The sequence below is a fragment of the Streptomyces sp. bgisy100 genome, from assembly GCF_057709105.1.
The window spans coordinates 1-111,075 of record NZ_JBYITE010000011.1 but is presented as its reverse complement, the minus strand read 5'-3'; the positions used below and the strand labels follow the sequence as shown (position 1 = coordinate 111,075).

Sequence of the window (111,075 nt, the reverse complement as noted above, 5' to 3'; positions counted from 1 at the left end):
CGTCGAACGGCCGTGAGGCGTGCTCCGGGTCGTCGTTGTTGGCTGAGGTCGCCTTGATCGCGTCGAAGCAGGCGACGGTGATGGGGGAGATCGGCGAGTCCGAGGCGCCCGCGATGCAGACGTCGACCCGGCCCTCCTCGATGGCGTGGAAGGCGTAGCCGATCGCGTCCAGGCCGGAGGTGCACCCGGTGGAGACCGTCTGCACCGGGCCGAACGCGCTGATCTGCTCGGCCACTTCCGAAGCGAGCGCGCTGGGCGAGAACGCCCGGTGCAGATGCGGCCCGGCCGGCCGGTGGTCCACGTCCCAGCGTTCGCCGGAGGCGCTGACCTTCACGTAGTCGTGCTCCAGGCGGGTGGTGCCGCCGACCGCGGTGCCCAGCGACACCCCGATCCGCCACGGGTTCTCCGCCTCCAGCTCCAGACCGGAGTCCCGCACCGCCTCCTCGGCGGCGACCATCGCGAACTGGACGTACCGGTCCGCGCGCGCCACCTCCTCCTCGTCCAGGCCGTGCGCGGCCGGGTCGAAGTCGCACTCGGCGGCGATCCGCGAGCGGAACCCCTCCGGGTTGAAGAGGGTGATGCCCCGGGTCGCCGTGCGGCCGGAGGACAGCAGGTCCCAGAAGGCCGGTACGCCCACCCCGCCGGGGGCGACGATGCCGACTCCGGTGACCGCGACACGCCGGGTCACGAGACGGACCCCGCGCGGTCCGGGGGCTCCGCCTGCGCGGTGGCCTCCGTTCCCTCGGTGTCGACGTGGCCGAGCTCCGGGCGCGGGGCGAGCGGGCAGAGATGGAAGACCATCCGGGCCTCGGTCCTCCCGACATTGCGGAACCGGTGCCGCATGTGCTGCGGGATCATCAGCCCCTGGTCGGGCCGGAGCGGATGCGGCTCCCCGTCGAGGTCCACCTCGAGCGTCCCCGCCACCACGTACACGAACTCCTCGGAGTACGGGTGGTAGTGCTCCCCGATGCGCTCGCCGGGCTGCACGATGGCCAGGCCCATGAAGCCGCTCGTGGCGCCTACCGCGGTGGGGGTGAGCATGGCGCGCAGGTCTCCGCCGCGCCGGCGGTTGGGCTGGGTCTCGGAGAGATCCACGATGCGGGGTGCGTGCGTGGTCATGATGCCTACCTCCAGGTGGCGTTGCGACGACGGGGATGTGCCGGGCCGTGCCGGACGGGACCGGCGGTGCCGCTCTCCGGTCAGGAGTCGGTGGCGCGGCGGTCGGTGAGGGGGGACATGTCGGCGTGCGCGAGGAAGCTCAGCAGTCCCCGGTGGTCCGTCAGGGAGTGGCCCTCCGGGAGGTCCAGCAGCCGGGTCAGCACCGCCGCCGTGCGCTTGCCGGTGACCCCCACCACCGGGACCGGCGCACGCTCCACCGGACCGCGCAGGTCGACCATCCGGACGACGATGTCGTCGCGCTGGAAGATGGTGCTGCCCACGATGGGGTTCTCCGGGTCGTTCGCCCCCTGCTCCTCCTGGAGGGCGAGCAGCCGGGCCACCGCCATGCCGCAGCCGGGCTTGACCGGGTAGAGCAGGGCGTGCCGCTCGACGTCGGCCGGCTCGGCGGGGCCGGAGGCCACCCGGTGCACGGCCGGCAGGGCGGCCCGGGTGAAGAAGACCCGCGCGGAATCCGGGTCGGCGAGGTCCCGGTCCTGTTCGAGGTAGGGGTTGATCGCCTCCTCGACGGCCCGGACCTCGGGCTGCTGCGCCACATGGCGCAGCGCCGCGATCAGGTCGCCCTGCACCTCGACGGCCCGGACGACCCGGTTGCCGTGCAGGAACAGCGACGTACGCCGCAGGCTCGTGGTGTCGTCCACCCGGGCCGCGGGGGAGCGGTAGCCGGACAGGATCTCGGCGACCTTGCTCTCACTGCCGGGTTTCACGGTGAAGGTGAGGGCGTGCCGGACCACCCCGTCGCCGATCCGCGGAGTGGACTGGAGCCTGCTCCGCGGCGATTCGGGGGTGTGCACTCCTATCCCGGGCGTCTCGCGCAGGATGCTGAACCGCAGGGAGCGCGTGTCGCGCACGCAGCTGTGCAGCGGCTGCACCATCTCGACGTGCGCCTCGCTGTTCACCCAGGCCAGGAACGGCGGGGCGCTCTCCCACTCGCTGGTGATGAGCCACTGCGAGGGGTTCTCGATGGACTGGCAGAGCTGGTCGCTGATGTGGCCCGGGACGGAGGCCACCCGGCTGCGAAGGTGCTCGTACGCCTCGAGAAAGCGCTGCTGGGCGCCCTCGTGGATGTCCAGCAGCAGAATCACCCGAAGTCGGGAGCCGTCGAAGGCGGACTGCGAGACCTTCTCCGACACCTTCTCTGACAGCGTTGTCATATTCCACATCCTTTTCGCGCCGGGTTTCAGCCCCTGAGGTTCTGCGGTCACGTGCCGTGGGAGGGATGCGGGTGTGCGACCGGGCGCTGCGCCTGGTGGTCGGTACCCGCCCCATGGCCGGGCGGTGTCCCGGGAGCGTCGTCGCACCCGGGGACGCCGGCGCGATGCGGCCGGTCTCGGTGCCCGCAATCGATCGTCAGCCGGTCCCACGGATGGCGCGAGATGTGTGAGCCATACGAGTGAAAGCCCGAACGGAGCTTCGCTCGTCGGGCATGGACAGATGTGTACCCCGTTCGGGCGCCATGGCTTGGTGCAGGTCGGCAGGAGCTGGTGCAGATGAAGAACGCGAAGATCGACGACCGGGTGCCCGTGCTCATCGTGGGCGGCTCCCTGGTGGGTCTGTCCGCCTCCCTGTTCCTTGGGCGGCTGGGCGTACCGCACCTGCTGGTCGAGAAGCATGCCGGAACCTCGCACCACCCCCGCGGACGCGGGAACAACGTCCGCACGATGGAGCTGTTCCGGACGGCCGGTGCGGAGCAGGCGATCCGTGACGCCGCCTCCGTCCTGGCCGGCAACCACGGAATTCTGCAGGCCGGATCGCTCACCGGCGACGACCAGGAGTGGCTGTTCAAGGAGATCGACCCGGGCGGCGCCCTGGCCCGCTTCAGCCCGAGCGGCTGGTGCCTGTGCAGCCAGAACGACCTGGAGCCGGTGCTCGTCCGGCACGCCGGGACGAACGGCGGCGAGCTGCGCTTCGGCACTGAACTCCGCTCCTTCGAGCAGGACGCGGACGGGGTGCGGGCGGTGCTGCGCAACCGGGAGACCGGCGAGGAGCGCACCGTCCACGCCGACTACCTCGTCGCCGCCGACGGGCCCCGCAGCCCCGCCAGGGAACACCTCGGCATCGGACAGACCGGCCACGGCGACCTGTTCCACAACGTGAGCATCACCTTCCGCGCGCCCCGGCTCGCCGACGTGGTGGGCGACCGCCTCTTCATCGCCTGCTACCTGACCAACCCCGAGGCCGACGGCGCCCTCCTCCCGGTCGACAACCGGGAGCACTGGGTCTTCCACGCGCCCTGGCATCCCGAGCACGGGGAGCCCCTGGAGGACTTCACCGACGAGCGGTGCGTGGCCCACATCCGCACCGCCACCGGCGTGCCCGACCTGGAGGTCGAGATCACCGGCAAGGCCCCCTGGCACGCCGCGGAACGGGTCGCCGAGCGCTACCACTCGGGGCGGGTGTTCCTCGCCGGGGACTCCGCCCACGAGATGTCCCCGACCGGCGCGTTCGGCTCGAACACCGGTATCCAGGACGCCCACAACCTCGCCTGGAAGCTCGCCGCCGTCCTCGGCGGCTGGGCCGGCCGCGGGCTGCTCGACACCTATGGCGAGGAGCGGCAGCCGGTGGCGCGCGCCACGAGCGCCCGCGCCTCGGCCCGCTCCGCCGAGCACAGCCACCCCGGCTACGCCGCCGCGCCCGGCGCGGGCGGCGGCCGGCAGAGCGGCGTGCTGACCGTGGCCCTGGGCTACCGCTACCCCCGGGGCGCCGTCCTCGGCGTCGACCCCGACCTGCCGGTCGTCCCCGACCGGATGCAGCTGACGGGCGATCCGGGCACCCGCGCCCCGCACCTGTGGCTGCAGCGCTTCGGTACGCGGCTCTCCACCCTGGACCTCTACGAGCGGTCGTTCGTGCTGCTGAGCGGCGTCGAGAGCACCGCGTGGCACTCCGCCGCCAAGCGGGTCGCCGACGAGCTGGGCGTGCCCCTGGAGTCGCACCGCATCGGCAGCACCCAGGCCGGCGACCTGGCCACCGAGGACGGCGCCGACTGGGCGGAGCCGCACGGCGTCACACCGGGCGGCGCGGTCCTCGTCCGGCCGGACGGCTTCGTCGCCTGGCGGGCGACGGGCCCGGTCCCGGAGCCGGACCGGACCCTGCGCGACGTCATGACGGAGCTGCTGCGGCGGGACTGATCCGCAGGGATCTCTCTGCGAGGACCCCTGATTCGGTCAATTCAGTGTCACGCCCTGGCGCTCCGCGAGGTGGGGCGGCGCCTCGATGTCCCCGGTGAGGGTTGGATCTGCCTGGAGATCGCCCCAGTGTGTGTGAAGGGGGAGCACACCGGCCCAGAGCCCGAGTGCGGCGTCAGGGGTGTCGCCGTCGTCCGGGGCACCGGAGCGGATCTTCACGGACGCCTCGTCGAGGGAGAGAGCGAGCAAGGAGGTGGCGGCGAGCTCCTTGCGGGTGGGCTGTCGGGCGTAGTCCCACTGGCCGGGGGCCGCCTGTTCGGTGAGACAACGCAGGCCCGCCCACTGTTCGTCGGGGTCGGTGACGAGGCGAGGTGTACCGAAGATCATGGCGCTGCGGTAGTTGACGCCGTGCTCGAAGACGGACCGGGCGAGGACGAGGCCGTCGATATGGGTCACGGTGACGCACACGGTCGCTGTCGGCGAGGCGGCCAGACTCCGGCCGGCCACTGAGCCGTGGAAATAAAGGGTGTTGTCATCGGAGCCGTAGACGGTCGGCACGACCATCGGGTTGCCGTCGACGGTCACCCCGAAGTGGCAGACGAAACCCGCCGCCAGGATGGCATCGAGGTCTGCCCGGTCGAGGCTCCCTTGCTCGCGAAGCCGATGGTGGCGGGTGCGGTCCGTCCGGGACAGGGGGCGACTGGGGTCGAGCCGGCTCATGGCAGGGCCTTCCGTCGGTGTGGGTGAAGTGTGGGGATGAGGTTGGTGAGGCGGCCGATACGGGGTCGCGGAGCAACGCACGTATGCAGAAAGCGCATTGATCGGCTCGGCGATGGGTTGTGGCGCGGCCCGGTGGTGCGGAGTCGCTTTCGGCGCCGCCGCGAAGGTGGTCGCCGATGGGTGTCGGTGAGCGCACCGCGTGCCGCAGCCTACAGATTCCATCGCTAAGTTAATAGAGATCAACGAAATCCGTTGTTTCTGGACTTCGCTGCAACTGATTCCATGCCCTTGTTATTGGCCGGATCGACGTCAGGTCGCCGAACTCTGCTGCCTTCGAGGTTCGTTCTGCGATGCTGGAGGCCGATCGAGAGGGGCCGCAGCGATGCAGTGGAAGATCCACGGGGAACGTCCGATCTACGAGAACAGGTGGGTGAACCTGTGGCTCACCGATGTGGAGACGCCGGACGGGAACCGCTGGGAGCACCACGTCGTCAAGCTCCGGCACCTGGCCGTGGCCGCTGTGGTCAACGAGCGGCATGAGGTTCTGATGATGTGGCGGCACCGCTTCATCACGAACGCCTGGGCGTGGGAGCTGCCCATGGGCCTGGTCGAGGAGGGTGAGACGCCGGCCGACGCGGCTGCCCGTGAGGTTCTGGAGGAGACGGGCTGGCGTCCCGGTCCCGTCAAACCGCTGATCTACGCCGAGCCGGCCAACGGCATCACCGACTCCCAGCACCACCTCTTCCGCGCCGACGGCGCGACGTACGAGGGTCCGCCGACCGAGAAGAACGAGTCGGACCGAATCGAGTGGATCCCGTTGGCCGACGTGCGGGGCATGATCGACCGCCGCGAGATCGTCAGCAGCGGCTCCCTCGTCGGGCTGCTCTACGTGCTCATGGACGAGGCGATCCGCTGATCTCCCCTGGCAGCACCTCCCGGAGCCGAGCCTCGAACGCCACCGCGGCCGGCTCCCGGCGGAAGGGCTCCAACTGCTCGTAGAACTCGCGGAGGTGGCCGGAGACTCGTGGTGAGCTGACGGCCGCCGCCAGGGCCAAGGCGCCGGTGGCCGTGTGGCACGCCTCGTCGAGCTTCCCGCGCTGGAGCTGGGTGCGGGCGAGCCAGAAGGCGTGGAAGGCGCGGCCCCGGTGGTTCGATCGGTGTTCGCGGCGCAGGGCGTCCGCGATCAGCGGTTCGGCGAGGGCGGCTTCGCCCAGGCGGCCGTGTGCGATTCCGGTGTCCACTATCAGCTTCGGCTCGTCGAAGTACGCCACCCACGCCGGATCCGGATCGCCGGTGCTGGTGCGGCCGAACTGGGCGTGGGCTTCCGAGATCGCGCTATGAGTGCCGCTTTGGTTCCCGAGGGTGGCGTGGGCGAAGGCTTCGCGCATCGCGAGCATGGCGAGTACGCGGGGCGTTGCCCCCGCGGCGGCTCGGGCTTGGTCCTGGGCCGCCGTGACGAGGGCGAGGGCGTCCCCGGGCTTGTCCTGGTAGGTCGCTTGGAGGCTCATGCAGGCGAGGACGTTGGCCATGAATTGGCGGTCTTCCATGGCCTTCGCCATTCCGAGGGCTTCGGTGAAGTAGGCGCGTGCCTGGTTGTACTGGCGGGCGTCGAAGTACGTCCACCCAGTGAGCCGGGCCAGCTCGGCCGCGATGCCGTGCAGGCCGTTTCGCATCGGCGTGTGACGTTGCTCCTTGAGGAGATCAACGACGTAGCGGAGCTGACCGACGACCGCTGGCCGTAAGGTCTCGCCCCCGTGCTCGTCGTCCCGGCGCCAGTAGTCCGCGATCGACGAGCGCAGTGCATCCAGTGTCGAGGGGCTGAGGTCCCGCTCGGCCGCCAGGGCGAGGATGCTGTCCACGTCGGCCCCCGGCAGACCTGCGGCCAACTGCTCTTCGACCCGTGCCGGTTTCTCGGTCGGTGCTCGTGGCGCAACGGTCAGGTTCTGCGGGGTTTCCCATGCGCGCCGGGCCAGCCCGAGCATGTGTCCGGGGATGCGCAGCCCGTCCGCGATCCGCTCGATCACGTCCATGTGCAGGAGTTGCCGACGCCCGGCGATCACCTCGCCGACGCGGCTGGGGGTGAGGTCGCAGCGTCGCGCGATCATCGACGGGTAGATGCCTGCTCGGGCCTTGACCAGCTGAAAGATGCGGCCGAAGTCCCTGACCTGGCATGCCTCGATCATCACCGGGGCCGTGAGCAGGCTGACCGGGAGTTCCTTCGAGCGGGGTGGCTCCGGCATCGGACACGCTCCGGCTAGGACTACGGATCGCTGCACATGGTCAACCGTGGGTGATGTTACCCAAGTTGGGTAATCCGCTTGGCCTTTCTGCTCGAGCATGCGGATCGCGATGCTCTTGACCATGGCGAACGGACAGGACGACGTACGGATGAGGCTGCGGGTCTCGCGCAACAGCGGCCGCACCTGGGGGCCTCTCACGGAGGTACGCGTGGGCGAAGACCCGGTGCCCCCGAACAACCCCGGCAGTTTGCCACCGTGTGCGTGCCCCCGGTGCGCGGAGCGGAACTCTCGCAGCTCCCTCCGGACCGTGTCGTGATGGCGTGCGCGCACTGGCGGCGGCTGCCTCTGGGCCTGGCACGGGAAGCACGGGAGCGGTCGGCCTCCGGGTGGGTCGACAGTGCCGTGCAGTGCCAGCTGTCCGCGCATGTGGGCGGCGAGCACTTCGGCTTCCTCGATGACGTGGAACACGGCACCGCACTGTGGCTCCGCTGGCGCGGGACGACCGAGGTGGCCTTGGTCGTGCTCTCGGACTGCCCGGTGGCCGGCCCGGGGCCCGACAAGGAGGGCTGCTGCCTGTTCGCCGACCACTCCGAACAGCACACCTGGCAGGACACCGTGGAGGAGATCCCGTGCACCAGCTGATCGCGAGTCCGCCCACCCTGACCCGGCGCCCGCGCCCTCCTCTCAACGAGAGCTGCGGGGACTGCGGCGGCAGCGGCTCCAACTCGTCCGGCAAGACCTGCGGCAGCTGCGACGGGCTCGGCGAGATCTACTGCCGCGCCGACCGTCAGGACTCACGCACGCCGACCCATTCCATGATCTGGAAGGAGGGTCACTGATGGCCCATGCTCTGATCGCATCCCCGTTCCTTGACGGCCATCTACTCCTCAAGCCCGGAGCGAGAGCCGGAGCCCGCATCCCCATCGACCACTTCGAGGGTCTGCGACAGGCCGCCGCGGAGGGCGAGTCGCTGCCCGTCTGGGCGGTGCAGACCGCCGCCGACACGTGGGGCATCGACCTGAGCGACCGGTCCGCACAGGGCACGGTGCTGGTGCGCGAGCGGTCTCCGTACGGCTACTGCCGGGCCTCCTGGGAGATCAACCTGGGCTGCAACTTCGGCTGCAAGCACTGCTACCTCGGCGAGCGCCCCTTCTCCGGCCTCGGTTGGGAGGGCAAGGTGCGACTGCTGGACATCATGCGCGAGGCCGGTGTCCTCTGGCTGCAGATCACCGGCGGTGAGCCCACCATGGACCCGGACTTCCAGGGCGCTTACCGGTACGCCTGGCAGGCCGGATGATGCTCACTGTCTCCACCAACGGCTCGCTGCTCTGGCGGCCGGACCTCCTCAAGCTCTTCCGCGACTGCCCGCCCTACCGCCTGGTCGTCAGCATGTATGGCGCGAGCGAGGAGTCCTTCGACACGCTCACCCAGCGCCGCGGGGCATGGAAGGCGTTCCGGCGCGGGATGGACGCCGCACGCAAGGAGGGCCTGCCGCTGCGCATCAACGTCGTGGTGACCGAGGGCAACGCCTCCGAAGCAGACGAGATGGCCGCCCTCGCCGAGGAGTGGAACGTCGAGAACCACGCGTACACGAACATGACGCCCACCATCTATGGCGGCGGTGAGCCGCTCCTTGCCCAGTCCGCCGCCCATCTGCGGCAGCGCAAGCCGTTCGCCGGCTGCAACGCGGGACACACCTTCTTTCACGCCGATCCCCACGCCAAGGTGTCGATCTGCAAGGTCGGCCGGGACGACCAGATCGACCTCATGGCCGAAGGCATCGATGGCCTCACCCGGCTTGGCGCCATCGCCGATCGACTCATGCTTCGCACCGGAGGGTGCGAGGGCTGCGCCCTGTCCGGCACCTGCCGGGTTTGCCGCCCCCTGGCCAAGCACTATCAGGAGGCGAAGGCGCCGCTGCACAGCTACTGCCAACACGGAGACAAGGAGAACGCATCATGACGCCGCCTGTACTGGTGACCCTTCTGCCTGGCCCGCCGGCCTCGGCGCGCCGCGCGGCGCCGCCCGTCGCCGCCCTCTCGGTGACCACTGTCCCGGACCTGGACGACGTCGTGGAGAGCGCGGAGTGCTCCTGCGACGCCGGTGACGACAACCCCCACTGACCGACAGATCCGGTCGGTTCCGTTCAGGCCCTGGCGCGTTCGCGTCGGGGCCTGACCCCTGACCGGCCGACCGTTAGGGTGCCGCTCATGTTCTTCCGCTGGGACTGGCTCCGGCCCGTACTGACCGCGCCGATCGTGCCGACCCTCGGCCCCGTCCATCCAGATGCCCTGACTGTCGACATCTTCGAGGACACCTTGCGAGCGGCCGTCACAAGGGACTTCCTGCCCTACGACAAGGACCGGCGGTGGAGCGACGAGAAGGACGAGACGGTCCTCCGCGGCGACGTGGTGCACCAGCCCAAGCACACCCTGATCCCCACCCTGAACCGGCGCGGACGCGGCACCGTCAAGGTCTTCGCCTACGGACACCGCGCCGGCGTCGTCGATGAAGCCGCTGAGCTGGCCGTGAAACTCACCGTCGTGCACGACGCGGTTGATGCCCGCGTCGTGCACCCGCTCGGCCCCGAGGCCGGATCCCCGCGCGGCACCCGCATCCAACTCCAGGACTTCACCGCCCGCCCATGCCAAGACCCTGACGGCCCGGTTCGCCCCGTCACCGACTGGCCGGCGGCCGTGCAGGAGACCTTCGCTCCGTTCGCCGAGGCAATGGCGGGCGATGGCTTGGCCTTCCTCCACGCCCAGATACAGCTCGGCCGGTGCGGCCCGGTCCTCGTCGCCGCTGTCGAGAACCGCGTGGTGGGCGCGATCGGTCCCATGGAAGTACGCCCCGACGCAATCGGATGCCCTCAGCTCCTGCCCCAATACTTCGCCGTCCTGCCCGAGGCCCGAGGCCACGGATTGGGCCGCTTCCTATGGCGGGCCGCGATGCACTGGGGGCAGTCCCACGGCGCCGCCTACCAACTCCTACAGACCGAAGTTGGCGGCGCCTCCGACAGACTGTGCCAGTCCGAAGGGCTGATCTCTCTAGGCTTCAGCCACACCACCCGGGCGTAGCCGCCGGATCTGGGCCCGCCGACAGCCGAATACCGCCGACGACGGATGGCTCAGGGCTTGGCTGCACTGACTGGGAACTGGCCTGCATAGTGCGGCAGACGTGCATGGTTGCCACGCCCCGGCCCCCGTCCTCCCTACATCCACATGTCTCCCGGCCCCAACCGGCAGGCGCTGGGCTGTTCAGTTCCCGGCCCGCCCCCGGCGTCCCCGCCCTCCTCGCGCGGCGTTCCGCGGCCATGAGAGGCTGGCCTTCCGGGCCCGACCCGGACGAGCCCCGGACCGGCTCCGCCTCCTGCGGCGGCCGGCCGCAGGAGCCGTCCGGACGTCCGCGTTCCCGGTGTTCCGGCGTGCCGTCCCTCCGCCGGTCTCCTCCCCTCCCGGCCGCTCCGGTCCGCCCGGTGGCCGTCTCCTCCGTCACGGCACCTCGTCCCCGCATCCGGGGGCGTTCCGAGGTGCGAACCCTCCCCCTCCGCACGGTTCCTTGCGGTGCCCCGCCGACGCGCGGGCGCGCCGTCCGTGACGTGCCGCCCCCGGGCGGCGGGAGAGGTGTGACCGATGACGGTGCCGAGCAGTCGTGTGCTGCGGCGGCGGGCGTTCGCCGCGGTGTCCCTGGGGGTGTTCGCCGTTCAGCTGGACGCGTTCGCGCTCAATCCGGCCCTGCCCCGGATCGGCCGGGACTTCGGCATCGGGGGCGACGGGCTGTCCTGGGTGGTCGGCGCGTATCTGCTGGCGGCCGGTGCGCTGATGCCCGCTGCGGGCGGACTGGCGGACCGGTTCGGCCGGCGGAGGATGCTGGTGGCCGGGCTGACGCTCTTCGCGGCCGCGTCGGCCGGGGGCGGGCTCGCCCCGTCCCCGGTGACGCTGATCGTGGCCCGGGTCTTGCAGGGCGCGGGCGCGGCGCTGCTGATGACGGCGGGCCTGGCGCTGCTGACCACCGTCCATCCGCCGCGGCTCCGGCCACGCGCCACGGGAGGTGCGCTGGGCATCGCGGGCATCGCCACGGCCTGCGGCCCGGCGGTCGGCGGGGCACTCACCGAAGCGCTGTCCTGGCGGGCGGTGTTCTGGGCGGCCGTCCTGCCCGCGGCTGCCGCGGCGCTGCTCGCCCGCGGCCTGCCGGACTCCGGACACCTGCCGGAGCCCCGCGCCCTGCCGGAGCCCCGGCACCTGCCGCAGTCCCGCGACCCCGGACCGTCCCGGGGCGCCCGCCGCCGGCCGTTGGACCGGCTGGGCCCGGTCGCCGGTACGGCCGCGGTGGCGGCGCTTGCTGGAGCCCTCGACCGCGGACGGGCCCGGGGCTGGGCGTCCTGGGAGGCCGCCGCCCTGCTGGCCGTGGCCGTCATCCTGTCGGTCGTCCTGGTGCGCCGGGAGCGCACCGCGGCCCACCCGTGGGTGGACCCCGCACTCTTCCGGAACCGGCCCTACCTGGTGCTCACCGTGGCGGGTGCCGCCGCCAACACCGCGACCTGCGCCTTCCTGTTCGTGGTGCCCCAGCTCCTGGAGGAGGTGCAGGGGCTGTCCCCGACGGCCGCCGGAGCGGCGTTCCTGGCCCCGTCCGCGGCCATGGCCCTCGCGGGCCCGGTCGCCGGGCGGATCCCTCCGGCGCGGGCCGTCGCGGCGATGGCGGCGTGCCTGGCCACCGCGGCCGCCGCGCTGGTCCTGCTGCGCCCGGCCGGTGCGCTGCCGGGCCTCCTCGCCGCCGCCACGGTCTGCGGCGCGGCACTCGGGGTCGCCAACGCGCTGACCCTGACGGCCACGCAGGCGCTCGTCCCGCCGGAACGGGCGGGAGCGGCCTCCGGGGTGACGAAGAGCGCCGTCACGCTGGCCGCCGGGCTCGGCCTGCCGTCCGGCCCGGCCACGGACCCGGTGGCCGCCGGGACGGCACCGGCCTGGGCGCTCCTCGGATGTCTGCTCTGCGCCGCCGCGCTCGTCCGGCCGGCGGTCAGAGCCAGCCGTTGCGCCGGAACCCGCGGTGCATGGCGAAGCAGGCGACCACGATGACCACCAGCGCCAGCGGATAGCCGAACGTCCAGTGCTTCTCGGGCATGTAGTCGAAGTTCATGCCGTAGACGCCGCACACCATGGTCGGCACCGCGATGATCGCGGCCCAGGAAGTGATCTTGCGCATGTCCTCGTTCTGCGCCACCGTCACCTGGGCCAGATGGGCCTGCAGGATCGAGTTGAGCAGGTCGTCGAAGGACGAGATCTGCTCGTTGACCCGGGCCAAGTGGTCGCTGACGTCCCGGAAGTAGGTCTGGATGTCCGGGTCGACCAGCGGCCCCGGCCGGGTGGACAGGCTCTCCAGCGGGCGCCCCAGCGGGGCCACCGCCCGCTTGATCTCCAGGAGTTCCCGCTTGAGCTGATAGATCCGCCCCGCGTCGGTTCCGCTGGTGCGCTCCGCGGAGAACACCTCGGTCTCCACCGTGTCGATGTCGTCCTGGACGGCGGCGGTCACCTCGAGGTAGTCGTCGACCACATGGTCGGCGATGGCGTGCAGCACCGCCGAGGGGCCCTTGGAGAGCTGGTCGGGCGCGGCCTCCAGCCCCTCGCGGAGCGGCCCGAGCGAGCCGTGGCGGCCGTGCCGGACGGTGATGACGAAGTCGGGTCCGGTGAACACCATGATCTCGCCGGTCTCCACCACCTCGCTGGTCGCGGTCAGCTCGGCGTGGTCGACATAACAGAGGGTCTTGAAGACGGCGAACAGCGTGTCGTCGTAGTGCACCACCTTGGGCCGCTGATGGGCGTGGACCGCGTCCTCGACGGCCAGCGGGTGCAGCCCGAACAGCTCGGCGATCCCGGCGAACTGCTCCTCGGTGGGTTCGTGCAGGCCCAGCCAGACGAAGCCGTTCCCTGCCTTGCGCACCCGCTCGACCGCCTCCTCGGCCGGGCAGTCGCCCACCTGCCGCACCCCGTCCAGGTACACCACACAGTTCACGACCGCACTGCCGAGCGGCGAGCGGACCGGGTGGCTCAGGTCCACCTTCCGCCGGGCTGCGGGAAGGCGCACGGCCTTCCGTAGGGTGCGGATCATCGACATGCGCTGTGCTCCTCGTGCTCCTCCGGCCGGGCAGGGCGTGGTCCGGCTCCGGCGGACCCTACCCACGAAGGCGGTCCCGGGGACAGCTCGGCCTCAAGGCCGGCCACCGTCCGCCGTCCCGCCGGAGTCCTCCGAATCCCACCCGGAGGCCTCTCCCGGCGTGGCCCTCGTCACCCGCGGAGCGGAGCGGTCCGCAAGGCCGCCGGTCATACGAAGCCGCCCGTCGTACGAACTACACTGCACGATCATGAATTTGGGGGATTCGCTGGCCACCGGTCAGCGCTCACTGGGAGATCCGTCCGTCAGTTACCCGCTGTGGCCGCCGTTGACCAGCGGCTGCCCGCGGACCGGCACCGACGAGGTCGCCCACCCGGTCGAGGTGGACTACGCCTACGGCCGGGTGCCGCGGAACCTCTTCGACCGCGCGGCCGCGAGTTGCGTCCCCGCGGGCGGCGGTCTGGAACGCTGGGCGCCGCTGCTGCCTCCGCTGGCCGCCCCCGGCCTCGCCGAGGGCGGCACTCCGCTGGTGGACCTGGGCGACGGCGTCTACATCAAGGACGAGTCGCGCAATCCCACCTGGAGCCACAAGGACCGGCTGAACCGCTGCACCGCGAGCGCCGCGGTCGGGAGCGGCGCCGAGGGCATCGTGGTGGCCTCCTCCGGCAACCACGGCGCGTCCGCGGCGGCCTACGCGGCCCGCGCCGGTCTGCGCTGTGTGGTGCTGTGCTCCGCGGACGCGCCCCCGGCGGTGCGCTCCTTCCTGCAGGCCTACGGCGCCGTCGTGCTGCCCGTGCCGACGGAGGCCCGCTGGCCGCTGCTGCGGCGGATCGTCGACCGGCTCGGCTACCACCCGGTCAGTAACCTGACACCGCAGTCCCACACCGGACACGCCTTCGGCCCCGAGGGCTACAAGACCGTCGCCTACGAGATCTTCACCGAACTCGGCGTACCGCAAGCCGTGTTCGTGCCGACCGGGTACGGCGAGCTGCTGTTCGGCATCTGGAAGGGCTTCGCGGAGCTGGTACGGCTCGGCCTGGCCGACCGGACCCCGCGGGTGTACAGCTGCGAGCCCGCCGCCGGGGGACCGCTGCACGCCGCCCTCCGCGCGGGCCGCCCCGCCCTCACCGTCCCGTCGGGCCCGACCGGCGCCTACGCGATCGACTGCACCGTCGGCGGCGTCCGCGGCACCGTGGCCGTCCGGGAGAGCGGCGGCGACGCGCTGCTGGTCGACGACGCGGCCCTGACCGCCGCCCAGGCCGAGCTGTCCCGGTCGGGGCTGTGGCCGGAGCTGTCCGCCGCGGCCGGTCTCGCCGGGCTGCGCGGCCTGGGCGACCGGAGCGGCCCGGTGGTGTGCGTCTCCACCTCCAGCGGATTCAAGGACCGCGGGGTGGGCGAGGCAGCTGCCGAGCCCGTCGGCCCGGACTGGGACGCGGTGGCGGCGCGGCTGCGGAAGGCCGGCCTGCCGGTGTGAGCCCGGCCCCGGGACGGGACCGCGGCGCGAGCGGTCCCGCCGCCGGGGTGGCGTCCTGCCGGGTGCCGGGTGCCGGGTGCCGGGTGCCGGGTGCCGGGTGCCGGATCCCGGGTCCCGGTCTTGGGCTGCGGGATGCGCTCGGCACGGCCGGGCGCTCGTGATGCCTCCGGGCCCTGCGGCAGGACGGCCCCCGCTCCGGCCACTATCGTCGGCTGTACGAGGCGAACGGCACCGCACCGGCCGCCACCGCGGGCCGCCGAGCGGACCGCGCCCACCGGCCGAGGTGACGGACATGACCATCCGAACGGACACCATCCGGAAGAGCGGCGCGCTCCACTGGGAGCCCAGTGAGCGCTGGGTGCGCGGTACCAAGGGCGGGACCACGGTCGTCGACAGCCGCCATCCCGTCCTGGTCTGGCAACCGGACCTTCCGGTGCCGTGCTACACCTTCCCCGGGAGCGAGGTCCGCACCGACCTGCTGCGCGACGCCCGGCGGCCCGACACCGGTGCCCACTGCGGGGCGACGGTCTTCTACGACCTCCACCTCGACGGCGCGGTGACCGCGAACGCCGCCTGGACCTTCCCCGGGGAGGATCTGGCCGGGCACATCTCCTTCGAGTGGTTCGGCCGCGAGGTCCTGGACCACTGGTACGAGGAGGACGAGGAGATCTTCGTCCACCCCCGGGACCCGCACGCCCGGGTCGACCCGCTGCCCAGCAGCCGCCACGTCCGGGTGGAGATCGACGGGGTCCCGGTCGCCGAGACCCGCAGGCCGGTGCTCCTCTTCGAGACCGGCCTCCCGGTCCGCTACTACATTCCGCGCGAGGACGTCCGCTTCGATCTGCTCACCCCCACCGACCACCGCACCCGCTGCCCGTACAAGGGCGTCGCGCGGTACTGGTCCTGGTCCCGCGGCGGCCCCGGGCTGACCGATGTGGCCTGGACCTATCCGGAGCCCGTGGTCGCCGCGGGAGCAGTCCGGGACCTGGTGTGCTTCTACAACGAGGCCGTGGACCTCGTCGTCGACGGGGAGCGGCTGGAACGCCCGGTCACCGTCTTCAGCGGCCGGCGCCCCTGAACCGGCCACCGCCCCGCCGGGACCCCGCCGGCCACCGTCCTCACGCCGCCTCCCGGAGCCGCCGGTCCGCCGAGGGCAGCAGCTGTTCCGTCCAGATCGTCTTCCCGGACGGGGTGTAACGGGTGCCCCAGCGGTGCACGAGCTGCGCGACGATGAAGAGCCCCCGGCCGCCCTCGTCGTCACTCGCGCTGCGGCGGAGGTTGGGCGAGCTGTGCCCGCCGTCCGAGACCTCGCAGATCAGGGTCCGGTCCCGGACGAGCCGCAGCCGGACCGGCCCGCCGGCGTGCCGGATGGCGTTGGTGACCAGCTCGCTCACGACCAGCTCCGTGGTGAACGCCAGCTCCTCCAGCCCCCACTCCGTGAGCTTGGCCGTCGTCCGGTCGCGCGCCTGCGCGACCGCCGCCGGGTCGGCGGGCAGCTCCCGCTCGGCGACCTGGCCGCTGCCCAGCGCGCGGGTGCGGACCAGGAGGAGGGCCGCGTCGTCCGCCGTCGGTCCGTCCGGGAGGAGCGTCTCCAGCGTCCGGTCGCACAGCGCGTCCAGTGAGCTCTCCCGTTCGGACAGCACCCCCTTGAGCCGGTTCAGCCCGTCGTCCACATCACGGCCGTACGTCCGGACCAGGCCGTCGGTGAACAGCGCGATGAGGCTGCCCTCGGGCAGTTCGGTCTCCAGGCTCTCGAAGGGCAGGCCGCCCAGGCCCAGCGGCGGCCCCGCCGGGACGTCCGGCAGGTGGAAGCCCCCGTCGCGGTCGACGACGGCGGGTGGCAGATGCCCCGCGCGGGCCATGGTGCACCGCCGGGACACCGGGTCGTAGACGGCGTACAGGCAGGTCACCCCGGTGTCCTCGGCGGGACCGGGGGAGCCGGGCGGCTGCGCCGCCGGTTCCTCGGTGGACTGGACGAAGAGGTCGTCCAGGCGGGCCAGCAGCTCGTCGGGGGCGAGGTCCAGCCGGGCCAGGGCCCGGGCCGTGGTCCGCAGACCGCCCATCGTGGCCGCCGCGTGCATGCCGCGGCCCACCACGTCACCGACGATCAGCCCGACCCGGGTCCCGGACAGCGGGATCACGTCGAACCAGTCGCCCCCCACCCCCATCAGGTCGTCGCTGGGCAGATAGCGGTAGGCCGCCTCGACCGCCGACTGCGGCGGCAGGTGCTGCGGCAGCAGATCGCGCTGCAGCGTGACGGCCGCGGTGTGCTCCCGGGTGTAGCGGCGGCCGTTGTCGATGCACACCGCGGTGCGGGCCACCAACTCGTCGGCGAGGATCAGCTCACCGCTGTCGAACGGGGCCGAACCCGCCCCGCGCCCCAGCGTGACCAGCCCCAGGGTGGTGCCGCGGGCGCGCATCGGCACGACGAGACAGGACGGCGTCCCCGCCGCCGCCCCCGCTTCCTCCGGACTTCCGGCGTCCTCCAGCGGCCCGGCCTCCTCCGCTCTCCCGGTCCCCTCTGCCTTCCCGGTCCCCTCCGCCGCGCCGGTCCGCGCCTCCGCCCCCGGCCCGTCCGCCGTCGCGGCCCCGCCTGTGGGACGAGCCCCCTCCACCGCCGCCTGCGCGCCGCCCGCGCCCTCCGCGCCGTTCTCCAGAACGGCCCGCCCCGAGGTGAGGCCGCGGGCCTGCGGGGACGCCGCGGGGTAGCTGACGGGACGCGCCGCCGGCTCCCCGGCCCCGACCTCCCCGTCACCGGTCACCCCGCTCCCGTCCCCGCCCGCCGCGTACCAGCCCCCTGCGCTCCCGCGCTCCCCGTCCGGCGGCGCCGACCGCTCGGCGACGCGGACCAGGGTCCGTACGGGCCCGTCCCCCGGGTGCGGCTCCTCGCCCTGCAGCACGCCTTCGAGCAGGTCGACCGCGACGGAGTCGGCGAACCGGGGCACGGCCACCTCGGTGATCTCCCGGGCCGTGGCCGTCATGTCCAGCGTCGTCCCGATCCGGCTTCCGGCCCGGACCATCAGGTCCAGCCGTTCCTGGTCGCGGTAGCGGTCGGTGATGTCGACCCCGTCCTCGCACACCCCCAGCGGCTGGTCGTGTGCGTCCTGCAGCCGGTAGTAGGAGCACGACCAGACGTGGCGGTGGTCCGGGTCGTTGGGCGGGCGGCCCCGGAAGAGGAGGTTGAGGACGGGCTCGCCGGTGGCCAGGACGTAGCGCATCACCAGCTCGAGCGTGGGCGGGTACTCCTCGGACAGCACCTCACCACCCGGGTACAGCTCGCCCGCGTGCATCCCCACGCAGTCCCCGAACGGCACCCCGAGCTCCCGGCCGGAGGCGGCGTTCGCCCACTCCAGCCGCAGATCGGTGTCGTAGATGGCCAGTCCGATGGGCGACCGGGTGGCCAGACCGTGCAGCATCGCCTGGCGGGCGTCCCAGTGGCGCAGCGAGCCCAGCTCGGTGGCGACCAGGATCTGTGCGGGGCCCGCTCCCGCGTCGGCGAGTGCGCAGAGGGTGGTGGCGACCGTCAGCACATGGCCGTCGTGGTGGCGGGCGACCCGGCCCTCGGTGCGGCACATCGGACCGACACGTCCGCCGGGTGCCGGTTCCAGCGCCAGCCGCCCCACCAGCACGGTGTCGAGCGGCTGTCCCAGGATCTCATGGGGCGGGTAGCCGAGCAGTTCCTCGGCCGCGGGACTCCACCCGATGACCACGTCCTGGCCGTCCAGTACCGCCGTGGCCGCCCTCGTGACATCGAGGGGGCCGCGGAAATCGATGCTTTCGGCCGCATTCCATGCACTCATGGCACCAGCTCAGCCCGGGTTCGTTACTAACAGAATCGATCCGGACGGAGAGGGACACAAGCGGTGACGATAATCCGACTGTGATACTGGGGTCAGTACGTCTGTGCGTGTCCCTGGGGGGGAACGAGTTTGAAGGTCAGGATTGCCCACCGCCCGGTGGCTGTGGCCATGGCGGGGGGCGTGGTCGCGCTTGCGCTGGTCATGGCGTCCTCCGGCGCTGACAGCCCGTCGGATGACAACTCCGAGCCCGTGGCGGGCTCCGCTTCCCGTGCCCCCGGGCACGGCGGGGCGGAGGCCCGGCGGAAGGCCGGATCGCAGCACGCGAAGCAGAAGCGGGCCCGGGAGTGGGACGGGAAGGTGAAGGTCCTGGGCGACGGCTCGACCTCGTACACCGGCCCGCAGCCGCGCCAGCCGAAGCCGAAGCGCCTGAAACCGGGACAGAAACCGCCGCAGTTCGTCGTCTTCTCCTGGGACGGCGCCCTGCAGGGTGAGGACCGGCTGTTCTCCCACTTCCGTGAGGTGGCCAAGGAGAACAACGCCAGCATGACGTTCTTCCTCACCAGCATGTATCTGCTGCCGAAGTCGCAGCGCACGCTGTACCGGCCACCCCGGCACGACCCCGGCTCGGCGGCCATCTCGTTCGCCACCGACGACCACATCAGGACCACCCTGGACCAGGTGGGCCGGGCCTGGCGGGACGGCAACGAGATCGGCACCCACTTCAACGGCCACTTCTGCGGCCCCAAGGGCGGCGGCGACTGGACCCCCGCCGAGTGGAAGAGCGAGATCCGCCAGTCCTACTCGTTCGTGGAGAACTGGAAGACGAACACCGGCTTCAAGGACCTCCCGCCGCTGCCCTTCGACTTCGAGGAGGAGCTCGCCGGAGGCCGGGCCCCGTGCCTGGAGGGCCAGAAGAACCTGCTCGAGGCGGCCCGCTCGTTCGGCTGGCGGTACGACGCCAGCTCCTCCGGCGACTTCCAGATATGGCCCTCCAAGACCGACGGGATCTGGAACTTCCCGCTCCAGCTGCTGCCGTACCCGGACAAGGAAGTCCAGGTGCTATCCATGGACTTCAACTTCCTCTTCAACCAGTCCGGCGACAGCACCGAGGGCGACCCGGCCAAGTACGACCAGTGGGAGAGGGAGACCCGGCAGGGCTATCTGAACGGGTTCGAGCGGGTCTACCACGGCAGCCGTGCGCCGCTGTTCATCGGCAACCACTTCGAGGACTGGAACGGCGGCATCTACATGCGGGCCGTCGAGGACGTGATGAAGGACGTGTGCAACCGCGACGGTGTGCGGTGCGTGTCCTTCCGTCAGCTCGCGGACTGGCTGGACGCCCAGGACCCCAAGGTCCTGGACCAGCTGCGCGCCCTGGACCCGGCTCAGGAACCGGACTGGAAGCGGTTCGCCCGCTGACCCGGACGGCGTCCGTCCGCCGGCATCGGACGGACGCCGCCCGACAGCCCTGAACCGCTGCCGCCGAACGGGCGCCGGGCCGTGGGCGCCGCACGGGGCGCCGGACCGTCGGCGCCGGACAGGCCTCCGGCCGCAGCCGCCGGATCCCGCTCGCTGCGGCCGGCCCCCGGGACCGGAACCTGCTGCCGCGCCGCCCCGAACGGGCCGCGCGGCAGCAGGCGCGAGCGGTCAGGACCGGGCAGCCGCCTGGCGCCGGGCCGACGCCTTCATGTAGTCGGTCCAGATCTCGGCCGGATAGCTGCTGCCGGAGGTGCCCTTCGGCGCGCCACCCAGACCGTCCAGCGGCAGCAGTTGCAGCGTCCGCGGCTCCAGCCGGAACACCGACACCGCCGTCGACACCTTGCTGTCGTACCCCACGAACCAGGCGGAGTTGTTCTCCTCGGAGGTCCCGGTCTTGCCCGCGACCTCCGTCCCGAGCGCCTTGGCCCGCTGCGCCGTGCCCTCCTGGACGGCGCCCCGGAGCGCGTCGGTGACCTGCCCCGCCACCCCGCTGTCCAGCACCCGCTCGGCCCGCGGCCGGGGCATCGGCACGGTGTCGCCGTTGCGGGTGACCCGCCGCACCGAGTACGGCTCGGTGTGCCGGCCGTTCGACGCGAACGTCCCGTACGCACTGGCCATCCGGATCGCGCTGGGCGTGGAGTTGCCGAGCGAGAAGGCCGGCACCTGCGGGCCGAAACTGCCCGGCAGCAGCCCCGCAGCGGTCGCGGTCCGGCGCACCCGGTCCAGACCGACGTCCATGCCGAGCTGGATGAGCGGGGTGTTGACCGAATGCACCATCGCCTTGCGCAGCGGGATCCGGCCCCAGGACCGTTCCCCCTCGTTGCGGCCCTTCACGATCTTCCCGCTGCGGTCCCAGTAGGGGCCCTCGGGGGTGCGGACGGAGATCTTGTCGTCGCCGTTGTAGACGGTCTCCGGGGAGACCGGCGTCCTGCTGCCCTCCCGCTCGCGGCGGACACCGTCCTCCAGGGCCGCCGCGTACACGAACGGCGTGAACGAGGTGCCGGCCGGCACGGTCACCGCGTTGGCGTCGTTGAGCCCCTGCTTGAGGTAGTCCGGCCCGCCGTGCACGGCCAGGATCCGGCCGTCGGGAGCGACCGAGGCGGCGCCCACCCGGACGTGTTCGTCGACGGACCGGCGGTCCGGGTCGAGCTTCTTCCGCACCTTCTTCACGGCCTGGGTCAGCGCGTCCACCCGCTGCTTCTCGAAGGTCGTGTAGATCTGGTAGCCGCCCAGGTCGAACTCGGCGTCGGAGACCGCGGTGTTCTTGCTGACGTAGGCCTTGGCCATCTCGATGAGATAGCCGCTCTGACCACTGGAGTCGGTGGCCCGCGGCCGTGCCCGGGGCTCCGGGAAGGTGGTGTACTCGGCCCGTTCCGCGGCGGACAGCTTGCCGATGTCGACCATCCGGTCGAGCACCCAGCTCCACCGCTCCTCGGCCCGCCGGTGGTTCGCCTTGCTGATCGCCGGGTCGTACAGCGCGGCGCCCTTGAGCAGCGAGGCCAGGAAGGCGCCCTCGCTCGCGTTGAGCTCGGAGACCTCCTTGCCGTAGTACGCCTGGGCGGCGCGCTGCAGGCCGTAGGTGCCGCGGCCGAACCAGCTGGTGTTGAGGTAGCCCTCCAGGATGTCCTTCTTGCTCATCTTCTGGTCCAGCTTGATGGCGATGAGCATCTCGTTGAGCTTGCGCGAGAAGTTCTGGTCCTGGTCCAGATAGACGTTCTTCACGTACTGCTGGGTGATGGTGGAGCCGCCCTGGGTGTTGCCCCCGGTGCCCATCCGCAGCACGGCGCGCATGATGCCCGAGGGGGAGACCCCGGAGTCGGTGTAGAACGTCTTGTTCTCGGCGGCCAGCACGGCCCACTGGACGTCCTCGGGCACCTTCTCCAGCGGCATCTCCTGCCGGCTGACCCAGCCGGTCCGGGCCATCTTGGTGCCGTCGGCCCAGTAGTAGATGTTGTCCTGCTGGGTGGCGAACGAGTTGAGGTTCTCCGGTATGCGCGCCTGCGAGTACGCGTAGCCGATGAACAGCGTCAGCGCGCCGGTGCTGGTCCCCACCACCGCCAGCACCTGCCGCCACGACGGCACCCAGCGGCGGAAGCCCTTCCGGCCCGGCCGCGGATACTCCCAGCGCATCCGCCGGACGAGCCGGGCGACCGCCGGGAACTTCTCATCGACAGCGGTGACGCCGCTCCGCAGCCGGCGCACGGCCTCCCCGCGCACCCCGGTGGACGGCTGCTTACGCCGATGCTTGCTCATGACCGACCACCGTCACCCACAGTGATCCCTGTTCCGACCTGCACGATCCCCCCACTGTCCGGATGCGACCACCCGGTCGCCCCCTGCCCCCCACGGCGGTGTCAGCCTATGCGGCCGACGTGGCCGCCCCGCCCCGGACCCCCGATTCGGTTCGGACGAACGAGCGACGCATGAGCGAGACTGTTCACAGCCGAGCGACCAGGAGCAGCAACGTGGCGACTTACCGGGACACTTACCGCAGCAGTCTGAGCGACCCCGAAGGGTTCTGGCTGGGAGCGGCGGGGGCGATCGACTGGGAGCGGGCACCCGCCCGAGCGCTGGACAGCGAACAGGCCCCCCTGTACCGCTGGTTTCCCGACGGGCGCCTGAACACCTGCCACAACGCCCTCGACCGGCACGTCGAGGCCGGCCACGGCGACCGCACCGCCCTGATCCACGACTCGGCGTACACCGGGGAGCAGCGCTCGTACACCTACGCCGAGCTGCGCGACCTGGTGGCCCGGTTCGCCGGGGTGCTGCGCGAGCAGGGCGTCGGAGCCGGCGACCGAGTGGTCATCTACCTGCCGATGGTGCCGGAGGCGGCCGTCGCGATGCTCGCCTGCGCGCGGCTCGGCGCCGTGCACTCCGTCGTCTTCGGCGGCTTCGCCCCCCGGGAGCTGGCCGCCCGGGTGGACGACGCCCGGCCGAAGGTGCTGGTCACCGCCTCCTGCGGGATCGAGCCCGGCCGTCTCGTGGCGTACCGGCCCATGGTCGACGAGGCGCTGCGGCTGGCCGGCCACCGGCCCGACCGCGTCATCCTCCTCCAGCGCGAACAGCTGCGCGCCGACCCGGTCGACGGCGATCTCGACTGGGACGAGGCGATGGCCGCCGCCGAGCCCGCGCCCTGCGTCCCGGTCGACGCCACCGACCCGCTCTACATCCTCTACACCTCCGGGACCACCGGACGGCCCAAGGGCGTGGTGCGGGACAACGGCGGTCACGCCGTCGCCCTGGCCTGGTCGATGGCCAACGTCTACGACACCGGCCCCGGCGACGTGTGGTGGACGGCCTCCGACGTCGGCTGGGTCGTCGGCCACTCCTACATCGTCTACGCACCCCTGCTGGTGGGCGCGACCACGGTGCTCTACGAGGGCAAGCCGGTCGGCACCCCGGACGCCGCGGCGTTCTGGCGGGTGATCGCCCAGCACGGGGTGAAGGCGCTCTTCACCGCCCCCACCGCACTCCGCGCGATCAAGAAGGTCGACCCGCGGGGCGAACTGCTCGCCGGCCACGACCTGTCCGGCTTCCGGACCCTCTTCCTGGCCGGCGAACGGCTCGACCCCGAGACCTACCACTGGTCCGCGGACATCCTCGGCGTCCCGGTCATCGACCACTGGTGGCAGACCGAGACCGGCTGGGCGGTGGCCGCCAACCTCCGGGGCCTGGACCCGATGCCGGTCAAGCCGGGCTCGCCGACCGTCCCGGTGCCGGGCTACGACGTACGGATCCTGGACGAGCAGGGCGCCGAGGTGCCGCCCGGCACCGAAGGCGCGATCTGCATCCGGCTCCCCCTGCCGCCGGGGACGCTGCCGACGCTCTGGGGCGACGACGACCGGTACATCAGCTCCTATCTGTCACGCTTCGAGGGCCACTACCTCACCGGGGACGGCGGATACCGGGACGAGGACGGCTACCTCTACGTCATGGGCCGGACCGACGACGTGATCAATGTGGCCGGCCACCGGCTGTCCACCGGGTCGATGGAAGCCGTCCTGGCCGCCCACCCCGCGGTGGCCGAGTGCGCGGTGATCGGCGTCGCGGACTCCCTGAAGGGCCAGGTGCCGCGCGGTCTGGTGGTGCTCAAGGCGGGCGCCGCGTACGACCCGGACGAACTGCGTGCCGAACTGGTCGCGGCGGTGCGCTCCGAGATCGGCCCGGTGGCGGCGTTCAAGGAGGTGGACGTGGTAGCCGGACTGCCGAAGACCAGGTCGGGCAAGATCCTGCGGAAGTCCATGCGCTCCCTCGCGGAGGGCCGGGACGAGCCGGTGCCGTCCACGATCGAGGACCCGGCGGTACTCGACGCCTTGCGGGAGGTGCTCCGGCCGGGCGGTGAACCGGGCGCGGGGAAGACCTCCGGCGCGTAGCCACACGGCGTCGGGAGAGGCCGGGGCGTTGTCCGTTCCTGAGGCCGCGCGTTGTCCGCCTGAAGGAGGGGCGCGGCACCACGGGGGCCTCCGGGCAGGACTGAACCGCACTGCCACGGGCGTACCGCCGACACGGCCGCGGTACGCCCGTGGCGTCAGGGCAGCCGGGGAAGCGGCTGCCGGGCGCGGCTACTTGTAGCCGAAGTCCTGCGTCCAGTACGCCCGGAGCTTGCCGCCGATCGCGACGCCCACGCCGCTCGCCTTGGAGGAGCAGCTGAGGATGTTCTTCCGGTGGCCCGGGCTCTCCATCCAGGCCCGGAAGGCGCCCTCGGGTGTCCGCTCCCAGGCGTCGATGTTCTCCGCGTGGGCGTCCTCGTAGCCCTGCGCCTCCATCCGCTCCTTCGGGTCCGGGCCGCCGCCCGGAGCGGTGTGGGCGTAGAAGTTGCGGGCCTTCATGTCCTCGCTGTGCAGCCGGGCGGCCTTCGCCAGCCGCTTGTCGTTGTGCAGCGGCTCGCAGCCGTGCTCCTTGCGTGCCTTGTTGACGAGCCGGAGTATCTCCGCCTCGTAACGGGCCGCGCGGCTGCGCTGCTTCGTCGCGGACGGTTCCGCGGTGGGCTCCGCCGCCGGGGTCGCGCCGTCCGCCGGGGCGACGGTGTGCGGGGCGGTGGACCGGTCGTCGGGTCGGCCGTACTCGGTGGAGGCGTTCGCGCCGTCGTCCGAGGACAGCACGGCCACCGTTCCGGCGACGGTTCCGGCCGCGACAGCCAGGGCGATCGGCACGATCCGGATGCGGCGCCGGTGGGCGCCACGGGAACGCGATCCGGCGGGGGAACCAGGCTGTGGTGCTGTCATGCGAAATGACTCCATGGGGTGGGGGGAAGGGATTCCCACGCGGGCCGGCATGGCGACCCGAGAAGCACATGGCCCGCAATGGGCAGGGGTGTGTCCGGGTCTGCAACAGCCCCTCGCGGGGACCGGATTACCGTACCAAGAGGAACGCGGTACTCCGCCACCCCGGGAGGGTGAAGCCTGCGTTCGGGGCCGAAATGGCGGGGGAGGGTGAGGAATTCCGCACGGCCTCCGGGTGTGGAATCCGGCGCCGGGCGGCTCCCCCCTTCCTTCTGTCCGCCCCCGTCATTCCGGTGTCTGTCCAGCTCGACCGGCCGAATCCCGTCTGACCAGCGGCTATGGTGCACTGGGGCAACTTATTAGACCGCCGGAACGTGATCGTTCACCCTCCTTGAAAGATGGGTGCGCGCCGGATGTGTCCTTCTCGTCCGGGAGTCGGTGTGAATTCAGGTGTATTTCATTCGCGATCCGCGGAAGTTGCTCTCGTAGTGATACGCACTGTCAAGAGCAGGCGTTCCGGTGTGATATTGCGTGCGCCGGTGCGACGGATGTCTTTACTTGTGGGGCGGGCATCCTGGCGTGATTCCGCTGCCTGTTGTGTGGCGAAGCGGTCTGCGCGGCTGCGGAATTCCACCGGATCGGTGTGCGTTCACCGCCGACCGCCGACCGCCGACCGCCGACCGCCGACCGCCGACCGCCGACCGCCGACCGCCGACCGCCGACCGCCGACCGCCGACCGCCGACCGCCGACCGGCCTCGGCCGCGTCCGTACGCGCCGAGACAGCACCAAGGAACCCAGCCGGCCCCTCACGCCCCTCAGCAGTCCGCCCTCACGCCCTTCCCGCGTCCGCCGCCGCGGCCTCCGTCAGTGCCAGGGCCGTCGCCATGATGGTGAGCTGCGGATTCACCTCGGGGCAGCTCGGCAGCGCGGAACCGTCCGCGATCAGGACGCCCCGCACCCCGCGCAGCCACCCCTGCGGGTCCGCGGGGGCGGTCGCCGGGTCGGCGCCGAGGGCCACCGTACCCGTGGGGTGGAAGGCGGAGAGGTGCAACTGCCGTGCCGTCACCCCGCGCAGCAGCTCGCCCAGGTGCTCGCGGGACCGGGCCCGGGGTGCGGCCGGGATGCCGGTCAGTACCTCCTCGGCCCCGGCGGCGAAGAGCAGTTCACCCATCGCGTCCACCGCGCGCAGCAGCCGGGCGCCGTCCCCCGGGTCGAGGTGGTAGCGGACGAGGCCGCGACGGCGGCCCAGCACCCGGCCCGACGGCCGGTCGGCGATCATCGCGCCGAGGGTGGCGAGTGAGCCGGTTCCCTCCAGCTCCCGGCGCAGGGCGCGGCCCACGCCGGGCAGCACGAACGAGCCCATGCCCGGCGGCTCGGCGGTCGCTTCGATGAGGATGCCGTCGTGGTGCAGTTCCTCCACGCCGACGCTCTGCAGCACCCCCTGCCACGCGGTGACCGGCTCGGGGAAGCGCCCCGCGACGCTCGCCGCCGGGTGGACCGCGAGGTTGCGCCCCAGCTCCGGATGGCCGCCCAGGCCCGAGCGGCGCAGCAGCGGCGGGGACTGGAGGGCGCCGGCCGCGACGACGACGAGCGGGCTGAGGATCTCGAACCGCGTGCCGTCCGGCCGCCGCGCTGCGACACCGGCGGCGCGCGGCCCGCCCGGCAGGTCGGGGTCGGTGAGCACCCGCTGAACGGTCGCCGAGGTGACGATCCGGGCGCCCGCCGCGCAGGCGTCGGGCAGCACCGAGAGCTGGACGCTCTGCTTGGCCCCGGTCGGACACCCCACCACGCACTGGCAGGAGCCCCGGCAGCCCGGGGCGTTGCGGCGCAGCGGTCCGGCCGTCCAGCCCAGCCGTTCCGCGCCGCGGAGCGCGGTGCGGCCGTTGCCGCCCAGTACGTCCAGGGGCTGGGTGGCGACGCGGAGGGTCCGCTCCACGGCGTCGAGGTGGGCGGCGAACGCCGCGGCGTCGGCCAGCGGAAGCCCGTACCGCTCGCGCCAGCGGGTCAGTACCCGCTCCGGAGTGCGGTAGCAGGTGCCGGAGTTGACCACCGTCGTGCCGCCCACCGCACGGCCCACCGGCGCCAGCACCGGCGGGTTGCCCAGGGCCGCGGTGGCGCCGCCGTCCCGGTAGAGCTCCGCGAACCGGTCCAGCGGCGCCCGCCGTCCGAAGTCCGCCGTGGTGTGGTGCCGGCCCTCCTCCAGAACGACGACCCGCATCCCCGCGCGGGCGAACGTACGGGCCGCGACGGCGCCGCCTGCCCCCGAACCGATGACCACGACATCCGCGGTGGATCGGTCCGGCCACTGCGCCGACGGCACGCAGTCCAGCGGCGGGTCGGCGGGCGGCGGTACGGCGGGAACGGTGCTTCCGGCGCTGCCGCCGGCCCCGTGGCCGCCGCCCATCGCGTGGCCGGTGCCGCTCTCGTCGAGCATCCGCTCGGTCCCCGCGGCGAGCATCACCGGGACTTTGAGCGCGTCCAGCAGTGGCAGCAGGGCCGGCCGGCCCGCCACCCGCCCGACCAGCGCCTCCCGCTCCGCCGGGGTGAGGCCGGACAGCCGCCGTCCGGTGCGGACCGCGGCGTACGCGTCCAGCGCCGCCGCCGCGCCGAACACCCCCGCGCGGGCGGGCCCGGGCATGGCGTCGAGCAGGCCACCGAGCCGGGCGGGGACGCGCCCTGCCCACGGCGTCCCGCCGTCGTCGGCGAGCAGGGCGGCGACGAGACCGTCGAGTGCGCGGCTCACCGGTCGCCCACCTCCGCGTGCGCCGTGCTCGGCGGCCTCTCCGGAGCGGGAGGTCTCTCCAGCACCGGCGGTTTCCCCGGCGCGCGGGAAGCGGAAGCTCGCGAGGAACGGCAGCAGCGCCGTGGCCAGGGGAAAGCGCAGGGTTCCCCGCCCGGTCGGCGCCCCGTCCGTCAGCAGGGTGAACGGCAGCACGGTCAGCGACGTCAGCGGCCGCAGTGGCGACACCGACTTCCAGCCGTCGAGGCGGTGGCGGCCGTCCGCGGTGAAGTCGATCCGGTACCGGATCCGGCGGCGGGCCAGCGGGGAGATCTCCAGAGTGCCCCGGGCCGCCCGGTCGTCGGCCCGTCCCGCGATCCGCACCCGGCCGGTCAGCCGTCCCTCGGTGGTCCGGTGCGGCAGCAGCAGCGTGGCCGTCCGCACGGCGAGGTCCAGGCGCACCGGCCGGTCCCGGTCCTCGCCGCGCAGGCGGACCGAGCCGGTCATGGTCTCGGTGAACTCCGTTCCGCGGGCGGCCATCACGCGGCGCCCAGCGCATCGAGCATGATGCGCTCGGTGGCGGTCAGATACGCGTCGGCCGCGGTCCGCGCCGTGCCGGCGTCGCCCGCCGCGACGGCCTCGACGACCGGGGCCAGCCGGGCGTGCGCCGCCCCCGGGTCCCGGAACGGCTCCACGAGATGCGCCCGCACCGGCAGGTAGGCGTTGAACAGGGTGTTGGTCAGCAGCGTGTAGACCCGGTTGCCGGTCGCCCGGGCCAGCGCCCGGTGCACCTCGGCGTCCGCCAGCTGCGCCGGGTCCCCGCCCTCGGCGCCGGCCACCGCGGCCAGCAGGTCGCGCAGTTCGGCGAGCTGGGCCGGGGTGCGCTGCGAGGCGGCACGGGCCGCGATCAGGGCACCGATGGAACGCCGTACCTCGAAGATCTCGCCCAGCCAGTCGGGGCTGTGCCGGACCAGCATCGGCAGCAGGTCCGCCCCGCCCAGCCGCGCGTAGTCCCGCACCCGGGTGCCGACGCCGTGCCGGGTCTCCAGCAGCCCCGCGTGGACCAGCCGGCCGAACGCGTGCTTGAGGGTGGTCCGGGTCACGCCGTAGCCGGTCGCGAGTTCCCGCTCGGGCGGCAGATAGCTGCCGGTGGGGTGCCGGCCGGTGAGGATGTCCTCGCGCAGCCGGTTCTCCAGGACGTCGACGACGGTCTCGCGCGGCAGGGTCTCCACGGTTCTCCTCGATGGCCGAGAGCGGATGGTTCAGTGGCTCAGTGGATGAGCCACTGAACCACCAACTCCCGCGCCCGGCAAGGGGTGTGCCATGCCCGGCCGGCGGATCGGGTCGACGAGGGGTGGACCGGGCCGACGGGGGAATCAGGGGGACGGGTGGATCAGGGCGACGGGTGGATCAGGGTGATGGGTGGTCCGGACCTCGCACCATCTGCTACTGATAGGTAACCTGGCGGGTCGCCAGCGGCCGGTGCGGGCACGGCGCCTCCTCCGGCAGGTCGTACGCGGGGAGGATTTGAGCCATGGCAGCACCGTCCGACGCTCCGGACGCCTTCTTCGAGCCGCTCTCCGAGGGCCGGTACGCGCCGACGGAGTGCACCCGGGGGCCGTGGGACCCGGACTCCCAGCACGCGGGGCCGCCCGCCGCGCTCCTCGCCCGGGCGGCCGAGCGCCGGACCGGTGCGCGCGAGGACATGCGGCTGGTCCGGATCAGTTACGAGATCATCCGCCCCGTGCCGATCACGCCGCTCGCCGTCGAGGTCCGGGTGGCCCGCTCCGGCCGGAGCGTGGAGCTGCTGGAGCTCGCCCTGACGCCCGAGGGCGGTGACACGGTGATGCGCGCCACCGCGGTACGGATCCGGACGGCCGAGGACTGCGTACCGGCCGTGGTTCCCGGGCCGCAGGTGCCCGCTCCCGAGAAGGCGGGCACCAGGACGTTCTTCGAGGTCCCCTGGGACACCGGCTACCACACCGCGATGGAATTCCGGTTCACCGCAGGGGAGTTCGTCGAGAACGGCCCGGCCACCTGCTGGATGCGGCCCCGGGTGCCGCTGATCGCGGGGGAGCGGACCGGGGGCCTGGAGCGGGTCCTGCTGGCGGCCGACTCCGGCAACGGCATCAGCAATGTCCTCGACTTCCGGTCGCAGCTCTTCGTCAACCCCGACCTGACCGTCCATCTGCACCGCCACCCGGTGGGGGAGTGGGTGTGCGTGGATGCCCGGACGAGCGTGGACGCGGCCGGTATCGGCCTGGCCGAGGCGGCGCTGCACGACGAGAACGGGCCCATCGGCCGGAGCGCGCAGAGCCTGTTCGTGGGACCGCGCGGCTGAGGGGCCTTGACCCCCGAACCCCCGGAGCGCCCGCGACCGGCGGCACCGCCTCCCTGCGGGCCGCCGGTGGGGCCACTCCGTTCACAGGCCACTCCGTAACGGGCCACTCCGTCGCGGCCCGCCGCGCCCGGCGGCGCTCACGGCCAGGCGGTGCTGAAGTCGATCTCCTCCGCCCACCGCGGGTTGTCTATCAGCGGGTTCCGGTTGCCCTGGATCTCGAAGATCGCCGCATTGCGGTGCCGTTCGTAGTCGCTCACCGGGTCCTCGGCGTGCCAGGCCAGCAGCAGGTCCAGCCGCTCCTGCGGGAACTCGCCTTCGGCGTCGCCGATGAGCTTCGGGTAGCGCAGCAGGAAGTAGAGGGTGGCGCGGGCCACCGTGCCCTTCCCCGCCGACGGCTCGAACTTCTTCGTCTCCCGGCGTCCGCAGTCGTTCCGTACGGCTTCCTCCCGGTCGGGGAAGTCGAAGTAGGGGATGTTGCCGCGGAAGCTGTTGCACCCCGACTCGCAGGCGAACAGATGGTGCAGGTCGCCGCGCATCGGCTCGTCCTTGCCGAACCAGGACTGCGGGACCACGTGCTCGCAGTTGAACGGCAGCGCGGCCTCCAGGGCGTCGAGCTCGGCACCGAGCGCGGACGGATCCGGGGCGCTCTCGCGCCGCAGGAACTCCTCCCAGCGCCCGATCCGGGCGTCCTCCGCGGCGGCGTCCGCCCGGATGAACTCCTCCGGCGAGAAGCTCTTCCCGGAGTAGATGCTGCGCAGGCGCAGGTCCGAGTGGAGATCCACCCAGGGGTAGACCATCCGCATCGGCTTGTACGCGGGCCGGCGCTCGTGGGTGGACTCCAGCAGCCGGGCCAGGGCGCGGAGCAGCCCGGCGGCGGAGGTGGTCCGGATGTCCGCGTAGTACGCCTCGCGCGCGGCCCGGTCCTCCTCGGCCTCGTAGTACGGGCGGGTCCGGCCGGCCTCCAGATTGACCAGCGCGGCATGGACGTCCTGGTCGGCGGGCCGATGCCCGTTCAGCTCCACCGGGGGAGCCGCGGGCGTGGCACCGACGGGCGGTCCGGCGGCCGGTGCCGCCGCGGCCGCCGGCGGAACGGGCCCGGGGGCGACGGAGATCCCGGGGGCCGACGGGCCGACGCCCACGCTGATCCGCAGCGGAACCGTCCACTGCGTGACGCCGCCCGCGGTGACGGGGGCGGTACCCGGGGCCGCACCGACTGCCGGACCGGCGGCGGTCGCCTGAGGCGCCGACGGGGCCTTCCCGTTGCCGGCCGAGCCGTCCGTGCCGTGCGCCGTGGATGCCGTTGCCGCGGCCGGGGGCCTCGTCGACGGGGAGGGCGCGCCCTCCTCCGGAAGCGGTCCGCCATTGGCCGCGAACACCTGCTCCCGCAGCTCGGCGGCGGCGGTGCTCAACGGGAACTGCCGCAGCGCGTCCAGCACCCGGCTGATCCGTACACCCTCGTTGGCCTTCCATGCGAGGCGCTGTTCACCCATCTCCGGTGTCCAGCGGGTGCCGTCGACGGCGAGCAGGTTCCCCGCGGTGTCGGTCCGCGGAACGCCCGAGTGGTGCAGGGCGACGACCTCCCACTGGTCGTTGAAGACCGGCGAGCCCGACGAGCCCGGTGCGGTGTCGGTGTCGTAGTGGACGAACATCTCGAGCAGGTCCACGACCTGGTTCTCCCGCAGGGCCAGCTGCTTGGGCTCGCCGTTGGGGTGCTGGATGATGTTGACCAGTTCGCCCAGGATGACCATGCCCTGCGCCTCGCTCAGCCGCAGATGGCCGAAGGAGTCGAGCGGAACGCCGTCCGGACCCCGCCCGGCCACCGCGACCAGCGAGAAGTCGAGGGCGCGGTCGGTGACGAAGAACCGTTCCGGCTCCAGGTCGAAGGTCACCGGGGCGAGCGGCCGGCCGGTCACCCCGGCCTCGAAGTTGAAGGCGATGATCCCGCGGCTCGCCTCCTCCGCGGTGCGCAGCACATGGTTGTTGGTCATCAGCAGGGACGGGGACACCATGAAGCCGGTGCCGTGGTGGGCCTCGCGTCCGCGGACCGTCACCCGCCCGATCGACCGTCCCGCCAGGTATCCGGCCTGCAGGAACCGGACCTCGATCAGATCGTTCCGGCCCATGAGGCGTTCCAGGCCGAGGACGTCGGCGCCGAAACTCTCCGGTTCCAGGGGCAGGCTGCTGCCCGTGGTGGCCCGAGCGGGAGTCCGGTCGAGTGCGCTGGCCAGTGACCAGTCCACACCCAGCCGCGCCAGACGTTTGTTCACCCGCTCCGGAGTGTCCGCGTACAGGACGCCGCGGCGGTCCAGTGCCTCGCGGCTCCGCTCCCGCTCCGTGGCGCGGTCGTCATAGCGGCGGCGGGTCTCCTCGACGCGGGAGAGATGGTCGGATTGCGCCTGCGCCGGGCGCTGCGCGGTAATCACAGCCGCCTCCTGGTCTCATTCTGTGCGTGCTGAGGGGTGGTGTGTGCGGCCGCTCCTTCCATTGTGGACCCGAAAGGCATGTCCCGCTCACCCGAACGGCGTAGTCCGTGTCATGAATATCGAATACCCGTCATGGATACCGATACCTTGCGCATTTGTTTCCCTTTCAATTCTCGACCGCTCAACAAGCGATGGCACAGGCGTTTCTCCTATGCTCGAACAGGGGCCATACATCGGATTTCGGCTGAGGAGCGGCCATGTGCCAGCACCGCACCTACAAGGCAGTCGCCGAGCTCTCCAGAGCACGCGAACTGGCTGCCACAACATCACCGTTCACCATCGAGGTGCAGTTCATCGGAGGGCTCACCAGCGGCCAGGAGCAGGCATTCGTCCAGGCCGCGGACCGGTGGGCCCGCGTCATCGTCGGTGATCTGCCGACCGTCGTGCTCGGCGGCGACGTCGTCGACGACATCCTGATCCTCGCCCAGGGCGTGCCCATAGACGGCACCGGAAAAATTCTGGGACAGGCCGGTCCGACACATCTGCGGCCACCGGGCGCGGATGACACGGCCCTTCTCCCGGTGCGCGGCATCATGTCGTTCGACACCGCGGATCTGGCCCGGATGGAATCCGAGGAAACGCTCAATGACGTCATCACCCATGAAATGGGGCACGTGTTGGGCATCGGAACCCTCTGGGAGCGCAAGGGTCTCCTCAAGGATCCCCGGACGGTCAATCCGAATTTCATCGGCGACGGGGCCATGGACGAGCACGGGCAACTCCTCGGCAGCACACCGGCACCGGTTCCGGTGGAGAACACCGGCGGCCCCGGAACCGCCGACGGCCACTGGCGGGAGACGGTGTTCCGCAACGAGCTGATGTCCGGGTTCATCGCCACGCCCGGAAACCCGCTGAGCCGGCTGACGGTGGCGAGCCTGGGCGACCTCGGGTACCAGGTCGACCTCGCGGCCGCGGAACCCTACAAGCTGCCCGACCTCCTCGAACTGGCCCGGGCCGGCGAACTGGTGGCGCACACCGCGCCGACCGACGCGGGCATGGTGCTGCCGGTCATCCCCATGGTGCTCCCCGCGGCCTGAGGCGGGCGCTCCGGCGGGACGGGCCGCCTTGCGAAGGGTGCTTCGATGTCCGTGTCCCTCGCCCCGGAAGCCGTGGTCCTCGACACCGTCGAGCGGTACTTCGACCTCCTCCAGGCGCATGCGTCGGTACGGGAGATGTACGACGCCGTGCTCACCGGGGACTTCGAGACCGGCTTCGCGGGCGGCCGGATGTGGGAGGGGGAGTCGGGCCTGCGTGACTTCCTCGAGGCGCGGTCGGTCTTCTTCGACGAGTCCCACGAGATCCTGCAGATCCTGGGCGCCCGGGAGAGCCCGCGCGGCTCCCTGCACGCCCGGACCCGCCTCCGCTTCTTCCTCCGCGGCCGCGAACCCGGGGCGGCCAGGAGCGACGCGTACACCGGGCAGGCCATCCACGCCTGGCGGATGCGCCGGGACCCGCGGAGCGGCGACTGGCGGGTGGCGGCCCAGATCGTGGAGGGCTTCGCCCTGCTCGACGCCAACGCGAGCAGGCTGTTCTCGGTGACCGACATCGGTCTGGAGACCTGAGGGCCTGCCCGCGAGGCGCGGGGCTCGTCTTCGCCGGGTGAACGGGCCGTCGGCGGGCGGTGGTTCAGGTTCGGGTGCCGGTGGCCGGCTGATCGAAACTGCGTCAGATGGTGTCGGGGTTGATGGGATCGATGCCGGTGTTGTCATACAGGCCGGGCTGGAGGGAGAGGACGAAGCGTCCGCTGGGCCATTCCGCCGAGGGGCGGGCGAGGTGGACGGCATGGGTGATGCGCCAGTCGGTACCACCTGCGATGAGGGATCCTGCGTCGAGTGCCGCGGTCAGGTCGAGGGGTTCCATCTCGAGGCCGGGCAGACTGGCGACGTGTTCGCCGAGGCCTTTGCGTTCAGCCTCTGCCGCGGTGAGCGAGAGCGCGGGGACCTGTCCGAGGCTGTGCCCCTGGGCGGTGCGGACGATCAGACCGGAGAGGCGGCGGTGGCCGCCTTCCAGGGCCAGTAGAGCGGTGTGGTCCAGCAGGAACGGGATCACGCAGCCTCGCTCGGGTGCCGGGGGAGGCGGGCGTGCATGGCCTGCAGGATCCGGTCGCCGGCAGCGAGGTCGTCATCGGTGACCTCAACGCTCATGTGATCACGCAGGTAGGCGCGGGCAGCCTCGCCCCGGGCCTGGAGCTCGGCCTGGGTCGGCCGGGTCCGGGCAAGTTCCTCCACGAGGCCGCGAATCGTGGTGCCTTGCTCGGTGGCCAGCAGACCCAGGCGTTCACGGGCTGCCTTGGAGACCTTGATGCTCGTGTCGCCGTCATCACTCATTCTCCCACTCTACTTGCAGTAGAGCTGCAAACGGGAAGGGGTCGACGCCGCGGATCCGGACCTGCCCGCCTGCCTCCGTCTCAGCCGAACCGCTCGGCCAGCCCCCCGCCGAGCAGCCCGAACGCGCGGTCGGCGTCCGCGACGGCCTCCGGGTGGACCTCGTCGGCGGTCCGTCCGGCCGACAGCTTCCGCCAGTTCTCCCGGGCCAGGACCTGGAGCACGTTGACGATCTGCGTGGCGGCCAGCCGCGGGGCCGGGTCGGACGGTTCGGCGGAGACCGCCTCGCTCAGGGCCCCGGCCAGCGCCTCCTCGTTGCGCGCGCCGTACCGCACCAGGCGGGCCAGCAGGCTCGGGTTGGCGTACAGCATGGCGTGGAAGGCCATCACCTGAGGGTGGTCGTTGAGGCCGCTGACCGGATCGCGCGCCCGCAGCCGCTCGTGCAGATGCCGGTGCAGCGCGGTCAGCGGGGACTGGCCGGGGGTGCGGTCGCGCACCACCCGTGCCGCCTCGTCCTGATGGTCGGCGATCCGGTCGAGGACCAAGTCCTCCTTGGCCGGGAAGTACCGGAACAGGGTCGGTTTGGAGACCTCGGCCGCCGCCGCGACCTCCGCCACCGACACCCGTTCGTACCCGCGCTCCAGGAACAGCGTGATCGCCGCGTCCGAGATGGCCTGGTGCGTCCGTGCCTTCTTGCGTGCCCGGAGGCCCGACTGCTCGCTCACGGCGTCACCGTAGCACCTTGCGTAACCGGGAATCGATCGTTACTAGGTTGCTTTTTTGACTGAGTTACGTTTCGCTTCGGGGGTCGGAGCACGCGACTCGGCTCCGGCGCGACCGGCGATCCGCCGGGACCGACCCCCGGCACGCCGCCGGCCCCACCGGCGAGCGGAACCGGGCCCGCCCACCGGTACGACACACCGGGGACAAGGAGCTGTGCATGACCACCGTGCTGATCGTGGGGGCAGGACCCACCGGCCTGACCCTCGCCTGCGACCTCGCCCGGCGCGGCACCGCGCTGCGCATCATCGACCGGACCCCGGAACATGCCCGCACCTCGCGCGCCAAGGGCCCCAACCCCCGGAGCCTGGAGGTCCTGGAGGACCTCGGCGTCCTCGACGCCGTGCTGGCCGCCGGCTCCGCACCCATGGCGATGCGCAAGTACCGCAACGGCCGGTGGATCGCCGACAGCGATCCGTTCGAGACGTCCCGCCCCACACCCGACGCCCCCTACGACCGGGGCCGGATCATGGCCCAGTGGCAGCTGGAGCGGATTCTCCGGGACCGGCTCGCGGAGTACGGCGTGCACGTCGAACCGGGCGCCGAACTCACCGGCCTCGCCCAGGACGGCACCGGGGTGACCGCGGAGCTCGCCGACGGCAGCCGCATCACGGCGCGTTACCTGGTGGGCTGCGACGGCGGCCACAGCACCACCCGCAAACTCCTCGGCGTCCCGATGGAGGGGGAGACCGCAACGGACCAGTCGATGGTCTGCGGCGATGTCGTGGCCGACGGGCCGGAGCGCGACCGCTGGCACCAGTGGTTCGACGAGGACGGCGCCGTCATGATGTGCCCGATCCCCGGCACCCGGTCCGGCTGGTGGTTCCAGGCCGCGCCCGAACGCGACGCCGACGGGAACCCCGTCGCCCCGTCGCTGGAGAGCTTCCAGCGGCTGTGCGACCGGCACACCGGCGCCGGAGTCCGGCTGACCGAGGCCACCCTGCTGTCGACCTATCGGGTCAACGTACGGATGGTCGACCGGTACCGGGTGGGCAGGGTCTTCCTCGCCGGAGACGCCGCGCACGTCCACTCCATCGCCGGCGGACTGGGCATGAACACCGGCATCCAGGACGCCCACAACCTCGGCTGGAAGCTCGCCCTGGTCACGGCCGGCCAGGCGGGACCCGGACTCCTCGACACCTATCAGGAGGAGCGCCTGCCGGTCGCCGCCTGGACGCTGGACATCACCTCCGCGGGGATGCGCGCCGTCCTGGAAGCGATCAGAAAGCCGGGCGGCGGGCTGGAAGCCGGGATCACACCGGAGACGTCCGCGCTGGGCCTGGGCTACCGGTGGAGCTCCCTCAGCCGGGACCGGTCCGGACGCACCGGTACCTCCGGAGCTCCCGACCTGCCCGCGGATGCCCTGAACGCTTCTTCCCGGGCCCCCGCCGGGGATGGCGCGGACACCCGCCTGCGGCCCGGCGACCGGGCGCCCGACGCACCCTGCCGGGACACCGCCACCGGTACGCCCCGGCGCCTGTTCGAGGTCTTCGCCGGACCGCACTTCACCCTGCTCGGCTTCGGCGCGGGCAGCACCGCCGCCCTGCGGGACATCGCCGCGGAACGGGGCGACACGGTACGGGTGTGCGCGGTGGACGCCGGGCCGCAGGCAGCGCCCGGGGGGAACGTGCCGGGCCTGGACGACCACGGAGGGCACGCCCGGTCCGCGTACGGAACGGACGGGGACGGCCTGGTGCTGGTTCGCCCCGACAACCATGTGGGCCTGCTGGCCCCGGCCGATGGCATCCGTGCGGTCCGGGACTACCTGGACGGGCTCGGCCGCTGACGCCGCGGGCCCGGCGGGGCCGCCTCGTCCGCTGGGAGCCGCGGACGAGCGGGCAGGAGGAGGGTCCGATGCCGTGACCGTCTCCGCGGAGGAGCCGGCCGGGCCTGACCGGGCCGGGGCCGACCGGGCCGGCGCCTTCCGCGGGGGCCGCGGGCGGGAGAGCCGGTCCCATGCCGCGCTGGGGCTCTTCAGCCACCGGCACGGCCCGCGGGCTGGGGGCCTGCTGCGCTGCGTGACCGGTCCTCGCGGGCGACAGTGGAGGGGCAGCACCGCGAAGGGAGGGACGAGGCGATGGCCCCGACACCTGCCGGGCCCGGCAGGGCTCCCCAGGAGCGGCACGGGGCCGCACCGGAGCACCACGGTGCGGCGCCCCCTTCCACCGAGCCCAGTGCGACGCTCCGCGTGCCCCACTCCGGGACGTCGCACGGCACCGCGCCCGAGCAGGCCGCGGCACCGGAGTCCCCGACCGGCGGCGCGGCCGAGTACGGTCCGGGGCCGTCGCACCCCATCGCTCACCACGGCCACGTCCCGCCCGGTGGCACGGAACCCGCCGAACCGCGCGACGCGTATCCGCCGGTGCTGCGGCCCCTGCGGGCCGTGGTGTTCGACACCGACGGGGTGATCACCGACTCGGCCGGGTTGCACGCCGCGGCCTGGAAGGTCGCGTTCGACGCCTGCTTGCAAGCCGCGCCACCGGATGACCGGGCACCCGCGGACGGGCCACCGGACGACCGGGCACCCGGCGCCGGCCCGTCGGACGACCGGGCACGCTCGGGCGGGCCGCCGCATGACCGGGCACGCGCCGAAGGACCGCCGGACGCCCGGCACAGCGGCACGGAGGACCGGCACACCGGTGGCACCCCCACCCCCATCCACGCCCCACCCGCCGGAGCCCACCTCACCACCGACCGGCGGCCGTTCGACCCCCGCGAGGACTACCGGCGCTACGTGGACGGCAGGTCCCGGCTGGACGGCGCCGCGGCCTTCCTCGCCGCCCGCGGGCTCGCACTCCCCGACGGCCGCGCCGACGACCCGCCCGGCACCGCCACCGTCCGGGCCGTGGCCGCCCGCAAGGAGCAGGTGTTCACCGACCGGCTGCGGGAGCACGGCATCGACCCCTATCCCGGCACGGTCCGGCTGCTGGCCGTACTCGCCCGGCACGGGGTGCCCTGCGCCGCCGTGTCGGCCTCCCGGCACGCCACCGAACTGCTCACCCGAGCCGGCGTCCGGGAACACTTCGCCGCTGTGGTGGACGGCGTCGAGGCCGCCCGGCTGGAACTGCCGGGCAAGCCGCACCCCGCGCTCTTCCTGGAGGCGGCCCGCCGGCTGGGCGTCCCCACGGCCGACGCAGCCGTGATCGAGGACGCCCTCGCCGGAGTGGAAGCGGGCCGCCGCGGAGGGTTCGCCCTGGTCATCGGGGTGGACCGGACCGCCGGTCCGACCAGCGCCGCCGATCTGCGCGAGCACGGCGCGGACCTCGTGGTCCGGGACCTGGCCGACCTGCTGGCCCCGCGGCCGGGCCCGGCGACCGCGGGGGAGTGACCATGGCGGAGTGGACCTGGGAGTACACCGGATACCACCCACCGCAGGAACGCCTGCGGGAATCCCTGTGCACCCTCGGCAACGGCTACTTCGCCACCCGCGGGGCCGCGCCCGAGAGCGCCGCCGACGACGTGCACTACCCGGGCACCTACGCCGCGGGCTGCTACAACCGGCTGACGTCGATCGTCGGGGACCGCAGCATCGAGAACGAGGACATGGTCAACCTGCCCAACTGGCTGCCCCTGCGCTTCCACGTCCGGACCGAGGACGGCTCGGAACCGTGGTTCTCGCCGGACGGGGACGAACTCCTGGAGTACCGGCAGAGCCTGGACCTGCGCGGCGGCACCCTCATCCGCCACATCCGGTACGAGGAGCCGGACGGCCGCCGGCTGCGCGTCGAACAGACCCGGCTCGTCCACATGGGGGACCCGCATCTCGCCGCGCTGCGCACCGAGTTCACCCCCGAGGGCTGGACCGGCGAGATCGTGGTGGAGTCCGCCCTCGACGGCGAGGTGACCAACGGCGGGGTCCACCGCTACCGGGACCTCAACGGCAGCCATCTGAAGCGGCTGCACACCGGCGCCCTGGAACCGGACACGGTCTGGCTGACCTGCCGCACCAACAGCTCCGAGACCGGGATCGGGATGGCCGCCCGCACCACCGTCACCGGCCCGGACCCCACCGCGGCCCGGCTGCACATCAGCCCGGCGAGGGCCGCCCACCTGCTCACCCTCCCGATCTCGCCCCAGCACCCGGTCACCGTCGACAAGGTCGTCGCCCTGCACACCTCCCACGACCCGGCGATCAGCGACCCCCTCCAGGCGGCCCTCGACAACCTGGCCGACGCCCCCGGATTCGCCGGACTCCTGGAGTCCCAGGCAGCCGCCTGGGACCAGCTGTGGCGGCGTGCGGAGCTCGACGTCCCCGGCGAGGCGGGCCTCATCCTGCGGCTGCACCTCTTCCACGTCCTGCAGACGCTGTCGCCGCACACCGCGGAACTGGACGTCGGCGTGCCGGCCCGCGGGCTGCACGGCGAGGCCTACCGGGGCCATGTGTTCTGGGACGAGCTGTTCGTGCTGCCGTATCTGAACCTGCACTTCCCGGAGGTGTCCCGGGCCCTGCTGAACTACCGTCACCGCCGGTTGCCCCAGGCCTGCCGGACGGCCGGCGAGGAGGGGCGGGCCGGGGCCCGCTACCCGTGGCAGAGCGGCAGCGACGGGCGCGAGGAGACCCAGCAGCTGCACCTCAACCCCCGCTCGGGGCGCTGGCTCCCGGACCACTCCCGGCTCCAGTACCACGTCGGCTCGGCCGTGGCCTACAACGTCTGGCAGTACTGCCAGGCCGCCGGCGACACCGAGTACCTGCAGACCAAGGGCGCCGAAATGCTGCTGCAGATCGCGCGTTTCTGGGCGGACTGCGCCGTGCTCGACCCCGCCCACGACCGGTACTGCATCCGTGGCGTGGTCGGACCGGACGAGTACCACGACGCCTACCCGGACGCCACCGGTCCGGGGCTCGACGACAACGCGTACACCAACGTCACGGCCGCCTGGGTACTCGCCCGCGCCCTGGACGTGATCCGCGACCTCCCCGAACCCCGGCGGCAGGAGCTGTTCGGGTACGTGGGAATGACGGACGGCGACCCCGAGCGCTGGGAGGACATCTCCCGGCGGCTGCGGGTGCCCTTCCACCGGGGCGTCATCAGCCAGTTCGACGGCTTCGGCGACCTCGCCGAGCTGGACTGGGGCGGCTACCGCGAGCGGTACGGCGACATCCGGCGACTGGACCGGATCCTGGAGGCCGAGGGCGACACGGTCAACCGCTACCAGGCCTCCAAACAGGCCGACGTGCTGATGCTGGGCTATCTGTTCTCCCCGTCCGAACTGGCCGGTCTCTTCCGCCGCCTCGGATACCGGCTGGACGCCGAGACGTGGCACCGCACGGTCGACTACTACCTGCACCGCACCTGCCACGGCTCCACCCTGAGCGGCCTCGTCCACGGCTGGCTGCTGACCCGCGAACGGCGCGCCGAGGCCTGGTCGTTCGTCCGCGAGGCACTCGAAGGGGACGTCGCCGACCTGCAGGGCGGCACCACCGGCGAGGGCATCCACCTCGGCGCCATGGCGGGCACCCTCGACCTGGTGCAGCGCGGCCTGACCGGGCTGGAGACCCGTCAGGACGCACTGCTGCTGGATCCGGTGCCCCTGCCCGAGCTGTCCCACTACGGGCTGTCGGTGCGCTACCGCAACCACTGGGGGGTGACCCTGCGGCTGAGCCCCGGCGAGCTGCGGATCGGCGTTCCGCCCTCGGCGGAGCCGCCGATCACGGTCGTGCTGGGGGACGCGACGTTCCTGGTCGCGCCGGGGGAGACCCGCCGCCTGACGCTGCCCCACGGCTGACCGCCCCGCTGCGACGGCTGCCCCACGGCTGACCGCCCCGCTGCGACGGCCGTCGGGGCGCCGTTCCGCCGCGCTCGGCCCGTATCCCGCCGGCCCCGGGCGACTCACCCCGTCCACCGCCCGGTGAGGAAGCTGATGGCGAAGACGGCCATCACCGGCGGCGCCACGCAGAGGCAGACGGTCCCGACCCGCGGCCTGCGCAGGCTCCACGCGGCCAGCGCGATCCACAGCGGCCACCACAGGAGCGTGGCCCGGGGGACGGACGTGTACCAGTAGGAGGTGCCCAGCGCCCACAGGCTGAGGCCGATGTACACCGCTTCGGGCCATCGGCGCCGCCGCAGCAGCAGACCGAGCAGCAGGAGTCCGACGAGCATGGCCAGCAGCTCGGCCTGGGACATGAAGGCGTACCCGGTGGCCTGGGTGTGGGTGAAGGCCGCGTCCCACGTGTTCCGCCAGGCCTCCCAGGGGGCGTGGAAGTCCCGGTACCAGCCCCGCTCCTGGGCGTGCTTCCAGGCCATCCAGTCGCCGGTGTGCGCCTGGAGGTACCAGCTGTGGAGGGCCGCCGGCACCGCGGGGAGGGCCACCCAGGGCAGGGCGGACCAGTCCCGCCGGCCGCGGAGGGCGAGAGCGAACTGGACGGCGACGGCCGCGGCGAGGAAGAGACCGCTGATCCGGACGGTGGTGGCCAGCGCCGTCAGGACGGCGGCGAGCGGCCAGGCGCGCCGCTGTGCCGCAAGCCAGGCCGGCAGGGCGAACGCGAGGAACAGCGCCTCGGTGTACCCGGCGGCGAGGAATATGGCGCAGGGGGAGAACAGGAAGAGCAGCACGGTGCGCCGGCCCCCGTCCGTGCCGGGCAGGTGCAGCCGGGCGATCCGGGCCAGCGCCACGACCGCGACGGCGCCGGCGACGAGGGAGATCAGCAGGCCGGCCGCGGCCCAGTCCGGGACGACGACGTGGACGGCCCGCAGCAGGAGCGGAAATCCGGGGAAGAAGGCCTCCCGGTTGTCCCAGCCGGTCACCCACGGGCCCGCCCCGTCCGGGAAGTAGCCCTCGCGGGCGATCTGCAGATAGTGGTGCCAGTCCCACTGCTGAAAGGGCGCCAGCACCGGGGCGCTGTCACGGGCCTTCCCGTCGGCGGGGAACAGCCACCGGGTGCAGTGGGCAAGGATCCAGACCCCGGCCCGGGTCAGCAGGTACAGCAGCAGCACCTCGCGGTCGGCCGGACCGAGCACCGGGAGGCGGCGGCGCCGGACAGTCGGCCGGACCCGGCCACCACCGGAGCCGCTCGCCGGGCCGAGCCGTACGGGAGCGCCCTCCGGACCGTCGCCCGGCGCGGTGGGCGGGTGCGGACGCTCCTGGCGAACGCGGGTGGTCATCGCGGGCATTCGGGACACTCCTTGTCGGACGCGGGCATGCGGGCCCGCCCGACGGCGGTCGTCGGTTGACGGGCGGTGGTGCCCGGGGCAATGGGGCTCCCGGGCGCGGTCCCGGCGGTGGGGGACCGGGCAGGGGTCTCAGGGGCCGGCCCCTCGGGACCCCGCGGCTCAGGGGACGGACGTCGTCGAGCCGGGCGCTGTCGAGGTGGGAGGCGCTCCCGACGAGGTCCCGAGGGGCGGTGGGGTGGGCTCCTGGGTCCGGGTGCTGCCCGGCGGCGAGGCCGGCGTGGACGACGCGGAGGAGGAGGGCCGGGAGGTCGGCCCGGAGGAGGGCGTCGCGGACGGCCCGGTAGGGGACGGCAGCGAGGACGTCTCCGGTACCGGCGGGACGTCGGCCGGCCCGCTGGTGCCCGGCCGGCCGGGACCGGTCAGGAACCCGGCGGCCGCCGCGCCCGTTCCGCCGAGGAACAGGCAGGCGCAGGCCGCGCAGACGGCGATCCGGCGACGGCGTGCCAGCCGGCCCCGCTCGGCGATGCGCGAGACGGGAGCCGACTCGGCACGCGCCTGCCCGGTGGCGGCGGCCTCCCGGAACAGGAACCGCAGGGGGTCGTGGAGCTCAGGCACCGGGGGCCTCCTCAAGGCGCGGGTCCTGCAGTCGGTGGGAGAGCGCGGCCCGGCCTCGGGCCAGATGCGTCTTGACGGTGCTGGCGGACAGACCGGTCTCCCCGGCGATCTGCTCGACGGTGAGGTCGCACACGTAGTGCAGCGTCATGGTCCGGCGCTGCTGGGCGGGGAGGAGGCGCAGCGCCTCCACCAGCGCCACCGACTCCGGCCCCGGCCCCTCGACGTGCGGGGGCGCCCCGCTGGAGTGCCAGGCCTCGGCCGTCCGGCGCCGGAAGCGCCAGCGGCTCACCGCCAGCCGCCAGGCGACCGTGCGGATCCACGCCTCGGGACGGCCGTCCCGGTCGAGCTGCCGCCGGCGGCTCCAGCCCTTGACGAAGGCCTCCTGCACCACGTCCTGCGCCTCGTGCAGGTCGCCCAGCATCACGTACAACTGCCCCGTCAGCCGTGCGACCGTCAGCGCGTAGAACTCTTCGAACTCCTCGACGGTCAACGGCCACTCCCCCGGATCTCTCGGTACTCACCCGGCATACGCCCGGCGGGCCCACTCCGGTCTACACGGGACGCAAAGAGACGGCGTGATGCCCGTCACACGGGCCTCCGGGGCTCGCGCTTCCACCCACGGCCGCCGCTCAAGCCCGCCGCGCCCGGACCCAATCGGTGGGGGCGCCCCCGCTCCTCCGCCGGGCCCGCACGCCCCCTGTCGCCTCACGCCTCCTGTCACTCGCGCCTGGTGTCACTCGCGCCCGGGGGCGCTCAGGGACGGTGTCGCTCAGGGGCGGTGCCGTCGGCGCCGTGCCCGCCGCTGCGCCGACCGCGCGGCCCGGCGCATCCGGTGCACCGGGCTCGACCGGACGGGGTCCTGCCGGTGCCGGTCGAGCTCCTCCGCCAGCCACTGGGAGCGCCGTTCGACGTCCAGCTCGTTCAGCAGCCGGTCGACGTTGGCCAGCAGCGCGCCGTGCAGCTCCCACCGGTCCGGCTCCCGGGCGGACTCGGTGAACAGCAGATCCGCGATCCGCTGCCGGTCCTCCCGCCCTTCCGTCAGGGCCCTGGCCAGCTCTCCCTCCGCCACTTCGGCATTGGAGCTGACCTGAGCCGTGATCAGGCGGCCGAAGCTGTCGACGGCGTCGGCGATGTGCAGGAACAGCTCGCTCAGCACGGCGGCCACCTGCCCCTCGTACACCGGCTCGTTCCGCCGCCGGTGCGAGAGGTCCGTCAGCGACCGGCACAGGGTGCGCAGCACCACCGCGCAGATCTCCAGGGTGTCCAGACCGCTGCGCAGCACCAGCCGGGCGAGCAGCCCCTCCCGCACCCGCGGATTGAACTTCATGCTCTCGTCGGCCCGGTTGAGCGCGGCGTCGACCTGGGCGATCTCGTTGTCCAGCACCCGCGCCCCGTGGAGCCAGCGGACCGCGTCCTCCCGGGTCGCCCCGCTCTCCAGCTCCCGGGAGATCTGCATCAGCAGCGCCCGCATCCGCCGGCCGAGACCGGCGATGGCCTCGCCCGCGGGCTCCACCAGCACCGGCGGCGCGACCAGGGCGTTCAGCAGGATTCCGGTCGCCGCACCGATCAGGGTTTCGGCGACCCGGCTCCACGCCGCCTGGGCCACATGACTGACGCCCAGCACGAGCATCGCGCTGATCGCCACCTCCGGCACGAACTCGTCGACCCGCACCATGTGCCCGACCACCAGGGAGGCGAGGATCAGCAGCCCCAGGCTCCACCAGCTCAGGCCCACCAGGGCACTGAAGGCCGAGGAGATCAGCACGCCCGCCACCACGCTGTTCACCCGGCGCATCCCGGTGGTGAGCGTCGCGTAGAGACTGACCTGGACGACCAGCAGCGCCGTCAGCGGTGCGAGCAGCGGCGGCGGACCGCCGGAGATGAGCCACTCCGCGGCGGCGAAGGCGAGCGTCGCGGCCACGGTGCAGCGCACCGTCTGCACGACGATCGGATCGTTGCGCCGCCGGATCAGGCCGACGACGGTCTCCCGGACTGCAGGCACAGTTCACATGATCGCGTCAGGTCGGGCGGGAGCGTCACCTGCGCCGGTCCATCCGTGGTGGGTCGGCGGGCGAACGGATGCGGCGGATGGCACAGTGGCGGACATGTCCTCGACGCGCGCGGTGCACGGAGCGCCTTGCTGGGTGAGTTTGATGACGCGGGAACTCGAGGCCGCCCAGAGTTTCTACGGGGCGGTGATGGGGTGGACCTTCCGCCCCGGCACCCTGGGCGACGAATTCTGCGTCGCCCTCGCGGACGGACGGCCGGTGGCCGGCATCGGGGCCCTGGCCCACACCATGGTGGTCCCCGTCTCCTGGACCGTCTACTTCGCCGCCGAGAGCGCCGACACCGTGGCCGCCCGGATCCGGGAGCGCAGCGCGACCGTGGCGGTCGGCCCGCTCACCTACGGCAAGGGCCGCGCCGCGCTGGCCGCCGACCCGGCCGGAGCGGTGTTCGGCTTCTGGGAGGGCGAGGTCCTTCCCGAATGGCGCGTCGGCGCCGGCTCCGCCCCGGCGTGGCTGGAACTGCGCACCCGCGACGCCTTCGCCGCGGCCATCTTCTACGCGGAGGTCTTCGACTGGGCCTCCGGACGGCCCGACGGCTGCGAGGTCGAGTACGAGCACGACGCCGTGGTGGTCCTGGCCCGCGGGCAGAAGGTGGCACGGCTGCGCGGGGGCGGTGTGGAGGCGGATCCGGACCCCCAGGTCCGCCCCCGCTGGAACGTCTACTTCCGGGTGCCGGACGTCGATGCCGCGGCCGAGGCGGCCGTCCGGGCGGGCGGCACGGTCACCGGCGAGCCGGACGACTCCTCGATCGGCCGCTCGGCGACCCTCCGGGACCCTCAGGGCGGCCTCTTCACGGTGACCACGGGGACCGGCGCCACCGCCTGAGCACCCCGCCCGGACACGGGGGTACGCCTCGCCGAGAGGCCGTGGCGCCCCGCTCCGGTTAGCGTGAGGAGCATGTATGCGCCACTGCGTACGGAACGGCTCGTGGTGCGCGACTGGACCCCCGGCGACGCCGAGGCCGCGCTGCGGATCTACGGTGCCGAGGAGGTCGCCCACTGGCTGACGCCTGCCATGCACCGGGTCGGCGACCTGTCCGCGATGCGCGCCGTCCTCCAGGCGTGGGAGGAGTCGCAGCCCAACCTGGTGCGGCCGTCGGGACGCTGGGCCGTACAGCGCCGGGAGGACGACCGGGTGGTCGGCGGGGTCGTCATCCGGATGCTGCCGCCCTACGACGAGGACCTGGAGATCGGCTGGCAGCTCAGCCCCGACGCCTGGGGACGGGGCTATGCGACGGAGGCCGGTGCCGCGGTGGTCCGGTGGGCGTTCGAGCAGGGCGTGGACGAACTGTTCGCGGTCGCCCGCCCCAACAACACCAAGGCCGCGGCGACGGCCCGCCGGATCGGCATGGAATGGGTGGGGGAGACGACCAAGTACTACGACATGCGGCTCAACGTGTACCGCATCCGCCCCTCCGACCTGGCGGAACCGGTGCGCATGCCGACCGATCGCGCCCACGGCTGACCGACGGACGCTGCTGCGGGGCCGGGCACTGCTCGGGCCAGGGGCGCCACGGTGCGGGGCACCACGGGGGTTCGGTACGTCGTGGAGGTGGGGGGCACCACGGAGGTGCGGGAGGCCACGGAGGTGCGGGGCATCACGGAGGTGCGGTACGTCGCGGAGTCGGAGAACCTCGCGTCCGTCCAGGTGCGAAAACAGGAAAGTGGCGCCCGCCGTCCCGTGGACGGGCGCCACAGCCGAGGGGGCGGAGGAGCCGGAATGCCGCCCGGCGTGCTCCCCTCAGCGGTCGGGGCCCGGGGGCCCCGAGGTCTCACCGGTCGACAAGGCCCTGCCGACCGAGGAACTTCAGCGGTTGACGCAGGAGTTCCCGAGGGCGGGGTTGGCGACACCGATGACGCTCACGGTGTCCCCGCAGGCGTTGACCGGCACGTGGATCGGGGCCTGGACCAGGTTGCCCGAACCGATGCCCGGGGAGAACACGGCGGCACCCTGGGTGCCCGAGTCGGCGACCGCCGCACCAGCGGCGGCGGAGAGGGCGGCACCGGCAGTGGCGGCCAGAACGGCGGCCTTGGCAATACGCGACATGACGCAAACTCTTTTCAGTCGTACAGAAAGAAAGTTCCCTGCCTGTGACAAGCAGGGAACCGGATCAACGCACCGGACGAGGTGAAGATGCGCCTTGCGAGCGGCTTTAGCCCTATCGAGTGAGTTGCGGGTGCAGTGTTGCCGCCGCCCCGTCTCCCCGTCGCGGCGGGGGCGAAGCGTCCCGCCCGGGTGCCCTCCCGTCCGCCGTCGGCCCGTACGGGAGAATCCGGGGGACGACGGAGAGGAGCCGCATGCCGGGGACGTCCATGGCCGAAGGCCTGCGCCGGGTCGCCGCGGCGGGGCCGTTCTTCGCCGTCCGTACCGCGGAGGCGCCGGGGGAGGGGCCGCGGGCCCACGGCTATGCGCCGCTCGCGGAACTGGGCGCGGACCCCGGTCCGCTGCGCGCCCGGATCACCACCGTGGCCGGCCGGCTGGGCACGGACGAACTCCGGGTGGGCGCGTCCCTCGTCTTCCAGGGGCTCGCCGCCCGGCTGTGGTCTCTCGCGCTCGGCTCCGCCGTGCTCGCCGGCACCCTCCCCGACCTCTCCCCGGAACGGCTGTGGTGGCACCCGGACCGGAGCGCGCCGGACGAACTCTGGCTGCCCGGCCCCATGCCCGCGGCCGATCCCGGCACCTCGGCGGACCGGCTGCGCGCGGCGGTGGTCGACGGCCAGCTCGTCCCCCTGCACCGCGCCGTACGGTCGGTAAGTCCGGTTTCGGGGCAACTGCTCTGGGGCAATGCCGGGTCGGCGCTGTTCGGCTCGTACCGCGTCCTGCGCGACGGCTGCCGCGCACAGGGCCGCACCGAGGCCGCGGACACGGCGTCGGCGCTGGTCCGGGAGCTGTTCCGGGAACCACCGCTGCACGGCACCGGCACCCTTGCGGGCGGTACCTTCACCCGGCGCAGCTGCTGTCTCTACTACCGGGTCCCGGGCGGCGGCCTCTGCGGCGACTGCGCGCTGGCCTGAGGCGATGGCCACGATCGTCTGAAGCGACGGCCACGCTCGCCCGAAGAGACGGCCACCACGCACTCGCCCGCGGGGCGGTGACCATGCTCACCCGAGGGGCGCACGGTTGGCCGCCCGCGCCCCTGAAGCGCACCGTTGCTCCTGCCTCGGCGGTGGCCGATACCGATCCCTGGTTGTGACCGGAGCGTGCTGCCCACTAACCTCTCAGGGCCTTGGTGTACGGGAAACCGGTGATGAAACCGGTGCGGCCCTCGCCACTGTGATCGGGAAGTCCGGTTCCACCCCTCGGGGAGCCACTGGGACGCCGAGCCGCCGGCTCGGTGCCCGGGAAGGCGGAGTCCGGACGGCATGACCCGTCAGCCAGGAGACCGGCCGGGGCGCGTCGTCCATCCACGAGGTGCTGGAGAGGTTCGCTTTCCCATGCATATAGCCGAGGGGTATCTGCCCCCGTTGCACGCGGTCGCCTGGGGCGCCGCCGCTGCCCCGTTCGTCGTCCACGGCGTCCGGTCCCTGTCCCGCGAGGTCAAGGAGAACCCCGAGAGCACGCTGCTGCTCGGCGCCTCCGGAGCCTTCACCTTCGTCCTCTCCGCCCTCAAGATCCCGTCGGTGACCGGCAGTTGCTCGCATCCGACGGGCACCGGCCTCGGGGCCATCCTGTTCCGGCCGCCCATCATGACGGTGCTCGGCACGATCACCCTGCTCTTCCAGGCGCTGCTGCTCGCCCACGGCGGGCTCACCACGCTCGGGGCCAACGCGTTCTCCATGGCGATCGTCGGCCCCTGGGCCGGATACGGGGTGTACCGGCTGGCCCGGCGGCTGGGCGCACCGCTCATGGCCGCCGTGTTCGCCGGGGCGTTCGTCGCGGACCTGAGCACCTACTGCGTCACCAGCCTGCAGCTCGCGCTGGCCTTCCCCGACCCGGGCACCGGAGTGCTCGGCTCCCTCGCCAAGTTCGGCGGCATCTTCGCCGTCACCCAGATCCCGCTGGCCGTCAGCGAGGGCATCCTCACCGTGCTGGTGATGCGCCTGCTGACCCAGTCCAGCAAGGGGGATCTGATCCGGCTGGGCGTGCTGTCCCGCCGCGCGGAGAACCAGGAGGCCGTTGCCCGATGAAGCGTCACACCAAGATCAACCTGCTGTTGCTGGCGCTGGTCGTCGCCCTGGCGGTGCTGCCGCTCGCGCTCGGCCTCGGGGACCACAAGAAGGAGCCCTTCACGGGCGCCGACGCCCAGGCCGAGTCCGCGATCACCGAGATCCGGCCGGACTACGAGCCCTGGTTCAGCCCGCTCTACGAACCGCCGTCCGGCGAGGTGGAGTCCGCGCTGTTCGCCCTCCAGGCCGCCCTCGGCGCGGGCGTTCTGGCGTACTACTTCGGGCTGCGCCGCGGCCGCCGTCAGGGCGCGGAGCGGGTCGCGTCCCAGGATGGCTCCGGGGCCCAGGACAACTTCAGGTCCGAGGACAACCTCAGGTCCGAGGACGGCTCCGGATCCGAGGACGGCTCCGGTGCCCCGGGCGGGGCGGCGGCGCCGGACCGCGAGACCGCGGCCTAGCCGCGTGCTGCCCATCGACGCGGCGGCGCACAGCAGTCGCTGGCGCCGCCGCCACCCTCTGGACAAAGCCGTCCTCGCGCTCGGGCTGACGGTGTCGGCGGTCTGCCTGCCGCCGTGGCCGGGGTCGCTCCTCGTCGTGGTGGCCGCGCTCGTCCTGCTGCTGGGTCCGGCCGCCGTGCCGCCCCGTCAGCTGTGGCGGGCCTACCGCATCCCGCTCGGCTTCTGCGTCACCGGCGCCCTGCCGCTCCTCGTCCGGCTGGGCGGCCCGCACGGCCCGCTCTCCCTGGCGCCGGAGGGGCCCGCGCACGCCGGGCAGCTGTTGCTGCGCACCTCCGCCGCGTCGCTCGGGGTGCTGCTGTTCTCGTTCACCACACCCCTGTCCGACCTCCTGCCCCGGCTGGTGCGGGCGGGCGTGCCGCCCGCGGTCGTCGATGTCGCCCTGGTCACCTACCGGATGGCGTTCCTGCTCCTGGACACCGTCTCCCGGGTCCGCCAGGCCCAGGCCGCCCGGCTGGGCCAGTCCGGACGCGCCGCGGCCTGGCGGTCGCTGGCCGGGCTCGGGGCCACCGTGTTCGTCCGGGCGTTCGCACGGGCGGCCCGGCTCCAGACGGGGCTCGCGGGCCGCGGCTACGACGGCTCGCTCCGCGTCCTGGTGGCCGACTCCGAGGTCTCCCGGCGCTTCGTGGCGGCGTCCGTCGCGCTCCTGGCGGGGATCGCCGCCCTCACGCTCGCACTCGAAAGGCTCACCCCATGACCGCAGGACCGCACGTGGTGGAACTCCTCGGCGCGGGATACGCCTACGAGGACGGGCCGACCGTCCTGGACGACGTCACCTTCGGCATCCGCGACGGCCGCAGCCTGGCGCTGCTGGGCCGGAACGGCAGCGGGAAGACCACCCTGCTGCGGCTGCTCAGCGGGGGCCTTCGGCCCTCGGCGGGCGAGCTGCGCCTGGAGGGAACCACGGTCTCCTACGGCCGCGCGGGGCTCACCCGGCTGCGCACCACGGTGCAGTTGGTGGTCCAGGACCCGGACGACCAGCTCTTCGCCGCGTCGGTCGGGCAGGACGTGTCGTTCGGCCCGATGAACCTCGGGCTCCCGGAGCCGGAGGTTCGCGAGCGCGTCGCGGACGCCCTCGCCGCGCTGGACATCACCGCGCTGCGCGACCGCCCCACGCATCTGCTCTCCTACGGGCAGCGCAAGCGGGCGGCCATCGCCGGAGCGGTGGCCATGCGACCGCGGGTGCTGATCCTCGACGAGCCGACGGCGGGCCTCGACCCGCACGGCCAGGAGCGGCTGCTGGAGGTGCTGAGGCGGCTCCGGGCGGCGGGCACCACCGTGGTCATGGCCACGCACGACGTGGACCTGGCCCTGCGCTGGGCGGACGACACCGCCGTGCTCGCCCCGGACGGCCTGCACACCGGGCCGACCGCGGAACTGCTGGCCGACGGCCGGCTGCTGGACGACGCCCGGCTGCGGCGCCCGTGGGGGCAGGCGGCGGCCGAGGTGCTGCGGGCGCACGGACTGCTCGGAGCCGACGCCACCGGGCCGCGGACGCCGGAGGACCTGGCGGGGTACGCGGTGGTGCGAACGGCCTGATGCCGGGCCGGTGTCCGGTGCCCGGCGCCTGTCGGGCCCGCGTCATGTCGGGCCGGGCTCCGGCCCCGGGGCTTCGTTCTCGTGCCCCGGCCCCGGAGTTTCGTTCTCGGGCTCCGGCCCCGGAGCTTCGTCCGGTACTTCGTCCTGCCCCGGTCCGCCGCGCCGGAAGGGCGGGCCGGGACCGGATCGCGGACCGCCGCGCCACCATCGACGGCAGGGGCGACGGCTCTCCCGTCCCCCTCCGTTCCCGGCACCGGCACCGGAACCGGAACCGAAATCGGCACCGCCCGCGACCGGCCCCGCCGCTCGTTGCCGTCCGCCGTCAGGACCACCAGGCCCCATGCCGTGAGCGCCCCGGCCGCGAGCGCCGCCGGAACCCCCGCCGCGCCGAAGCGGAAACCTTCGTGCAGCAGCCCGACGCCCACCGCCGCGGCGGCCACCGGATTGACGACCGTCACCGTGGCCAGCGGTGCGGTCAGGCCGCCTCCCCGGTAGGAGGCCTGGGACGTGGCCAGCCCCGCGACCGCCAGCAGCGCCACCACGCCCAGAGTCGGCAGCTCCGCGGTCACCGGGACCGACGGCCACGCCTCCGCCACCGACTTCACGAACACCGACGCCATGCCGAAGCACACCCCGGACGCACCGGCCAGCAGAACACTGCGCGCGCCCGGCCGCCGCGCCCGGCGGCTCAGGAGGACCAGGACCGTCACCGTCGCCGCGGTGCCCACCGCCACGCCGGACTGCTCACCGCCGGACAGCGGCCGGGACGCTCCCCCCTCCCCGGTCAGCAGCAGGAGCCCGGCCAGCCCGGCCGCGGTCAGCAGGGCGCCGCGCCGCCCGGCCGGGGTGGTTCGCCGCCGGACCGTCACCGCCGCCATCGGCAGGACGAACACCAGGGTCAGGACGCCGAGCGGCTGGACGACCGTCAGGGGGCCGAAGCCCAGGGCGATCACATGGAGGGCCCCGCCGGCCCCGTTCAGCGCGGCCGAGGCCCACCAGTCGCCGCGTCGGAGCAGCGCGGCCCGGAGCGACGGCGTGCCGGCCGCCACCCGTTCCTGCAGAACGGCGGCCGCCGCGTAGCAAATGGCCGACGCCAGGCACAGCAGCACGGACAGGGTCAGGGAGCTCATGGGCGCCCCCGCCTCGCCCGCTTGCTGATCATGTGGTCAACGATGGGCGAACAATGGCCAGTTGTCGTCGTCTTGACGGACGCACCTGACATACGCCGTATGGTGTACGCCGGGCCGCCGGGTCCGACTGCCGGTGGAGGCCCGGGTGCACACTGCGGACGGACGAGCGGCGCCCGGCACCGCTGCCCAGCCGCAGTCGCGTACATCGGCCCTGGTCGGAGCGGGACCGGCCGGCGTGGCCCGGTCGGCCGGGAGCACCCCGGGGGCACCCGGAGGGAGGGGCGCGTCTCCGGCGCGCGGGGCGGCCGGACGGTCCGGTGATCCGAAGGACGGGTCTGAACCGGCCAGGACGGGGTACCCATCGGCACGTCGGCGGGGAAGCCGCCGCAACCGTTCGCATCCATGTCCGGGAGGCACACGATGACGCACCCCGACCCCGTACCCCCCACCCCGACGCCTCCGCCCGGTCCCGGCCCGGGGCCAGGTCCGGGACCGGTGCCGGGGCCGAGCCCCGGTCCGCTGCCGCCCGACCCGATTCCGCCGGTACCGCCGGGGCCGAACCACCCCGAGCCGGGCCCGGAGCCCCAGCCCGCGCCGGCACCCCCCGCCGGAACGGCCTGAGGCCATGGAACTGCTCCAGGCGTTCGACGCCGCTCGCGCGGAGTTCGCCCAACGGGTGCACGGGGTGGCGGCCGGTCAGTGGACGGCCGCCACCCCGTGCACCGAGTGGTCGGTCCGCGACCTGGTCAACCATGTCGTCGGAGAGCAGCTGTGGGCGCCGCCGCTGCTGCGCGGCGCCACGCTCGCCGAGGTCGGCGACCGGTTCGGCGGCGACGTCCTCGGCGATCACCCCACGCGGGCCTGGGACCGGTCCGCGGAGCAGTCGGCCGCCGCGTTCCACCGGGACGGCGCCCTCGACGGCACCGTGCAGACCGGCGCCGGCCCCACCCCCGCCACGGAGTACGGCTGGCAGATGACCACCGATCTCGCCGTGCACGCCTGGGATCTGGGGCGCGGCACCGGAGACGACGAACCGTTGGACGAGGCCCTGGCCGCCGCGGTCCTCGCCTTCGTCGAGCCGCAGGCCGCCGCCTGGCAGGGAGCCGGGGTCTTCGCACCCCCGGTCCCGGTGCCCGCGTCGGCATCCGCCCAGGACCGTCTCGTCGCCCTGCTCGGACGCCGCCCCTGAGAGGCGGGCGGCCGGACACGGCGAGGGCGTACCGGCGCCCCCGCCCGGGTGCCGCGCGGACGGCCCGGGAGACGCGGAGACCCGACCGGAAGGAGCCGACAGCCCCGGGACGTGCGGGGCCGTGCCCGGTGCGGGTGCGGCGCCCCGCCCCCGGCAGCACAGTGGTACGCATGGAGAAGATCTCGCTCAGGACCGTGGCCGAGGAGCAGCTCGCCCTGGCCAGGGAAGCACCGGCCGGCCGCGCCGCCGTGACCCCGCTCGGCGGGACGGGCCGCCAACTGCGCCACACCTTGATCGCGCTCAAGGCCGGTGCCCGGATGACCGAACACGTCAGCCCCGGCGAGGCCACGGTGCTCGTCCTCACCGGACGGATGCGGCTGGAGAGCGACGACGACGCGGTCGAGGCCGTGAACGGCGAACTCATCGTGCTGCCGCCCACCCGGCAGGCCGCCGAGGCCGTCGAGGACTCGACGGTGCTGCTCACCGTCGTCAAGCCGTAGTCCGGACGGTTCCGGACCGGGCTCCGCGGTACCGGGGCCGCACCTGCCGAAAGGCGTGCGCCGGTACCGCGGCGCGGGTCCGCAACGAAAATGCCCGGACCCCGAGGTGCGCCGCGCGGTCCACGGCGCCCGGCGACGGAGCGGAATCCCGCAACGGCCCCTGCACGGAGGCCGCGAGCCGGCTTCGGACCGGTGTACGCGCGGATCGGAACGGGCCCCTGAAACGTCCAACAGCCGGCCTCCGCAAGGGGCGTCATGGCCGCGCAGGGGCTCCGTGCCCCCTGTTCCGCTGCCCTCGCCCAGGCGTCGGCCCGCGTCGCCGGGAGCGCCCGGGGGCCGACGGCCCCGTGAACCGGAATCGACACCTCCGAACCGGCCCCCACCACGGGGGACTTCACCTCCCGGCACCCGCGCCGCACCGGGCCCGCAGGCGGCCGGGGACGCCGGGAAGCCCGCCACGGAAAACGCCGCCGCGGTTGAACGCACGGGACGCCACCGTCCGTATTCACCCCAGTCGGAGGCGCGCACCCGCGCCGGACGTGAAGCGGACTGCAGGAGTGGACATGAGGAAGTGGCGGAACGCCTCGGTCGCGACGACCGCTGCGGCGATCATGCTGACAACGGCATGCGGGGCGGAATCCGGACCGACGGACGCGACCGGGGTGCAGCCCGCCGGTCAGGCCGGTGTCGCGCCCGGCAAGGGGAACAACGGGTACGGGCAGGGCGGTTACGGCGGGGCGGCGCCGCAGGGCGGCAAGTCGCCCGGCACCCAGCCCGCCGGACAGCTCATGGTGGGCACCAGCAAGAAGCTCGGCTCCGTGCTGACCGACAGCAAGGGCTTCACTCTCTACCGCTTCGACAAGGACTCGGCCGAGCCGCCGAAGTCCGCCTGCGTCGGCGACTGCGCCACCACTTGGTCGCCGGTTCCCGCGGCGGACGTCTCCTCGGCCGCCGGAATCGACTCCTCCCTGCTGGGCGAGGTGACCCGCGCCGACGGCACACAGCAGCTCACCGTCGCGGGCTGGCCCATGTACCGGTACGCCAAGGACACCAAGCCGTGGCAGGTCAAGGGGGAGGGCGTGGGCGGCACTTGGTCCGCCTCCGCGCCCGACGGCACCAAGGCGTCGGGAGCCGACGAAGCCGGCGGCGGTGCCGACGGCAGCGGTGGCGGCGGCGGTGGCGGTGCGGAGGCCGGCACCGGGGGAGCGGGGGCCGGCCCGGGCGGAGCGGCCGCGGGGAAGCTGCCCGCGCTCTCCACCTTCAACGACCCGAAGCTCGGCGAGATCCTCCGCGACGGGAAGGGCCGCACGCTCTACCGCTTCGACAAGGACTCCGCCTGGCCGATGAAGTCCAACTGCACCGGCGCGTGCCTGGACACCTGGAAGCCGGCCAAGCCGGTGGACAAGGCCGATGTCGAGGGCGTCGACCCCGAGCTGCTCACCACGTTCACCCGCCCCGAGGGCGAGGATCAGCTCTCGATCGACTGCTGGCTGCTGTACTGGTACACCGGCGACGAGAAGCCCGGGGACACGAACGGACAGGGCGTCGGCGAATCCTGGTCCGCGGTCTCACCCGACGGTGAGAAGGCCGAGTAGCCGACCGGACCCGCCCACCGGGCGGCCGTCGCGGGCCTGCGGGAACGGTGCGGCGGAGGGGCCGATGACCAGGTGCGTCGGCCGCTCCGCCGCACCGGCCTGCCACCGCCGGGTCTGCCACCATCTTTCGAAAAATCGGGCGAACAATGACAGAGTTGCGCTGAAGGGCACAGCTGACCGTCGGCGCGCCGCCCCGCGCGGTTCCCCGCCGCTCCGGGAGGGTGACATGGTTGATCGGGGAACGGCCCCGGCCTCCACCCCGTTGCCGGACGAGTGGCCCATGCGCCCCGAGATCAATCTGGCGCTCAACCGCATGGGCAGCTTCGACTGGGATCTCGACAGCGGCCGCATGCACCTGGATGCCGCCGCCCTGAGCGTCTTCGAGCTGGAACTGGACGACTACGACGGCGACCCGGCGACCCTCTCCCGGCACATCCCCGCGTCCGAGGCCCGACGCCTGGACGCCGTGGTCGCCCAGGCGCTCCGGGACGGCAGCACCACCTACGGCACCTACTTCCGCACCCGGTGCCGCGACGGCTCCCTGCGGTGGACCCACACCCAGGGCTACGTCCACCGCGACAGCGACGGCCGTCCGCACCGCGTCGTCGGGATCATCCGCGACGCCACCGCGGAACTCGCGCACTCCGCGGAACGCCTCGCCCTGGCCGAGGAGCGGCGGCGCCAGACCAGCGTCGTGGAGGAGACCACCGCCGCCCTCGCCCACGCCATCACCGTGCAGGACGTCATCGATGTGCTGGCCGACAGCCAGGGCATGGGCCGGCTCGGCGCGGTCAGCCTGGTGATGGGGCTGCTGGAGGACGGCCGGATGCGGGTCGTCGTGGAGGGCCAGGAGGGCAGCAACGTCCCGGAACTGGAGTACACCCGCGTCGACGAGGACTTCCCGATGAGCGAGGTGGTGCGCACCCTGGTGCCCCGCCTGATGACGTCGCCGGAGGAGTTCGCCCGCCGCTACCCGCGGCTGTGGCCGCACATCGAGCCGCTGGACGTCTCCGCCGCCGCGTATCTGCCGCTGATCGCCCAGGCCCGGCCGCTCGGCGCGCTGGGCTTTCTCTACCGCGACAAGCAGTCGTTCAGCCCCGAGGAGCGCAACCTCCTCGTCGCCCTCAGCAGCAGCATCGCGCAGAGCCTCCAGCGGGCCATGCTCTTCGACCAGGAGCACGACATCGCGGAGAACCTCCAGACGGCCATGCTGCCGCGCAGCATCCCCGACGTGCCCGGCGCCCACATCGCCGTCCGGTACCGCTCCGCCCGCTTCGGACGGGACATCGGCGGCGACTGGTACGACGCCATCCCCGTGCCCGGCGGCCGCGTCGGGGTGGTGATCGGGGACGTCCAGGGCCACGACACCCACGCGGCGGCCGTGATGGGCCAGCTGCGCATCGCCCTGCGCGCCTACGCCGCCGAGGGCCACGCCCCCGCCACCGTCATGGCCCGGGCCTCGGTCTTCCTCAACGAATTGGAGACCGACCGCTTCGCCACCTGCGCCTATGCCGAGGCCGACCCGGTGGACGGGTCCCTGCAGATCGTCCGGGCCGGGCACGTCGACCCGCTGATCCGGCACCCGGACGGCAGCTGCCGGGCGCTGGGCCTGGCCGGCGGGCTGCCGCTGGGGCTCTCCGCCCAGTTCGGCCGCAACGACTACCCGGTCACCCGGCTCGCCCTCGACCCGGGGGAGACCCTGATCCTGTTCACCGACGGGCTGATCGAGCAGCCCGGCGCCGACGTGGACGACGGCCTGCGCCGGCTGCTGGAGGCGATACGCCGCGGCCCGCACGAGGTCGAGGCCCTCGCCGACCACCTCGGCGCGGAGATCGGGGCGCAGGGCGGCGGCGACGACATGGCGATGCTCCTGCTGCGCCGGGAGGGACCGGCCGTTCCGGAGCTGGGCCAGCGCCTGTACCGGCACATCTCGCCGGCGGACCCGGAGGCCCTGACGGCCGTCCGGCAGGCGATCGGCGACGCGGTACGGACCTGGGGCGCGCGGAGCCGTGCGGACGAGGTCGAACTCGTCGCGGACGAACTCATCACCAACGCCCTGCTGCACACCGACGGCGGCGCCGTGGTGACCGTCCGGATGCTCGGGGGGACCGACCACCGGCTGCGGGTCGAGGTGGAGGACATGTCCAGCGGCCTGCCCCGCCGGCGCGAGCCGGGGGAGACCGGCGTCTCGGGGCGCGGGCTGCTGCTGGTGGACCGGCTCGCCGACGTCTGGGGCGTGGAGGCCCAGGGGGCCGGCAAGAGCGTGTGGGGCGAGTTCATCCTCCAGGACCGCTGAGGCTCCGGCGGCGGTACCGACAAGGCTCCAGGGCCGACGAGGAGCGGTGCGGGCCCCGGTCCGGCCGGGACCGGTCGGCCCCCTCGCCCCTCGGCCCCTCGCCCCCTCGGCCCTTCGCTCTGGCGGCCGACGGGCGGCGCCCGCCCGGGCCCGCGGCGTGCGGGTACGGGGCGTGCGCGTACGCGGCGTGCGGGTACGGGGCGTGCGCGTACGAGGCAGGCGGGTACGGGGCGTGCGGGGTTCCGCGCCGGGCCGCACCGGGCAGGGATCCCGCGTGAACGCACACGAGTGGGACCGACTGACGATGGCCGTCGTGGCCTGCGCTCTCGCCAATGACGGCGAGGGCGCCGCCGCGCTCCTGGAGCCGCTCGACGCCCGCGACGTCAGCCACGTCACGGTCCGTCTCGCCGCCATGGCCGCCGAGGCACTGCTGCAGGAGGCGGACGCGGCGGGAGTCGGCCGGGCCGAGGTGCTCGGACGGTGGCAGGCACGCATCCTCGACCACGAGGCCCGCCCGGCCGAGTAGCCGGCGTCCCGTGCCGGGCGGGTGGCCGCCGCCCCTGCCCGGCGGAGAGGCCGACGCAACGCCGCGTCCGGTCGAGGAGCCGGTGTGCCGTCCGGGGCCCGGTGCGCCCCGCCGGCCGCCGCCGCCCGAGCCTGCCCCGCAGCCGGCCCGCCCCGCGTACGAACCGGCCCGCACGCGAACGCGCCGCGCGCGAACCGTCAAGCGCCACGGCACCGGGCCGACAGGGCTCCGCCCCACCGCCCCGGTGCCGCGAGCCAGGGGCCCGGTCCGGTCAGACCTTGTGGTAGTTCCGGGCGTCGTCGGTCGCCGAGAGGACCAGATCGAGGTCGGCCCCCGCCGACGCGGTGACCAGCGCCGCCACCGCACCCTCCACGAAGGGCGCGTCGGCGATCCGCACGCCCTCCGGCAGCGCGGACGCGCCCGTCTCGGCCAGCAGGGCCTTCACCGTCAGCACGGCGCTGCCCATGTCGCAGATCACCACCACACCGCGGCCCGCGTCCGCGTGCTTGATCGCGTCGCGGATCAGCGTGGCGCTGGTCCCGATGCCGCCGTCCTCGACACCGCCCGCCACGCCTATCGGCGCCGGAGTGCCGGAACCGACCAGGGCCTTGGCCAGTTCCGCCGTGGCGGCGGCCACGTCACGGCTGTGCGAGACCAGGGCCACCCCGACCATGGCCTCGGCCCCGGTGGCGGCCGGCTGGGCCCCCTCCTCGTCGTCCGTCTCCTCCGCACCGCCCGCGGTCTCCGCCGCCCCGGCCTCCGCGGTCCCGGTCACCGTTCCGGCGCCGGACGGGGCCGCGGGCTCGTCCCCCGTCGCCGCCGTGACGTCGTAGAGGGCGGTGATCAGCAGCGCCGACGACGCGGCCCCGGGGTCCTTGTGGCCGATGCTCCGCTCGCCGAGGTAACTGGCCCGCCCGCGCCGGGCCTGCAGCGGGACGGTCGCCTCGGCCCCCTCCCGGGCCGCCTGCGAGGCCGCCGCGAGGGCCTGCGGGACCTGGGCGCCGCCGCCCAGCGCCACGCTGTACGCCTCGGCGGCCGGAGCCAGCGCGTCGACCATCGTCTTGTCCCCGGGCCCGGAGTCGCCCAGCCGCCGCACCCCGGCCACCGCCGCCGCCAGCGCCTCGCCGAGCGCCTCGGGGGTGACGGGGTCCTCGTCGCCCAGGACCCGGCCCGCGCGGCGCAGCACCGTGCCGTACAGCGGACCGGACGCGCCGCCGACCGTGTTGGTGAGGTGGGTGCCGAACGCCTTGAGCAGCGCCCCCGGCGTGCCGGGTGGTTCGGCCGTCACCACGGCGAGCGCCGAGGTGAAACCGCGCTTGAGGTTGGCACCGTGGTCCGCGTCCCCGATGGCGGAGTCGAGCTCGGTGAGCTGGGCGGCCTGCTCGGTGATGACCTTCGTGGCGCGGTCGAGCCACCGCAGGAAGAAGGCGGTGTCCAGTACGGCGGAGGCGGGGCCCGTCGGGTCGGTCATGGGCGGAGACTCCTCGGCTCGGAGCGGATGCGGGCGTACGGCCTGCGCGGGGGTACGGGCCGTCCGCCACCAGTCTGCGCCCGCGGCGTCCGGTCAGCCCCCCACGGCGGTCGCCGGAGGGCGTTCCCGCACCGGGAAACGGACCGATGAACCGCAGGTCGTGGGCCGTACCGTAGCGCTCCGCGGCCGTCGCTGCCCATCCGTGGAGGCGTGCCGCGACGATCTTGTCCACCTCGTCCCCGAACCTCCGCGGGCCTGCGTCCCGGCGCACCGCCCGTCGCCCCGCCGCCGACGTCCGGGGCAGGACAACGGGCGGCAGGGCGACGAGGGCAGGACAACGGGCGGCGTGGCGACCGGCGGCAGCACCACCGGCGCAGTGCCGTCGGCGGCGGGGCACCCGCCCGGCCCGCTCCCGTGGCGGAGTCCGGGCGGGTGCCCCGCACCGCCGGTCAGCCGATGGCCTTGATGAGTTCGCCGTTCGCGGTGTCGCCGCTGAGCTCCCAGAAGAAGGTGCCGCCCAGCCCCTGCTGGTTCTTCCAGGCCGTCTTCGCGGCGATGGTCTGCGGGGTGTCGTAGCTCCACCACTGGGAGCCGCAGTGGGCGTACGCGGTCCCGGCGACGGTGCCGTTCGCCGGACACCGGCTCTTCAGCACCTTGTAGTCCTCGATGCCCGCCTCGTACGTGCCGGGCGCCGACCCGGTGGCGGTGCCGCCCGGGGCCTGCTGGGCGACGCCGGTCCAGCCGCGCCCGTAGAAGCCGATGCCCAGCAGCAGCTTCGACGCGGGGATGCCCAGTCCCCGGAGCTTGGAGATCGCGGCGTCGGTGGTGAAGCCCTGCTTCGGCAGCCCCGGCCAGGAGGTGAGCGGGGAGTGCGGCGCGGTCGGGCCCTGGGCGGCCCAGGCGCCGAAGAAGTCGTACGTCATCGGGTTGTACCAGTCGACGTACCGGGCGGCCCCCGCGTAGTCGGCGGCCTCGATCTTGCCGCCGGGGGAGGCGTCGGCGGTGATGGCCGCGGTCACCAGGTTGCTGTCGCCGAACCGGGCGCGCAGCGCCTGCATCAGGGTCCGGAAGGCGTCGCGTCCGCTGCTGTCGCAGCTCAGGCCGCAGGCGTTCGGGTACTCCCAGTCGATGTCGATGCCGTCGAAGACGTCCGCCCACCGCGGGTCCTCGACCAGCCGGTAGCAGGAGTCGGCGAACGCGGCGGCGTTGCGGGCCGCTTCGCCGAAGCCGCCGGACCAGGTCCAGCCGCCGAAGGACCAGAGAACCTTGAGGCCGGGGTGCAGCCTCTTCAGCTTGCGCAGCTGGTTGAAGTTGCCGCGCAGCGCGCCGTTGTCCCAGGTGTCCGCTGTGCCGTCGACGCTGGAGGCGGCGTCGTAGAACTTGTCGTAGTCCGCGTAGGCGTCCCCGATCCGGCACTGGCCGCCGGTGACGTTGCCGAAGGCGTAGTTGATGTGGGTGAGCCGGTTCGCGGACCCGGAGGCCTGGATGTTCTTCACGTGGTAATTGCGCTGGTAGACGCCCCAGTTGGTGAAGTAGCCGAGGACCTTGGAGCCTGCCGCCGCCGTCGCCGGGGCGGCGGCCCGCGGCTGCTCCGCGGCGGCGGGGCCCGCGGGAAGGGCCGCGGCGAGCAGCGTCGCGCAGACGGCCGCGAGGACCGTGAGCAGAGTGCGGAGGCGGGCGGGGGGCCGGTTCGGTCTGAGCATGTTTCTCCTCGGTGTGGGGGAGGCGGCGGCGCCGGCCTCGGCCGAGTTGACATGGACGCGAAGAGCGATGCTGGAACGTTAGAAGGACTAGACCAATACGTCAATGGTTCGGACCAATAGGGGAACGACGGAATCCATCCCGGCCGACCTGTGACGCGCGTCCCTCGATCGGGCATACTCAACGCGCCAGAGCCGCTGGTCAGGCCCCTTCGAGACCCGACGGGGCAGGACCGACCGGCAGAACGTCCGGTGGCGCCCGCCCTACCCCGTGCGGAAGGCCGCCGCAGCGCCCGACAGGGAGGAGAGCGCCGCCATGACCGACCGCGCCGCACAGCCGGTGGAACGCCAACTGCCCACCGAGGAAGCCCGGGACCTCTTCGGTCTCGTCCGCGAGCTGGCTCAGCGGGAGATCGCCCCGCACGCGGCCGGGGAGGAGGCGGAGAGCCGCTTCCCCCGCGAGGTCTTCTCCCTCCTGTCCGAGGCCGGCCTCCTCGGCCTGCCGTACGAGGAGGAGTACGGCGGCGGCGCCCAGCCCTACGAGGTCTACCTTCAGGTCCTGGAGGAGCTCGCCGCGACCCGCCTGACGGTCGGCCTGGGCGTCAGCGTCCACACCCTCGCCTGCCACGCCGTCGCCGCGTTCGGCACCAAGGAGCAGCGCACCGAGCACCTTCCGGCCATGCTCGGCGGCGGCCTCCTCGGCGCGTACTGTCTCTCCGAGCCCGCCTCCGGCTCCGACGCCGCGTCCCTGCGCACCCGCGCGGTCCGGGACGGCGACGACTGGGTCGTCGACGGCACCAAGGCGTGGATCACCCACGGCGGCATCGCCGACTTCTACACGGTCCTCGCCCGGACCGGCGGCGAGGGAGCCAAGGGCATCACCGCGTTCCTCGTCCCGGGCGACGCCCCCGGCCTGTCCGCCGCGGCACCCGAGCGCAAGATGGGCATGAAGGGATCACCCACGGCCCAGCTGCACTTCGACGGGGTCCGGGTCCCCGACGCCCGTCGCGTGGGGGACGAGGGCCAGGGTTTCGCCGTCGCGCTGTCCGCCCTCGACTCCGGCCGGCTCGGCATCGCCGCCTGCGCCATCGGAGTGGCTCAGGCCGCCCTGGACGAGGCGCTGGTCTACGCCGCCGACCGGCAGCAGTTCGGCCGCCCGATCGCCGACTTCCAGGGCCTGCGCTTCATGCTCGCCGACATGGGGACCCAGATCGAGGCCGGCCGCGCCCTGTACCTCGCGGCGGCCCGGCTGCGGGACGCGGGCCTGCCGTTCTCGAAGCAGGCGGCGATGGCCAAACTCTTCTGCACCGATACGGCCATGAAGGTGACGACCGACGCCGTCCAGGTGCTCGGCGGCTACGGCTACACCGCGGACTTCCCCGCCGAGCGGTACATGCGGGAGGCCAAGGTGCTGCAGATCGTGGAGGGCACCAACCAGATCCAGCGCATGGTGATCGCCCGGCACCTGGCGGGGCCGGAGAGCCGCTAGCGGCCTTCGCGGGGAGGGGCCGGGCCGGGACCGCGGGGGCCCACTGCGGGACCGGCCTGGCGTGGACGCCGGCTGACGTGAACTCACCCGCCTCCCGTGCGGGGCGGGTGAGGGGATGCCGGGCAGGCCCGGCCGGGTGACGCGTGCGGATGGTTCCCGGGGCCGGGGCCCGGCGGCGCGCCGGGCGAAGGGCCGGCCCCCGAGGACCCCTCAGGAGCGGGTCGGCACCCGCAGCGGCCGGGAACCCGGGCCGCCCACGTGGGAGAACGGCTGCCGGCGCCAGTCCAGGCCCTCCGGCAGCGTCAGCAGCATCGCGGCGTCCTGCTCCAGGGCGGCCGGAGTGCCGTCGGCAGGCATCGTCCCGGCGACACCGCGGCCCGTCCCCGGGCAGACCTCGAGGCCGAACGGGTTCCACGGCGTCGGGCACAGGGCGTGTTGCGGGAGGACTTCCTCCTCGGCGAGCAGCGCGATCGCCCGCGCGCAGTCCGGGCAGATGACCCGGAATATCTCGTAGGTTTCGGTACTGTCCTCGTCGCTCTCGTCGTCGGCATCGAGGCCGTCCGGCACGAGGTCCGTGTCGACGGACGAGGTCTGAATGCGGTCGCTGCGACCGGGGCGCTTCAGGCTGCGCATGGTTCTTCTCCCCCTCAGGTGGGCCGGCAAGGCACTGCGGCCTCGACCACAGCAACCATTTCCCTGACCGTCCGACAGGTAACCGCGACGCTCCGGGGGACCCCGCCCGAGTTATGTGGCGTTCGTCACATGGTCTGGGTGGTGCCCCCGGTTCGCCTCTCGGGCGCGCGGAGCGCATCGCCGGTCTGCGCCTCGCAAACGAAGGACGCCTGACGGATCGGCGATCGTTCGAGGTGGTCGAGTCGTCCGGCGGTCACGAAACCTGTGGTCAGGGCCGCGGGAGATCGCCGAGGTCCGTCATCGCGACCCACCTGTCGTGCACCGGAGTTCGCGCCCCGGAGCCTCGGGAGCAACGGACCGGCGAACCCGTCCGCGCTGAAGTCGGGGTCGGGCGTGGACGCGCGGGGCGGCCGCACCCCGGCCCGGCTTTACGGGCCGGGGCGCCTCTCAGCGTGCTCCCGCGAGAGCGGCCAGCGGGTGGTCCGCCAGGAAGCCGAAGACCAGGGTGCTGAACTCGTCCGGCCGCTCCAGCCCCAGAGCATGGCTGGAACCCGGCCCGCAGAACACCTCGTACCGCGCGTCCGGCAGGCGTGCGGCGACCGCCTGACCCATCCGCGGAGGGCAGAGCACGTCCTTCTCCCCGGCCACGACCAGCGTCGGCCCGGTGATGGACGGCAGCCGGTCCAGGGTGTCGTGCTCGAGGGCCGCGTCCCACTGCTCCACCGTCGTCCGCAGCTGCTCCTCGGTGCGCGGGAACAGCGGCACCAGTTCCTCCAGCAGCTCCCCGGCGGCCGGAGACCTGAGCAGCTCGGGGGAGAAGACGAGGCGGAGCACCGACACCGCGGTCTGGGGGTCGCGGCGGGCGAACGGGTACCGCAGGGCCGTGAACATCGCCCGCATGTACTCGTCGGTGCGGCCCCAGGTCGACCAGAGGACGAGTCCCCCCAGCCGTTCGGCGTGCCGCAGCGCGAAGGCCTGGGCCACACCCGACCCGAACGACCAGGCCAGCACGTGGGTCCGGGTGATGCCGAGGGTGTCCAGCAGGGCGGCCATGTCGTCGGCGACCGTGTTCATGGAGAGCGGCCCGTCGCCGGCGTCCGACTCGCCCAGCCCGCGGCAGTCGAAGCAGATCAGCCGGTAGCGGGTGGCCAGCGCGCGGATCAGCGGACCCCAGCCGTCCTTCGAGCCGCCCGCCCCCGTCACCATCAGCAGCGGCTCCGCCTCCGGGTCGCCGAATTCGCTGACGGATAACCGGATACCGGTGGACAGTTCCTGCAACATGAAGATCTCCCCCGTCGTGTCCTGCCATGGAACACTGCCACTCGCCGGTGGCCGCGGGCAACCGAGTGTGACCGCGTTCCGGCCGTGACCGGCCACCGGCCGGCCGTCCCACCGCGGCATCGCGCGGACGCCCCCGTTCCGCCCGGGAGGGGCCGACGGTCCGCCGCCGGACCCGCGCGCGGGGCGCGCCGGGCCCGCTCGAAGCCGTGTACGGCCGGAGGCCAGGTGTGCCAAGGGGGCACCGGCGCTGTAGGTTCTTGCGGTGTGGAGGAACTGGACCGGCAGATTGTGGAATTGCTCGTCAAGGACGGGCGCATGAGCTACACCGACCTGGGCAAGGCCACCGGCCTGTCCACGTCGGCGGTGCATCAGCGCGTCCGCAGGCTGGAGCAGCGGGGTGTCATCCGCGGGTACGCGGCCGTCGTCGACCCCGAAGCCGTCGGCCTTCCGCTGACCGCGTTCATCTCGGTCAAGCCCTTCGACCCGAGCGCCCCGGACGACATCGCGGACCGGCTCGCCGACATCGCCGAAATCGAGGCGTGCCACAGCGTGGCGGGCGACGAGAACTACATCCTCAAGGTGCGGGTCGCCACGCCGCTGGAGCTGGAGCACCTCCTCACCCGGATCCGCTCCCAGTCCGGTGTCTCCACCCGCACCACCGTGGTGCTCTCCACGCCGTACGAGGCCCGCCCGCCCCGTATCTGACCGTCCGCCCCGCATCCGAACGGGGCCGCGGGGTGCCCGGGCACGCCGGCGGTCGCGCGTCCGACCCCGGGGCGGGCAGCCGCCCGCGCGCGGGAGACACTGACCGTCATGAGTGAGAGCCCCACGCGCCAGGACGACGCCCCCCGCACGCTGCTGCTGCGCGGCGGAACGGTCCACAGTCCCGCCGACCCGTTCGCCACCGCCATGGTCGTCGAGGGCGGCGCGGTCGCGTGGGTGGGGTCCGAGGGGGCCGCGGACGCCTTCGCCGACGGCGTCGACGAGACCGTGGACCTCCAGGGGGCTCTCGTCACCCCGGCCTTCACCGACGCCCATGTGCACACCACCGCGACGGGACTCGCGCTCACCGGACTCGACCTCTCCGGCACCCGGACGCTCGCCGAGGCCCTGGACCGGGTGCGGGCGTACGCCGCCGAACGTCCCGGGGACCGCGTCCTCCTCGGGCACGGCTGGGACGCCACCCGGTGGCCCGAGCAGCGGCCCCCGTCCCGTTCGGAGCTGGAGGCCGCCGTGCACGGCCGGCCTCTCTATCTCACCCGGGTGGACGTGCACTCGGCGGTGGTCACCGGAGCTCTGCTGGACCTCGTCCCGGGCGTTGCCGGCCTCCCCGGCCACAGCCCCGAGGGGCCGCTCACCCGGGAGGCCCACCACGCCGTACGGCGGGCCGCGTACGCCGCCGTCACTCCCGGCCAGCGGGCCGCGGCCCAGCGGGCCGCCCTGCGCCGCGCCGCCTCGCTCGGCATCGGCACCGTCCACGAGTGCGGCGGCCCCGACATCTCCGGTGCGGACGACTTCACCGGCCTGCTCGAACTCGCCGCGCACGAGCGCGGGCCCCGGGTCCTCGGCTACTGGGCGGAGCAGATCCGGGACACGGAGGACGCCGCCCGGATCCGGGGGCTCGGAGCGGTCGGCGCCGGGGGAGACCTCTTCGTCGACGGTTCCCTCGGATCGCACACCGCCCGCCTCCACGAGCCGTACGCCGATGTCCCGCCCGACGCCCCCGACGGCGGCGGGGCGCACACCGGCACCGCGTACCTGGACGCCCCGGCCATCGCCGCCCATGTCGCCGCCTGCACCGAGGCCGGACTCCAGGCCGGTTTCCACGCCATCGGCGACGCCGCACTCACCGCTGTCGCGTCCGGCGTGCGGGGCGCCGCCGAACGACTCGGCCCGGCCGCCGTCCGCGCCGCCCGCCACCGGGTCGAGCACGCCGAGATGCTCACCCCGGAGACCATCGCCGACTTCGCCGAACTGGGCCTGACCGCCTCGGTGCAGCCCGCCTTCGACGCCGCCTGGGGCGGGGCCGACGGCATGTACGCCCAGCGGCTCGGCGCCGAACGGGCCCGCACCCTGAATCCGTACGCGGCGATGCTGCGCGCCGGTGTGCCGCTCGCCCTCGGTTCGGACAGCCCCGTCACCCCGCTGGACCCGTGGGGCACGATCCGGGCGGCCGCCTTCCACCGCACCCCCGAGCACCGCATCTCGGTCCGCGCCGCGTTCACCGCCCACACACGGGGCGGTTGGCGGGCCGTGGGCCGCGACGACGCCGGGGTGCTCGTGCCCGGTGCCCCCGCCGACTACGCCGTCTGGCAGGCCTCGGACCTGGTCGTTCAGGTCCCCGACACCCGCGTCGCCAACTGGTCGACCGACCCCCGCTCCGGTACCCCCGGGCTGCCCGACCTCACCCCGGGGACCGAGCTGCCCGTCTGCCTGCGCACCGTGGTGGGCGGACACACGGTCTTCGCACGGCCGAACGAGTGACGTACCGGGGTGGCGCGCGGCCGGAACTCCGGGTACCGGTCCGTCGCGTCACCTGCGGATCTTCCCCACTGACCTGCCGGATCGAGCAAGAGGCGCAGGTCAAGCGGCTGTTGACAGAACGCGGGCGGCGGCCGGTAGGTTCGGCCGAGTCCACCACAGGACGTCCGACCGGAGAAGAATCTCCACGCAGTCGCCGCACGCCGCTGGGCATTGGGGCGGTGCGCCGCACGGTGCACCGCCACTGGGAGCCAGGTCCAGCGTCCGCGCCACGGGGGCGAGGGGGGTATCGGCCGGTCGGCAGGTGCGACCCGGGTGGGGCCCGGACGTTCAGTAGACAACGGCTCTCGGTCGATCCGCAGCCAGCGGGTCCCAGGTCGGCCCGAAGGGCGCCGGGCCCCCATCCGTTCGATCCGGCACGGCGGGCCTGCGGCCCGGTGCCTCCCGTCACCTCCCGCCCTCGGCCGGACGGCCTCCGCGTACCGGCGCTTTCCGGGATCCCGCGCTCGCCTGACCTTCCTGCGTCCGCCGTCCGTATTCCGCTTCCCGCGTTCCGTGCCGTCCTCGCAGCGCTCCTGGCCTCGCCGCACCCGTCGAGATGCTGCGCGCCCGTGTGCCGCTCGCTCTCGGTTCGGACCGCCCCGGTGCCCCTCCGGGCCGCGCCCGGTCACCGTCCTCCGGCCCCCGTCGACCCGGCCCGCACAGAAGCGGAGTAGTAGCTTCCGGGCCGGGGTGCACCCACCGGGCCCATGGCCCCGCCTCCGCGATGTACCGTCACCAGACGACTGCACGACCTGCAAGGAAGGCCGCGACCGTGCCATCGGGTCCCGATACCACCACCGCCCAGCCGTCCGGAGGCTCAGCTTCCGGACGCCGCGAGGCAGACCTCGCGGCGCCGGGCGGCTCCGCCGCCGGGGCGGAGACCGACCGCGCCGCCGACCAGGACGCGGCATCCGGTCCCGACGGGCCCGCGGAGGGCTCCGACGTGCCGGCCGGGAAACCGGCGGAGCCCGGCGCCGTGACCGGCCGGGCGCGGCGGATCGGGCGGGCCGTGCGCCGTGAGGCGCCGCGCACCGCTGCCGCCGCCGTCGCCGGGGCGGCGCTCGCCCTGGCCTTCCCGCCCTACGGCTGGTGGCCGCTGTCGGTGCTCGCCGTGGCCGGGCTGGGTCTCCTCACCCGCGGCCGTACCGCCCGGCAGGGCGCCTGGACCGGGTTCGCCTTCGGCCTGCCGTTCTTCTTCGTGCTGCTCCGCTGGCTCCATGTGGTCGGCTACGACGCGGTCGTCGGCCTCTCCGTCATCGAGGGTCTCTTCCTCGCCGCCCTCGGCGCGGGCCTGGCCGTCGTCTCCCGGCTGCCGCTGTGGCCGCTGTGGGGTGCCTGCCTGTGGGTCGCCGAGGAGTGGGCGCGCGACCGCGTCCCGTTCGGGGGATTCCCCTGGGGGCGGCTGGCGTTCGCCAACACCGGCTCGTCCTTCACCCCGTACGCGGCCCTCGGCGGCGCCGCGCTGGTCACCTTCGCGGTCGCGCTGAGCGGCATGCTGCTGGCCGCCGCGGTCGTGGGCGCCCTGCGGCTGCGCCGGGCGCCGCGCGACCTCCGGTCCGTGCTGCCCGGAGCCGGCGCCGCGGTCCTCGCGGTGAGCGTGGCGGTCGCCGGCTACGCGGTGCCCGTGCCCACCGCCGCCGACGACCACGTCGACATCGCCGTCGTCCAGGGCAATGTCGAACAGCCCGGGATGAACTTCCTGGGCCGTCCGATGAAGATCCTCAACAACCATGCCGACGCCACCCTCGACCTGGCGAAGCGGGTGAAGGAGGGCCGGGCCGAGCGGCCCGACCTGGTGATCTGGCCGGAGAACGCCTCCGATCTCGACCCGTTCCAGTACCGCGAGGCGTACGACCGGATCGACCGGGCGGTCAAGGCGATCGGGGTGCCCGTCCTGATCGGGGCCCTCATCGACCACCCGGGCAAGGAGGGCTACGTCGAGAACCAGGGCATCGTCTGGGACCCCCGGACCGGCCCCGGCGCCTCCTACACCAAGCAGCACCCCGTGCCGTTCGGTGAGTACGTACCGTTCCGTGACCAGCTCAGCAAGGTGATCACCCGGCTCCAGCGGGTGCCCCGCGACTTCTACCCCGGCGACCGCACCGGTGTCCTCCAGGCCGGGCCCGCCCGGATCGGCGACGTCATCTGCTTCGAGGTCGCCTACGACGAGATCGTCCGGGACACGGTGCAGAAGGGGGCCCGCGCCCTCGTCGTCCAGACCAACAACGCCACCTACGGCCGCACCGGCCAGCCCGACCAGCAGCTCGCCATGTCCCGGCTGCGGGCCGTCGAGCACGGCCGGGCCGTGGTCACCGCCGCCACCAGCGGCATCAGCGCCGTGGTCGCCCCCGACGGCACGGTCGAGCAGCGGACCGCGGAGTTCACCCGGGATGTGCTCACCGCACGCCTCCCCCTGCGTGACGAAACGACGGTCGCCGACCGCGTCGGCGCAGGTCCGGAGTGGGTTCTCGCTATGGTGGGCCTTCTGGCCTGCGCCGCCGGGATCATGATCGGCCGGCGGGGACGAATGGACGGGAAGGGGCAGAAGTGAACGACGGTGGCGCGGTTCCGCGCAGCGGGGCGCAGGGGCGGCAGTACGGCCCGCTCGGCACGGCTCTGGTGATCATCCCGACCTACAACGAGGCGGAGAACGTCAAGTCGATCGTCGGGCGGGTGCGGGCCGCGGTGCCGGAGGCGCACGTCCTCGTCGCCGACGACAACAGCCCGGACGGCACGGGCAAGCTCGCCGATGAGCTGGTGGCCGAGGACGAGCAGGTCCACGTGCTGCACCGCAAGGGCAAGGAAGGACTCGGCGCGGCCTATCTGGCCGGATTCCGCTGGGGCATCGAGAACGGCTACGGCGTCCTCGTCGAGATGGACGCCGACGGCTCGCACCGGCCCGAGGAACTGCCGCGGCTGCTCACCGCCCTCAAGAGCGCGGACCTCGTCCTCGGCTCCCGCTGGGTGCCCGGCGGCCGGGTGGTGAACTGGCCCAAGTCCCGCGAGTTCATCTCCCGCGGCGGCAGCCTCTACTCCCGGCTCCTGCTCGGCGTCCCGATGCGCGATGTCACCGGTGGCTACCGGGCCTTCCGCAAGGAGACCCTCGAGGGCCTGGGCATGGAGGCCGTCGCCTCGGCGGGCTACTGCTTCCAGGTCGACCTGGCCTGGCGGGCGGCGAAGGCGGGCTTCCACATCGTGGAGGTGCCCATCACCTTCGTGGAGCGCGAGTTCGGGGACAGCAAGATGAGCCGCGACATCCTCGTCGAGGCACTGTGGCGGGTCACCGGCTGGGGCATCTCCTCCCGGGCGAAGCGGCTCCTGGGCCGCGACGGGCGGTAGCCGGGACGGACGGCAGCCGGGACGGGCGGTAGCCGGGACGGGGCCGGGGTCACGGCGCGGGCCCCTCAGGCCGGCGTGCGCGGGCCCACGGCGGCGAGCGTGACCGGGCCGTATCTCCTTCGGGCGGCGGCCTGCAGGGCCGGTGCCCGTCGCTCCGCCGAGGACGCAGGCCTCCCCGCGAGCGTGCGGGGCAGCGAGAGCCGTCTCGGCGCGGGGGAGAACCTCAACGAACATGTGGTGGGCGGCGGCTGGCCCCCGGTCGATGTCCGGCACGAGATGCTCGAAGAGGCCGTGCGGATCATCCGCGCCCTCTTCGCCGGAGGCCATGTCAACCACCGCGGCACCCACTTCGACGTGGAGTCCGCCAAGCTCTGGGACCTGCCGGACCGGCCCCCCACCCATCGGCGTCGCCGTCTCCGGAGAGCAGTCCTGCGCCCTGGCCGCCCGCGTGGCCGACCTCGTGATCGCCACCGAGCCGAAGGCCGCCCTCCTCGACTCGTTCTCGCGGAACGGCGGAGCGGGCAAGCCCCGGGTGGGACAACTGCCCGTCTGCTACGACCCGGACCGCGATGCCGCCGTCAGCCGGGCGCACGACCAGTTCCGCTGGTTCAGCGGCGGCTGGAAGGTCAACTCCGAGCTGCCCGGCCCGGCCGCCTTCGAGGCCGCCACCCGCTTCGTACGGCCGGAGGACGTCGCGGCGTCGATTCCCTGCGGTGACGCCCCCGAGGACTTCGTGGGTGCCGTGCGCCCGTTCGCGGACGCGGGGGTTCACCGAGATCGCCCTGGTGCAGATCGGCGGCGACAGCCAGCCCGCCTTCCTGGAATGGGCGCACAGCACTCTCCTGCCGAAGCTTCGTGCGGCATTCTGAGGACGGGGGTGGGTACCCGTCCGCATCATCCGGAGGTGTCACATGCCCAACCCGCAGATCAAGGACGAGAAGACCTACCAGGCCCTGCGCCGCGAGGGCGCGAGCAAGGAGAAGGCCGCCCGGATCGCCAACGACGCCGGCGGCTCCCGCCGGGCCACCGGCCGCAAGGGCGGCAAGGCCGGGGCGTACGAGGGGCGGACCAAGGACGACCTGTACCGCGAGGCCAGGAAGATCGGTATCGAGGGCAGGTCCAGCATGTCGAAGGATCAGCTCATCTCGGCGCTCCGCAACCGCTGAGCCGAAGCGGCGCAGCGCGCCCGAAGCCCCGCCCGGGACGAAACGCCGGAGCGGCGGACCGACGGCAGGACGCCGTACGGCCCGCGGCACGGCACCACGGACCCGTCCGGTGCCGCGCCGCGGCTGCGTCGTCACCGCGTCGCCGTGGACGGGCCGAATCGTCGTGGAACGGCGGCGGAGGGGGCCCGGACACCGTCCGGGCCCCCTCCGTGTGCGACGTCAGTCCGTCGGCTCGTCCGGGGCGGGCTCGTCCGGGTTCACCCCGCTCGGCTGCGGCGCTCCCCGCGGGCCGGTGCCCGCCTCGTCGGTGTCCGGCATCGGCTCCCCTTCCCGGTCCTCGAGGGACGATCCGTCGGCGTCCCAGTGGTCGGGGCCGGTCTCGGCGTCGGCCTGCTGATCGGGCAGGTCCCGGGGGATGCCCTCGCCGCCGTGTCCTTCCGGAGCTTCGCTCGGTCGTTCGCTCATGGCCCCATCCTCACTCGCTTACGGGGTTCGTGCCGGGCGGGCGGGTACCCGGCGGGGCCGCCGCGCATGCGCAGGTCCCCGTAAAGATCGACACCGGCCCCGGCCCGGCGATCGTCGTGCCGCGCCGCATGTCGAACAGCGGGGTGTCCGGCTCATGCCGTCGGCCGCTGAAGCGGTGTCGGGGCGTGGATCTCCGTTACGGACGTGGATCTCCGTTACGGGCATGGTGCGGGCCAGGGGCGTACAGCGGGGCGCCACGCTCAGCGCCCGCGTTCGCGCTTCCGCCCGCGCGCGACTCGAGCGGTGGGGGTCACCGAAGGCGGGGCCGCGGGTCGGTGACTGCCGGGCCGGGGCGGCACCGGACAGCTGCCCCGGCCGGCCGGCGGCGTCAGTTCCGGGCCCGGTTGCGCGCCCGGGCGTTGCGGCGTCGCAGTGCGCGGCGTTCGTTCTCCTCGAGACCGCCCCAGACACCCGAGTCCTGGTTGTTCTCCAGAGCCCATTCGAGGCACTGGTCCGTGACCGGACAGCGGGCACAGACGGCCTTCGCCTCCTCGGCCTGCAGGGCCGCCGGGCCCGAAGTGCCGATGGGGAAGAAGAGTTCCGGGTCCTCGTCGATGCAGGCAGCGCTCTGGCGCCAGTTCATGGGGTCAACTCCGTTTCCGCGCCCCGTGGGGCGCATATGTGCCGGTTCGCTTCGCGTACCCGGGAGCGCGGCCGGAATGCACGGGCCCGGCGTACGGAGGCCGACCCACCGCTCCGATTCCGCCACCGGCCCAGGCACACTGGGACACATGACGACCGGCACACCGCACCAGAATCCGCCCCGGGGCCGAGAGCCCGGCCGCCGGCGCTCACGCGCCCGCAGGTTCCTGCCGCTGGCGGTCGCCGCCTGGCTGGTGCTGGAGCTGTGGCTGCTGATCGTGGTGGGGGAGGCCTTCGGCGGTCTCACCGTTCTGCTGCTGCTGGTGGCCGGGGCGGTGCTCGGCGGATATGTGATCAAGCGGGCCGGCCGCCGGGCCTGGCGGGGGCTCACCGCCGATCTCCAGGCCGCTCAGGCGGGCGGGTCCGGTGACCGGCAGGAGGACGACCGGGCGCGCGACGGCGACCGGAGCAGCGGCAATACCCTTCCCATGCTGGGTGGGCTGCTGCTGATGACGCCGGGGCTGATTTCGGACGCTCTCGGGCTGCTCTGCATCTTCCCGCCGACGCGAACGCTGCTGCACCGCTCGCTGGAGCGGTCGCTGGAGCGCCGGATGCGGACCGCACAGCCCGGGACCTTCGGCGACGCCTTCCAGCAGGCGCGGATGCACCGCCCCGACGGCAAGGTCGTCCAGGGCGAGGTCGTCCGGGACGACATGGACGCGCCGGGGGGCCGCCCGCACGACGAGGACGGGCCGCGCCCACCGCTCACGCACTGAGCCGCCGAGCGGGCCGGGGCCGACGGGGCCCCTCCCGGGCGGGACGACGGCCGGGCAGCCCGCCGGGCTCCGGGGCGTCCCGGAGCCGGCCCCGTCCACCGTCGCCGCGGCAGGCGATAGCCCGTCGCCGGCCCGCGACCAGGGCAGGCCGCCAACGCGCCGAAGATCGTGCGCTTCGCGCCGTACCGGCGCGCCGGCCGGCCGGCCCCCGTCATCGGCCCGTCGCCGGGGCATGCAAAAGCCGCGGGCCGGGGACACCGGCTGGTGCCCCTGACCCGCGGCCTCGCTGCGCGGTTCGCGCGGCGCCTACGGCGCTACGCGGACTTGCGGTTGTCGCGCGGATGCACGGCAATGTTCATGGCGCCGGAGCGGAGAACGGCCAGCCTCTCGGCCAGCACCTCCTCCAGCTCCTCGCGGGTGCGCCGCTCCATGAGCATGTCCCAATGCGTACGCGCGGGCTTGCCCTTCTTCTCTTCAGGGCCCTCGCCGTCCACCAGGAGTGCCATGGCGCCGCACGCCTTGCACTCCCACTCCGGCGGAATTTCCGCCTCTACCGAGAACGGCATCTCGAATCGATGTCCGTTCTGGCATGCGTACTCCACCGCCTGGCGCGGGGCCAGATCGATGCCGCGGTCGGTCTCGTAGCTGGTAACCACGAGTCGCGTGCCGCGGAGAGCTCGCTCACTCATGAATCGTGCCTCCCGGGCTTGTAGCCCACAGGACAGGTGTCGCTGTCGTCGTCATCCGGTCAACGTCCGGTCGGCGGTGAAGATTCCCGTTCCGGGACATGCGTCGCCCGTCGTGCCGCCCCTTGTTGTACCCACCAGCGCCCGGTTTGTCACATCTGGCAGCAGATGTCACCCAGCGTTCCCGTTTACTGAGCGCGCAGTAACGGTCCACCCGGCAGGCCAAGGGCGTACACTACCGCCTCCGGCTCCGGTCCCTAAATCCGGGCCGGTACGGGGTTGCCCGCCGCCGCTACCGCACGCCGCACCGGCACCCGCGCGAGCAGCACGAATCCCAGTGCGAAGAACACCACGAGCGAGATGATCGCCGTCCGGTAGTTCCCGGTCAGCTGGTAGGTCAGACCGAACAGCAGCGGCCCCAGCCAGCTCGTACCCCGGTCGCTCAGTTCGTACGCCGAGAAGTATTCGGCCTCCTTGCCGCGCGGCACCAGATGGGAGAAGAGCGACCGCGACAGGGCCTGGCTGCCGCCCAGGACCATCCCGATCGCCGCCGCCAGCACGAAGAACCACCCCGGCTCGCCCGCCGGCAGAAAGCAGCCCGCGCCGATCGTCACCGTCCAGGCCGCCAGCGCGCCGAGGATCGTGCGCTTCGCGCCGTACCGGCGCGCCAGCCGGCCCATGCCCAGCGCGCCCGCCACCGCCAGCACCTGGACCAGGAGGATCGCCAGGATCAGGGTCGTCTGGTCCAGCCCCAGCTCCTCCGAGCCGTACACCGAGGCCTGGGAGATCACGGTCTGTACCCCGTCGTTGTAGACGAGATAGGCGAGCAGGAACATCAGGGTCAGCGGATACCGGCGCATGTCCCGCAAGGTCGCCACGAGTTGCCGCAGGCCCTGGCCCAGCGAGGCGCGCTCCGCCGGGGTGCGGCCGGGCAGCCGCCGGTCCCGCAGCCGCCGCAGCGGGACCACGGCGAACGCGCCCCACCACAGGCCCGCGGTGGCCAGGGAGATCCGCACCGCGGTGCCCTCGGACACCCCGAAGCTGTCGTGCCCCGCGTACAGGACCAGGTTCGCCACCAGCATCAGCGCCCCGGCCGCGTAGCCCAGGGCCCAGCCGCGCGAGGAGACCGCGTCCCGTTCGTCCGGCCCGGCTATCTGTGGCAGGAACGCGTTGTAGACCACCATCGAGACGGACAGCGAGGCGTTGGCCACGATCAGCAGTGCCCCGCCGAGCAGATACCGCTCCCCGTCCAGGAAGAACATCCCCGTCGTCGCCGCGGCCCCCAGGTAGGCGGCCGCCGCGAGGATCGGCTTCTTGCGGCCCGTCCGGTCCGCGACCGCCCCCGCCAGCGGCATCACCAGCACCGCCAGCAGGATGGAAGCCGAGACCGCGTACGCGAAGTAGGAGCCCGCCCGCACCGGGACGCCCAGCGGGTGCACATAGCCGTCCGCGTCGGCGGCGGCGCGGGCCACCGCCGTCAGATACGGCCCCAGGAACACCGTGACCACGCTCGTCGAGTAGACCGAGACGGCCCAGTCGTAGACGTACCAGCCCCGCTGTTCCCGCCGCCGCTCCTCCGGCGTGGCCGCGCTCCCGGCCGCTCTGTCCCCTGCCGTGTCCGTGCTGTCCATCCCCGGCCCCTCGTCTCCCCGTCGGCCGCCGTACCACGGCGGGCCGGGGTCAGGCCCAGGCTCCCCGGTCGGTCAGTACCGTGCGCAATGTGTCGAGATGATCGGTCATGATGCCATCGACGCCCAGGTCGAGCAGGGCCGTCATCCGATCCGCGTCGTTCACCGTCCACACGTGCACCTGGAGCCCCCGCGCGTGCGCGGCCCGGACGAAGGCCCGGTCCACCACCCGGAGGCTCCCGAGCGCCGGAACCGGCTGCGCCTCGGGCACCTGCACCGCGACCGCCGTACGCCGCGGCCGGACCGGCAGCCCCAGCGAGCGCAGCCGCAGCGCCAGCACCCCCCGGACGCCGTAGGACGTCGCCAGCCGGGGCCCCGCCAGCCGCTGCGCCCGGGCCACCCGCGCCTCGGAGAAGGACCCCACGCACACCCGGTCCCAGGCGCCGGTGCGGCGGATCAGCTCCAGCAGCGGGACCAGCGCCGCCTCCGCCTTGACGTCCACGTTCCAGCGGGCCTCGGGGAAGGACTCCAGCAGCTCCTCGAACAGGGGGAGCGGCTCGGTCCCGGCCACCCGGGCCCGCCGCACCTCGGACCAGGGCAGGTCCGCGATCCGCCCGCGGGCGTCGGTGACCCGGTCCAGCGTCGCGTCGTGGAAGGCGACCAGCGCGCCGTCCGCGGTGACGTGCACATCGGTCTCCAGGTAGCGGTACCCGGTGCCGACCGCGCGCCGGAACGCGGCCGCGGTGTTCTCCAGCCCGTCGGCCGTTCCGCCGCGGTGGGCGAAGGCGAGCGGGGCCGGATGGTCGAGGAAGGGATGGCGTACGGAACTCACTGCGGCAGTATCGCCTGTTCCCTAGCTTCGCCCCGCGCCACCACCGGCGAAGGCCCCGCGTCGGCCCCGGGAATCGCGAAGACCCGGAGGAACACCTGCGAGAGCGGGCCGATGGCCAGCGCGAACGCCACCGTGCCCACGCCGACCGAACCGCCGAGCAGCCAGCCGGTCGCCAGCACGGTGACCTCGAGCCCGGTGCGCACCAGCCGGATCGACCGGCCGGTGCGCCGGTGCAGCCCGGTCATCAGGCCGTCCCGGGGGCCGGGGCCGAAGCGCGCCGAGATGTACAACCCCGTTGCGACGCCGTTCAGCACGATCGCGAAGACCAGCAGCGGCACCTGGAGGGCGAGCCCGCGCACGTTCGACGTGAGGGCCAGGGTGGCGTCCATCGCCAGCCCGATCAGCACGACGTTGGAGACCGTTCCGAGACCCGGCCGCTGCCGCAGCGGCACCCAGAGCAGCAGCACCAGGGCGCCGGCGAGGATGCACACCGTCCCGATGGACAGTCCCGTGTGCTTCGAAACGCCCTGGTGGAAGACGTCCCACGGGTCCAGGCCGAGCCCGGCACGCAGCTGGAGCGCCATGCTCATGCCGTAGAGGACCAGTCCGACGTAGAGCTGCACGAGGCGGCGGGTGAGCCGGTGGGGGAGTGCGGACCGGGTCGTTCGCGACCATCGGGACAAGGGAGGCTCCCAGTGAGAGGGTGACGCTGGTGCAAGTGGCCTGACTCGTGACACTCTGTGGCCTGGGGCCACGGTGGTTCCAGGGCCAATCGAGGGAAGGTGGACTGCTGATCATGGGTCAGTGGACTTCGGCGGTGGGCGCCGCGCAACTCGCCCGGCTTCTGCGCTCCCAGACCGACGGCGGGCGCGAGACCGCGGCCGGGCGGCGGCTGCCCGCGTACCGCGCCCTCGCCGACGGCGTGCGCCTCCTCGTCCTCGAAGGGCGGGTGCCGGTCGCCGCCCGGCTCCCCGCGGAGCGCGAACTCGCCGCCGCCCTCGCGCTCAGCCGCACCACGGTCGCCTCGGCCTACGAAGCCCTGCGCACCGACGGCTTCCTGGAGTCGCGGCGCGGCGCAGGGAGTTGGACCAGCGTCCCGGCCGGCAGTCCGCTGCCCACCCGCGGTCTGGACCCGCTGCCGCCGGACGCCGCCGGATCCGTGATCGACCTCGGGTGCGCGGCGCTGCCCGCGCCCGAACCCTGGCTGAGCCGGGCCTTCCAGGGCGCCCTGGAGCAACTTCCCGCCTACGCCCACACGCACGGCGACTATCCGGCCGGCCTCCAGGACCTCCGGCAGGCCCTCGCCGACCGCTACACCGCCCGCGGCATTCCCACCATGCCCGAGCAGATCATGGTCACCACCGGAGCCATGGGGGCGGTCACCGCGACCTGTCATCTGTTCGCCGGGCGCGGCGAGCGGGTCGCCGTCGAGTCCCCCTCGTACGCCAACGTCCTCCAGCTGATGCGGGAGGCGGGCGCCCGGCTGGTGCCGGTCGCGATGGCGGACGGCCTGACGGGCTGGGACATTCCCGCCTGGCGGCAGGTGCTGCGCGACGCGGCTCCGCGCATGGCGTACGTCATGGCCGACTTCCAGAACCCGACCGGCGCGCTGGCCACCGAGGAGCAGCGCCGTGACCTCGTGGCCGCCGCCCGCTCGGCGGGCACGGTGCTCGTCGCCGACGAGACGATGTCCGACCTGTGGCTGGACCCGGACCCCGAACTGCCGCGGCCGGTCTGCGCGTTCGACCCCTCGGGCAGCACGGTCGTCACCGTCGGCTCGGCCAGCAAGGCGTTCTGGGCCGGGCTGCGCATCGGCTGGGTCCGGGCCGCCCCGGACATCATCCGCAGCCTGGTCGCCGCCCGCGCTTACGCCGACCTGGGCTCACCCGTCCTCGAACAGCTCGCCGTCACCTGGCTGTTGAGCGACGGCGGCTGGGAGGCGGCGGGGGACATCCGCCGTGCGCAGGCCCGGGAGAACCGCGACGCGCTCGTCGCCGCACTCCGGCAGCACCTGCCCGACTGGGAGTTCACCGTCCCGGGCGGCGGACTCACCCTCTGGACCCGCACCGGCGGTCTCTCCGGCTCCCGGATCGCCGAGGCGGGCGAACGGATGGGGGTGCGGGTGCCCTCGGGGCCGCGGTTCGGGGTGGACGGCGCCTTCGAGGGCTTCGTCCGGCTCCCGTTCACCGTGGGCGGCGCGGTCGCCGAGACCGCCGCGGCCCGGCTCGCCGCGGCGGCTCACCTGGTGGAGACGGGCGCCCCGGTCGCCGCGGACACACCGCGCAGCCTGGTGGCCTGAGCGCGGCCGGGCCGTGCGGCCCGGGCCCCGGTCGGACCGGTTTCCGGCCTTCCGGCCGGATCGGGCCCGGCTTCCGAACTCCGGCCGGACCGGGCCCGGCGTGGTCCGCGTTCCGCCCGGGCGGAACCTCCGGCCCGAGCCCGGCCGGACCGGACCGCCGCCGGAGCGGACCGGTCCGTCGGCTTTCCGGTCCGGCGGACGGCCCCGGTTCGTGCGAGCGGACGTGCGGGCGGACGCGGGGTGTGCCGGGTCAGCTGTCGGCGTGCACGGCCGCCGCGGGCTGGGCGGGCAGCTCCGGACCGGCCGGATCCGGCAGCAGGTCCAGAACGGCCTGCCGGTCCGCCTCGCTCACCTCGTCGTCGTACGGGTCGGGGGTGGCCGGCACCTGGAGCCGGTGCACCGGCCCCGCACCCAGCCGCGCATAGCCGCGCCCCGGCGGGACGTGCGCGGGCGGGGTGGTGTGCGGCGGCTGGTCCAGCACGTCCGTCACCTCCTCGGCCGTGGCCGTCCCCAGGATCACCCGTGCCCTGGTGTGCGACCGTACGGCGTCGGCCAGCAGGTCCGCGCAGTCCAGTTGGTCGCCGACGCAGACGGTGACCTGGGCGGCCCGCCCGTGCCGCAGCGGGATGCCGAGGAGCTCCTGCGGGTCGGTCCGTCCCTCGGCGGCCGCGACCTGGCTGAGCACGGAGGGCCGGTCGAGGACGATCCACAGCTGCCGGCGGGTGTCGTCGGGCGCCGGATGTCCCAGCTGGCGGGCCCGGTTGGCGGCGATCAGCCGGCGCTCGGTCTCGTGGGCCGCCCACTCCAGCGATGTCAGGGCCCCCGCGAGGCCGCTCTCCACCGCCAGCACCCCCTCCCGGCCGAGCAGGCAGGCGTACTCGCCGGTGCCGCTCCCGTCCACCACCAGCACATCGCCGTGCCGCAGCCCCTGGAGGGCGAGCGAGCGCAGCAGCGTGCTGACGCCGCTGCCCGGCCTGCCGAGCGTGAGCAGATGCGGCTCCGTGGTGCGGGGGCCGGTCCGCCAGATCACCGGCGGGGCGTCGCGCGGGGCGTCGTCGGTGGTCACGGGCACGGTGCGGCGGACGTCGCCGGAGTCGGTGAAGCCGAGGACCGTCTCGGCGGGCGAGGTGACGAACCGCTGGGCCCGGATGTCGGTGGGGAGCGGCTCCAGCACCGTCATGACGAGCTCGTTCAGCTCCTCGTTCCAGTCGAACAAGTACTCCCGGCCACGCCCGGACTTGGCGTGGAGCAGCTTCTCGATCCGGGCCCGCGCGGCGGGCTCGCCGTCGGTGAAGTACGGCGGGTAGTGCAGATGCAGCAGCGTGATCCGGCCCTCGTCGTCGAAATCCCAGGCGGAGAAGGCCTGTTGCCAGTCGCCCCCGTGCGCGTAGAGCGGGCCGGGGTCGTCGGTCGCGGAGAAGTAGGGCACCAGGGCGTCGTGGAGGACCTGCAGCCGTCCGCTCTCGGCCTCGCTCGGACCGGTCTCCGCCGGGTCCCGGTCACGCCCCGCCCAGGCTCCGGCCGCCAGGACCCCCGCCATCATGAGCGCCGGCCCGTACGGCAGCAGCGCGAGTGCCACCACCCCGGCCGCCAGCATGACCAGCGCGGGGCCCCGCCGGTCCGGGGGCGCGGCGGACAGCCGCCGCCGCCCGCCGGCCGCCAGACGGCGCAGTCCGCGCACCACGACGATGAGCGGATGCAGGACGTCCGCCGCGGTGTGGACGGCGGCGCGGGCCGCCGCGCGGCTGCGGGCGAGGGGTGCGCCGGTCAGGATGCGGGGCAGTGGGCGCCGGGCCACATCGGTCTCCTGGGGTGTGCAACGTCGGTGGACGGGACGGCCGTCGCGGCCGGCCCTCAGAACTTGATTCCGCCCAGCAGGCTGGCCAGGCTCGCGCTGCCCGCCTTGATGCTCGGGGCGATCGCCGTGCCCGCCAGGAAGAAGCCGAACAGCGCGCAGACCACGGCGTGGGAGGCCTTGAGCCCGTCCTTGCGGAAGAGCAGGAAGACGATGATGGCGAGCAGTACGACGCCCGAGACGGACAGAATCATGGGGTTCTCCTGTGGGGTGGGGACGACACCGTCACCGTGAGGTGATTCAGGTTCGCAGCATGTGTCTGTCCCGGCAAAGTGGCACATGGAGGATTTGTCATGAATTTGATGCTCTTGGCCGATGCGTAGTGCGCCGTCCGGGCGGCGGACGGTCCGGGGAGCCGGCGCCGTGACGGCCGGTCCGCCGGACCCCCGGTGGGCCGCAGTAGGCTGGCCGTTCACTCGCACGGGCGGCGGACCGGGAAGGCGGATCAGCGGATGGACACTCCGGAGTCGGGAGATGTCGCAGGTCAGGTCGATCCTGAGGTCATCGAGCTGGCGAGCAGGATCTTCGACTTCGCGCGCGGCGGCGAGACGGCCTCGCTGGCCGCTTACGTCGACGCCGGTGTGCCGGCCGATCTGACCAATGACAAGGGCGACTCGCTGGTGATGCTCGCCGCGTACCACGGCCATGCGGGTGCCGTGGAGGCTCTCCTCAGCCGCGGCGCCGACCCCGACCGGGCCAACGACCGCGGCCAGACGCCCCTCGCGGGTGCGGTGTTCAAGGGGGAGGACGCGGTGGTCCGGGCCCTGCTCGCGGGCGGCGCCGACCCGGCGGCGGGCACCCCGTCCGCGGTGGACACGGCGCGGATGTTCGGCAAGGACGAGCTGCTGACACTGTTCGGCGCCGCATGAGCTCCCGGGCCGGGGTTCCCCGGTCCCGGTCCGGCGTCCGAACGGCCGTCAGAACAGCGGCAGCTGACCCGGCACCGGCGGTGCGTCCAGATCGATCAGCGGCGGCTGGCTGTCGCCGACCGAGGTGAGGCGCCGCGACCCCGGGCAGGAGATCAGCTCCAGCACCGAGCGGCGGCCCAGCGGGTCGTGCCGGGCCAGCCGGCCCCCCACCACGGCGATCTCACGGCAGCAGACGGGGCAGGAGCGGCGCGGAGCAGACATGCTGCTCAGTTTCCCCCATCCGGCGGCATCCATCGGCCGCGGGACTGGGGCCGGAGCCGCAGGGGCCCGTCCGGCGATGTCCTGAGCGCGGTCGGCCACCGCCGTGCGACACCTGTGGGGCGGCCCTGCCGGAAGGGCGGAGCCACGAACGGACCGTCAGGCTGCCGCGGACGGGAGCGCGATACCCGGCCGATCGGGGACCCGTTGCGCCAGGGAGGCGCCGGCCCCGAAGTGCGGCGGGCCCGCGTCCCCGACGGGCGGCCCTGGCGCAGGCGACGGACGACCTGCACCTCGGCGCGTTCCACGGCGCCGCGACCGTGGGCGTGCGCCAGGGCCGGATGGAACAGGATGCGGTGCGGGAGATCTCCAGGCTCTGACCCGGCCCCGCAGGATCCACAACTGACGTGCGGCCGGCCCGCGCTCCCCGGGCCCGGGCGGGGCGTCGTCAGAGGCCCGGGGAGCGGTCGCAGGGCAGACTCAGGTAGAGCGCCTGCTCGCCCGCCGACTCCGTGCCGTCGTAGAGGGTGGTGTCCAGACCGCAGAGGGTGAAGCCCATCCGGCGGTAGGCGTGGATGGCGGGAGCGTTGACATTGGTGACCTCCAGCCAGAGGTGCCTGGCTCCCCGCTCGCGGGCGAAGTCGACGGCGTGTCCCATCAGGGTCCGGCCGATGCCCCGGCCGCGATGTCCGGGGGCGACCTCGATGTCCTCGACGATCAGGCGGCGGTTCCACGCCGAGTGGGAGACGGCGGCGAAGCCGACGAGCCCGCCGTCGGGGCCCACGGCGACGAAGGTGCGGGCGTCGGCGTCCTCGCCCCCGTCGCTGCGAGAGCCCTCGGCACCAGAGCTCTCGGCACCAGAGCTCTCGTCCTCGGGCCTCTCGTCCTCCGGGCCCTCGCTCTCAGGGAAGACCTTCGTCAGAGGTGGGTCGACGGGGACCTCGCGGAGAGTGAACCCGTGGTCGGTGGCCGTCACCTCGAAGACGGTTCCGGTGGTGAAGGAGCCGTCGAGGGCCTCGATGGCCGCTGCGTCCTCCGGACGGGCGGTGCGGACCGTGCAGGCTGTGGTGTCGATACCGGTCATGGCCCGTGACGCTACCGGCAGCCCCGACAGCACGTCATCGACCGCCCGGCAGGCCCGTACGGGACGGGGCTCAGCGGCCCTTGGCCGCTCCCTTCGTGTTCTCCCTGCTCTCCGGCCCCGCGGGGTTCGTCGTGCCCTCCGGTTCCTCCAGGCCCTTCCGCAGCCGTTCCGCCTGCCGGCGTCCCACCTCGGCGCCGGTGCTCAAGTAGTCGCCGATGAGGGCCAGTTCCCGGTCGGTGTACCGCCGGAGGTTCTCGTCGAAGGCCCGGGAGGGGCTCTCCCACGCCGCGCTCACCCTTTCCAGGGCCCCCGGCACCAGGGCCACCAGTGCCCGTCTGCGGTCCCGGGGGTCCGGACGGCGTTCGGCCAGCCCCGCCTTCTCCAGACGGTCCACCAGCCGGGTCGCCGACCCCGGTGTCAGTCCCGTCAACTCGGCGACCCCGCCGGTGCTCAGCGGCCCGGGTTCGAGATCGAGCAGGCCCAGGCACTGCAGGTCCGTGGGGTGCAGTCGCAGCCGGTCGGCCAGTGCCTGGTTGAACAACGTCCACGCGGCGTAGGCCCGACGGCTTTCGACACCGATTCGGTCCAGCAGCTCCGCCCGTTCCGCCGTCATGCCGCCTCCGCCGTCATGGTCGCCTCCACGTCCAGATTTGTTTGTGTGGCGCAATATTAGAGATACGCAATATAATTGTCACGCAATGGATGTCGGCTCGACCGCATCGCGCAGGTGACCGGGCCGACCCGTCACCGTCACCGTCACCGTCAACGCCGTGAGCCGTGAGCCGTGAGCCGTGAGCCGTGAGCCATGAGGCGGTGAGGGAGGGCGCGGCCGCTCGGATTGCCGGAAGTCGTCGTCGACGTCCTGCTCGACATGGGGGAGTCGGCTCAGACTTCCTGCCGGGGTCACCCGCACGGTGGGGGAATCGACCGGCCGTCCGGCCCGCTCTTTCACCGCCCGGATCGAGGATCATGCGGTCCAATTCATCTTGTGACAGGCATCTATGCACAAAGCACTTGAAAGCGCACAATGGTACTGCTCGCCTGATGTCGGCTGGCGAGTTCACAGATGGAGGATCGAAGGAGGCGAGTCGCATGGCCGACCTCTCGCACCGTCCCGGTGACCTGTCGAGTCACCCTGATGTACATGAAATGCGGGACCGGTATGCGCGCATGCTCCAGGGACCGGACGCCGGAGCCCTCGACGGGCTGGCGTTCCTCGCGGGCGTCTACTGCGCCATCTCTCCCTGGGTCGTGCACTTCACGGGCGCAGAGCCCGAGCTGACCCTCAACAATCTCGTTCTGGGCATCGCTGTCGCACTGCTGGGGATCGGGCTGGCCGTCGCACCGGAGAGGATCGGTGGGATGAGCTGGGCCATGGCGGCGATGGGCGTCTGGCTGATCATCTCTCCCTGGGTGGTCACCCGCTTCCCGGACACCGGGATGATCTGGAACAACGTGATCGTCGGCGCGGTGGTGTGCCTGCTCGGTCTGCTCGCCGCGGGAGCGGTGATGCGGACCATGAGGTCCCAGAGCCGCACGGCCTGACCCGGCGGCGAGGGCACCGGCCACCCCACCGGTGTCCTCCTCGCCATCCAGAGCGGCAGTCGCCGGCGACTGCCGCTCACCCGTGTCCGGGGCCCGGCACCGACACCGGCCTCGGCCCGTTTCCGCCTCGGCCGCTCCGCGGGAACGTGCCACGGCCCGGACGTCACGTGACGCGTCGACCGGGGCGGGAGTCACTTGCGCGGCTGGACGTCCGATTCGTTCAAGACGGTTCCACCGCCCGCTGCCTACGGTGCCGGTATGACTCCACGATTCGACCTCATCGGCCTCGTCGTCAGCGACATGGCGGCGTCGCTCGCCTTCTACCGCCGCCTCGGCCTGGACATCCCGGCCGAGGCCGACACCCAGCCGCACGTCGAGGCCACGCTGCCCGGCGGCCTGCGCATCGCCTGGGACACCACCGAGACCATCCGCTCCTTCGACCCCGCATGGACGCCCCCGCGGGGTCACGGCGTCTCCCTGGCCTTCGCCTGTGACGGCCCCGACGACGTCGACGTGTCGTACGCCGCGCTCGTCGGGGCGGGCCACGAGGGGTACTTGAAGCCCTTCGACGCGTTCTGGGGCCAGCGCTACGCCGTGGTGCTCGACCCGGACGGCCACGCCGTGGACCTCTTCGCGCCGCTGTCCGCCGACTGAACCCACTGTCCCCCGCCCTGCCGCACGGCCCGGCGTCCGGCTTCACCGTCCGGCGTCCGGCCTCACGGTCCGTCGACTGCTCACGCTGCCCGCTGCCCGCTGCCCGCTGCCCGCCGCCCGCGGACCGGCCGCCGGCCGTGGCGCCGGTCCGCCACGGACGGTCGGCTGCCGCCCGCCGGCGCGTCGTCGGCTTCAGCGGACCGGCAGCTCGCTCAGCGGCACCCCGGCGAGGGCCTTGACCTCGCGCGCCAGGTGCGCCTGGTCCGCATAGCCCGCGGCGGCCGCGACGGTGGCGTACGGAACGCCGTCGCGCGCCATCCGCAGCGCCCGGTTCATCCGCAGCACCCGGGCCAGGGTCTTTGGGCCGTACCCGAAGGCCGTCAGACAGCGGCGTCGCAGCTGCCGCTCACCGAGTCCCGCCGCCGCGGCGACCGCCGCGACCGGCTCCCCCGCCCGCAGCGCCGGAACGAGCGCGGTGACCAGGGGGTCGGGCGGCGGACTCGTCCGTTGCCGGTCCGCCGCGATCCGCGCGAGCACCTCCGCCGGATCGTCCGCCTCGACGACCTGCTCCGCCAGTACCCGGGCCTCCCGGCCGGACCAGAGCGCACCGAGCGGCACCCGCTGGTCCCGCAGCTCGTCCGCCGGCACCCCCAGCAGCGCGGGCCCCCGCCCCGGAGCGAACCGGAGGCCGAGGTACCGGGTGCCCGGCAGGCCCGTGGCCAGATGCGCCCGGGTGTCCGGGCCCGCCACCACCAGTTCTCCGCCGATCACGATGAGGTCGGTGCAGCCGTCGGGCAGGACCCGCTGCGGCGTGCCGTCCGCCGTACGGGTCCACAGCGTCGCGCCGGCCGTCCGGGAGAACCGTTCCTCGTACACCCCTCCAGCATCACACCTCGCGGACCCCGCCGGTGTGTCACCGGTCCGGAGGAGAGTGGTCACTCATTGGGGCGTGGGGGCGGGGTGGTTGTGCGCGGTGCTGTGCGGGCCTGTGTGGCCTGCGGTTTTGACATGCGGAACGGCCGCTCGGTGGGCCGTTGGTGGGAGGGGAACGGCGGTCCGGCGTGTGCGCTTGACGGTCCGTGGGGGTGGCATGGGGTGCGTGATGGTCCTGTGCGGACGGCGAGGTTCCGCATGCGGGCGTTCCGGAGGTGTTGGGTGATGGGTGCGGTTGTGCGTCGGTGTGTGGGGGTCGCGCTGTTGGGTGTTGTGGCGGTGGGCGGCTCGGCGGTGGGCGCCGCCGCCGAGGACGGAGGCCGTGGGGAGGGGCGCGGGACGCTGTCGGTCTCCCCGAGGTTCCCCGCACCCGGGGGCGAGGTGACGCTGGTGCAGCGGGGCGGCTGCCGGGAGCGGTCGGTGGTCGCGTCGTCCGAGGGGTTCGTGCGGTCGGTGACCCTGCGCGACAAGGGCGGCAGCAACTTCGTGGGGACCGCTCGCGTCTCGCCCCGGGCCCGGGTGGGGCAGACATACCACGTCCGCACGCGCTGTGAGCGCGGCGGGTCGTCGGCGGAGGCGAGTTTCACCGTGCGCCGCGGCGCGACGGGCGGCTCCGACGCCGGTGAGGGCGGCAGCATCGCGGGGGTGAACGGCCTGGGGATCGCCGGGGGTGCGGCGTTGCTGGTGGCCGGTGGCGCGGCCACGGTCCTCATCACGCGCAAGCGGAACCGGAACGGCGCCTGACCTCCCGTCGGGCATGACCACAACCGCGGGCCCCGTATCCCGGCATGGCCGCATGGCGGTCGGCCGGGATACGGGGCCCGCGGCGTGTCCAGCCGCCGACGGATCCCGAAACCGAGACAGCACTCCTGGTACGGAAGACAGAAAGGACACCCCCGTGAGCACGGAAGACCAGCACCGGGCCCCGCATCCCCCGCCGCCATCTCCCCTGGTCCGGCACCTGATATGCGGTTCCCTGCTCGGCGCGCTCTGCATCGTCCCGACGTCGGGCACGGCCTGGGCGGCGACGGAACACCCGGCATCGGCCCACCGGCCGGGGTCCGACCGCGTGGCGTACGCCGCCGGTACCGGCCGTGACGACGCCGAGCCGGGCGACGACGATCCCCAGGAGGAGCAGTCCGAGCAGTCCGAGCAGTCCGAGCAGTCCGAGCAGGTCGTCGAGGAGTTGGCGGATGCGTCGGAGGTGCCGGAGGAGGCGGCACAGGAGTCGCAGTGGCAGGTGGACACCGGGGAGGACGACCTGCGGGGCTGGGTCAGGCCGGTCGCCGTCGGCGCCGTGTCGGCCGAGTACGGCATCCCCGGTGAGTGGATCGCCGGCCATCACACGGGTGTCGACCTCGCCGTCCCGGTGGGCACCTCGGTGCACTCCGTCGGCTCCGGCGTCGTCACCCAGGCCGACTGGGCCGGCGACTACGGCCTGATGGCGATGGTGAAGCTGGACGACGGGCACTACGTGCTCTACGCCCACCTCTCCGAGATCGCGGTCCACGAGGGGCAGCGGGTGGAGGCCGGAACCCTGCTCGGGCAGTCCGGCAACACCGGCAACTCCACCGGCCCGCACCTGCACTTCGAGGTGCGGACCTCCACCGCCTACGGCTCCGACCTCGACCCCGCGGCCTATCTGGAGGCGAAGGGGATACTGCTCTGACCGCTGGATGCACGCGGATTCCGCCGAATCCCGCCGGCCTCCGCATGAGGTCCGCCGGCCTCCGTGCGAGGTCACGGCGGCCTCCCCGCGAGGTCACGGCGGTGCCGCCGCCCCCGGTCCCGGGGGTGGCGGCACCGCCGCGCTCAGGCGGACAGGTTCGCCGTGAGGGTGATGGTGGTCCCCGTGAGGGCCTGACTCACCGGGCAGTTCGCCTTGGCGTCCTCGGCCGCCGCCTGGAACGCGGCCTCGTCCGCCCCCGGCACCCGGCCGGTCGTCGTGAGGTGCACCCCGGTGATCCCGGTGCCCGGCTGGAAGGTGACCTCGGCCTGCGTGCGCAGTGTCGTCGGCGGCGTACCGGCCTTGGTGAGTCCGTTGGCCAGAGCCATGGAGAAGCAACTGGAGTGAGCGGCCGCGATCAGCTCCTCCGGACTGGTCCTCCCCTCCGGCTCCTCGGCGCGGGAGGCCCAGGTCACGGGGAAGTGCCCGACTCCCGAGGAGTCGAGGGTGACCTCGCCGGACCCCTTGATCAGTTCGCCTTCCCATTCGGTGTGGGCGGTGCGCGTCGTGGCCACGATGTAATCCTCCTGTGTGCGGATGACCCTCGGTGTGCGGATGACCGTCAGCCCGATCGTCCGCCCGGGACCGGCCCGGTGGGGCGCCGACGCGCCGTACGTACGGCCCCGGGCGGCCGGACCCGACCGCGGGGAGCGCGCGGACCGGCGTGCCGGTGTACACGATTCCGGTCGCCCCGGCACGGCGCCGGTGGCACGCGCGGCCCGTCCGGTGCACCCGACGGGCGGGGAGAGCCGGGAAGCGCCCGGCGCGTCGGGCGCCCGGCCGGGCTGACGAACGGCCGGAGCGGCCGTCAGCCTCCCGAGGCCGGCCGGTCCCGCCCTCCCACGACGAAGACCACGCTCGACCGGGGCGCGACACCGGTGGCCGACCGCCCGGGGTCCAGCACCGGGCCGGGCCGTCCGGCGCAGCCGGGCTCGGGGAAGAGTTCGGCCCGCAGCTCGCTGCCGTTGCGGAAGGCGGTCGCGGACCGGGTGCTGCCGAGCGCGTAGCAGATCCCTGCCCGGGGCGCGGCCAGGGACTCGGTGAGCGCCCCGGCGCCGTAGTCGAACGAGGCCGCGGGCGGCGCGGGGGCGGGCGCGGGACCGTGCACGGGTGTCCCGGCGTCGGCGGGGGCCGTGACCTGGGCGGCGCCGAGCGCCGCCCCGAGGACGCCGCCCGCGGCCGCGAGGGACATCAGTGCACGCATCGCGTTCATATGAGGATGTTTCAGTGCCCGCCACCGGGGGGCAACCGCAGTCCCGCCGTTGGCGGAGGGCCCGCTCCCACGCTGTCGGCCGGTTCTCCGTCGGCGGCCGGCCCGCGCCGGGACCCGCCCGCTGCGCCGGCCGGTGCCCGGGCGCGGCGGGTACGGTCACGCGCCTCCGGGACGCCGTGGCCGGTGGCAGGGGCCGGTTGCCGGACCGTCGTGCCCACGGCCGGCTCCACGAGCGCCGGGGGGAAAACCGGGCCGGTGGCACTGGCCGCCGCCCCTGAGCCACGCCCTCTCCGGGGGATCCGCCGGTACCCCCGCCGCGGTACATCCGTCACCGCTGGACGGCGGATATGACAACCCGTTCGTCGCACCCTTTCGAGGGAGTGCGGCGGGTGGTGCGACTGATCCCGCCGGTCCGGGGCCGAGTGTGGACACCGACCGGACACCAGGGCGAAAGGACTCTCCATGGCTCTGTCCCAGGCTCTCGGGGCCACCCAGCTGGCCGTCGACCTAGGAACGTCCTGCACCCGGGTGCACGGGCCGCGGGGCACCTCGTTCCGCGGCGCTTCGGTCCTCGCGGTCGACACCCGCACCGGGAAGATCGTGGCGGTCGGCGACGCCGCCAAGGGCATGGCGGGCCGCACACCGCCGGCCATCGAGACGGTCGCGCCCATCCGCCGGGGCGTCATCACCGACTTCGACGCGACCACCCGGCTGCTGTGGCACGCCATCGGGCAGCAACGCCGCGGCCGACTGCGCTCCTGGCTGCCGCCCCGGGTGGTGGCGGGCGTACCGGCCCAGGCCACCGAGGTGCAGAAACGCGCAGTGCAGGAGGCCTTCGAGATCGCCGGGGCCCGCTCGGTCCGGCTGATCCCCAAGTCCACCCTGGCGGCGATCGGAGCCGGTGTACCGGTCTGGGACGCGACCGGCACCATGATCGTCGACGTCGGTGCGGGGACGACCGAGGTGGCGGCCTTCGCCTTCGGCACCATGGTCGCGGCGGAGTCGATCCACACCGCCGGTGACTCCTTCGGGGCCGCCCTGATCGGCTATCTGCAGCGGGAGCACGCCCTGACGCTGAGCGCCGAGGCCGCCGAGGAGGTCAAGATCGGCCTCAGCCTGGCCGCCGCCGCCCGGCAGAACACCTCCCTGGAGGTGCGCGGCCGCGACCGGGTCACCGACCTGCCCAAGTCCGCGACGCTGTCCGTGGGCGAGCTGCTGCTGGTCTCCGTGCCGGAGATCAAGCGGATCGGCGAGGCCGTCGCCTCCGTCGTCGGGCACTGCCCCGCGAGCGTCGCCGACGACATCATCGAACGGGGGCTGGTGCTCACCGGGGGAGGAGCACTGCTGGGCGGCCTGCCCGAACAGCTGAGCCGGCTGGTGGGCATGTCGGTCCACCTGGTCGACACGCCGCAGGCCTCGGTGCTCCAAGGCGCCGTACGGTGCCTCGCCGACTCCATGCCCTCCGGCGAGCAGCAGCTGCTCGCGCCGATGTGATCCGGTCCATCGACACCCGGTCATTCCGTCCGCGTCCCCCTGCTTCTGACGGTGCGTCGGACCGTCGCCCCCGGATGGAGCAGGAACGCGCGGCACGCCAACCACAGCGTTTTTACGGTGCAGTCATGGGAACGAAGTCGGGACTGAAGACGCGGATCGCCGCGCTGGCGGTCGTCGCCGGGAGCCTGGCCCTCGCCTGCCCGGCGGCGCCGGCTCACGCGGACGACGAGGGCCGGCGCCACGGCAGACCCGCCGCGGTGGGCGGGCCACGGCTGAGCCGGCCCGGTGTGCAGGTACGGCCCACGGCCCGGGCGCCGCACCTCCCCCCGAACCTCTCGGGCCTGTCGTGGGTGGTGGCCGACGCGGGGACCGGCCAGGTGCTGGCCTCGAAGGACGCGCACCGGCGGCTGCCCCCGGCGAGCACGCTGAAGACCCTCTTCGCCGTCACCGTGCTGCCCCGGCTTCCCCAACAGGTGCTCCGCAAGGTGAGCGAGGCCGACCTCGCGGACGTCGGCGAGGGCAGCAGCCGCGTCGGCGTGCAGGCGGGCCACTCCTACACCGTCGCGGACCTCTGGCGGGGCGTGTTCCTCAGCTCCGGCAACGACGCCGTGCACGCCCTGGCCGCCATGAACGGATCGATGCGCACCACCATCGCGCAGATGAGGGCCAGGGCACGCTCGCTCGGGGCGTACGACACCCGGGTCGTCTCGGCGGACGGCTACGACGCCCCGGGCCAGGTCTCCTCGGCCTACGACCTGACACTGATCGCCCGCGCCGGCCTGGCCCGGCCCGACTTCGTCCACTACGCCTCGACCCGCTACGCCCGCTTCCCCACCGGCAGGAAGGCCGACGGCAGGGCGAACGGAACCTTCGCCATCCAGAACACCAACCGGCTGCTCGTCGGCGCCCCCGGCCTCGAGCGCTACCGCGGCCTGATCGGCGTCAAGAACGGCTACACCAGCCACGCCGGGAACACCCTCGTCGTCGCCGCGCGCCGCGGCGGGCGGACCCTGCTGGCGACGGTCATGAATCCGCAGTCGGGCAGCTACAACGCCGTCTACCACGAGGCGAAGTCCCTGCTCGACTGGGGATTCAAGGCCTCGGGCAAGGTCTCCGCCGTCGGCACGCTGCACCGCGACCGGGCCGCCGCGGCGGCCCGCGCCGTGCGCCGTCCGGTCCACGACGACCCCGCGACCGCGGTCAGCCAGGCGTCGGCGGCCACCGTGCCCCGCGACCGTCCCCCGACGGCCTGGTACGTCTCCGTGGCCGGCACCCTGGTCGTCGGCAGCACGGCCTGGACCCTGTACGCCCGCCGCCGCTCCCTCGGGAGCCGGGAGTACTGACGGGCGTGTGCCGTCCCCCGGCCGGGCGTGTGGCGTCCCCCGGCCGGGCGTGCGCCGTTCCCGGCCGGGCGTGCGCCGTTCCCGGCCGGGCGCTTGGCGCCCGGCGTGTAGCGGGCCGGTGCCCGGGAATCCGACGGCGATGAGCGGAACACAGCACGGCGACGCCGCCAACGGGCAGCGCGCCGAGGACAGCAGAACCAGAGCGACCGTCTTCGTGGCCCTTGCCGCCAACCTCGTCATCGCCGTCGCCAAGGCCGTCGGGGGCGTGTTCGCCCACTCGCCGGCGCTGCTGTCCGAGGCCGCGCACTCCGTCGCCGACAGCCTCAACGAGGTCTTCCTCCTGGCGTCGCTGAAGCGCAGCACGCGGCAACCGGACGAGCAACACCCGTTCGGCTACGGCAAGGAGCGCTACTTCTGGTCGCTGCTCGCGGCCGTGGGCATCTTCGTGATGGGCGGCTGCTTCTCGTTCTTCCAGGGCATCGAGGCCCTGCACGCCACCGAGCAGGAGACCGGCGCCGGTTACACCGCAGGGCTAGTCGTCCTCGGAGTGGCCCTGATCGCCGAGGGCTCCTCGCTGGCCAAGGCGCTGCTCCAGGTCCGCGGCCAGGCACGGCGGGCGGGCCGGGGCATGGCCCGGCAGCTCCGCGCGGGCATGGACCCCGCGCTGCGCACCGTGCTGGCGGAGGACAGCACGGCCTGCCTCGGCGTGGTGCTGGCCATCGTCGGCATGGCCCTGCACCTGGCGACCGGTGACCCGGTGTACGAGGCATGGGCCTCGCTGCTCATCGGCGGCCTCCTGGTGTTCGTGGCGTACCGGCTCGGCAAGGACGCCCGCAAGCAGTTGATCGGTGAGGCCGTCGCCCCCGCACTCCGCCGCGACCTGCGGGTGTTCCTGGAGGCACAGCCCGAGGTCGACACGGTGACCACGGTGCTGACGATGCGGCTCGGTCTGGAGGACACCCTGGTCGCGGCCCGGATCGACCTGGTCGGCGGGCTGGACAGCGAAGAGGTCGAGGAGGCCTCCGAGCGCATCAAGGCGGCGATGCGGGAGCAGCTTCCGGTGGGCGACCAGATCTTCCTCGACATCACCGACGCCTCGGCCGCCGACCGGGCCCGCCCCCGCCGGGAGCGCCGGGCGCTCGACCGGGCGGCCGCCGGGTCGTCGGAACCGGTGCCGTCGGGCCCGGTGCAGCCGGGCCCGGTGTCGTCCGGCAGCGCGCCGGAAGGGTAGCGGTCCCGTGCCGGTCGGGGGGGAGCAGCGGGGAGGGCCGGGCCTGCGGAGTCCGGGCGGCAGGGCCGTTCCGGGGGCACGCGGGGCCGTTCCGGGGGCACCGGGATCGCGGACCCGCCGCCCCGTCCGCTCCCCGGTCGGTGTTTCAGACGCCCGGCTGGTCGCGCGGGATCCGCTCCAGCAGGCCCCGCATGTCGTCCGCGTGCTCCTCCTCCTGGGCCAGCAGCTCCTCGAAGATCCGGCGGGTGGTCGGGTCGCCGGCGCCGATCCACTGGGCGATCTCGGTGTAGGCGGCGATGGCGACGCGCTCGGCCACCAGGTTCTCCTTGATCATCTCGATCAGATCGGCACTGTCGTCGTACTCGGCGTGCGCCCGCCGGGTGAGGGTGTCCGGGTTGAAGTCCGGCTCCCCGCCGAGCTGGACGATGCGCTGCGCGAGCTTGTCGGCGTGCTGTTCCTCCTCCTGGGCGTGCTGGAGGAACTCCGCCGCGACGGGCTCGGAGTACAGCCCGGTCGCCGTGTAGTAGTGCCGCTTGTAGCGCAGTGTGCAGACGATCTCGGTGGCCAGAGCCTCGTTGAGGACCAGGATGACCCGGTTCAGGTCGGCGCCGTACGCGTCCGTCACCGGTCCCTTGTCGATCTCCCTGCGCGCCCGGTCCCGGATGGTCCGGATGTCGGTCAGAAACTCTGCCATGTCGGTACAGCCGCCCTTCTCCGTACAGGGAGGAATCGCCACCGGGGGAATCGCCGTGCTTGCTGGCGGTACCCGGTGGGCCCGGCCCGCACGCGCCTGTCCCCGGGGTTCAGCCGGGCGGCCGTATCGGGTGCCGGGCCCGCATCGCCGGCGGCCCCATGCCCACCGCCGGCACGGCCCCCTCGCCCCCCTCTGACGGTGGGTCAGGAAAGTCGGCCGCAGGTCACAGCGGTCCGGCCGGGCGCGCGGCGCGGTCCGGCTCGTCCAGCGCGACCGGCGGGAGGTGCTCACCGATCAGGGTGCGGGTCCACCACGCCCGGGTCTCCCGGCGCTCCCGGCGGGTGGTGAACCGGTACTCGTAGAGCCGGGCGCGCACATGGGTGGGCGGGCCGTCCGGGAACGGGTTGCGGCGCAGCAGCCGCAGGGTGGCCGGGTCGTTCACCAGGAGACGTTCGACGAACGGCAGGAACCAGGAGCGGGAGTAGGCGGAGGACAGCGCCGCGAACCACATCAGCCAGTCCAGCCGCAGGTGGTAGGGCGCGAACTGGGGCGGCAGCCGGGCCGGGTCACCGGGCTTGCCCCGGAACTCGTACTCCCGCCACACGGTGTCCCGGGTGAGCTCGGGCTCGTCCGTGCCCTCGACGACCACTTCCCGCCGGGTCCGGCTGATGGTGCCGAACGCGCCGTAGGTGTTGACCAGGTGCAGGGGGTTGAACGAGCGGTTCATCTCCTGCCGGCGGGAGAGCAGATTCCGCGCGGGCCAGTAACTGAGCACCACGACCAGGACGGTGGCGGCGATCACCATGCCGTCGAACCACGCCGGCGCCGGGGGCAGTGCCGGAGGCCGGGGCAGCGACAGCGCGTCGGTGACCGCGCCGCCGATCGCGGGCAGCGCGAGCAGGATCGTCACCCAGTTCAGCCAGGCGAAGTTGCCGGACAGCACCAGCCAGAGCTGGGTGAGGACGATTCCGGCCGCCGCGATGCCCGCCACCGGCTGCGGGGTGAACAGGGCCACCGGGAGCACCAGCTGGGCCACATGGTTGGCCGCGACCTCGACGCGGTGCAGCGGTTTCGGCAGATGGTGGAAGTACCAGCTGAGCGGCCCCGGCATCGGTTGTGTCTCATGGTGGTAGTGGAGGCAGGTCAGGTCGCGCCAGCAGCGGTCGCCGCGCAGCTTGATGAGTCCGGCGCCGAACTCCACCCGGAAGAGCAGCCACCGCAGCAGCCACAGCACGAGTACCGGTGGCGCGGTGTCCGCGTTCCCCAGGAACACGGCGAGGAAGCCCGCCTCCAGCAGCAGGGATTCCCAGCCGAAGCCGTACCAGATCTGGCCCACGTTGACGATGGACAGATACAGCACCCACAGCACGGCCCACAGCACCATCGACGCCCAGAGCGGGACCGCGTCGGCGGCACCGGCCGCCACCGCCGCGGCGAGCGCCGCCCCCGTCCAGGAGACCGCGGCGAAGAGACGGTCGGAGTAGCGGAAGTGGAAGAGGCTGGGGGAGTGCCGGAACGGCACCCGCGCCACGAAGTGCGGCACCGGCAGCATCCCGCGCCCGCCGATCAGAGCGCGGAACTGGCGGGCCGCCGCCAGGAACGCCACCAGATAGAGGGCGGCGAGCCCGCGCTGGAAGACCAGCCGGCCGAGCCAGTATCCGGAATCCGTGGACCACTCCATGCCGCCTGCCCTTCGGGCTCTCGTTCCTTCCGGTCTCGGACCTGCCACGGCCCCGGTCTCGGACCTGCCACGGCCCCGGTTCTCGGACCTGCCACGGCCCCGGTCTCGGACCTGCCACGGCCCCGGTTCTCGGACCTGCCACGGCCCCGGTCCCGGACCTGCCACGGCCCCGGACTCGAACCTGCCACGGCGCCCCCGGGACGGACACCCGTCCGTGAGCCCGCGCGGCACCCGGCGCCCCCTACGAGGACCCCGGCTTCTCGTACTCCTTGAGGACGTCCTCGGTGGGCCCGTCCATGACCAGTTCCCCCTTCTCCAGCCACAGCACGCGGTCGCAGGTGTCCCGGATCGACTTGTTGTTGTGGCTGACCAGGAAGACAGTGCCGGCTTCCTTGCGCAGCTCCCGGATGCGGGCCTCGGAGCGCTTCTGGAACTTCCGGTCGCCGGTGGCCAGCGCCTCGTCGATCATCAGCACGTCGTGGTCCTTGGCCGCCGCGATCGAGAACCGCAGCCGCGCCGCCATGCCGGAGGAGTACGTGCGCATCGGCAGGGTGATGAAGTCGCCCTTCTCGTTGATCCCGGAGAAGTCGACGATGCCCTGGTACCGCTCGCGGATCTCCTCGACCGTCATGCCCATCGCCAGGCCGCCGAGGACGACGTTCCGCTCACCGGTCAGGTCGTTTATCAGCGCCGCGTTCACGCCCAGCAGCGAGGGCTGGCCGTCGGTGTAGACCCTGCCCCGCTCCGGCGGCAGCAGGCCCGCGACGGCCCGCAGCAGGGTCGACTTCCCGGAGCCGTTCGACCCGATCAGACCGATCGCCTCGCCCCGGTACGCGGTGAAGGTCACCCCGCGCACCGCGTGCACCTCACGCATCCCGGGGGTGCCCTTGAGGCCCAGGATCCGGCTCAGTGCGGCGGTCGCTCCGCCCCGGCCCCGGCCGCCGCCGTGCACCCGGTAGACGATGTGCAGGCCGTCCGCGATGACCGTGGGGACCCGCGCCTCGGGGGTGTCGCTCTGCTCAGCCACGGCCGTACCGCTCCTCCGCCTGCCAGAAGTACACGAAGCCGCCGGCTCCGACGAGCAGCGCCCAGCCCAGCGCGATGGCCCAGGCGTGCGGCGGCAGCGCTCGCGCGTCCCGGAAGCTGTCGATCAGCGCGTACCGCATCAGGTCGATGTGGACCGCTGCCGGATTCAGGTTCAGCAACCACTCTACGAAGCGGGGCAGGTGCCTGCCCGCCGTGAGGTGATCGGTGCTGTACATGACCCCCGAGGCATACATCCAGGTCCGCACGGCGAACGGCATCAGCTGGGCGATGTCCGGGACCTTGCTGCCCAGCCGGGCCGTCACCAGGGTGAGCCCGGCGTTGAACACGAACTGCAGGGCCAGCGCCGGCACCGCCAGCAGCCAGGCGGCCCGCGGCCGCTCACCCCAGGCCAGCACGATGGCGACCAGCACCGCCAGCGAGTACAGCAGTTGCTGCAACTGCAGAAGACAGACCGACAGGGGCAGCGAGGCCCGTGGGAAGTGCAGGGTCTGGACCAGTCGCTGCTGTCCCGAGATCGCCCGGGTGCCGGACAGCACCGAGTTCTGGGTGAACGCGAAGACGAAGACCCCGGTCACCAGGAACGGTACGAAGTCGGGCACACCGTCCCGGGTGCCGATCAGCCGCCCGAAGATCAGGTAGAAGACCGCGGCGTTCAGCAGCGGCGTCGCCAGCTGCCACCACTGCCCCAGCCGCGCCTGGCTGTACTGGGCGTGCAGCCTCGCCCGGGAGAGCGTGACCACGAAGTGCCGCCGGTCCCACAACTGGCGGACGTACTCCGGCAGACCCGGCCTGGCGCCGCTCACCGCCAGGCCGTGCCGCGCGGCGAGCGCGGCTGGGGATTCGTTCATCGGAGCTCCTGCGAAGGACGTCGCTCCTGCGAAGGACGTCATGGAGGTCATGGAGGCCATGCGCGACGGGACGGAACCGTTGCGTCGTGTCGCCAACGTAGGGGAGTGTGCGTCGCAACGCAACCGTTTCGTCGTGACGCCGGGTAGGGTGAGCCCATGCCACCAGCGGACAAGCCGATTCCCCGCCGCGTCCCCGCCGGAGCAGCCGTCCTGCAGGAAGACGTGACAGCGGCGATCCGTGCGGCGGTCTTCCAGGAGCTCGCTTCCGTGGGCTACGGGCGGATGTCCATCGAGGCCGTCGCCCGCCGCGCCGGAGTCGGCAAGACCGCGGTCTACCGCCGCTGGTCCTCCAAGCTGCAGATGGTGATCGGTGTGGTGTCCGACGTCGCGGTCCAGGACACCCCCGTCCCCGACACCGGCAGCCTCCCGGGCGACCTGCGGATCCTGCTCGGATCGACGGCGCAGGCCCTCCAGCATCCGCTCGCCTCGCAGATCGTGCCCGATCTGCTGGCCGAGGCCGCGCGCAACACCGAGATCGCGCAGACCCTCCAGTCCGCCCTCGGCAAGGCGCAGGAGAAGGCGGGCAAGGAGATCGTCCGCAACGCCGTCGCCCGCGGTGAACTGCCCGCCGGCACCGACGCCCGCCTGGCGCTGGACGTCGTCATCGGTCCGCTCTACTGGCGTCTCGCCGTGGTCCGCGGCCCGTTGCCGGACGGCTACCTCGACCACCTCGCCCGGACGTCGGCGGCCGCCCTGCAGGCCGGCAGTACTCCCTGACCACTACTCCCTGACCCCACCAGCACCGTAGGCCCCACCCGCTCCGGTGGCCGCGCCGCGCCCCGGCCGGGATTCCGGTTGTCGGGTCCCAGGGATGGCGCGCCTGGTCGAACATGGGTCCAATGGGGGTACCAGGTGTACGCCGACCGGGTGAACGCCGGGCGGCGGGCCTCGGAGGCGAGGAGGGTCCCGGCCATGAGTACTGCGCCCCGGTTCCTGCGGGCCCTTCCGCCCGACTACCGCAACCGTCTGATGGAGCTGGCCGCCGAGGTCTCGTTCCCCCAGGACGCCCGGATCTTCGACGAAGGGGCGCGGGCGGAGGGGTTCTGGGTGATCCGCTCCGGTGCGGTCACCCTCGACCTCACGCTGCTGAACGGGCGCCGCGCCACCGTCGCCACGCTGGGCCCCGGAGATCTGCTCGGCTGGTCCTGGCTCTTCCCGCCCTACGAGTGGGACTTCGGGGCCGAGGCGCTGAGCCCGGTCCGTGCCTACGCCTTCGACGGGATGGATGTGCGCCGCCTCTGTGACCGGGACACGGCTCTGGGCGTCGTGCTGATGCGCACCTTCGCGGAGATCCTGGCCCACCGGCTGCAAGGCGCGCGCGCCCGGCTGCTGGATCTGTCGCCCTACTCGGCGATCTAGCCCAGCCTCGGATACGCGGGCTCCCGAGGGGCTGACCGGGATGTGTCCAGCGGGCTGTGCGAGCCGGCGTCCCCGCGCTTCCGGTCTCCCTCTCCCGGGCCGGCGCCCGGTGCCCCGTGACGGCTCCCCGCCCACGGCGAAAACCCGTGGCCCGCGTGCACCTCCCCGGGCGAGGCTGGTGACCGCCGTCGCCGACGGCTGAGCCCGCCGGCCGCTCCGCCGGCCCTGAACACAGATCGAGGACCTCCCATGAGCCCCCCTGACACCGCCGGAACGCTGCCCGTGGGCGGCGAGGTGACGGTCCGGCTGGTGAAGCAGCCGCGTCCGGACGTCCGGTATCCCGCTGTCGTCCGCCACGACGACGGCACCCGGGTCACGGTCCGCGCCCCCTGGGCCGGCGCGGGGACGAAGGACTTCGGCTTCGTCCGGTTCGAGCACGGCGATGTGTTCACCGAGCACTACTGGCGCGACCGCTGGTACGCCGTCAAGGAGGTGCGCGGGCCCGGGGGCACCCTCAAGGGGTGGTACTGCGACGTGACCCGGCCGGCCGTCGTGGCACCGGACGCCCTCGTGGTGGAGGACCTGGACCTCGACCTCTGGGTGCCGGCGGACGGCGGAACGATCCTGCGGCTGGACGAGGACGAGTTCCTGGAGAGCGGTCTCCCGGAGCGCGATCCCGCCGCGGCGGCAAGGGCCCGTGCCGCGCTCGACGAACTCGAACGCCGCGCCCGCACGGAAGGGTTCGCTTCGCTGACGGCGGGGACGGACTGACTCCCGAGCCCTCCAGCGGACCCGCGGCGGCCGGCCGCGCAACCGGGCGAGCAGGAAAAACGCAGGTATGGAGTCACCAACTCCGGGTACACGGCCGAGCGTCCAGCGAAGCAACCAGACAGGGAGGGCACAGTGAACAGCACGGCATCCACCGGTCCGGCCGGCCTCGAGCTGAGCGAAGCCTCGCAGTCAGCCGAGGCGCCGCTCGCGGGCCTGCCGTGGATCGAGGACGCGACGTCGGTGGCGCCTCAGGACGCCCGGGCACTCTCGAAGGTCTTCTTCGGCCGGCTCACCGAGCTGGAGGAAGGCACCCACGAGTACCAGTACGCACGCAACACCCTCATCGAGCTCAACCTCTCCCTGGTCAGGTATGCGGCGGCGCGGTTCCGCAACCGGTCCGAGGACATGGAGGACATCGTCCAGGTCGGCACCATCGGTCTGATCAAGGCGATCGACCGGTTCGACCTGTCACGCGAGGTGGAGTTCACCACCTTCGCGGTGCCCTACATCATCGGTGAGATCAAGCGGTTCTTCCGTGACACCAGCTGGTCCGTGCACGTCCCGCGCCGGCTCCAGGAGCTCCGGCTGGACATCGCCAAGGCGACCGACGAGATGTCCCGCACGCTGGGCCGGGCGCCCACCACGGCCGAGCTGGCGGACCGCCTGGAACTGAGCACCGAGGAAGTCGTCGAAGGACTCGTGGCCAGCAACGGCTACGCGGCCGCCTCGCTCGACGTCCCGGTGGACGAGAACTCCGAGGGCGGGGGCGGCACCTACGCCGACCGCCTGGGCGATGTGGATCCCGCGCTGGAAGGCGTGGAGAACCTGCAGGCCCTCAAGCCGTTGGTCGAGGATCTGCCGCCGCGCGACCGGAGGATCCTGCAACTGCGGTTCGGGGCGGAGCTGACCCAGGCGGAGATCGGTGCCGAGCTCGGTGTCTCCCAGATGCATGTTTCCCGGCTGCTGTCGAAGGTGCTGGCCCGGCTGCGCGCGGGGCTGCTCGCCCAGCAGTGAGGCGCATGAGCCGGGGCGCCGTCCGCCTGGCCTTCTGTGGGTCCTGCCGGGTCGGTGCGGACGTGCCGCGTCGGCCCGGGGCTGGTTTCCCGGGCGGGTGCGACGCCGGTCCACGGCTGACAGGTTCCTGCGGCACGGCGGAACCGGTGGCGGACCGCCCGCCACCGGTTCCGCCCGGCTCACTGCCCGGGCGCCGCTTCGGCGCGCATCCAGACGGCGCAGACGGTCTTGCCCTCGTCCCGCCGCCGGACCTCGACCCGCGTGGCGAGTTGCTGGACCATGTGCCATCCCATGCCGCCGCCACCGTCCAGATTGGGGGTGCGCGGGGCGGGGAGCACCTCACTGGTGTCGTCGATCTCCACCACGAGCCGGCTCTGGAAGGCCTGCACCCGCAGACGCCACCACCCGGCCGTGTGCTTCACCGCATTGCTCACCAGCTCCGACACCACCAGCATCACGGCGTCGGCATCCACCCATGGACAGACCTTCGTCAGGAAGTCGGCCGTGGCGTGCCGCGCCCGTGCGGCGCTTGCCTCATCGGACTCCATCACTACCATCCGCTGTCGCCTCCTCCGTTGCTCGTCGTCTGCCCCGGGAGCGGAGATCCATGGATCTCCGCTCCCACGTTTCGGCGCACCGGTCGCCTCGGCACACCGGCCACCTCCGGATACACCCCTGTCGGGGCCCCTGCACCCGCGCCGCCCGGCACCTCGGGGAGGGCACCGGCAGGCCCGGCGGACACGCGCTGCGGATCCGCGGCGTACGGGGCGGGGGCGCGGCTCATCCGGCGGTCTCCGCCGGCTCCGTACGGCCCCGTCGTGACAGTGCGGACGGCCACCAGTTCCAGCGGCCCAGCAGAATCACGGTGGCCGGCACCAGCAGCACCCGGACCAGGAACGTGTCCAGCAGAATGCCCATGGCGATCGAACCGCCCAGCTGCTTGATCTCCTCCGTGGCCCCGGTCAGCGCCGACACCCCGAAGGTCGCGGCGAGGATGAGCCCGGCGGAGGTCACCGTCGTTCCGGTGGCGTGCATGGCCAGGGCGACGGCGCGGCGCAGCGGCATCCGGTGGGCCTCCTCCCGGATCCGGCTCATCACCAGGATGTTGTAGTCCTCGCCCAGTGCCATCAGGAACACGAACATCAGGAACGGCAGCACGAAGTCGATGCCGGAGGCACCGGGAATCACGATGTACACGATGACGGCGAGCCCCAGCGCCGCGAAGTAGGACAGTGCGACGCTCACCACCAGGTAGAGCGGCGCGATCAGGCTGCGCATCACCAGCGCCAGCAGGACGGCGATGAGCACCAGCACGATCGGCACGATCTCCTCGAGGTCGTCGTCCGAGACCGTGCTGACGTCGTACGAAGCGGGGGCGAGGCCGTTCACCCCCGACTCGGAGGCCCCGGTCGCCTTCTGCACCCCGGTCACCGCGTCCCGGACGCCCGGAACCGCGTCGATGGCCGCGGTCGATTCGGGCGAGCCCGCGGTGAGTGTGGTGTAGAACTGCACGGTCCGGCCGTCCCCGCTGACGAACTGGGAGAGGGCGCGGTACGCCGCGTACTGGTCCGGCGAGACCGGGGTCCCCGCGGGCGGGGTCGCGGGCAGCTTTCCGGGGGGACCGAGCTCGCTGTACAGGGTGGACAGCTGCTGGACGGAGAGAGCCTTGCCGTTCGGGTTGAACAGCCCGTTGACCGAGGCGAACTCCGACTTCTCCGACGCCAGCCGGTTCTCGGCGTCCTGCACGGTGGCCAGATCGGTCCAGATCGAGTCCGGGTACTCGAGGAGCACGGAGGTGGGGGAGACGACGGCGGGCGGATAGTGCTCGGAGAGCTGCTGCTGCCCAGCGGCGGAGTCGCTGCCGCTGGGGCCGTTGGTGGTGCCGCCGAACCCGTCGGACTGATAGCTGAACACCCCCGTGGCCAGGGCGAGGAACACCAGGACCCCGACCACCAGGGTGGTCTTCGGACGGGTCAGCACATGGTCGACGACCCGCATCCAGCCGGTGTCCGGGTCGTGTTCGTGCTCGCGCAGCTTCCGCGGCCAGAAGAGGACCCGGCCGGAGATGGCCAGCAGGGCGGGCAGCAGCGTCAGCGCGGCCAGCAGCATGAGCGCCACACCGATGGCCAGCGCCGGTCCCAGGCCCGCGTACAGGCCGAACGAGGCCAGCATCAGACAGAGCAGGGCCCCGATGACCGTCCCCGCGGAGAAGGTGATCGACTCGCCGACCCGCTCCACGGCCCGGACGACCGCGTCCCGCGGGGCGGCCCCCTTCTCCATCTCCTCGCGCATCCGCAGGACCAGGAAGAGCCCGTAGTCCGTACCGGCACCCAGCAGCAGCACCGTCAGCATGGGGTGGGTGACGGAGGAGATGTCGATACCGGCCTCGGACGCCTCCGCGATCACCGGGCTCGCCATGGTGAGCACGAGCGCCGCGGGCGCCAGCGTGACCAGCGGCGCCAGGGCGGACCGCAGGATGATGTACAGCATCACCAGGATCACGACGTTCGACAGGATCTCCGTCAGCCGCTGCGCGTCGGCCTGCTCCCGCTGGTTGTCGACGGTGGCCGCGAGCTGCCCGGTCAGATGCTCGGTCACGCCCGGGCCCGGGTCGGACGAGTGGATCTCCCCCCGGATGTCGTCCACGATCCCGCCCGCCTCCGGGCTGCCGGCGGCGACATCCACCACCACAAGGGCCCGCTGTGCCCTGCCGTCCGTCGACAGGCCCTGGTCGCTCACCGAGGTGACGTGCGGCAGGCCCGCCACCTTGGCCTGGAGCTCCCGGAACGCCGACTGGTCGGACGCGTCGAGCGTGCCCTGGGAGGTGGCCCCGACGAGTGTGGCGCTGGACTGGCCGGGCGGTACGAAGGGGGCCGCGAGCCGCAGCGCCTGCGAGGTGCCGGTGTCGGAGGGGAGGAAGGAACTGTTGTCCGGGTTGGCGACCGACGTCAACGACGGAAACATGGCGATGCACACCGCCGCCGCGGCGATCCAGAGGGCCACCACGGCGTAGCGGAAGCGGACGGCGAAGGTGCCGATCCCGTGCATGAGAGCGAGCAAGGCTGCCTCCTGCTGCGGTCGGCGCAGACCGTCCCGGGGTGAAGTTCATCCAGGTTTGCACCACCTGACGGGCCCGGCAACGGGAGACACGGCCGCGGACCCGTCAACTCCCCGCTCACGTCGGCCGGTCCGGCCCGGGCCGGGTCACCCGGGTGCCGTAGTCCCGTCGGCCGGGCCCGGGAGGCCGGCCGCAGCGCCGAGCCCTCGCCGGCCCGCGCCCCTCACCCGGACGGCGTAAGCGCCGCGTTCCCCCTCTCCGGGCGGGCGGACCCGGACGACCACAGCCAGGAGCGGCGGCAGGCACCTCTCGACCCAGGCGGGGCCGCGGACCGGTGGGTTCACCCGGAGGGCGGGGTCCGGTGCCGGGTCCAGTCGAGCAACCGGGCCGCCGTCCAGGTGTTGATGACCCGCTCGGCCGGCACCCCGCACTCCTCCGCCCGGGCGCACCCGTTGATCTGCCAGTCGAGCTGGCCCGGCGCGTGGGCGTCGGTGTCGATCGCGAAGAACACGCCCGCTTCCACGGCCCGGCGCAGCAGCCGGCGCGGCGGATCCAGCCGCTCCGGCCGACAGTTGATCTCCACGGCCGTACCCGCCTCGGCGCAGGCCGCGAACACCTCGTCGGCGTCGAACGTGGACTCCGGCCGGCCACGGCCCGTCAGCAGCCGCCCCGTGCAGTGTCCCAGCACGTCGACCAGCGGGCTCCGGACGGCCCGCACCATGCGCCGCGTCATCTCCGCCCGTCCCATCCGCAGCTTCGAGTGGACCGACGCCACGACCACGTCCAGCCGGTCCAGCAACTCCTCGTCCTGGTCCAGTGAACCGTCGAGGAGGATGTCGCACTCGATGCCGGTCAGCAGCCGGAAGGGCGCCAGTGCCGCGTCGACCTCGGCGACCACGTCCAGTTGCTCGCGCAGCCGGTCCGCCGACAGCCCGCCTGCCACCGTCAGCCGCGGCGAGTGGTCCGTCAAGGCGGCCCACTCGTGCCCCAGCGCCGCCGCCGTCCGCGCCATCACCTCGATCGGGCTGCCGCCGTCCGACCAGTCGGAGTGGGTGTGGCAGTCCCCGCGCAGCGCCGCCAGCAGGTCCTCACCGCCCGACGTTCGCCCCGCTCCGGCCTCGGAGCGCAGCCGCTCCAGGTACGCGGGCTCCGTGCCCCGCAGCGCTTCCCGTACGACCTGCGCGGTCTTCGGGCCGAGCCCCTTCAGTGACTCCAGGGTGCCCGCGGCCGCCCGCCGTTCGACCTCCTCCGGGGGCAGCTCGGACAGCACCGCCGCCGCGGTACGGAAGGCCCGCACCCGGTAGGTGGGCGCCTGCTCGCGCTCCAGCAGGAACGCGATGGTCTCCAAGGCCGTCACCGGGTCCACGGTCCGCCCCTCTCCACCCGTCGCCCTCACCGCACCGCCACGGTGCTCGGGGCCGCGCCGCCACGGGGCTCCGGGCCGTGCCGGTGCCTCAGTGCTTGGCGCGGCTGGGCTGCACCCGCTTCGGTTCGCCGGCCGCCTTCGGATGCTCCGGCGGATACGGCAGGTCACCGAGGCCGTGGTCCCGCTCGTCCCGGGCGGCCAGCTCCAGCAGCGATTCGAGCCGGAACGCGTGCCGCTCCATGTCCGCGTGCACATCGCCCAGATCGGCGTAGCGCACCGGCATGGTGGCCAGGTCGAAGTCCCGCGGCCGGGCGTCGGGCACCTCGTCCCATTGCAAGGGAGCCGACACCGGCGCATGCGGATGCGGGCGCACGGAGTAGGCACCGGCGATCGTCCGGTCCCGCGCCGTCTGGTTGTAGTCCACGAACACCTTTTCGCCGCGCTCCTCCTTCCACCACTTGGTGGTGATGCGCTCCGGCGCACGGCGCTCCAGCTCCCGCGCGACCGCGATGGCCGCCCGCCGGACCTGGGTGAAGGTCCACTCCGGCTCGATCGGCACGAACACATGCAGACCCCGGCCGCCCGAGGTCTTCGGCCAGCCGCGCAGCCCCAGCTCCTGCAGCACCTCCCGCAGTTCCAGGGCGGCCCGCATCGCGTCCTCGTAATCCGTCCCCGGCTGCGGATCGAGGTCGATCCGCAGCTCGTCGGGGTGCTCGGTGTCCGCCCGGCGGACCGGCCACGGATGGAAGGTCAGACAGCCGAGGTTCGCCGCCCACACCACGGCGGCGGGCTCGGTGGGGCAGATCTCGTCCGCGTGGCGACCGCTGGGGAACGAGATCCGGCCGGTCGGGATCCACTCCGGGAGATTCTTGGGGGCCCGCTTCTGGAAGAACGATTCCCCCGCTACCCCGTCCGGGTAGCGCTCCAGTGTCGTCGGCCGGTCCCGCAGCGCGCGCAGCACCCCGTCGCCGACCGCCATGTAGTAGCGGGCGAGGTCGAGCTTGGTGAAACCCCGCTCGGGGAAGTACACCTTGCCGGGGTTGGACAGCCGTACCGGCCGTCCGGCCACGTTGAGCTCCACCGACTCTCCCATAGGGGCCACGCTAGGCCGCGGCCCGCCGGGGCGCCTCCCGGCGGGCGGGCCGCCCCGGCCGGGCCCACAATCGGGATCATGGATCTCCCGGTGATGCCGCCCGTGAAGCCGATGCTCGCCAAGTCGGTGGCGAGGATCCCGCCGGGCATGCACTACGAGGCGAAGTGGGACGGCTTCCGGGCCATCGTCTTCCGGGACGGCGACGAGGTCGAGATCGGCAGCCGCTCGGGCAAGCCGCTCACCCGCTACTTCCCGGAGCTGGTCACCGCGCTCCGCGACCAGCTGCCGCCGCGCTGCGTCACCGACGGTGAGATCGTGATCGCCCGCGGCGGCCGTCTCGACTTCGACGCCCTCCTGGAGCGCATCCACCCCGCCGACTCCCGGGTACGGCTCCTCGCCGAGACCACCCCCGCCGGGTTCGTCGCCTTCGACCTGCTCGCCCTGGGGGACGCCTCCCTCATGGACACCCCGCTGCGGGAGCGCAGGGAGGCACTGACCGACGCGCTCCGCCTCGCGGCGGATCCGGTCTTCACCGCTCCCGCCACCTACGACGTCGACCTCGCCGGGCGGTGGTTCCAGCAGTACGAAGGGGCGGGCCTGGACGGCGTCATCGCCAAGGACCCCGCGCTCGGCTACCGTCCCGGGGAGCGGGTCATGGCCAAGGTGAAGCACGAGCGGACGGCCGACTGCGTGGTGGCGGGCTACCGGCTGCACAAGTCCGGCCCCGTCGTCGGCTCGCTCCTCCTCGGCCTCCACGACGACCGGGGGCGGCTCCAGCACGTGGGCGTCTGCGCCTCGTTCCCCATGCGGCGCCGGGAAGAGCTGATGACCGAGCTGGAGCCGCTGCGCATGCCCTCGCTCGAAGGGCACCCATGGGCGGACTGGGTCAGCGAGGAGGCCCACGCGGACAGCCGGATGCCCGGCGCGCCCAGCCGCTGGACGGGGACGAAGGACCTCTCCTGGGTCCCGCTGCGCCCCGAACGCGTGGTCGAGGTGGCCTACGACCACATGCAGGGGGACCGCTTCCGGCACACGGCCCAGTTCCGTCGCTGGCGGCCGGACCGCGAACCGCGGGAGTGCACCTACGCCCAGCTCGAGGAGCCGGTCCGCTACGACCTCGCCGAGGTCCTGGGCGGCTGAGCCGGCTCACCTCCGCCCTCCCCACGCACCGGGAGCACCTGCCCGGCGGGGACCGCGCCGGGCCGGTGCCCGTACCCCGTCCGACCCGTGTGGACCCGGGGCGCGGTCTGCGCGATGCTGGATGCGGGGGACCCGACAGGCGTCGTGACCGTGCGGTCCGACACGACTGGCCGCGCCGCTCACACATCAGCGAGGCCGGAACGATGAGCGAGAACATGATGGGCGACGAGGTCTATCAACCGGACGGATCCGAGGTCCAGGACGACGCGGGTCTGCTGGAGCCGGAGGACACGCTCGAGGACCGCGGGGTGCGCGAGGTTCTGGACGAGGGGTACTCGCCCCCGGAGAGCCCGTGGGCGGTGGAGAGCCGGGGCACGACGGCGGGGGAGCAGCACCGGGGTGAGCCGCTGGAGGAACGGCTGGCCCACGAAGTGCCGGACGTGACGGAGCCCGATGGCGACGGTATCGGGGACCTGCCGGGCGGCGACGGCGAGTTGTGGGACGAGGAGGTCGGCGACCGGCGCGCCGGCCGGCTGGTCGCGCCGGACGAGGGTGCCCACTCCGACGAGGAAAAGGACATGGTCGCCAGCGACATCGGCATCGACGGCGCGGCGGCATCGGCCGAGGAGGCCGCGGTGCACATCGTCCCCGAGGGCGAACCGTCCGAACGCGCCTGACCGCGGCCCCCGTCGGGTGCGGCCGGCGGCGCCGCCGGCCGGCGACCTGCACTGTCGATCGGCGACCTGCACTGCCGACCGGTCACCCGAACCGCCGCGACCGCCCCGAGCGAGGTCAGCGGAGCCCGTGGCGCCGGACCGTGCAGAGGTGGGGCCGAGCCGGGCACCGGGTGGGTACCCGCACCGGCCGTATACCCGGCGCGTACGCTGCCGCTACGGCGCTCGGGCAGCGCCGCACACCCAGCGAGCCGCCCCGCGCGGCCGGTCTCCGAACGGATTGAGCGCCGGACCCCGCGCCTGCGTATCCACAGTCCGAACGGCGGCTGCGCCTTTCGGCCAGAATGTGGGCGAGGCGCGGCAGCAATCGGGCTTCGGAGCACGTCCCCGAGCGGAGGCCACGGCGGACGACCGTGGACGCTCCGCCACCACTTCTGGAGTTGAGCATGGACACGTTGGCACAGATCGGCGTCACCGGACTCGCGGTGATGGGCCGTAACCTGGCCCGGAACTTCGCGCGGCACGGCCACACCGTCGCCGTCCACAACCGCACCCCGGCCCGGACCCGGTCCCTCGTCGAGGAGTTCGGCCACGAGGGGACCTTCCTGCCGTCCGAGACCGCCGAGAGCTTCGTCGCCTCGTTGGAACGGCCCCGCCGGCTGGTCATCATGGTCAAGGCGGGCGGTCCGACGGATGCCGTGATCGACGAGTTCGCGCCCCTGCTCGAAGCCGGCGACATGATCATTGACGGCGGCAACGCACACTTCGAGGATACCCGCCGCCGCGAAGCCGCCCTGCGCGACCGGGGTATCCACTTCGTCGGCACCGGAATCTCCGGTGGCGAGGAGGGCGCCCTCAACGGCCCCAGCATCATGCCCGGCGGCTCCACCGAGTCCTACGCCGCGCTCGGCCCGCTGCTGGAGGACATCGCCGCGAAGGCCGACGACGGCTCCCCCTGCTGCACCCACATCGGTCCGGACGGAGCCGGGCATTTCGTGAAGATGGTGCACAACGGCATCGAGTACGCCGATATGCAGCTCATCGCCGAGGCCTACGACCTGCTGCGCCGCGTGGCCGGATATGAACCGGAGCGGATCGCCGAGACCTTCCGCACCTGGAACACCGGCCGGCTCGACTCCTACCTCATCGAGATCACCGCCGAGGTCCTCGCCCACACCGATTCCGCCACCGGCAAGCCGTTCGTGGATGTGGTCGCCGACCGCGCCGAGCAGAAGGGCACCGGCCGCTGGACCGTCCAGACCGCCCTCGACCTCGGCGTTCCGGTCTCCGGCATCGCCGAGGCGGTCTTCGCCCGCTCGGTGTCCGGCCACGCCGACCTGCGCCGGGCCGCCCGTACGCTGCGCGGCCCGGCGGGGCAGCCGATGGGCGCGGACGACGCCGAGCGCTTCGCCGCCCAGGTCGAACAGGCGCTGTACGCCTCGAAGGTCGTGTCCTACGCCCAGGGCTGGAACATGATCAGCGCGGCGGGCCGGGAGTACGGCTGGAGCATCGACCAGGGCGCCGTGGCCGCGATCTGGCGCGGTGGCTGCATCATCCGGGCGGCGTTCCTCGACCGGATCCGGGCCGCCTTCGCCGCGGACCCCCAGCTGCCGACGCTGCTGGCCGACAAGGAGTTCGCCGAGGAGATCGGCAACGCCCAGGACGCTTGGCGCGCCGTGGTGGCCACCGCCGTGGGCCATGGGGTGCCCACCCCCGGCTTCTCCGCGGCCCTCGCCTACTACGACGCCCTGCGCGCGGACCGGCTGCCCGCCGCACTGACCCAGGGTCAGCGCGACTACTTCGGGGCCCACACCTACCGGCGGACGGACCGGGAGGGCAGCTTCCACACCCTCTGGGGCGGCGACCGCAGCGAGGAGCAGACGGACTGACGGGGCGGGGGGGGGGGGGGGGGGGGGGGGGGGGGGGGGGGGGGGGGGGGGGGGGGGGGGGG

At 73.4% G+C, this 111,075-nt stretch carries 98 protein-coding genes, 4 pseudogenes and 1 riboswitch (1 of these 103 only partly in view); of the genes and pseudogenes, 54 read left to right on the top strand and 48 right to left on the bottom strand.

The window, feature by feature from the left end; translation table 11 throughout:
- The 3 genes from AC3EQ1_RS10515 to AC3EQ1_RS10505 form a co-directional block, all read right to left on the bottom strand.
- Positions 1-688 carry the 5' portion of a beta-ketoacyl-[acyl-carrier-protein] synthase family protein gene (locus tag AC3EQ1_RS10515; RefSeq protein WP_432094046.1) on the bottom strand. Its footprint begins 581 nt before the window's first position, so 688 of the gene's 1,269 nt are visible here — the first part of the coding sequence; its start codon is at positions 686-688; its stop codon lies off the left edge, out of view.
- Complete coding sequence (locus AC3EQ1_RS10510; protein WP_432094045.1) at positions 685-1,119, bottom strand: cupin domain-containing protein; 435 nt, start codon at positions 1,117-1,119, stop codon at positions 685-687. Before AC3EQ1_RS10510 ends, AC3EQ1_RS10515 begins: the two co-directional genes overlap by 4 nt.
- Before the next feature lie 80 nt (positions 1,120-1,199).
- Complete coding sequence (locus AC3EQ1_RS10505) at positions 1,200-2,330, bottom strand: SchA/CurD-like domain-containing protein (RefSeq protein WP_432094044.1); 1,131 nt, start codon at positions 2,328-2,330, stop codon at positions 1,200-1,202.
- A gap of 336 nt (positions 2,331-2,666) precedes the next feature.
- Between AC3EQ1_RS10505 and AC3EQ1_RS10500 the strand changes: the two genes are divergently transcribed.
- The gene (locus AC3EQ1_RS10500; protein WP_432094043.1) at positions 2,667-4,304 is read left to right on the top strand and encodes an FAD-dependent oxidoreductase; all 1,638 of its coding nucleotides are present in this window, start codon (positions 2,667-2,669) and stop codon (positions 4,302-4,304) included.
- 36 nt (positions 4,305-4,340) lie between these two features.
- Here AC3EQ1_RS10500 and AC3EQ1_RS10495 read toward each other — a convergent pair whose 3' ends face one another.
- Positions 4,341-5,021: a pyridoxamine 5'-phosphate oxidase family protein gene (locus AC3EQ1_RS10495; protein ID WP_432094042.1), complete on the bottom strand. Its 681-nt coding sequence runs from the start codon at positions 5,019-5,021 to the stop codon at positions 4,341-4,343.
- 382 nt (positions 5,022-5,403) lie between these two features.
- Here AC3EQ1_RS10495 and AC3EQ1_RS10490 point away from each other — a divergent pair, with 382 nt between their 5' ends.
- Positions 5,404-5,937, top strand: a complete 534-nt coding sequence (locus AC3EQ1_RS10490) for an NUDIX hydrolase (protein WP_432094041.1) — start codon at positions 5,404-5,406, stop codon at positions 5,935-5,937.
- Here AC3EQ1_RS10490 and AC3EQ1_RS10485 read toward each other — a convergent pair.
- The gene (locus tag AC3EQ1_RS10485; protein ID WP_432094040.1) at positions 5,915-7,261 is read right to left on the bottom strand and encodes an NsdA family TPR-like regulatory protein; all 1,347 of its coding nucleotides are present in this window, start codon (positions 7,259-7,261) and stop codon (positions 5,915-5,917) included. The two genes, AC3EQ1_RS10490 and AC3EQ1_RS10485, sit on opposite strands and share 23 nt — an antisense overlap.
- Before the next feature lie 315 nt (positions 7,262-7,576).
- On the opposite strand from AC3EQ1_RS10485, the gene AC3EQ1_RS10480 reads away from it, so the two are divergent.
- From AC3EQ1_RS10480 to AC3EQ1_RS10455, 6 genes and pseudogenes are all read left to right on the top strand, one after another.
- Complete coding sequence (locus tag AC3EQ1_RS10480; RefSeq protein ID WP_432094039.1) at positions 7,577-7,903, top strand: hypothetical protein; 327 nt, start codon at positions 7,577-7,579, stop codon at positions 7,901-7,903.
- The gene (locus AC3EQ1_RS10475; RefSeq protein WP_432094038.1) at positions 7,891-8,100 is read left to right on the top strand and encodes a hypothetical protein; all 210 of its coding nucleotides are present in this window, start codon (positions 7,891-7,893) and stop codon (positions 8,098-8,100) included. Before AC3EQ1_RS10480 ends, AC3EQ1_RS10475 begins: the two co-directional genes overlap by 13 nt.
- Positions 8,100-9,223 (top strand): annotated as a pseudogene (locus AC3EQ1_RS10470) (radical SAM protein). Before AC3EQ1_RS10475 ends, AC3EQ1_RS10470 begins: the two are co-directional and overlap by 1 nt.
- Positions 9,220-9,384 (top strand): hypothetical protein, encoded by a 165-nt coding sequence (locus tag AC3EQ1_RS10465; RefSeq protein ID WP_432094037.1) that lies wholly within the window; start codon positions 9,220-9,222, stop codon positions 9,382-9,384. The pseudogene AC3EQ1_RS10470 and the gene AC3EQ1_RS10465 overlap by 4 nt, the downstream one beginning before the upstream one ends.
- An 87-nt stretch (positions 9,385-9,471) precedes the next feature.
- Entirely contained in the window at positions 9,472-10,338 is an 867-nt protein-coding gene (locus AC3EQ1_RS10460; protein ID WP_432094036.1) for a GNAT family N-acetyltransferase, read from the top strand.
- A gap of 555 nt (positions 10,339-10,893) precedes the next feature.
- Entirely contained in the window at positions 10,894-12,336 is a 1,443-nt protein-coding gene (locus AC3EQ1_RS10455; protein WP_432094035.1) for an MFS transporter, read from the top strand.
- On the opposite strand, the gene corA is transcribed toward AC3EQ1_RS10455, so the two are convergent.
- Positions 12,278-13,372, bottom strand: a complete 1,095-nt coding sequence (corA, locus tag AC3EQ1_RS10450) for a magnesium/cobalt transporter CorA (protein WP_432094034.1) — start codon at positions 13,370-13,372, stop codon at positions 12,278-12,280. The genes AC3EQ1_RS10455 and corA overlap by 59 nt on opposite strands.
- A 247-nt stretch (positions 13,373-13,619) precedes the next feature.
- Between corA and AC3EQ1_RS10445 the strand changes: the two genes are divergently transcribed.
- Complete coding sequence (locus AC3EQ1_RS10445) at positions 13,620-14,843, top strand: threonine synthase (protein WP_432094033.1); 1,224 nt, start codon at positions 13,620-13,622, stop codon at positions 14,841-14,843.
- Positions 14,844-15,135: 292 nt separating this feature from the next.
- A complete protein-coding gene (locus tag AC3EQ1_RS10440; RefSeq protein WP_432094032.1) occupies positions 15,136-15,921 on the top strand; it encodes a DUF427 domain-containing protein in 786 nt (261 codons plus the stop codon).
- A gap of 40 nt (positions 15,922-15,961) precedes the next feature.
- Here AC3EQ1_RS10440 and AC3EQ1_RS10435 read toward each other — a convergent pair whose 3' ends face one another.
- Positions 15,962-18,643 carry a SpoIIE family protein phosphatase gene (locus AC3EQ1_RS10435; RefSeq protein ID WP_432094031.1) on the bottom strand — a complete coding sequence of 894 codons (2,682 nt, stop codon included), beginning with the start codon at positions 18,641-18,643 and terminating at the stop codon, positions 15,962-15,964.
- Positions 18,644-18,772: 129 nt separating this feature from the next.
- Between AC3EQ1_RS10435 and AC3EQ1_RS10430 the strand changes: the two genes are divergently transcribed.
- Entirely contained in the window at positions 18,773-20,062 is a 1,290-nt protein-coding gene (locus AC3EQ1_RS10430; RefSeq protein WP_432094030.1) for a polysaccharide deacetylase family protein, read from the top strand.
- A 228-nt stretch (positions 20,063-20,290) separates the two neighbouring features.
- Here AC3EQ1_RS10430 and AC3EQ1_RS10425 read toward each other — a convergent pair whose 3' ends face one another.
- The gene (locus AC3EQ1_RS10425) at positions 20,291-22,375 is read right to left on the bottom strand and encodes a transglycosylase domain-containing protein (RefSeq protein WP_432094029.1); all 2,085 of its coding nucleotides are present in this window, start codon (positions 22,373-22,375) and stop codon (positions 20,291-20,293) included.
- Between the two features lie 170 nt (positions 22,376-22,545).
- Between AC3EQ1_RS10425 and AC3EQ1_RS10420 the strand changes: the two genes are divergently transcribed.
- The gene (locus tag AC3EQ1_RS10420) at positions 22,546-24,498 is read left to right on the top strand and encodes a propionyl-CoA synthetase (RefSeq protein WP_432094028.1); all 1,953 of its coding nucleotides are present in this window, start codon (positions 22,546-22,548) and stop codon (positions 24,496-24,498) included.
- Positions 24,499-24,687: 189 nt separating this feature from the next.
- Here AC3EQ1_RS10420 and AC3EQ1_RS10415 read toward each other — a convergent pair whose 3' ends face one another.
- The 3 genes from AC3EQ1_RS10415 to AC3EQ1_RS10405 form a co-directional block, all read right to left on the bottom strand.
- Positions 24,688-25,350: a CAP domain-containing protein gene (locus AC3EQ1_RS10415; RefSeq protein ID WP_432094027.1), complete on the bottom strand. Its 663-nt coding sequence runs from the start codon at positions 25,348-25,350 to the stop codon at positions 24,688-24,690.
- Positions 25,351-26,177: 827 nt separating this feature from the next.
- A complete protein-coding gene (locus AC3EQ1_RS10410; RefSeq protein ID WP_432094026.1) occupies positions 26,178-28,607 on the bottom strand; it encodes a GMC family oxidoreductase in 2,430 nt (809 codons plus the stop codon).
- Positions 28,607-29,299, bottom strand: a complete 693-nt coding sequence (locus tag AC3EQ1_RS10405; protein ID WP_432094025.1) for a FadR/GntR family transcriptional regulator — start codon at positions 29,297-29,299, stop codon at positions 28,607-28,609. The genes AC3EQ1_RS10410 and AC3EQ1_RS10405 overlap by 1 nt, the downstream gene beginning before the upstream one ends.
- 302 nt (positions 29,300-29,601) lie before the next feature.
- Here AC3EQ1_RS10405 and AC3EQ1_RS10400 point away from each other — a divergent pair, with 302 nt between their 5' ends.
- Positions 29,602-30,408 (top strand): thioesterase family protein, encoded by an 807-nt coding sequence (locus AC3EQ1_RS10400; protein WP_432094024.1) that lies wholly within the window; start codon positions 29,602-29,604, stop codon positions 30,406-30,408.
- Positions 30,409-30,545: 137 nt separating this feature from the next.
- Here AC3EQ1_RS10400 and AC3EQ1_RS10395 read toward each other — a convergent pair whose 3' ends face one another.
- Positions 30,546-32,831, bottom strand: a complete 2,286-nt coding sequence (locus AC3EQ1_RS10395; protein WP_432094023.1) for an endonuclease — start codon at positions 32,829-32,831, stop codon at positions 30,546-30,548.
- A gap of 257 nt (positions 32,832-33,088) precedes the next feature.
- On the opposite strand from AC3EQ1_RS10395, the gene AC3EQ1_RS10390 reads away from it, so the two are divergent.
- Both AC3EQ1_RS10390 and AC3EQ1_RS10385 read left to right on the top strand, forming a co-directional pair.
- The gene (locus AC3EQ1_RS10390; protein ID WP_432094022.1) at positions 33,089-33,928 is read left to right on the top strand and encodes a leishmanolysin-related zinc metalloendopeptidase; all 840 of its coding nucleotides are present in this window, start codon (positions 33,089-33,091) and stop codon (positions 33,926-33,928) included.
- A gap of 45 nt (positions 33,929-33,973) precedes the next feature.
- Positions 33,974-34,453: a hypothetical protein gene (locus AC3EQ1_RS10385; RefSeq protein ID WP_432094021.1), complete on the top strand. Its 480-nt coding sequence runs from the start codon at positions 33,974-33,976 to the stop codon at positions 34,451-34,453.
- Positions 34,454-34,556: 103 nt separating this feature from the next.
- Here AC3EQ1_RS10385 and AC3EQ1_RS10380 read toward each other — a convergent pair whose 3' ends face one another.
- The 3 genes from AC3EQ1_RS10380 to AC3EQ1_RS10370 form a co-directional block, all read right to left on the bottom strand.
- On the bottom strand, positions 34,557-34,940 hold the full coding sequence (locus tag AC3EQ1_RS10380) for a PIN domain-containing protein (protein ID WP_432094020.1): 384 nt from the start codon (positions 34,938-34,940) through the stop codon (positions 34,557-34,559).
- Positions 34,937-35,218 (bottom strand): hypothetical protein, encoded by a 282-nt coding sequence (locus tag AC3EQ1_RS10375; protein WP_432094019.1) that lies wholly within the window; start codon positions 35,216-35,218, stop codon positions 34,937-34,939. The genes AC3EQ1_RS10380 and AC3EQ1_RS10375 overlap by 4 nt, the downstream gene beginning before the upstream one ends.
- Positions 35,219-35,298: 80 nt before the next feature.
- Entirely contained in the window at positions 35,299-35,940 is a 642-nt protein-coding gene (locus AC3EQ1_RS10370) for a TetR/AcrR family transcriptional regulator (RefSeq protein ID WP_432094018.1), read from the bottom strand.
- A 215-nt stretch (positions 35,941-36,155) separates the two neighbouring features.
- Here AC3EQ1_RS10370 and AC3EQ1_RS10365 point away from each other — a divergent pair, with 215 nt between their 5' ends.
- The 3 genes from AC3EQ1_RS10365 (at position 36,156) to AC3EQ1_RS10355 (ending at position 41,722) form a co-directional block, all read left to right on the top strand.
- Positions 36,156-37,781, top strand: coding sequence for an FAD-dependent monooxygenase (locus AC3EQ1_RS10365; RefSeq protein ID WP_432094017.1), 1,626 nt, complete (start codon positions 36,156-36,158; stop codon positions 37,779-37,781).
- A 576-nt stretch (positions 37,782-38,357) separates the two neighbouring features.
- Positions 38,358-39,323 (top strand): HAD family hydrolase, encoded by a 966-nt coding sequence (locus AC3EQ1_RS10360; RefSeq protein ID WP_432094116.1) that lies wholly within the window; start codon positions 38,358-38,360, stop codon positions 39,321-39,323.
- Positions 39,324-39,325: 2 nt separating this feature from the next.
- Positions 39,326-41,722 (top strand): glycoside hydrolase family 65 protein, encoded by a 2,397-nt coding sequence (locus AC3EQ1_RS10355; RefSeq protein WP_432094016.1) that lies wholly within the window; start codon positions 39,326-39,328, stop codon positions 41,720-41,722.
- Between the two features lie 104 nt (positions 41,723-41,826).
- On the opposite strand, the gene AC3EQ1_RS10350 is transcribed toward AC3EQ1_RS10355, so the two are convergent.
- The 4 genes from AC3EQ1_RS10350 to AC3EQ1_RS10335 form a co-directional block, all read right to left on the bottom strand.
- On the bottom strand, positions 41,827-43,107 hold the full coding sequence (locus AC3EQ1_RS10350) for a mannosyltransferase family protein (RefSeq protein ID WP_432094015.1): 1,281 nt from the start codon (positions 43,105-43,107) through the stop codon (positions 41,827-41,829).
- A gap of 159 nt (positions 43,108-43,266) precedes the next feature.
- A complete protein-coding gene (locus AC3EQ1_RS10345; protein WP_432094014.1) occupies positions 43,267-43,722 on the bottom strand; it encodes a hypothetical protein in 456 nt (151 codons plus the stop codon).
- The gene (locus AC3EQ1_RS10340) at positions 43,715-44,212 is read right to left on the bottom strand and encodes a SigE family RNA polymerase sigma factor (RefSeq protein WP_388847749.1); all 498 of its coding nucleotides are present in this window, start codon (positions 44,210-44,212) and stop codon (positions 43,715-43,717) included. The genes AC3EQ1_RS10345 and AC3EQ1_RS10340 overlap by 8 nt, the downstream gene beginning before the upstream one ends.
- A 279-nt stretch (positions 44,213-44,491) precedes the next feature.
- Positions 44,492-45,724, bottom strand: a complete 1,233-nt coding sequence (locus tag AC3EQ1_RS10335) for an FUSC family protein (RefSeq protein WP_432094013.1) — start codon at positions 45,722-45,724, stop codon at positions 44,492-44,494.
- A 151-nt stretch (positions 45,725-45,875) separates the two neighbouring features.
- On the opposite strand from AC3EQ1_RS10335, the gene AC3EQ1_RS10330 reads away from it, so the two are divergent.
- Both AC3EQ1_RS10330 and AC3EQ1_RS10325 read left to right on the top strand, forming a co-directional pair.
- A complete protein-coding gene (locus AC3EQ1_RS10330) occupies positions 45,876-46,613 on the top strand; it encodes a VOC family protein (protein ID WP_432094012.1) in 738 nt (245 codons plus the stop codon).
- Between the two features lie 72 nt (positions 46,614-46,685).
- A complete protein-coding gene (locus tag AC3EQ1_RS10325) occupies positions 46,686-47,252 on the top strand; it encodes a GNAT family N-acetyltransferase (RefSeq protein ID WP_432094011.1) in 567 nt (188 codons plus the stop codon).
- Positions 47,253-47,594: 342 nt separating this feature from the next.
- On the opposite strand, the gene AC3EQ1_RS10320 is transcribed toward AC3EQ1_RS10325, so the two are convergent.
- Complete coding sequence (locus AC3EQ1_RS10320; RefSeq protein WP_351503911.1) at positions 47,595-47,834, bottom strand: chaplin; 240 nt, start codon at positions 47,832-47,834, stop codon at positions 47,595-47,597.
- Positions 47,835-48,085: 251 nt separating this feature from the next.
- Between AC3EQ1_RS10320 and AC3EQ1_RS10315 the strand changes: the two genes are divergently transcribed.
- From AC3EQ1_RS10315 to AC3EQ1_RS10295, 5 genes are all read left to right on the top strand, one after another.
- The gene (locus tag AC3EQ1_RS10315) at positions 48,086-48,802 is read left to right on the top strand and encodes a (2Fe-2S)-binding protein (protein WP_432094010.1); all 717 of its coding nucleotides are present in this window, start codon (positions 48,086-48,088) and stop codon (positions 48,800-48,802) included.
- A gap of 196 nt (positions 48,803-48,998) precedes the next feature.
- Positions 48,999-49,193, top strand: a riboswitch (cobalamin riboswitch).
- A gap of 29 nt (positions 49,194-49,222) precedes the next feature.
- Positions 49,223-49,915, top strand: coding sequence for an energy-coupling factor ABC transporter permease (locus AC3EQ1_RS10310; protein WP_432094009.1), 693 nt, complete (start codon positions 49,223-49,225; stop codon positions 49,913-49,915).
- Positions 49,912-50,352, top strand: a complete 441-nt coding sequence (locus AC3EQ1_RS10305; RefSeq protein WP_432094008.1) for an energy-coupling factor ABC transporter substrate-binding protein — start codon at positions 49,912-49,914, stop codon at positions 50,350-50,352. Before AC3EQ1_RS10310 ends, AC3EQ1_RS10305 begins: the two co-directional genes overlap by 4 nt.
- 4 nt (positions 50,353-50,356) lie before the next feature.
- A complete protein-coding gene (gene cbiQ, locus AC3EQ1_RS10300) occupies positions 50,357-51,106 on the top strand; it encodes a cobalt ECF transporter T component CbiQ (protein WP_432094007.1) in 750 nt (249 codons plus the stop codon).
- Positions 51,103-51,948: an energy-coupling factor ABC transporter ATP-binding protein gene (locus AC3EQ1_RS10295; RefSeq protein WP_432094006.1), complete on the top strand. Its 846-nt coding sequence runs from the start codon at positions 51,103-51,105 to the stop codon at positions 51,946-51,948. Before cbiQ ends, AC3EQ1_RS10295 begins: the two co-directional genes overlap by 4 nt.
- 410 nt (positions 51,949-52,358) lie before the next feature.
- Here AC3EQ1_RS10295 and AC3EQ1_RS10290 read toward each other — a convergent pair.
- Positions 52,359-53,078 (bottom strand): annotated as a pseudogene (locus tag AC3EQ1_RS10290) (DMT family transporter); the annotation flags it as partial.
- A 625-nt stretch (positions 53,079-53,703) separates the two neighbouring features.
- On the opposite strand from AC3EQ1_RS10290, the gene AC3EQ1_RS10285 reads away from it, so the two are divergent.
- From AC3EQ1_RS10285 to AC3EQ1_RS10265, 5 genes are all read left to right on the top strand, one after another.
- Positions 53,704-54,267 carry a TIGR03086 family metal-binding protein gene (locus AC3EQ1_RS10285; RefSeq protein WP_432094005.1) on the top strand — a complete coding sequence of 188 codons (564 nt, stop codon included), beginning with the start codon at positions 53,704-53,706 and terminating at the stop codon, positions 54,265-54,267.
- Positions 54,268-54,437: 170 nt separating this feature from the next.
- A complete protein-coding gene (locus AC3EQ1_RS10280) occupies positions 54,438-54,767 on the top strand; it encodes a cupin domain-containing protein (RefSeq protein ID WP_432094004.1) in 330 nt (109 codons plus the stop codon).
- 563 nt (positions 54,768-55,330) lie between these two features.
- Entirely contained in the window at positions 55,331-56,362 is a 1,032-nt protein-coding gene (locus tag AC3EQ1_RS10275) for an SCO0930 family lipoprotein (RefSeq protein ID WP_432094003.1), read from the top strand.
- 226 nt (positions 56,363-56,588) lie between these two features.
- Positions 56,589-58,658: a SpoIIE family protein phosphatase gene (locus tag AC3EQ1_RS10270; protein WP_432094002.1), complete on the top strand. Its 2,070-nt coding sequence runs from the start codon at positions 56,589-56,591 to the stop codon at positions 58,656-58,658.
- A 274-nt stretch (positions 58,659-58,932) separates the two neighbouring features.
- Positions 58,933-59,184, top strand: a complete 252-nt coding sequence (locus AC3EQ1_RS10265; RefSeq protein WP_432094001.1) for a hypothetical protein — start codon at positions 58,933-58,935, stop codon at positions 59,182-59,184.
- A gap of 271 nt (positions 59,185-59,455) precedes the next feature.
- Here AC3EQ1_RS10265 and AC3EQ1_RS10260 read toward each other — a convergent pair whose 3' ends face one another.
- The 3 genes and pseudogenes from AC3EQ1_RS10260 to AC3EQ1_RS10250 form a co-directional block, all read right to left on the bottom strand.
- A complete protein-coding gene (locus AC3EQ1_RS10260; RefSeq protein WP_432094115.1) occupies positions 59,456-59,857 on the bottom strand; it encodes a PTS-dependent dihydroxyacetone kinase phosphotransferase subunit DhaM in 402 nt (133 codons plus the stop codon).
- 132 nt (positions 59,858-59,989) lie between these two features.
- Positions 59,990-60,655: pseudogene (dhaL, locus tag AC3EQ1_RS10255) on the bottom strand (dihydroxyacetone kinase subunit DhaL); the annotation flags it as partial.
- Between the two features lie 449 nt (positions 60,656-61,104).
- The gene (locus AC3EQ1_RS10250; RefSeq protein WP_432094000.1) at positions 61,105-62,358 is read right to left on the bottom strand and encodes a glycoside hydrolase family 18 protein; all 1,254 of its coding nucleotides are present in this window, start codon (positions 62,356-62,358) and stop codon (positions 61,105-61,107) included.
- A gap of 313 nt (positions 62,359-62,671) precedes the next feature.
- Between AC3EQ1_RS10250 and AC3EQ1_RS10245 the strand changes: the two genes are divergently transcribed.
- On the top strand, positions 62,672-63,844 hold the full coding sequence (locus tag AC3EQ1_RS10245; protein WP_432093999.1) for an acyl-CoA dehydrogenase family protein: 1,173 nt from the start codon (positions 62,672-62,674) through the stop codon (positions 63,842-63,844).
- A gap of 210 nt (positions 63,845-64,054) precedes the next feature.
- On the opposite strand, the gene AC3EQ1_RS10240 is transcribed toward AC3EQ1_RS10245, so the two are convergent.
- Positions 64,055-64,477, bottom strand: coding sequence for a hypothetical protein (locus tag AC3EQ1_RS10240; protein WP_432093998.1), 423 nt, complete (start codon positions 64,475-64,477; stop codon positions 64,055-64,057).
- A gap of 447 nt (positions 64,478-64,924) precedes the next feature.
- Positions 64,925-65,758 (bottom strand): alpha/beta fold hydrolase, encoded by an 834-nt coding sequence (locus AC3EQ1_RS10235; protein WP_432093997.1) that lies wholly within the window; start codon positions 65,756-65,758, stop codon positions 64,925-64,927.
- A 264-nt stretch (positions 65,759-66,022) separates the two neighbouring features.
- Here AC3EQ1_RS10235 and AC3EQ1_RS10230 point away from each other — a divergent pair, with 264 nt between their 5' ends.
- The 6 genes and pseudogenes from AC3EQ1_RS10230 to AC3EQ1_RS10205 all read left to right on the top strand — a co-directional run bounded on the left by AC3EQ1_RS10230 (position 66,023) and on the right by AC3EQ1_RS10205 (position 72,786).
- The gene (locus AC3EQ1_RS10230) at positions 66,023-66,463 is read left to right on the top strand and encodes an Lrp/AsnC family transcriptional regulator (protein WP_351503947.1); all 441 of its coding nucleotides are present in this window, start codon (positions 66,023-66,025) and stop codon (positions 66,461-66,463) included.
- A 108-nt stretch (positions 66,464-66,571) separates the two neighbouring features.
- The gene (locus AC3EQ1_RS10225) at positions 66,572-68,242 is read left to right on the top strand and encodes an amidohydrolase (protein WP_432093996.1); all 1,671 of its coding nucleotides are present in this window, start codon (positions 66,572-66,574) and stop codon (positions 68,240-68,242) included.
- Between the two features lie 811 nt (positions 68,243-69,053).
- Positions 69,054-70,832: an apolipoprotein N-acyltransferase gene (lnt, locus tag AC3EQ1_RS10220; protein WP_432093995.1), complete on the top strand. Its 1,779-nt coding sequence runs from the start codon at positions 69,054-69,056 to the stop codon at positions 70,830-70,832.
- A complete protein-coding gene (locus AC3EQ1_RS10215) occupies positions 70,829-71,620 on the top strand; it encodes a polyprenol monophosphomannose synthase (protein ID WP_432093994.1) in 792 nt (263 codons plus the stop codon). The genes lnt and AC3EQ1_RS10215 overlap by 4 nt, the downstream gene beginning before the upstream one ends.
- A gap of 204 nt (positions 71,621-71,824) precedes the next feature.
- Positions 71,825-72,489 (top strand): annotated as a pseudogene (locus AC3EQ1_RS10210) (TIGR03557 family F420-dependent LLM class oxidoreductase); the annotation flags it as partial.
- A 42-nt stretch (positions 72,490-72,531) separates the two neighbouring features.
- Entirely contained in the window at positions 72,532-72,786 is a 255-nt protein-coding gene (locus AC3EQ1_RS10205) for a DUF7218 family protein (protein WP_432093993.1), read from the top strand.
- 219 nt (positions 72,787-73,005) lie between these two features.
- Here AC3EQ1_RS10205 and AC3EQ1_RS10200 read toward each other — a convergent pair whose 3' ends face one another.
- Complete coding sequence (locus AC3EQ1_RS10200; protein ID WP_432093992.1) at positions 73,006-73,251, bottom strand: hypothetical protein; 246 nt, start codon at positions 73,249-73,251, stop codon at positions 73,006-73,008.
- A 388-nt stretch (positions 73,252-73,639) separates the two neighbouring features.
- Positions 73,640-73,894, bottom strand: a complete 255-nt coding sequence (locus AC3EQ1_RS10195) for a WhiB family transcriptional regulator (protein WP_432093991.1) — start codon at positions 73,892-73,894, stop codon at positions 73,640-73,642.
- Positions 73,895-74,042: 148 nt separating this feature from the next.
- Here AC3EQ1_RS10195 and fxsA point away from each other — a divergent pair, with 148 nt between their 5' ends.
- Positions 74,043-74,669, top strand: a complete 627-nt coding sequence (gene fxsA / locus AC3EQ1_RS10190) for an FxsA family membrane protein (RefSeq protein ID WP_432093990.1) — start codon at positions 74,043-74,045, stop codon at positions 74,667-74,669.
- 314 nt (positions 74,670-74,983) lie between these two features.
- Here the strand turns inward: fxsA and AC3EQ1_RS10185 are convergent, their stop codons facing one another.
- The 4 genes from AC3EQ1_RS10185 to yczE all read right to left on the bottom strand — a co-directional run bounded on the left by AC3EQ1_RS10185 (position 74,984) and on the right by yczE (position 78,405).
- Positions 74,984-75,358: an RNA polymerase-binding protein RbpA gene (locus AC3EQ1_RS10185; RefSeq protein WP_388847700.1), complete on the bottom strand. Its 375-nt coding sequence runs from the start codon at positions 75,356-75,358 to the stop codon at positions 74,984-74,986.
- A 254-nt stretch (positions 75,359-75,612) separates the two neighbouring features.
- The gene (locus tag AC3EQ1_RS10180; RefSeq protein WP_432093989.1) at positions 75,613-76,986 is read right to left on the bottom strand and encodes an MFS transporter; all 1,374 of its coding nucleotides are present in this window, start codon (positions 76,984-76,986) and stop codon (positions 75,613-75,615) included.
- Positions 76,987-77,035: 49 nt separating this feature from the next.
- Positions 77,036-77,815: a glycerophosphodiester phosphodiesterase family protein gene (locus AC3EQ1_RS10175; RefSeq protein ID WP_432093988.1), complete on the bottom strand. Its 780-nt coding sequence runs from the start codon at positions 77,813-77,815 to the stop codon at positions 77,036-77,038.
- Positions 77,812-78,405, bottom strand: coding sequence for a membrane protein YczE (gene yczE / locus AC3EQ1_RS10170; protein ID WP_432094114.1), 594 nt, complete (start codon positions 78,403-78,405; stop codon positions 77,812-77,814). Before yczE ends, AC3EQ1_RS10175 begins: the two co-directional genes overlap by 4 nt.
- A 206-nt stretch (positions 78,406-78,611) precedes the next feature.
- On the opposite strand from yczE, the gene AC3EQ1_RS10165 reads away from it, so the two are divergent.
- The gene (locus tag AC3EQ1_RS10165; RefSeq protein WP_432093987.1) at positions 78,612-80,114 is read left to right on the top strand and encodes an SCO1417 family PLP biosynthesis transcription factor; all 1,503 of its coding nucleotides are present in this window, start codon (positions 78,612-78,614) and stop codon (positions 80,112-80,114) included.
- A gap of 250 nt (positions 80,115-80,364) precedes the next feature.
- On the opposite strand, the gene AC3EQ1_RS10160 is transcribed toward AC3EQ1_RS10165, so the two are convergent.
- A complete protein-coding gene (locus AC3EQ1_RS10160) occupies positions 80,365-81,912 on the bottom strand; it encodes a hypothetical protein (protein ID WP_432093986.1) in 1,548 nt (515 codons plus the stop codon).
- Between the two features lie 56 nt (positions 81,913-81,968).
- The gene (locus AC3EQ1_RS10155) at positions 81,969-82,163 is read right to left on the bottom strand and encodes a hypothetical protein (protein ID WP_388847688.1); all 195 of its coding nucleotides are present in this window, start codon (positions 82,161-82,163) and stop codon (positions 81,969-81,971) included.
- Positions 82,164-82,421: 258 nt separating this feature from the next.
- Between AC3EQ1_RS10155 and AC3EQ1_RS10150 the strand changes: the two genes are divergently transcribed.
- Complete coding sequence (locus AC3EQ1_RS10150) at positions 82,422-82,838, top strand: ankyrin repeat domain-containing protein (protein ID WP_432093985.1); 417 nt, start codon at positions 82,422-82,424, stop codon at positions 82,836-82,838.
- A 48-nt stretch (positions 82,839-82,886) separates the two neighbouring features.
- Here the strand turns inward: AC3EQ1_RS10150 and AC3EQ1_RS10145 are convergent, their stop codons facing one another.
- From AC3EQ1_RS10145 to AC3EQ1_RS10135, 3 genes are all read right to left on the bottom strand, one after another.
- Entirely contained in the window at positions 82,887-83,099 is a 213-nt protein-coding gene (locus AC3EQ1_RS10145) for a hypothetical protein (RefSeq protein WP_432093984.1), read from the bottom strand.
- Between the two features lie 445 nt (positions 83,100-83,544).
- A complete protein-coding gene (locus AC3EQ1_RS10140) occupies positions 83,545-84,180 on the bottom strand; it encodes a GNAT family N-acetyltransferase (protein ID WP_432093983.1) in 636 nt (211 codons plus the stop codon).
- A 70-nt stretch (positions 84,181-84,250) separates the two neighbouring features.
- Positions 84,251-84,793: a MarR family winged helix-turn-helix transcriptional regulator gene (locus tag AC3EQ1_RS10135; protein ID WP_432093982.1), complete on the bottom strand. Its 543-nt coding sequence runs from the start codon at positions 84,791-84,793 to the stop codon at positions 84,251-84,253.
- Between the two features lie 479 nt (positions 84,794-85,272).
- On the opposite strand from AC3EQ1_RS10135, the gene AC3EQ1_RS10130 reads away from it, so the two are divergent.
- Both AC3EQ1_RS10130 and AC3EQ1_RS10125 read left to right on the top strand, forming a co-directional pair.
- The gene (locus tag AC3EQ1_RS10130; protein ID WP_388847676.1) at positions 85,273-85,725 is read left to right on the top strand and encodes an SPW repeat protein; all 453 of its coding nucleotides are present in this window, start codon (positions 85,273-85,275) and stop codon (positions 85,723-85,725) included.
- A gap of 258 nt (positions 85,726-85,983) precedes the next feature.
- Positions 85,984-86,379: a VOC family protein gene (locus AC3EQ1_RS10125; RefSeq protein ID WP_432093981.1), complete on the top strand. Its 396-nt coding sequence runs from the start codon at positions 85,984-85,986 to the stop codon at positions 86,377-86,379.
- Positions 86,380-86,571: 192 nt separating this feature from the next.
- On the opposite strand, the gene AC3EQ1_RS10120 is transcribed toward AC3EQ1_RS10125, so the two are convergent.
- Entirely contained in the window at positions 86,572-87,255 is a 684-nt protein-coding gene (locus tag AC3EQ1_RS10120; protein ID WP_432093980.1) for a helix-turn-helix domain-containing protein, read from the bottom strand.
- A 282-nt stretch (positions 87,256-87,537) separates the two neighbouring features.
- Between AC3EQ1_RS10120 and AC3EQ1_RS10115 the strand changes: the two genes are divergently transcribed.
- Entirely contained in the window at positions 87,538-88,056 is a 519-nt protein-coding gene (locus AC3EQ1_RS10115; protein ID WP_432093979.1) for a hypothetical protein, read from the top strand.
- A 154-nt stretch (positions 88,057-88,210) separates the two neighbouring features.
- Positions 88,211-88,981 (top strand): M23 family metallopeptidase, encoded by a 771-nt coding sequence (locus tag AC3EQ1_RS10110; RefSeq protein WP_432093978.1) that lies wholly within the window; start codon positions 88,211-88,213, stop codon positions 88,979-88,981.
- 143 nt (positions 88,982-89,124) lie between these two features.
- Here the strand turns inward: AC3EQ1_RS10110 and AC3EQ1_RS10105 are convergent, their stop codons facing one another.
- Both AC3EQ1_RS10105 and AC3EQ1_RS10100 read right to left on the bottom strand, forming a co-directional pair.
- Positions 89,125-89,553 carry an OsmC family peroxiredoxin gene (locus AC3EQ1_RS10105; protein WP_432093977.1) on the bottom strand — a complete coding sequence of 143 codons (429 nt, stop codon included), beginning with the start codon at positions 89,551-89,553 and terminating at the stop codon, positions 89,125-89,127.
- Between the two features lie 293 nt (positions 89,554-89,846).
- A complete protein-coding gene (locus AC3EQ1_RS10100; protein WP_432093976.1) occupies positions 89,847-90,251 on the bottom strand; it encodes a hypothetical protein in 405 nt (134 codons plus the stop codon).
- A 462-nt stretch (positions 90,252-90,713) separates the two neighbouring features.
- On the opposite strand from AC3EQ1_RS10100, the gene mreB reads away from it, so the two are divergent.
- The 3 genes from mreB to AC3EQ1_RS10085 all read left to right on the top strand — a co-directional run bounded on the left by mreB (position 90,714) and on the right by AC3EQ1_RS10085 (position 94,319).
- Positions 90,714-91,745: a rod shape-determining protein gene (gene mreB / locus AC3EQ1_RS10095; RefSeq protein WP_351504003.1), complete on the top strand. Its 1,032-nt coding sequence runs from the start codon at positions 90,714-90,716 to the stop codon at positions 91,743-91,745.
- Positions 91,746-91,870: 125 nt separating this feature from the next.
- Positions 91,871-93,088, top strand: a complete 1,218-nt coding sequence (locus AC3EQ1_RS10090) for a D-alanyl-D-alanine carboxypeptidase family protein (RefSeq protein WP_432093975.1) — start codon at positions 91,871-91,873, stop codon at positions 93,086-93,088.
- Positions 93,089-93,227: 139 nt separating this feature from the next.
- Complete coding sequence (locus AC3EQ1_RS10085; protein WP_432093974.1) at positions 93,228-94,319, top strand: cation diffusion facilitator family transporter; 1,092 nt, start codon at positions 93,228-93,230, stop codon at positions 94,317-94,319.
- Positions 94,320-94,464: 145 nt separating this feature from the next.
- Here the strand turns inward: AC3EQ1_RS10085 and AC3EQ1_RS10080 are convergent, their stop codons facing one another.
- The 4 genes from AC3EQ1_RS10080 to AC3EQ1_RS10065 all read right to left on the bottom strand — a co-directional run bounded on the left by AC3EQ1_RS10080 (position 94,465) and on the right by AC3EQ1_RS10065 (position 98,589).
- Positions 94,465-95,013: a ferritin-like domain-containing protein gene (locus AC3EQ1_RS10080; protein ID WP_432093973.1), complete on the bottom strand. Its 549-nt coding sequence runs from the start codon at positions 95,011-95,013 to the stop codon at positions 94,465-94,467.
- Between the two features lie 223 nt (positions 95,014-95,236).
- Entirely contained in the window at positions 95,237-96,694 is a 1,458-nt protein-coding gene (locus AC3EQ1_RS10075; RefSeq protein ID WP_432093972.1) for a lipase maturation factor family protein, read from the bottom strand.
- Between the two features lie 241 nt (positions 96,695-96,935).
- Positions 96,936-97,721 carry an ABC transporter ATP-binding protein gene (locus AC3EQ1_RS10070; protein WP_432093971.1) on the bottom strand — a complete coding sequence of 262 codons (786 nt, stop codon included), beginning with the start codon at positions 97,719-97,721 and terminating at the stop codon, positions 96,936-96,938.
- Entirely contained in the window at positions 97,714-98,589 is an 876-nt protein-coding gene (locus AC3EQ1_RS10065; protein ID WP_432093970.1) for an ABC transporter permease, read from the bottom strand. The genes AC3EQ1_RS10070 and AC3EQ1_RS10065 overlap by 8 nt, the downstream gene beginning before the upstream one ends.
- Before the next feature lie 156 nt (positions 98,590-98,745).
- Here AC3EQ1_RS10065 and AC3EQ1_RS10060 point away from each other — a divergent pair, with 156 nt between their 5' ends.
- The 4 genes from AC3EQ1_RS10060 (at position 98,746) to AC3EQ1_RS10045 (ending at position 101,793) form a co-directional block, all read left to right on the top strand.
- Positions 98,746-99,366: a TetR/AcrR family transcriptional regulator gene (locus AC3EQ1_RS10060; protein WP_432093969.1), complete on the top strand. Its 621-nt coding sequence runs from the start codon at positions 98,746-98,748 to the stop codon at positions 99,364-99,366.
- Positions 99,367-99,561: 195 nt separating this feature from the next.
- The gene (locus AC3EQ1_RS10055; RefSeq protein ID WP_432093968.1) at positions 99,562-100,008 is read left to right on the top strand and encodes a Crp/Fnr family transcriptional regulator; all 447 of its coding nucleotides are present in this window, start codon (positions 99,562-99,564) and stop codon (positions 100,006-100,008) included.
- A gap of 249 nt (positions 100,009-100,257) precedes the next feature.
- On the top strand, positions 100,258-100,779 hold the full coding sequence (locus tag AC3EQ1_RS10050) for a ribonuclease FAU-1 family protein (protein WP_432093967.1): 522 nt from the start codon (positions 100,258-100,260) through the stop codon (positions 100,777-100,779).
- Positions 100,780-100,911: 132 nt separating this feature from the next.
- A complete protein-coding gene (locus tag AC3EQ1_RS10045; RefSeq protein WP_432093966.1) occupies positions 100,912-101,793 on the top strand; it encodes an RNA polymerase sigma factor SigF in 882 nt (293 codons plus the stop codon).
- A 179-nt stretch (positions 101,794-101,972) separates the two neighbouring features.
- Here AC3EQ1_RS10045 and AC3EQ1_RS10040 read toward each other — a convergent pair whose 3' ends face one another.
- The 4 genes from AC3EQ1_RS10040 to ligD form a co-directional block, all read right to left on the bottom strand.
- The gene (locus AC3EQ1_RS10040; protein WP_488187152.1) at positions 101,973-102,350 is read right to left on the bottom strand and encodes an ATP-binding protein; all 378 of its coding nucleotides are present in this window, start codon (positions 102,348-102,350) and stop codon (positions 101,973-101,975) included.
- 223 nt (positions 102,351-102,573) lie between these two features.
- Entirely contained in the window at positions 102,574-104,853 is a 2,280-nt protein-coding gene (locus AC3EQ1_RS10035; protein ID WP_432093964.1) for an MMPL family transporter, read from the bottom strand.
- Positions 104,854-105,191: 338 nt separating this feature from the next.
- A complete protein-coding gene (locus AC3EQ1_RS10030) occupies positions 105,192-106,217 on the bottom strand; it encodes a PHP domain-containing protein (RefSeq protein WP_432093963.1) in 1,026 nt (341 codons plus the stop codon).
- A gap of 88 nt (positions 106,218-106,305) precedes the next feature.
- On the bottom strand, positions 106,306-107,310 hold the full coding sequence (ligD, locus tag AC3EQ1_RS10025; RefSeq protein ID WP_432093962.1) for a non-homologous end-joining DNA ligase: 1,005 nt from the start codon (positions 107,308-107,310) through the stop codon (positions 106,306-106,308).
- 78 nt (positions 107,311-107,388) lie between these two features.
- Here ligD and AC3EQ1_RS10020 point away from each other — a divergent pair, with 78 nt between their 5' ends.
- The 3 genes from AC3EQ1_RS10020 (at position 107,389) to gndA (ending at position 111,013) form a co-directional block, all read left to right on the top strand.
- Positions 107,389-108,450: an ATP-dependent DNA ligase gene (locus tag AC3EQ1_RS10020; protein ID WP_432093961.1), complete on the top strand. Its 1,062-nt coding sequence runs from the start codon at positions 107,389-107,391 to the stop codon at positions 108,448-108,450.
- A 203-nt stretch (positions 108,451-108,653) separates the two neighbouring features.
- Entirely contained in the window at positions 108,654-109,127 is a 474-nt protein-coding gene (locus tag AC3EQ1_RS10015) for a DUF5709 domain-containing protein (protein ID WP_432093960.1), read from the top strand.
- A gap of 443 nt (positions 109,128-109,570) precedes the next feature.
- Complete coding sequence (gene gndA / locus AC3EQ1_RS10010) at positions 109,571-111,013, top strand: NADP-dependent phosphogluconate dehydrogenase (protein ID WP_432093959.1); 1,443 nt, start codon at positions 109,571-109,573, stop codon at positions 111,011-111,013.
- Positions 111,014-111,075: the final 62 nt, after the last annotated feature.

What these genes read in the sequence shown, in the direction of transcription:
- AC3EQ1_RS10415 (WP_432094027.1), bottom strand. Translation starts at nt 25,350, where the DNA reads ATGACAGCACCACAGCCTGGTTCCCCCGCCGGATCGCGTTCCCGTGGC.
- AC3EQ1_RS10155 (WP_388847688.1), bottom strand. Translation starts at nt 82,163, where the DNA reads ATGATTCTGTCCGTCTCGGGCGTCGTACTGCTCGCCATCATCGTCTTC.
- ligD (WP_432093962.1), bottom strand. Translation starts at nt 107,310, where the DNA reads ATGGGAGAGTCGGTGGAGCTCAACGTGGCCGGACGGCCGGTACGGCTG.
- AC3EQ1_RS10080 (WP_432093973.1), bottom strand. Translation starts at nt 95,013, where the DNA reads ATGGCAGAGTTTCTGACCGACATCCGGACCATCCGGGACCGGGCGCGC.
- AC3EQ1_RS10310 (WP_432094009.1), top strand. Translation starts at nt 49,223, where the DNA reads ATGCATATAGCCGAGGGGTATCTGCCCCCGTTGCACGCGGTCGCCTGG.
- AC3EQ1_RS10225 (WP_432093996.1), top strand. Translation starts at nt 66,572, where the DNA reads ATGAGTGAGAGCCCCACGCGCCAGGACGACGCCCCCCGCACGCTGCTG.
- AC3EQ1_RS10320 (WP_351503911.1), bottom strand. Translation starts at nt 47,834, where the DNA reads ATGTCGCGTATTGCCAAGGCCGCCGTTCTGGCCGCCACTGCCGGTGCC.
- AC3EQ1_RS10385 (WP_432094021.1), top strand. Translation starts at nt 33,974, where the DNA reads ATGTCCGTGTCCCTCGCCCCGGAAGCCGTGGTCCTCGACACCGTCGAG.
- AC3EQ1_RS10460 (WP_432094036.1), top strand. Translation starts at nt 9,472, where the DNA reads ATGTTCTTCCGCTGGGACTGGCTCCGGCCCGTACTGACCGCGCCGATC.
- AC3EQ1_RS10235 (WP_432093997.1), bottom strand. Translation starts at nt 65,758, where the DNA reads ATGTTGCAGGAACTGTCCACCGGTATCCGGTTATCCGTCAGCGAATTC.
- AC3EQ1_RS10135 (WP_432093982.1), bottom strand. Translation starts at nt 84,793, where the DNA reads ATGACGGCGGAACGGGCGGAGCTGCTGGACCGAATCGGTGTCGAAAGC.
- AC3EQ1_RS10390 (WP_432094022.1), top strand. Translation starts at nt 33,089, where the DNA reads ATGTGCCAGCACCGCACCTACAAGGCAGTCGCCGAGCTCTCCAGAGCA.
- AC3EQ1_RS10125 (WP_432093981.1), top strand. Translation starts at nt 85,984, where the DNA reads ATGACTCCACGATTCGACCTCATCGGCCTCGTCGTCAGCGACATGGCG.
- AC3EQ1_RS10140 (WP_432093983.1), bottom strand. Translation starts at nt 84,180, where the DNA reads ATGACCGGTATCGACACCACAGCCTGCACGGTCCGCACCGCCCGTCCG.
- AC3EQ1_RS10365 (WP_432094017.1), top strand. Translation starts at nt 36,156, where the DNA reads ATGACCACCGTGCTGATCGTGGGGGCAGGACCCACCGGCCTGACCCTC.
- AC3EQ1_RS10200 (WP_432093992.1), bottom strand. Translation starts at nt 73,251, where the DNA reads ATGAGCGAACGACCGAGCGAAGCTCCGGAAGGACACGGCGGCGAGGGC.
- AC3EQ1_RS10260 (WP_432094115.1), bottom strand. Translation starts at nt 59,857, where the DNA reads ATGGTCGGGGTGGCCCTGGTCTCGCACAGCCGTGACGTGGCCGCCGCC.
- AC3EQ1_RS10180 (WP_432093989.1), bottom strand. Translation starts at nt 76,986, where the DNA reads ATGGACAGCACGGACACGGCAGGGGACAGAGCGGCCGGGAGCGCGGCC.
- mreB (WP_351504003.1), top strand. Translation starts at nt 90,714, where the DNA reads ATGGCTCTGTCCCAGGCTCTCGGGGCCACCCAGCTGGCCGTCGACCTA.
- AC3EQ1_RS10505 (WP_432094044.1), bottom strand. Translation starts at nt 2,330, where the DNA reads ATGACAACGCTGTCAGAGAAGGTGTCGGAGAAGGTCTCGCAGTCCGCC.
- AC3EQ1_RS10015 (WP_432093960.1), top strand. Translation starts at nt 108,654, where the DNA reads ATGAGCGAGAACATGATGGGCGACGAGGTCTATCAACCGGACGGATCC.
- AC3EQ1_RS10400 (WP_432094024.1), top strand. Translation starts at nt 29,602, where the DNA reads ATGGCAGCACCGTCCGACGCTCCGGACGCCTTCTTCGAGCCGCTCTCC.
- AC3EQ1_RS10195 (WP_432093991.1), bottom strand. Translation starts at nt 73,894, where the DNA reads ATGAACTGGCGCCAGAGCGCTGCCTGCATCGACGAGGACCCGGAACTC.
- AC3EQ1_RS10350 (WP_432094015.1), bottom strand. Translation starts at nt 43,107, where the DNA reads ATGCCCGCGATGACCACCCGCGTTCGCCAGGAGCGTCCGCACCCGCCC.
- AC3EQ1_RS10245 (WP_432093999.1), top strand. Translation starts at nt 62,672, where the DNA reads ATGACCGACCGCGCCGCACAGCCGGTGGAACGCCAACTGCCCACCGAG.
- AC3EQ1_RS10100 (WP_432093976.1), bottom strand. Translation starts at nt 90,251, where the DNA reads ATGAACGCGATGCGTGCACTGATGTCCCTCGCGGCCGCGGGCGGCGTC.
- AC3EQ1_RS10495 (WP_432094042.1), bottom strand. Translation starts at nt 5,021, where the DNA reads ATGAGCCGGCTCGACCCCAGTCGCCCCCTGTCCCGGACGGACCGCACC.
- AC3EQ1_RS10050 (WP_432093967.1), top strand. Translation starts at nt 100,258, where the DNA reads ATGAGCCCCCCTGACACCGCCGGAACGCTGCCCGTGGGCGGCGAGGTG.
- AC3EQ1_RS10330 (WP_432094012.1), top strand. Translation starts at nt 45,876, where the DNA reads ATGACGCGGGAACTCGAGGCCGCCCAGAGTTTCTACGGGGCGGTGATG.
- AC3EQ1_RS10085 (WP_432093974.1), top strand. Translation starts at nt 93,228, where the DNA reads ATGAGCGGAACACAGCACGGCGACGCCGCCAACGGGCAGCGCGCCGAG.
- AC3EQ1_RS10285 (WP_432094005.1), top strand. Translation starts at nt 53,704, where the DNA reads ATGGAACTGCTCCAGGCGTTCGACGCCGCTCGCGCGGAGTTCGCCCAA.
- AC3EQ1_RS10315 (WP_432094010.1), top strand. Translation starts at nt 48,086, where the DNA reads ATGCCGGGGACGTCCATGGCCGAAGGCCTGCGCCGGGTCGCCGCGGCG.
- yczE (WP_432094114.1), bottom strand. Translation starts at nt 78,405, where the DNA reads ATGAGCATGGCGCTCCAGCTGCGTGCCGGGCTCGGCCTGGACCCGTGG.
- gndA (WP_432093959.1), top strand. Translation starts at nt 109,571, where the DNA reads ATGGACACGTTGGCACAGATCGGCGTCACCGGACTCGCGGTGATGGGC.
- AC3EQ1_RS10410 (WP_432094026.1), bottom strand. Translation starts at nt 28,607, where the DNA reads ATGGCCGCCCGCGGAACGGAGTTCACCGAGACCATGACCGGCTCGGTC.
- fxsA (WP_432093990.1), top strand. Translation starts at nt 74,043, where the DNA reads ATGACGACCGGCACACCGCACCAGAATCCGCCCCGGGGCCGAGAGCCC.
- AC3EQ1_RS10280 (WP_432094004.1), top strand. Translation starts at nt 54,438, where the DNA reads ATGGAGAAGATCTCGCTCAGGACCGTGGCCGAGGAGCAGCTCGCCCTG.
- AC3EQ1_RS10435 (WP_432094031.1), bottom strand. Translation starts at nt 18,643, where the DNA reads ATGAGTGCATGGAATGCGGCCGAAAGCATCGATTTCCGCGGCCCCCTC.
- AC3EQ1_RS10375 (WP_432094019.1), bottom strand. Translation starts at nt 35,218, where the DNA reads ATGAGTGATGACGGCGACACGAGCATCAAGGTCTCCAAGGCAGCCCGT.
- AC3EQ1_RS10425 (WP_432094029.1), bottom strand. Translation starts at nt 22,375, where the DNA reads ATGAGCAAGCATCGGCGTAAGCAGCCGTCCACCGGGGTGCGCGGGGAG.
- AC3EQ1_RS10090 (WP_432093975.1), top strand. Translation starts at nt 91,871, where the DNA reads ATGGGAACGAAGTCGGGACTGAAGACGCGGATCGCCGCGCTGGCGGTC.
- AC3EQ1_RS10150 (WP_432093985.1), top strand. Translation starts at nt 82,422, where the DNA reads ATGGACACTCCGGAGTCGGGAGATGTCGCAGGTCAGGTCGATCCTGAG.
- AC3EQ1_RS10165 (WP_432093987.1), top strand. Translation starts at nt 78,612, where the DNA reads ATGGGTCAGTGGACTTCGGCGGTGGGCGCCGCGCAACTCGCCCGGCTT.
- AC3EQ1_RS10455 (WP_432094035.1), top strand. Translation starts at nt 10,894, where the DNA reads ATGACGGTGCCGAGCAGTCGTGTGCTGCGGCGGCGGGCGTTCGCCGCG.
- AC3EQ1_RS10295 (WP_432094006.1), top strand. Translation starts at nt 51,103, where the DNA reads ATGACCGCAGGACCGCACGTGGTGGAACTCCTCGGCGCGGGATACGCC.
- AC3EQ1_RS10465 (WP_432094037.1), top strand. Translation starts at nt 9,220, where the DNA reads ATGACGCCGCCTGTACTGGTGACCCTTCTGCCTGGCCCGCCGGCCTCG.
- AC3EQ1_RS10305 (WP_432094008.1), top strand. Translation starts at nt 49,912, where the DNA reads ATGAAGCGTCACACCAAGATCAACCTGCTGTTGCTGGCGCTGGTCGTC.
- AC3EQ1_RS10250 (WP_432094000.1), bottom strand. Translation starts at nt 62,358, where the DNA reads ATGCTCAGACCGAACCGGCCCCCCGCCCGCCTCCGCACTCTGCTCACG.
- AC3EQ1_RS10325 (WP_432094011.1), top strand. Translation starts at nt 46,686, where the DNA reads ATGTATGCGCCACTGCGTACGGAACGGCTCGTGGTGCGCGACTGGACC.
- AC3EQ1_RS10240 (WP_432093998.1), bottom strand. Translation starts at nt 64,477, where the DNA reads ATGCGCAGCCTGAAGCGCCCCGGTCGCAGCGACCGCATTCAGACCTCG.
- AC3EQ1_RS10480 (WP_432094039.1), top strand. Translation starts at nt 7,577, where the DNA reads ATGGCGTGCGCGCACTGGCGGCGGCTGCCTCTGGGCCTGGCACGGGAA.
- corA (WP_432094034.1), bottom strand. Translation starts at nt 13,372, where the DNA reads ATGTCGATGATCCGCACCCTACGGAAGGCCGTGCGCCTTCCCGCAGCC.
- AC3EQ1_RS10270 (WP_432094002.1), top strand. Translation starts at nt 56,589, where the DNA reads ATGGTTGATCGGGGAACGGCCCCGGCCTCCACCCCGTTGCCGGACGAG.
- AC3EQ1_RS10115 (WP_432093979.1), top strand. Translation starts at nt 87,538, where the DNA reads ATGGGTGCGGTTGTGCGTCGGTGTGTGGGGGTCGCGCTGTTGGGTGTT.
- AC3EQ1_RS10145 (WP_432093984.1), bottom strand. Translation starts at nt 83,099, where the DNA reads ATGTCTGCTCCGCGCCGCTCCTGCCCCGTCTGCTGCCGTGAGATCGCC.
- AC3EQ1_RS10205 (WP_432093993.1), top strand. Translation starts at nt 72,532, where the DNA reads ATGCCCAACCCGCAGATCAAGGACGAGAAGACCTACCAGGCCCTGCGC.
- AC3EQ1_RS10060 (WP_432093969.1), top strand. Translation starts at nt 98,746, where the DNA reads ATGCCACCAGCGGACAAGCCGATTCCCCGCCGCGTCCCCGCCGGAGCA.
- AC3EQ1_RS10510 (WP_432094045.1), bottom strand. Translation starts at nt 1,119, where the DNA reads ATGACCACGCACGCACCCCGCATCGTGGATCTCTCCGAGACCCAGCCC.
- AC3EQ1_RS10490 (WP_432094041.1), top strand. Translation starts at nt 5,404, where the DNA reads ATGCAGTGGAAGATCCACGGGGAACGTCCGATCTACGAGAACAGGTGG.
- AC3EQ1_RS10355 (WP_432094016.1), top strand. Translation starts at nt 39,326, where the DNA reads ATGGCGGAGTGGACCTGGGAGTACACCGGATACCACCCACCGCAGGAA.
- AC3EQ1_RS10055 (WP_432093968.1), top strand. Translation starts at nt 99,562, where the DNA reads ATGAGTACTGCGCCCCGGTTCCTGCGGGCCCTTCCGCCCGACTACCGC.
- AC3EQ1_RS10275 (WP_432094003.1), top strand. Translation starts at nt 55,331, where the DNA reads ATGAGGAAGTGGCGGAACGCCTCGGTCGCGACGACCGCTGCGGCGATC.
- AC3EQ1_RS10040 (WP_488187152.1), bottom strand. Translation starts at nt 102,350, where the DNA reads ATGGTAGTGATGGAGTCCGATGAGGCAAGCGCCGCACGGGCGCGGCAC.
- AC3EQ1_RS10485 (WP_432094040.1), bottom strand. Translation starts at nt 7,261, where the DNA reads ATGCCGGAGCCACCCCGCTCGAAGGAACTCCCGGTCAGCCTGCTCACG.
- AC3EQ1_RS10130 (WP_388847676.1), top strand. Translation starts at nt 85,273, where the DNA reads ATGGCCGACCTCTCGCACCGTCCCGGTGACCTGTCGAGTCACCCTGAT.
- AC3EQ1_RS10420 (WP_432094028.1), top strand. Translation starts at nt 22,546, where the DNA reads ATGAGCGAGACTGTTCACAGCCGAGCGACCAGGAGCAGCAACGTGGCG.
- AC3EQ1_RS10500 (WP_432094043.1), top strand. Translation starts at nt 2,667, where the DNA reads ATGAAGAACGCGAAGATCGACGACCGGGTGCCCGTGCTCATCGTGGGC.
- AC3EQ1_RS10075 (WP_432093972.1), bottom strand. Translation starts at nt 96,694, where the DNA reads ATGGAGTGGTCCACGGATTCCGGATACTGGCTCGGCCGGCTGGTCTTC.
- AC3EQ1_RS10020 (WP_432093961.1), top strand. Translation starts at nt 107,389, where the DNA reads ATGGATCTCCCGGTGATGCCGCCCGTGAAGCCGATGCTCGCCAAGTCG.
- AC3EQ1_RS10440 (WP_432094032.1), top strand. Translation starts at nt 15,136, where the DNA reads ATGACCATCCGAACGGACACCATCCGGAAGAGCGGCGCGCTCCACTGG.
- AC3EQ1_RS10185 (WP_388847700.1), bottom strand. Translation starts at nt 75,358, where the DNA reads ATGAGTGAGCGAGCTCTCCGCGGCACGCGACTCGTGGTTACCAGCTAC.
- AC3EQ1_RS10445 (WP_432094033.1), top strand. Translation starts at nt 13,620, where the DNA reads ATGAATTTGGGGGATTCGCTGGCCACCGGTCAGCGCTCACTGGGAGAT.
- AC3EQ1_RS10065 (WP_432093970.1), bottom strand. Translation starts at nt 98,589, where the DNA reads ATGAACGAATCCCCAGCCGCGCTCGCCGCGCGGCACGGCCTGGCGGTG.